Source organism: Hymenobacter pini (genome assembly GCF_020421205.1).
Lineage (GTDB): Bacteria > Bacteroidota > Bacteroidia > Cytophagales > Hymenobacteraceae > Hymenobacter > Hymenobacter pini.
In genome coordinates, this window is sequence record NZ_JAIZZH010000004.1 from 115,344 (window position 1) to 230,686 (window position 115,343).

Below are 115,343 nucleotides of genomic sequence, written 5' to 3' on the forward strand. Positions count from 1 at the left end.
GCCAGCGCAGGCGGCGGCCCAGGCTTACGCTGCCCCCGTTGGTTTTCAGGAAGGCACCCGTCTTAGCGTCGAAGTTGGTACCAAGACGATAAATAGTCTTGGTCAAGCTCACCGACAGGGAGTTAGGCTTGCGCCCGCCCAGCCAAGGCTCGGTAAATGAGAATGAATACGCCTGGTACTGCAACCCGTTGGCCTGCACGTTCAGGGCTAGGCGCTGACCGTCGCCGGCCGGCACGGGCGTCCAGTTACGCAGGGTGCCTGCTTTGCGCAGGGAGAAGTTATTGAACACCAAGCCCACCGTACCGATGAAGCCCGCATAGCCACCCCAGCCGCCCGAAAGCGTAATCTGATCAGAAGGCTTTTCCTCCACGGTGTAGTTGATATCCACCGTACCGTCGGCTTGGTTGGGCACTGGGTTTAACCCTATTTTCTCGGGGTCAAAGTAGCCCAGCGTCGCAATTTCGCGCTGGCTGCGGATCAGGTTTTCCCGGCTGAATTTCTCGCCCGGCAGCGTGTACAAAGCCCGCCGAACCACGTGGTCGGAGGTTTTGGTGTTGCCGGCAATGTTTACATCCTTGATGCGCGCCTGTACCCCTTCGGTCACGCGCATTTCGATGTCGATGGAGTCGCCTTCTACCTTCGTCTCCACAGGGTCAATCTGGAAGAACAGGTAGCCGTCGTTCATGTACAGCGACGATACGTCCTGGCCCGTAGGGTTGTAGTTCAGGCGCTTGTCCAGCGTTTCTTTGCTGTACACGCTGCCCTCCCGGATGCCCAGCACCGAGGCCAGCGTCTTGTCATCGTACAGGTAGTTGCCTTTCCAGGTAATGTTGCGGAAGTAGTATTTCGGGCCCTCATCTACCTTCACCGTGAGGCGCAGCCCGTCACCCTGCCGCGACAGAGAATCGGAGACAATAACGGCGTCGCGGTAGCCTTGGCTATTGTAGAACTCAATGAGCTTCTGCTTATCGTCGGCAAACTCTTTGGCCTGATACTTACCCGAGTTGAAGATTTTAGGAAACTTCTTCTCCTTGGTCTTTTTGAACTTGCCTTTCAGCTTACCGTCTTTGAAAGCCGTATTGCCCTCAAATACGATGTCGTTGATTTTGACTTTCGAGCCCTTGTCAACATTGATGAGCAGCACCACGCTGTTCGACAGCGCCGAGTCCGGCTTCTGCACAATGTTCACCTTGGCATCCAAGAAGCCTTTGTTGGTGTAGAACTTGCGCACCTGCGAGCGGGTGTTGCTCAGCAAAGCGTCCGTTACCACCTTACCCCGAATGAGCTTAATCTTGTTCTTCAGCTCATCAGCCTGACCCTTGCCAATACCCGTAAACTCGAACTTGGAAAGCCGGGGCCGCTCCTTCAGGTTGAAATCCAGGAATACCCGGTTGCCTTCTACCCGCGCAATGCTTACGCTTACGTCACCGAGAATACCTTGGTCCCAGAGCTTCCGGATGGCCCGCCCGATTTCTTCACCGGGAATAGTAATTGGGTCGCCAACTTTCAGACCGGTTAATCCAATCAGCGTGTTAGGGTCGAGGTAGCGGGCACCACTGATAGTGATTCCGCCCAACGTATACCGTTGGCCCTGCTCGCCCTCTGCCGGAGCTGGTTGGGCTTGGCCCAGCGCTGCCGGAGCCGCCGCCGCGCCTAAAGCCAAAGCAAGTACAGTAGCAGGAAGTAGCTTTTGATACGAAGAACTCATGTTCTGGAATTACGAAACGGTTAGCTGCTCACTGGTTTTCCCAAACCGACGCTCCCGCTGCTGATACGCTCTCAGGGCATCGTAGAAATGCTCGCGCCGGAAATCCGGCCACAGCAAATCGGTAATAAACAGTTCCGTATAGGCCAGCTGCCACAATAAAAAGTTGCTGATACGCTGTTCGCCACTTGTGCGAATCAGTAATTCCGGATCCGGAATGCCTGCTGTTGATAAGAAGCTTGCCATAGTAGCTTCCGTAATCTGCGCGGGCTGCAGCCGACCAGCGGCTACTTCGGCGGCCATCCGCTGCGCCGCCTGCGTCAAATCCCACCGGCCGCTGTAGCTCAGCGCCAACAGCAGGGTGGTACGGGTGCCGCCTTTGGTAAGCTCCATGGCTTCGGCCAACTCCTTCTGGCATGAAGCCGGCAGGTTTTCAATCTGCCCAATGGCCTGCAACCGAATGTTGTTCTTCAGCAACGTAGGCGTTTCCTGCCGAATGGTATGCACCAACAGTTGCATCAGGGCCATTACCTCGTGCTGGGGCCGGCCCCAGTTCTCGGTCGAGAAGGCATACAGCGTCAGATAGCGCACCCCGGCTTCAGCCGCCGCCTCCACGGTTTCCCGTACTGCCGTAATGGCACTCTGGTGACCGAAAATGCGTAAGCCGCCTTTTTTCTTTGCCCACCGCCCATTACCGTCCATAATGACGGCTACGTGCGCGGGGATATTCTGAGAGTCAAGTTCGGACCGGACGGCCATTGGTACTTTTTGCGTAAAGAGGCCGCAAGTTACGCAAATGGTTGCATTCCCCTCTGCCTGATAACCCCTTGCGGTACACCCGCTAAAATACGCACCGCCCCTGACACTTCATGCGTCGGGGGCGGTGCGTGGCTAAGCTGAGTACGGTTACTCTTTCTTACGCTTCTCCTGGCTTTTATCGGGGCAACGAATTTTATAGAACGTGTACGAGATACTAAGCCCGTTGTAGAAGTACCAATCTTGGTCGTGCGGATTGCCTATCCGATCATCCTGGCCCCGCGTCTTACCATCAATGTGGTCCAGTTGGTCTGAAAAAGTCTTGCGGGCCCCTACTTCCAAACCCAGGTTCCAGTGCGTAGACAGGGCGTATTTGAACCCTACCCCGGCGGGTATAGCCACGCTAAGCACATTTCCTTTCTGGTTGAGCTGTGCCTGGTTTGAGCTACCAGTGGTAGTATTGGCAAAGAAGCCCGCCACGCCCACAAACACGTAAGGCGTAAAGTGCACTTTGTCTTCCCGGCTGTGGTAGTCGTAAAAATTATACTCCATTCCCCCTCCAAGCTCAATCAGGTTTCCCTTCATGTAGGCCGCCCGGTACGCGGCAAGCGGAGTGGTGTTACCGTTCGTGCCTTTTACCGTTCCATCATCGGCGCGCAACATTCCTACCAAGGCGTTGGCCCGTAGAGTCACCGCTCCCGACATATCTTTCCGATAAAAAACGGTAGCGGCCGGCCGGTTATTCAGAAACCGATAACCCGGCGATAATTCTCCTTTGTATACCAACCCACCCAAGCCTACGCCTAGCTCGCTGGTATTCTGAGCGGCCGCTGCGCGGCCAAAAAAAATACTCCCTACCGACCCAAGGGCGATAAGGAGCATTTGATGTGAAGCTGATTTTAGCATTACGCTGACTGTTGGAGAAAGTGACAGTCAGCAGCAGTGCTGACTATCTGAATTTGGGGTTGCGTACGCGCGGAGCCAAAATGTAGTTCACCGAAAGGCCCAGCGTGGTGTACCAATCCTTTTCGTTGCTCTTACCACGCATCTGACCGCCCTGATTGAACTTGTCGTACGTGTTAGGAACCTGAGCGGTGCCTTTGGTGATGTCCCAGCCGAAGTACTGAGCAGCATCGCCCTGCAGATTGCTCTTCTGAGCTACATAATTGCCACTTACGTCGTCAAGATAGTCAGTAAAGGTTTTACGGAAGCCCAACTCGATACCTACATCAAAAGCTTTGTTCAGCTTGTAGCGGGCACCCGCACCAAACGGAATCACAAACTGGGTTAGAGAATAGCCCGATGACTGCCCTTCAGTACGCAGAGGCTGCAGATTGATATACGAGCCGGCGCTCAAATTATTGCTGTTCTCGCCAACCAATCCTTTGGGGTTATGGTGAATTACACCTACACCACCAAACAGATAGGGAACAAAATCCGGACGCTTGATGTAGTTATTACGGTTTTCAATCAAATCGAAAACGCCGGTAACTGCCAGTTCCAGAATGTCGTTGCGGAAGTTCATATTCCGGTTGTAACGGAATTTTGCATCCGGGTCGTTTTGATCAGCTGCTTTAGCATCATCACCGGTAATGCGGCCGTACGACAGCGAAAGGCGGCCCGAAATACGCGGAGCGAAACGGCGCATAGCATATAGGCCGATGTTTGGACGGGTAGCGCCGGCTCGGAAGCTGGGAATACTGGGCTTGGGCGTAATATCCCCGAAATAGGCCATGCCGTTCAGAGTCAGGCCAACGGAGTTGTACTGCTTCCGTTTGCTGAACTGCTGTGCACTCGCCTCAGACGCTGCCAGCGCGAGGACCAGCACCAGGGCCAGAGAGTGAGTCAAAAATTGCTTCATATTAAACGAAGGTTAGTAGTATCGATCTGGAAGAGTGCAAAAAGCTGGTATGGGCACGGTTGCAGTGAGTGACAAAAGTAGAAGAAGCCGTGGACTTTAAAAAGATTTATCGGAAAATGTCTATCCTTTAAACGGGTATCCCGGCGGGGTTTCTACGGTCTAAGCCCCAATTTAGCTTACTGCGCAAGGTACTCAGGAAGTTAACGTGGTTTAGTTTTACCAGACGAGCATTAAAGTTTTCTCGGCGAACGGCTATCTGAATACCGGCCTCCACGGTGTTGGAGCGAGAATCGAGCGACAGCAAAAAATTGTTGCTGCGGCCCTCGATTTCAAACGAAATCACGCTTCGATCCGACACAATCAGGGGGCGTACATTCAGATTGTGAGGGCATACGGGAGCAATAATAAAATTGTTCGTTTGCGGGAGCATAACCGGACCACCGCAGCTCAACGAATAGCCGGTAGAGCCAGTTGGCGTAGAGACAATCAGGCCATCGGCCCAGTAGGAATTCAGGTATTCGCCATCAATGTAGGTGTGCACTACAATCATGGACGAAGTATCCCGCTTCAGAATACTGAACTCATTGAGCCCGAAGTTGATATCTCCGAACGTATCTGGGTCGGTATCAACGCGGATGAGGCTCCTGTCTTCCAACACAAAGTGGCCTTTGAACAGAGCGTCAATGGCCTGGGCTATTTTATCAGGGGAGATGGTGGCCAAAAAGCCCAGACGGCCGGTGTTGATACCAAGAATGGGAATCTGCAATGAGCCTACGTGGGTCACAGTGTCAAGCAAAGTACCATCACCCCCAATGCTGAGCACAAACCGGTTGGAGGCTAGTGAGTCGCCGCGGCGGAAAGTGGAAATACCCGCAGGCAACTGAATGTGCTGGCTGAGGTAAGCGTGAAACGATTCCAGAATACTGACTTCGGCCTGACGACGCACCAAGTCGTCTATCATTTCCTGCATGAAAGCAGTCTGATTTTCGTCGAAGGGCTTGCCGAGAATGGCTATCTTCATAACAAAAAAATAACCTAGGCACGAGCTAGGTAAGGCGGTCAGATAGGGAACTGCGTGCGGAAGAAGAATCCGCCCTGTTGCTCCCGGTTACGGGTGTATTCCAGCGTAAACACCCAATCGTAGTACGTAACCAAATGCATGGCTACCCCCGCTGAAGCCAGCAGCCGGTTGGGCAATTGGTTGCCGGGTTGTACGGCTGGCTGGCGTACGTAGCCGGCATCAACAAAGGTATTTAAATAAAAAACCAGCGGGATGTTATTGAAGCGAGAGCTAGGCAGACCGTTGAGTTGAAGCTTGCCCACATCCAGCAACCGGTACGTGAGTCCCTGCTGCAGCAAACCCAGATACCGGCCTTCCAACACGTACGCATCATAACCGCGCACGAGCACATCGTAGCCAAAAGCGCGGTTGTCGGGGTAGGCAAGCGCTTTGGCAAACCGGAGCTGTCCGGTGGCCCCTGCGCTGTAATAGAATGGTCCGCCCAGCGCTACGTAGCGCGCATAACGGCCCCGTACCGTGAGAATGTTCGGGCTGCGGTTGGCGAGAAACGCCCGGTACGTGACGTTCAACTGCGCAAACTGCCCCGTGAGCGGGTAGGCGAAGGTGTTGCGCTGATTGAGGGTGCTCAGGAGGCTGATTTCCGCGTATTCGCGGCGGGGGCCATTGAGGAAATAGCGCGGATTGTAGTGCAGGACGGAATCAGACACTTGCTCGTAGTGATACGATACATCCAGCGCGGTAAGATGCTGCACGGTACGACGCCAGCGGATGCCAACGGATGCATACTGGCGCTCAATAGGAAACCCGGAATCTTGCCGCAGATTGCGGAGTCTGTCGTTGACGGTGGCGTAATCCAGCGCGCGGCTGCGGTAGTACGAGTAGCCGGCCCCAAACCCAATACGCCGACGACGGCCATAGCCGGGGGCTTCGTAGAACAGCTCATATTTGCGGTTGAAGCCTAGCTGCAGGTTCCCCAGTAGCTGCTCGTTGCGGCCCCGAAAGTTGCGGCGCACCAAGTGTACGCCGTAATCAACGCGCTGCCACCGGTCGGGGCGGTCCAGCCAAGAGCGGAAATTTCGGTCGGCCAGCGAGAATATGGGCACTGGGAACGTGTACCACCGCTCCTGCACGCTGTAGAGTATTGTCAGCTCCCCGTCGCGGCACACGGCCTGCACCAACACTTGGTGAAACAGCTGCAGATTGTAAAGCCGGCGGCGGTTGGCCTCTAGTCGGCGGCCGAGCTTGGCTGTGGTGAGCGTATCGCCTTCCCTAAAGTCCAGCTCCGCCCGCAGCACTGTTTCCTTCGTTACCTTATTGCCTACAAACAGCACTCGGCCCACACGTAGCGAGGGGTAGCCCGGGCATTGGGCCAGCACAGCACTATCGGAAGCGGCACGCAGTAGCGTGTCGGGCCAAGAAGCAGCTGGCGGAACGGGCTTTAACGGCACCACTGCTGGTGATGCATAAAAAGCGCCCAGCCACAAAAGCAGAACCGAAAGCAGCACGCGGGTAGGAAGCTCAGATATTGAGGTAGCGCAGCAAGGCGTTGTAGCGCTCCTGTTCGTCCTCGGTTACCTCGCCAGTACCACTAAACTGCGCCGTAATGGAATAGCCAAAACGCTCCAATGTAGCAATAATGCGCGTGAGGTTGGGCGTGTTAAGCTTGAGCGTGAGCCGGATGCGGTACGGGTCGTGCTCATCCTGGGCCACGTGGGCACTCATAATCTTGGCGTTGTTTTCCTCTACGTACCGGCTAATCTGCGACAGGGAGTAATCCCGCTCCTCCATGGCCAGCACCAGAATACCCTGCTGACTAGTGGTAACGGGCACTTTACCGAAGGCCGCCAGCGTGTCGCTAACCGTTACCACGCCCATATACTCGTGTTGGGCATCGAGCACGGGTACCAGTTGAATTTTATTCTGAACGGCCAGTTCAATGATGTTATAGAAATGCTGATCGTGCTGCACGTGTACTTCGGCGTAGTTCAGCGGCAGGCTGCCAAGCAGGCACTCTACCCCTTCCCTATCCAGCAAGTCCGATTCAGTAATCAGGCCCCGGTACTGACGATTATCGAGCACGGGCAATTGGCCAACGTGAAACTCCTCCAGCCAGCGGGCAGCCTTCTCCGTGGAATCCGTCACCTTCAGAGGCGGAATCATCTGATTCAGTAAGTCTTCGGCAAGAATGGAATTCATTGGAGAAGGAACAAAAGCGAAATTAAAGCTCCAGCAATATAAGCTACCCGTACGCAGGAAAACTACCCGAAGCAGAGGTTACCGCTAGTGTACGGTAAGGAGCGCCGAACTGGCGTAGGGGTTGCACCTGAGAGTACTCTCCTACACACTTACCGGCATGCTGGTGCGGGCCAAGAAAGCCTGCAGCAAGTGGTTGAATTCACGGGGCCGCTCCATCATGGGGGCGTGGCCGCAATGATCGAGGAAGCGGAGTTCCGAGTGCCGAATCAGGCGGTTGAACTCGTGGGCTACTACAGGCGGCGTGATGGTATCATTCAGGCCCCATACAAGCAGCGTGGGCACTTGAATCTTTTGTAGCTCTTTAGCCAGGTTATGCCGCTGGGCGGAGCGGGCAATGCTGATGATGCGCAGACACTTAGCGTTGGAATTAGTAACACTGAACACTTCATCAACCAGCTCCTGCGTGGCCACGGCGGGGTCGTAGAAGGTGTAGGCTACCCGTTCCTGCACATAGGCGTAGTTGCCACGCTTGGGGAAAGAGCCGCCCATGCCATCCTCAAACAACCCGCTGCTGCCAGTGAGTACCAACCGGCTTACTCGGGTTGGGTTTTGCAGCGCGTACACCAAGGCAATGTGCCCGCCAAGGGAGTTGCCCAATACGGTGCAGGGCTGGGTTAGATTGATTTCAGCCAGAAAATCCTCTACAAAATTGACGAGGCCCGGTACGCCGGCTTTAAGCAGCGGCATATCGTAGATGGGCAGCAGCGGAATAATCACCCGGTAGGTGGGGCTGAAATGCTGCACTACGTCCTGCCAGTTGCTCAGGGCACCAAACAGGCCGTGCAGCAGCAGCAGCACCTCCCCAGTGCCTTCATCAACGTACTGAAATCCGTTTTTTTCCTTGATCTGCAACTCCATTGTGACTAGGAAATGCACCCGCTGCTGACCGGAGCAGGCTGTGCAATGATACAATTCTTGACCCAATTGCCCAGAAGTGCTAATCCGTGCGGGGTCAGCAGCGCTTCCGGGTGAAATTGCACGCCGTAGACTGGCAGTGTACGGTGACGCAGGGCCATAATTTCGCGGCTGTTATCGGCGGTGTAGGCCAGCGGCTCGAGGCAATCTGGCAACGCCTGCACTACCAGCGAGTGGTAGCGGGTAACCGGCATGTGGGCCGGCAGGTTTTGCCAGAGGGCATCGGGCTGCGTCCACTCAATTTCCGAAATCTTGCCGTGCATGGGCCGCTGCCCCCGCTGCACACGGGCCCCGAAAAACTCGCCCAGCGCCTGGTGCCCCAAACAAACGCCCAGGATAGGCTTGCTGGTATGGTACTGCTGGATTACCGGCAGCAAATTACCCGCGGCAGCCGGAGTACCCGGCCCCGGCGAAAGCACTAAGGCATCAAACGTAAGCTGCTGCAGTTCTGGCAACGGCGTATCGTTGCGGCGCACCACCACCTCGCACCCCAACTGCCGCAGATAATCCAGCAGGTTGTAGGTGAATGAATCGAAGTTGTCGAGTAGTAATACGCGCATAAATACCAGTAAGTAAGCCTCCCCATGGGAACGGCCTAGAACACACCCCGCAGCCGCTCCAGCAGCGTACCGGCGAAGGGCATTACGAAGGCCACCACGCTCAGGGCAACCGGCGTAGCCTGCTGCACAATGGGCAGCACCTGGGAGCCAGCCACCAACTCGGGCGAAATCAGCCGTACGCCGGCCAACCCAATGCCGTGCAGTAGCAGGCTCATGCCCAGCACCCACTTCAGCACCCCGCTGGCGGCTCCGCCCAGGTTATCCAGCATCCCCAGTGGCGTGAGGTGTACGGCCGTTTTGATGAACGTACTGAGCAGGTGCACGCCCCACACAATAGCGGCAAACACCAGTATAAACGACACCAGCGGCAGCAGCCCAAATGCCTCACCTACGTAATGCCGCACCAGCGGAATAGCGTCGTTGAGAAGGGCCAGGCCACCTACCACGCCCAGTACGAAAGCCAGCAGCGACGCTACTTCCAGCACCAGCCCGCGCCGGTACCCCTGCACGGCTCCAATGGCCAGCGGAATCAGCAGCAGGATATCGAACGTCGACATGCAGCGGGCGGAATCATGAGGCTAGTGTTGAAGCCAGAGGCTTCAGCACCAACGCTTACTTTACAAATTCGTGTTGTTCAGCAGGTTGCTTACCGTCTGGGAAATCATGCGGCCATCGGCCTGACCCGACAGCTCGCGGGCGGCTACGCCCATTACCTTGCCCAAGTCAGAAGGACCAGTAGCACCTACACGCTGAATGATGGCCACCAGCTTCTCCACCAAATCAGCCTCAGAAAGCTGCTGGGGCAGGTATTCCTCAATGATAGCCAGCTCGGCCAGTTCTACTTCTTCCAGGTCGGAGCGGAACTGCTTCTGGTAGGTTTCGGCGGCTTCGCGGCGCTGCTTGGCAGCTTTGGTCAGCAGCTTCATTTCGGCATCAGCGGTGAGGGGTGCACCGTGCTGGCCTTCGGCAGTTTCGGCCAGCAAAATCTGCGACTTGATGCTGCGCAGGGCCGTGAGGCGCACTTTGTCTTTGGCCAGCATGGCCTTTTTAATATCAGCGTCGATGGTTTCTTTCAGAGCCATAGCAAGGAGGGATAATGTGAGTGCAAGATTACGGCTTTTTTCAGGCAACGGCGGGAAGCAGCCACCGTGGAAAGTCACCAGCATTGGGGCAGGGCTGAAACCCGGAAGCCGGGCCGCCGGTTTGGCTCCGTATCTTTGGACACGTACCTGTTAGTCTGCCGTATGACAAAGCTTAGCGTAAACATAAATAAAATAGCCACCCTCCGGAATGCCCGCGGCCACAACCGCCCCGACCTGCTGCAGGCGGCCCGGGATTGTGAGCGGTTTGGTGCCCAAGGCATTACGGTGCACCCCCGCCCCGATGAGCGTCACATCCGGTACCAGGACGTGCGCGACCTGAAAGCTGTGGTGACTACTGAGCTGAACGTAGAAGGCAACCCCACGCCTGATTTCATTGACTTGGTGCGGGAAGTGCGGCCGGAGCAAGTGACGCTGGTACCCGATGCGCCCGACGCCATTACCTCCAATGCCGGTTGGGACACCATTCAGCACCAGGAATACCTACAGCAGATTGTAGCTGACCTCAAAGGCATTGGATGCCGGGTGAGCATTTTCCTGGACCCCGTGCCCGAGCTGGTGCGCGCCGCCGCTACCACCGGCACCGACCGGATTGAGCTGTACACGGAGGACTACGCCCGCCAGTACCACGCCAACCCTGAGGCCGCGTTGCGCCCCTACCGCGAAGCCGCCATTGTGGCTCAGGAGCTAGGCCTGGGCCTGAATGCCGGCCACGACCTGGACCTGGATAATCTGGCTTACCTGCATCAGCACCTGCCCGGCCTGGCCGAAGTCAGCATTGGGCACGCCCTCATTTGTGATGCACTGTATCTGGGGCTGGAAAATACCATTCAGCTGTACCGCCGGCAGTTGAAGTAACAGCCACGGTCTACTCCTCTTTCTTCTCTCTTCCTTACTGCCGTGCCGCGCCTGCTCCTCCCCGACTTTCTTGCTCAACCCGCAGAAATACCCATTCTGGATGTGCGCGCCCCGGTGGAGTATGCCCACGGGCACATTCCGGGAGCCGTTAGCTTTCCGCTGTTTACGGATGAGGAGCGGGCCCGTATTGGTACAGCCTACAAGCAAATCAATCAGGACAAAGCCGTACTGATGGGCCTGGACTTCTTTGGGCCTAAGATGAGCCAGCTGGTGAAACAGGCGCAGAAGCTGGCCCCGCACAAGCAAGTGCGGGTACATTGCTGGCGGGGCGGCATGCGCTCCGGGGCGGTGCAGTGGCTGCTGGAGCTGGCCGGTTTTCAGGTGCAGCTACTTGATAAAGGCTACAAGGATTACCGCCGGGGCGTGCTGGCTACGTTTGACCAGCCTCGCCCGCTGTGGGTGCTGGGCGGCCTCACCGGCTCCGGCAAAACCGATGTGCTGCACGCCCTGGCGGCTCAAGGACAGCCGGTGCTGGACCTGGAAGGGCTGGCCCACCATAAAGGCTCCGCGTTTGGCAGCATTGGCATGCCGACAGCCCCAACCCAGGAGCAGTTTGAGAATAACCTGGCCGCCGCCCTGCAGCAACTGCCTGTAGCGCAACCCGCTTGGGTAGAGGATGAGAGCCGCACCATTGGCGGAGTGCACTTGCCCGCTGTGTTATATGAGCAGTTGCAGCAGGCTCCGCTGCTAGTGCTGGAAGTACCCCGGGCGGCGCGCGTGCAAAAGCTGGCCGAGGAGTACGGCCGCCACGACCCGGCAGCTTTGGCTGCTTCCATTCTCCGTATCCGGAAGCGGTTGGGGGGCCTGGCTACCAAAGAAGCCCTAGCCGCCATTGGAGAGGACGACATGGAGAAAATGGTGAGTGTGGTGCTAGATTACTACGACCGAACGTATCTGCACGGGCTAGGCAACCGGCCGTTGGTGAAAGTGGCTGCCCCCACCTGCGACGCCTCCCACAATACCGAACTGGTTCGGCAGGCTGCCTTGACCCTCTAACCTCCTGTAACTATGCTGCCTGTTCTGCGCGTTGCCCGCCCTACCGACAACCTGGCGGCCCTCCTGCCCTTTTACCAGCAAGGTCTGGGGTTTTCGGTACTGGCTTCGTTCACCGCTCACAACGGGTTTGATGGCGTGATGCTGGGCCACCCCCAGGCACCTTACCACTTGGAGTTCACCCATCAGCCGGGTCATTACGTTGGTCGGGCTCCTACCACTGACAACTTGCTGGTATTCTACCTTCCCGACCCTGCCGAATGGCAGCAAGCGGTGGCGCGCATGACTGCGGCGGGGTTTGCGCCCGTATCTTCGTTCAACCCTTACTGGGACCAGCACGGCCGCACCTTTGAAGACCCGGATGGGTACCGCGTGGTGCTGCAATGCGCCTCCTGGCAATTGTAGCCCGGTCTATTCCCGACTTTTCTCCTGATTCTGCAATGACTCCTTCCGATACCACCGCCGACATTCGTCTGACTCAATACAGCCACGGCGCGGGCTGCGGCTGCAAGATTGCCCCCAAGGTGCTGGACCAAATTCTGCACACCAGCCTGCCCCAACCGCACCACGACAAGTTGCTGGTAGGCAACGCCTCCCGCGACGATGCGGCCGTGTACGACATCGGAGGTGGCCAGGCCATCATCAGCACCACCGACTTCTTCATGCCCATCGTGGACGATGCCTACGATTTTGGACGCATTGCCTCGGCCAACGCCATCAGCGACGTGTACGCCATGGGGGGCCGGCCCGTAATGGCCATTGCCGTGCTGGGCTGGCCCATTGATAAGCTGGCGCCTGAGGTAGCCCGCCGCGTAATTGAGGGCAGCCGCAGTATTTGCCAGGAGGCAGGCATACCGCTGGCCGGTGGCCACAGCATCGATTCACCGGAGCCAATTTTCGGGCTGGCCGTCACCGGATTGCTCAACATTGAGAACCTCAAGCAGAACGATACCGCCACTGCCGGTTGTGAGCTGTACCTAACCAAACCCCTGGGTGTAGGCATGCTCACCACGGCGCAGAAGCGGGGAATACTCCAGCCCGAACACGCCCATATTGCCCCCCAAAGCATGATGCAGCTCAACAAGATTGGGGCGGAGCTGGGCCAGCTACCCGGCGTGCGGGCCATGACCGACGTAACGGGTTTTGGCCTACTAGGCCATTTGGCGGAGGTGTGCGAAGGCAGCAACCTCACCGCCGAAATCAGCTTTGCCCGCGTGCCGCGCCTACCCGAGGCCGAGCAATACCGCCAGCAAAAAGCCATACCGGGCGGTACCGTGCGCAACTGGGACTCCTACGGACACAAGGTAGGCCCCATCACCGACGAGCAGCGGGCCTGGCTCTGTGACCCGCAGACATCGGGAGGGCTGCTGGTGTGCGTGGAACCCGGTAGCCGGGCGGCGGCGCAGGCCGTATTTGAGCAGCACGGGTTGCAGTTGAAGCCTTTCGGCGCCTTGCGCGCACATGCCCCGCAGGAGCCCTGGATTATTGTTGCGCCCTGATGCTGGTTGGTAGCCTTCCGCCAGTGCTGAGCGCATAGCCCTTGCCAGATGAAAATTATATCGGTTTTGCGCCCGTTGCTGGAAGCGGCCGCCGTAGTGGCTGTTGTGGTTACCGGTTTGCGGTTGCTCACAGGCCTTTTCGGCCGCAAGAGCCGGGTGTACCAGCTAAGTGCGGCGCGGCAGTTCCGGTTACTGTTCTGGCCGCTGCTATGCCTGGGCGTTGGTCTGCCGTTTATGGCCTCATTCCTGTACGCGGGTAGCCTATCGGCATTCGAGCTTATTCTTTTGCTAGCCTTGGCGGCCGTGGTCGTTGGGTTTTCGTTCCCGGCCTTTGTGCTGCACCTGCTTTACTATGTCCGCAACCAGCACACTGCACTGGTATTCGACCCGAAGCAAAATGTGCTGGAAGTGCACGAAAACGGCCAGCGCATCCCGTTTGCCAAGAGTGACTTGCTAGAGGTGCGGTACGTGACAAACCGGTCGGACCGAGTATTCTGGAGCTCGTACAACTATCTGCAGCTCCACCTCCGTTCTGGCCAGATCCTGACGCTTACCTCCTTGCTATTGCCGCTGGAGCCGCTGGCCGATTTTCTGCGCAGCACCCCTTTGGTGCGACAACGCCGGTGGTTTTGTTGGGTATAGCGGGTGCATTTTCGTGCGTTTCCACCTGCATCTTCTCTTTATAGCGTACAATATTTTTATCATCTAGTACAAAAATCAAGTAAGTTTTTATATTTATTCACTGCCCTGTTATGCCCCACCGTCGCCCTATTGCGTGCGGCCGCTCTGCCTATTGCTAATGTTGCCTATGCGGCACTTTTTTTTGGTCGTCCTCTTTCTTGGCTGCTTGTGCAGTAGCTACAGCTCACGTGCGGCCACGGTGCCCGAGCTGCTGCGCCAGCTGCGCACTCAGCCCGCGGATACTGGCCGTGTGCGTCTACTGAACGCTCTGTGCTATGTCCTGCACGATAATGACCCCACCCGCGCCCTACCCTATGGGGAACAAAGCGTGGCGCTGGCCCGTCGGCTCAACAATCAGCCCGGCCTGCTCCAGGGCCTGCTAAACTTAGCCAGCTGCTACGCCAACCTGGCCGACGGTCCCCACGCGCTGCAGCTCCAGCAGGAAGCCCTGCAATTGGCCCGCCGGCTGCGCTCCAACGATGCCTTGGTGCGCAGCTACACGGGCATGGGCGGGGTATATCATGAGCGGAACGATACGGCCGCCGCCCTGCGCAACTACCAGCGCGCCCTCCGCTACGTTTACCGCCCCGACGTACAGCCCCGCACCCAGCTGATGTTGTTTGGCAACCTGGGAAATCTGTATTTCTATCTGCAGCGGCGGCCGCAGGGGCTGCTATTTACCCGCCGCGCCCTGCAATTGGCCCGCCGCACCAACGACCAGGTTGGCGAGTCATTGTATCTGGCCGACATGGGCTCTTTTTACATGCAGATGAACCAGCTGGAAACGGCCGAGGGCCTGCTGCGGCAGGCAGTGGCGTTAGCAGAAGCGCAGCCCAACAACCGGTTCAGGGCCGGCCACCTGGAGCTGCTGGCTACGGTGTTGCTGCTTCAGAACAAGCTCCCGGAGGCCGACAGCCTTACGCGCCAGGCGTTGCAGCTGGCCCGCCGCGTCAAGTACAAAGAGCGGATACTGGATGCGTATAATCTGCTGGCAGAAATCAACGTGGGATACCGCCAGTACGAGCAGGCGTACGCGTGGCAGATTCGGTTCCGGAATCTGAATGACTCGCTCAACAGTCGCTCCCGGCTACAAACCCTGACGGCCCTGCAAACCCGTTACGAAACCGCCGACAAGGAGCATCAGATTAAGCGGCTCACCGAGCGGGAGCAAGTAATGCAACAACGCAACCGGGCGCAATGGGTGGCTATTTCGGCGCTGCTCCTGGGTTTATGGGGCATGGCCTACCTCTACACGAAGCTGCGCCGGAGCCGGGCCGCGCTGGCGGCCAACCACAATGCGTTGGAAGAGGCCACCCAGGAGCTCCGCCAGCTGGCTGCCTCCAAAGACCGGCTGTACGCCATTATTGCCCACGATTTGCGCGGACCGGTTACGGCCTTTGCGGGCGTTACGGAGCTGATTGACTTCTACCTCCGTCAAGGCGACGAAGAGGGCCTGCGCCGGCTACCGGCCTTGGTACGGCAGTCGGCGCAGCAGCTTAATCACTTGCTGGATAACTTGCTCAACTGGGCCGTTAATCAGACGGGCGAGCTGGCCTTCCGCCCCGAGCGGCTGCTGGTGCATGACCTGTGTCACGAAACCACGCACCTGTACATCAACGCTGCCGAGGCCAAGCAAATCCGCCTGGAGGTGGATTGCCCTATTCAGCTGGGCGTGTGGGCCGATGCGCACATGACCCAAACCATCCTGCGCAATTTGATAGGTAATGCCCTTAAATTCACTCCCGCAGGCGGCAGTATCCGGCTGGCGGCCACCCCGGATGCTGCCTCTAGTACCGTAACCTTGAGCGTGCAGGATACGGGCACCGGCATGACGCCCGACCAAATTGCCGCCCTTCTCGCCCCGGCGTTGCCAACCGCTCCGCGCGGGCCCCGCTCCGGTACCGGCCTGGGGCTGCTGCTGTGCCGGGCCTTTGCCACGCGCCAAGGCGGCACGCTCACGCTCGAAAGCACGCCGGGCCAAGGCACCAAAGCCTGCCTGCGGCTGCCCGCCGCCCAGCTTCCGGTGCTACAGCCCGTAGCGGTTGCCTGAGTGACTGGGCTGCGCGTTTCCCGCGCCGAAGCCCCATCTTTGCAGGGTGATGCTGCAACTACACTTCCGCGAAATGGGGCAGGGCGCCCCCCTAGTGATTCTGCACGGCCTGTTTGGCACCCTCGACAACTGGCAGACGCTGGCCCGCCGCTGGGCCGATGCCGGCTACCGGGTGATACTAGTGGACCTGCGCAACCACGGCCGCTCGCCCCACGCCCCCGAGCACACCTACGCCCTCATGGCCCAGGATGTGCTCGGCCTGTTCGACCAGCTCCAACTCGGCCCCGATGCCACCCTGATGGGTCATAGCATGGGCGGCAAGGTAGCCATGCGATTCGCCCTGGATAATCCCGAGCGCCTGCGCCAGCTGATTGTGGTGGACATTGCCCCGCGCTTTTCCGACATGCGCCACCAGGATGAAATTGTGGCCGGCCTGAATGCCGTGCCGCTGGCTACGCTGCAAAGCCGCCAGCAGGCCGACGACGCCCTGGCCCAACACATCAAGTGGCCCGATGTGCGGCAGTTTCTGCTCAAAAACCTGTACCGCCGCGAGGATAACTCCTTTGCCTGGCGGCCCAACCTGGCGGCCCTCACCGCCGAAATGGACGACATCGGGGCGGAAATTATCGGCCCGCATCCTTTCCTGAAACCGGCCCTATTCATCCGCGGCGGCAAGTCCGACTACGTGACCTCCGAAGACAAGCTCTACGGCATTCCGGCCCTGTTCCCCAATTCGCAGATAGAAACCGTGGTGGATGCCGGCCATTGGGTGCACGCCGAGAAGCCCGAAGAAGTATTTCAGCTGGTAACCGCCTTCCTGGGGCAGTAAACCCTGCTTTTCGGCCTGTTCGTTTTTCCTTTTAGTCTTCTTGCCTCGTGCCCGGTACGCTTTACCTCATTCCCACCATTCTGGCCGACGATACGGCCGCCCAGGTGCTGCCCCCGCAGGTAGCCCAGCGGATTCAGGCCCTCTCCTACTTTCTGGTGGAAAATGCCCGCACGGCCCGGCGGTTCATTAAGAGCATGGCCCCTCAGCAGGTAATTGAGGAGCTGCGCATTCAGGTAATCGACAAAGACAGCACGGAGGCCCAGATTCAGGCTGCCCTGCAGCCGGTGCTGGCCGGTCAGGATGCGGGCGTGATTTCCGAAGCCGGCTGCCCCGGCATTGCCGACCCCGGCGCCGAGCTGGCCCGCCGGGCCCATCAGCTGGGGCTGCGGGTAGTGCCGCTGGTGGGCCCGTCGTCGCTCCTGCTGGCGTTGATGGGCTCAGGTATGAACGGGCAGAGCTTTGCTTTTCACGGGTACCTGCCCATTGAGCGGGGCAAGCGCGTGGCGGCTCTCAAAAAACTGGAGCAACAGGCCCTGCAGCAGCACCAAACGCAGCTGTTCATCGAAACGCCCTACCGCAACCTGCCGCTGCTGGAGGACCTGCTCAGCACCCTGCACCCCGGCACCCGCCTGTGCGTGGCCGCCAGCCTCACCGCCCCCCACGAGTACCTCCGCACCGACACTGTGGCCGGCTGGAAAAAGCACCCCCTCCCCGACATCCACAAGCAACCCGCCGTGTTCCTGATTGGGCAGTAAGGCGGTTGTTGATTATTGGTTGTTGATAGGTGGTTGTTGATTGTTGGTTGATAGAAAGATTCTGACAACGAACAATCAACAATCATCAACCAACAACTACTTCAGCAGCTGATACACCAGTAGCGACGACACGTAGGCCAGGCCGGTCATGTACAGCAGTTGCAGCACGGGCCATTTCCAGCCCTTGGTTTCGCGGTAGGTGGCGGCCAGGGTGCTCATGCACTGCATGGCAAACACGTAGAACACCAGCAGGGAGAAGGCCCGGGCCGGCGTGAAGAATGGCTGCCCATTGAGGTCTTTTTCGGCGGCCAGCTTCTGCTGCACGGTTTGCTGGTCGGCGTCCTGGCCCACGCTGTAAATGGTGCTCATGGTACCCACAAACACCTCCCGCGCCGCAAACGAGGTAAGCAGGGAAATACCAATTTTCCAGTCGAAGCCCAGGGGCCGGATGGCTGGTTCCAGCACGTGCCCGAATACGCCGGCGTAGGAGTTTTCGAGCCGCTCGGAGGCCACGCGGGCTTCGGTCTGCTGCGGATTGAGGCCCTGGCGGATAGCCTCGGTGCGGGCCGTGGCTTCGGCCCGCTCAATACGGCCGGCGGGGCCATAGGTAGCCAGCACCCACAGCAGAATGGAGATGGCCAGAATCACCTTGCCCGCCTGGAACACAAACGCCTTCACCTTCTCCACAATGGTCAGGCCCACGTTTTTCCAGCGCGGCCAGCGGTACACCGGAAACTCCATGATGAAGTAGCTCCGCTCCCGGGTTTTGAGCAGCAGCTTCATGGCCCAGGCTGAGAAAATAGCGGCGAAAAACCCCAGCAAATACAGCCCCATCAGCGCAAAGCCGCGCAGGTTGAAGATGCCCAGCACGGCCTCATCGGGCACCACTAGGCCAATAAGCACGGTGTACACCGGAATCCGGGCCGAGCACGACATCAGGGGCGTGACGAAAATGGTGATGAGCCGGTCCTTACGGTTTTCGATGGTGCGGGCGCTCATAATGGCCGGCACGGCGCAGGCTACCCCTGAAATCAGGGGCACGATGCTCTTGCCGTTCAGCCCGAAGCGCCGCATGATGCGGTCCATCATAAACGTCACGCGGGCCATGTAGCCGGTTTCTTCCAGCACCGCAATAAAGGCGAACAGCAACGCAATCTGCGGAATAAAGATGAGCACCCCGCCCAGGCCCGCCAGCACGCCTTCGGTGAGCAGGTTGATCAGCGGCCCATCAAAATTGGTCTGGATGAGCCCGTTAATCCAGGCCACTCCCTGGTCGATGAGGTCCATGGGGTAGCTGGCCCAGGCAAATACCGCCTGAAACATCAAAAACAGCACCCCGAAGAAAATCAGATAGCCCCATACCTTGTGCGTGAGCACCCGGTCAAGGCGGTTGCTGTAGGGCTCATTCTGCTCGGTGCGCGTCACCGACACGCAGTTGAGCAGCACTTCGTTGATGCGCTGGTAGCGGCTGATGGTTTCCTGGGCCTGCTGCTCCAGGGGCTGAAACCCGTATTGCTCGGTCAGCTCCTGAATGTAGGCCCGCTCATCGGCCGAGAGAAAGGCAATGTGCCGGAACTGGTGTGCGTAGTGCAGCGCCAGGTAGTCGTTGTGCAGGTTGAAGTAGTAGCGAATCTGCCGGATCATGGGCAGCAGCTCTTCGCTGGGCTGATAAAACTGCACGGCGGGTGCGTCCAGCATCTGCGCCATCACAATTTTGAGGGCCGTAATGCCCACGCCCTTGCGGGCATTCATCGGGATGATGGGCACGCCCAACTCTTGTTGCAGCGTCGGCACGTCGATGTGCACGCCGTGCTGCTCGGCCACGTCCATCATGTTCAGGGCCAGCACGGCGGGCAGGCCCATATCGGCCAGCTGCGTAAACAGCAGCAGGTTGCGGCGCAGGTTGCTGGCGTCGGCCGTTACCACCACAAAATCGGGATACTGGTCGCTCGTCTTGTCGTAGAACAGGTCGGTAATGACCTTCTCGTCGAGGCTCTTGGGGTAAAGCGAGTAGGTGCCCGGCAGGTCGATGATTTCGGCCCGGTGCTGGGATGTGAGCTGGCTGATGCCGGTTTTACGGTCAACCGTCACCCCCGGGAAGTTGCCCACCTTCTGGTTGAGGCCCGTGAGCTGATTGAACAGCGACGATTTGCCCGAGTTGGGGTTGCCCACCAGCGCAATGCGGGTCAGAGCCCCGGGGTGGCGCTGGGCGGCCGTTTCCAGCTGCCGGGCCGAAACACTGGCCCCGGCCCGTCCGGAAAGTAATTGCCCGCCTGCCATGTACGTGTACTTATTTCAGAAGAATAGTAGCCGCCTCGCTCACCCGCAACGACAGCGTGTAGTCGGCCATGTCGCCCACCACCAGCGTGATGGGGCAGCCCAGCGGAGCCCGGCTGTTCAAGCGCACCTGGGTGCCCGGAATACAGCCCATTTCCAGCAGCTTCAGCGCCATTTCGGGGTCTTTCAGGCAGCAAATCGTGCCGCTTTCGCCCAAATGCAGGTCGTTCACGCTGCGGGGCGCCGAAGAAGAAGAGGCAAGCGGTGGGCGGTCAGACACGGGTGGGGCTATTTAGATTCACTTCAAACAAAGGTACCACCCATTTATGTTTCAGCCAAAATTCGCTACAGCCTGAGATTATTCTCTGGGGCAGTTCCTGGGAACGGATTATAATTATTCCGAAGAGGAATTGTATTGGTATAAATATTCAGGGAACTATTGCTTTTTTTGCTGCATTTCATTGTAATTTTGGGATATACACTAGCTTGCTCGCATATGCTTCAACGCGTACTTTCCCTTTTTGCTCTGGTTTTACTGCCAGCCTTAAGCTTCGCTCAGGATGCGAAAATGACGGGCCGTATCGTCGATGAAAAGACGAAAGAGCCTATCCCGTTTGCCTCTATCGGCTTGAAAGAGGAGCAAACCGGTGCCTTGACCAATGAGTACGGTTTTTTCCAGATGGCCATGCCGCAGAAAAACCCGCAGGACTCGTTGATTGTGATGGCGCTGGGCTACTACCGTAAAGCAGTTCTCATCAAGCCCGGCATCAAGGTGCAGGACATGATTATTGAGGTTCCGAAGCGGGCCATTGAGCTGGCTAACGTAACCGTAAAAGGTGGTAAGGTGAAAAACCTGGGCCTAGGCTCTACCTCCAACACCCCCGGGGAGGGTATGATTCAGGGTATGCCCGGTAGCCAGTACGCCTTCTTCGTAAAAAACGAGAAGGGCAAGAAGCTGGGCAACGTGCGCTCGGTGTCGTTCTACATCGGTGAAAACGGCTTCCCCCGTGAGCCGTTCCGGGTGCGGCTGTACAAAGCCGATGGCAACTACAACTCGCCTAACACTGACCTTCTGACCGAGAACATCGTGGTATCGGCCCCGAAAGGCGGCGAATGGTACACCGTTGACCTGACCCAGTACAACATTGAAGCGCCAGCCGAAGGGTTCTTCGTGGCAATGGAATGGATTGTGAGCGGCGACAACTTCTACTCGGTGAACTTCATGGACAACTACACGCCCTACGGCCAGATTCTGCGCCCGACGTTTGAGTTCAAAGAAGCTCGCACTTGGAACTACACCATGGGCCGCGGTTGGAGCCTGATTACTTTGGCCAACAATGGCATGCGCTACAACGCCATGATTCGGGCTGAGGTAGACCAGATTAAAGACTAACGCACAGACGCGCACCAATCCAAACAAAAAGCCCGCTTGCAACTGCAAGCGGGCTTTTTGTTTGGATTGGTGCTGAAGCTAAGCTTAGGTCTTATTTGAGCACTGCAATTTCTACGCGACGGTTCTGCTGGCGGCCGGCGGCGGTAGCGTTGGTAGCAGCAGGAGCAGCTTCACCCATGGGCTCCAGCGTTACTTGGGCGTCGGTCATCATGCCGTTGCTCACCAGCCATTTTTTCACGGCGGCGGCGCGCTGGGCACTGAGTTCCTTGTTGTAGTTTTTGTCGCCGCGCGAGTCGGCGAAGCCCATCACGCGCACGTCTTTGCCTTTGTAGCGGCGGGCAATAGAGGCGCTGATTTCGGATAGGGCCCGGGTAGCGGAAGGCTTGATTTCGGCCTTATCGGTGTCAAACAGCACTTTCTCTTCGAGGCCGTACACGTTGTAGGTATCATCGCCGCGCACCGATACCTCGGGCAAGTCGATTTCCTCCAGCTTCACGTCGGCTAGCTTGGCTTTGCTCATGTCCCAGGAGTTAGGCACCGCGTTGCCAGCTTTATCGGCGGCGGCACCGGCGCTGGCAGCGGCGTTTTCGGCCATATCACCGGCGGTTTCACCAGTGCGGGCTACTACGGCCGTGTCGGCAGTAGCTTCCGAGAGCTGATCTTTTTCTTCGGGCTTCTTGAGGTCGGAGCAGGATGCTAGCAGCAGGGTGGCGGCCAGGGCGGACAGCAGGGTTTTGTGCATGGGAGAGAGTAGTGTTTGGTTATGGAGAAAAAATGATGGCTCTAACCTACGTAAATCTGCGTTGCGCAACTGAAAAGTGGCGCAACAACTCAATCCTCCGCCACGAACACCCGCTTCACCCGCTCGCTCACGTTGGTGAGCAACTCATACGGAATAGTGCCGATGCACTGGGCCAGTTCGGTGAGGGGCAGTCCCGGGCCGAATACCACGGCCACGTCGCCGGCCTGGGCCGCGGGAATATCGGTGACGTCTACCATGCACATATCCATGCACACGTTGCCTACCAGCGGGGCGCGCTGCCCCCGGATAAGCACCTCTCCCGCCCCGCGGCCGAAGCGCCGGTCGTAGCCGTCGGCGTAGCCGATGGCCAGGGTGGCAATGCGCCGCGCGTGGGCAGTGGCGTGGCCGTGGCGGCCGTAGCCCACGGTGTGGCCGGCGGGCAGGGCCTTTACTTGGGAAATAGTAGTGCGCAGGGTGCTCACGGGTTGCAGGGCGTCCTGCTCGCGGCCGGTGGCTTCTACTCCGTACAACCCAATGCCCAGGCGCACCATATCGTGCTGAGCCTCGGGGAAGCGCACAATGCCGGCCGAGTTGAGGGCGTGCTTGAGAATGGAATACCCCAGGGCCGCTTCTACCTGCGGGGCCATGCGTCCGAAGGCGGCCAGCTGCGCCCGGGAGAAATCGGTGTGCTGCTCCTCGTCGGCCCCGGCCAAGTGGGTGAGGGCACTGGCCACGCGCAGGTGGGCGGCGTTGGCGCGAAGCACCTGGCACAGAGCGGGCAGGTCTTCCTCGGCGAAGCCCAGGCGGCGCATGCCGGTATCCAGCTTCAGGTGAATGGCCGGCAGGGGCGCTTCGCGGGCCGCCTGCAGGTACGTTTCCAGCAGCTCAAACGAGTAGATTTCGGGCTCCAGGTGGTACTGCCGCAGCTTCTGAAACGACTCAGGCGCCGGGTTCATCACCATCAGCGGCAGGCTGATGCCGTGCTGGCGCAGGTCCACGCCTTCGTCGGCGTAGGCCACGGCCAGGTAGTCGGCGCGGTGGAACTGCAGCAGGTTGGCTACTTCCGAGGAGCCGCTGCCGTAGGCAAAGGCCTTCACCATCACCATCAGCTTCACGCCGGGCTGCAGGCGTCGGCGGTAGAAGTTGAGGTTGTGCACCAGCGCATCCAGGTTTACCTCCAGCACCGTGCCGTGCAGCTTCTGCTGGAAGGCCGCCACCACCCGCTCCAGGCCATAGCGGCGGGCCCCCTTCACCAGCAGCAGCTCCTGCCGGAACTGCTCGGGCTGGAAGCTGGCCAGAAACGCCGCCGTATCGGGGTAAAACTCGGCCCGCAGCCCCGCAAACGCCGCCGCGTGCCGGCTGATATCGGGCCCGATGCCGATGAGGCGCTCCACGCCGTGCGGGGGCAGCAGGGCTGCCACCCGGGCGTACAGCTCGGCCCCGCCCAGCCCCGATTCCAGCACATCGGACAGGATAAGCGTGCGGCGGCCCCGGCGCGACTGGCGGGTAAGGGCATCGAGGGCCAGGCGCAGGCCGGCCAGGTCGTTGTTGTAGGTATCGTCGAGGATGTAGCAGTCGTTGAGCGCCTGCTTCATTTCGAGGCGCATGGCCACGGGCTGCAGCCTATCCAGGCGGCGCTGAATTTCGGGGGCGGCCACCTGCCGCCACAGCAGCACCAGCAGGCAGTGCAGGGCGTTTTCTACGGAGGGCTCATCGGCGAAGGGCAGCGTGAAGGTGTGCTCATGGGGGCGGGGCCGGGCACGCTCCACGCGCACCACGGTGCGGTCGGCGGCAGCCTCCTGCACCGTTACCAGCGCATCGGCCTCCTGGCCGTCGAAGCGGGGGCGGTGGCGCGTCCAGGCTACCAATGTAGTGCGGGCAGGATTGAGCTGCCGGCGGGCGGCGGCGTGTACCAGCTCGTGGTCGGCGCAGTAGAACAAGGTATCTACCTGGGCAAACAGCCGCATCTTCTCGGCCACCTTCTCGGCGTGGGAGGTAAAGCCGGCATCGTGGGCAGTGCCCAGGTTGGTGAAGATGCCCAGCGTGGGTTGGATGATGCGGGCCAGCGCCGACATCTCGCCCGGCTCCGAAATACCGGCTTCAAAAATACCCAGCGTGTGCTGGCTGGTGAGCTCCCACACGCTCAGGGGCACGCCCACCTGCGAGTTGTAGGAGCGCGGGCTTTTGCAGATCAGCTCGTCGGGAGCCAGCAACTGGGCCAGCCATTCCTTCACGATGGTTTTGCCGTTGGAGCCGGTAATACCGAATACGGGCAACGCGAACCGCTGCCGGTGCCAGGCCGCCAGCTGCTGCAGGGCCGCCAGCGTATCGGGTACCAGCACGAAACCGGCCTCGGGATACTCGGTGAGCGGCACGGGCTGCTGCACCACAAACTGGCGCACACCGGCCCGGTACAGCTCCGGCAGGTAGCGGTGACCGTCGTGCTGGGGGCCGCGCAAAGCGATAAACAGGCTGTCGGCGGGTGTATCCACCCGGCGGCTGTCCAGCAGCAGGCGCTGCACTGTGGCCGAAGCGGCGGGCAGTTGCAGCAGGGTACCGGAGAGCAGCGGGGGCAGGTCGGAGAAGGCAAGCATAGCGCGGGCAAAGGTAGGTAACGGGGTGCGCGTAGCAGAAGCGCCGGGCGGCCCGGTTTGTTCCGCCGGGGCCTAGCAGCTGTTACCTTTAGGCCTTCTTTACTACTTCCTGTTGAAACTCTCGCGCTACCACCTAGCGGCCCTGGCGGCCTTTTTTATCTGGGGCTTCTTCCCCGTTCCGTTGCGCTGGCTGGCGGGCTACCCCAGCGGGCAGATTCTATTTTTCCGGGTGTTGCTGTCGTTGCTGCTGCTGTTGCTCATTCATGGGCTGGGGCGGCGGGCGGTGGTGCGCCAAACGTGGCAGCAGTGGCGGGCGGCCCCGGCCCGGGAGCGGCGGCCGGTGCTAGTTAGCACCATGGTGGGCAGCGTGCTACTCACGTCCAACTGGCTGCTGTTCATCTACGTGGTAAACAAGGTGAGCGTGCAGGCCGGTTCGTTTGCCTACCTCATCTGCCCCATTCTGACCTCGCTGCTGGGGTTTGTAGTGCTGCGCGAGCGGCTGCGGCCCCTGCAGTGGCTGGCCATCGGGCTCAGCGCCCTGAGCTGCGCGCTGCTGGGCTCCGGCGAAATCTACTCGTTGCTGATGAGCTTAGTAGTAGCCACCACCTACGCGGCCTACCTCATCAGCCAGCGCCGCCTGCAGGGCTACGACCGGCTGGTGCTGCTCACGGTGCAGCTCACGCTCACGGCTTTGCTGATTCTGCCGCTGGCCCCGCTGCTGGGGGCCGAGCCGCTGGCCGGCCTGCACGATACCCACCTGCTGGCCGTGGTGCTGCTGCTGAGCGTGCTGTTCACGGTGATTCCGCTGTTTCTGAACCTCTACGCGCTGAACCAGCTGCCCTCGGGCACGGTGGGCATCTTCATGTACATCAATCCGCTGCTGAGCTTTCTGCTGGCGTTTCTGTATTTCGGCGAGCAGGCCTCGGGGCTGAAGCTGGGGGCTTACGCGGTGATTTTCCTGTCGATTGTGCTGTACAACTGGCGGGGAAGGTCTGTAGGGTAAGAGGGTATGGGGGTAAGAGGGTACGAGTTGAGATGCCTGTCATCCTGAGCGCAGCGAAGGACCTTATCACGCATGAATAGTACGCTGTTACGTGATAAGGTCCTTCGCTGCGCTCAGGATGACAGGCTTATTACCACCATACCCTCCCTCCCGCTTACCCTGCTAATCACCTATCCTGCTTACCTTCGGGCTTGGGTCCAACTCTGGCCTTATCCGACTTTTTAGTAAGCCGAATGACTACTCCTCCCCGTCAGGCCGTTGCGCCGTGGTGGCGGCGGGTGCTGCCGCACCTGCTGGCCGTTGTGTTTTTTCTGGTGCTGGCCGCCGTGTACTTCTCCCCCATCCTGTTCGATGGCAAGACGCTGGCCCAGCACGACATTGTGCAGTTCAACGGCGGGGCCCACGAGGCCGCCCAGTTCCGCGACCAGACCGGTGAGGAAGCCCTCTGGACGAATTCCATGTTCTCGGGCATGCCCACTTACCTCATCAGCACCCGCTTCCCCGGCGACCTGAGCCAGTACCTGCATAAGCTGTTCACGCTGGGGCTGCCGGCCGTGGTAGCCAACCTGTTTCTGGCGCTGGTGTGCGGCTATGCGCTGTGTGTGGCCCTGGGTCTCACGCCGCTGGTGAGCGTGGTAGGGGCCGTGGCCCTGGGCTTCACGAGCTACAACCTCATCATCCTGGCCGCCGGCCACAACACCAAGAGCCTGGCTCTGGCTTACGCCCCGCTGGTGCTGGCGGGCCTGCTGGTGGCGTTCCGACGCAACAAATGGCTAGGCACGGCGCTGTTTGCCCTGGGTCTGGCCATGAACGTACGCTCCAACCACCTGCAGATTACCTACTACCTGCTGCTGCTGGTGCTGGTGTTTGGCGTGGTGGAACTGGTATTTGCTGCTCGTGAGAAACGTCTGCCCGATTTCCTGACGCGCACGGCTCTGCTGGGCGTGGCCGCGCTGCTGGCCGTGGGCGTAAGCTTCGGCCGCTTGTATACCACCTTGGAATACAGCAAATACAGCATCCGGGGTAAATCGGAGCTGAAAACACCGCCGCCAGTGGTTCCCGGCCAGGCCCCCGCCCCTGACGAGGACGCGGGCGGCTCGGGCCTGGGCAAGGAGTATGCCTTCAGCTACAGCTACGGCGTGGGCGAAACGGCCACCCTGCTGATTCCGAACTTCTACGGCGGGGCTTCGCAGATGAAGCTCTCCGAAAACTCCGAAACCGGCAAAGCCCTGGCGGCTGCTGGCGTGCCACCCGTGCAGCTGGCCGACTACTTGGCCCAGATGCCTACCTATTGGGGTGACCAGCCCATTACCAGTGGCCCGGTGTACGTGGGCGCGGTGGTGTTCTTCCTGTTTGTGCTGGGTTTGATGGTGGCCGACCGCCGCACCCGCATCTGGCTGCTGGCGGGCACGTTGCTGTCCATCGTGCTGGCTTGGGGCAAGAACTTTGAAGCCTTCAACTACCTGATGTTCGATTACTTCCCGGGCTACAACAAGTTCCGGGCGGTAAGCATGGCCCTCACCATTGCCCAGTTAGCCATGCCGGTGCTGGCGGTACTGGCCCTGGCCCGCGTGCTGCGGGGCGTGCCCTCCACCGTAGCCGCCGCACCTGCCAGCACCCACCCCAGCCTGGCCGCCCTGACCGGCGCACCAGTGGATACGGCCGATACCGCCCTGCTGAAAAAGCACGTGGTGCGGGCTTTGGCTATTACGGCCGGTTTGTGCGCGCTGGCGTTCCTGGTCGGTCTAGTGTCTGATTTTGCTTCGCCCATTGATGCCCAGCTGCAGCAAAGCGGCTTCCCGCTGGAAGCTTTGCGTGCCGACCGCGCCTCGCTGCTGCGCATGGACGTATTCCGCTCTTTGTTCTTCGTGGTGGCTTCGGCCGGGGTGCTGTGGTTTTTCCTGCAGCGCAAGCTCTCGGCCAGCCTGGCCGCGGCCCTGGTGGGCGTGCTCACGCTGGTAGATTTGTGGGGCGTGGATAAGCGCTACCTCAACGACGGCAACTTCCAGCAGCAGACCATTGCCGAGCAGTTTGCCCCCTCCCCCGCCGACCAGCAGATTCTGCAGGACAAAGACCTGAGCTACCGGGTGCTGAACGTGCAGAACCCCTTCAACGAAGCCCAGACCTCGTATTTCCACAAGAGTATTGGCGGCTACCACGGCGCCAAGCTGCGCCGCTACCAGGATTTGATTGAGCGCCAGATTTCGACCAACAACACGGCCGTGCTCAACATGCTCAACACCCGCTACGTGATTGTGCCCGGCGAGCAGGGCCAGCCCCAGCAGGTGCAGCGCAACCCCGGCGCCCTGGGCAACGCCTGGTTTGTGGGCCAGGTGCAGAAAGTGCAGAACCCCGACGAGGAAATCAAAGCCCTCACGGGCCTGAACACGGCTACCACGGCCGTAGTGGATGCTTCCAAGTTTCCCCTCAGTCAAACCACCTTCCCCACCGAGGGCTCCACCATTGCCCTCACCAAGTACACCCCCAACGCTCTCACCTACCGCGCCAACGCGGCCCAGGCCGGGCTGGTGGTATTCTCGGAAATCTACTACGCCGATGGCTGGAAGGCTTTCATTGATGGCAAGGAAGTGCCCTATCTGCGCGCCAACTACGTGCTGCGCGCCCTGCAGGTACCGGCCGGTAACCACACCATCGAGTTCAGGTTTGAGCCCTCGGAGTACGCCATTGGCAACACCGTTTCCCTGGTTTCGTCGGTGCTGCTGATTGCGGCGTTGCTGGTGGCCCTGTTCTACGCCCTCAAGCACCGCCCCGAGCCCCACTCCGTAACCGATACGCTGTTGGCGTAGGTGGTTTAGCTTATCTGTCATCCTGAGCACCGCGAAGGACCTTATCCCGTTGGAACGGTTTGTTCGGCGTGATAAGGTCCTTCGTTGCGCTCAGGATGACGGTTTTCACAATCAACAACCAAACAACTCCTATGCTACTTAAGCCACTTTCGGAGGCGGCGGCCGCGCGGGCGGGGGTGCAGCTCCTGCTGCTGCGCGACGACCTGACCCACCCCGAGCTGCCGGGCAACAAGTGGCGCAAGCTTAAATACAACCTGCAGCAGGCCCGGCAGCAGGGCCATACTACCCTGCTCACCTTCGGCGGGGCCTACTCCAACCACATTGCCGCCGTGGCCGCCGCCGGCTGCCTCACCGGTCTGCACACCGTGGGCGTCATCCGCGGTGAAGAGCTGGCCACCCGCCCCCTGAACCCCACGCTAGCGCAGGCCCAGGCCGATGGCATGCGGCTGCACTTCCTTGACCGGGCCACCTACCGCCGCAAGCACGAGCCCGACGTGCTGGCGGCGCTGCTGCAGGAGCTGGGCCCGGCTTACGTGGTACCCGAAGGCGGCTCGAACGCCTGGGCCCTGCCCGGCTGCGCCGAGCTGGTTACCGAACTGCGGGCCCAGCAGCCCTTCGACTACCTGTGCGTGGCCTGCGGCACGGGCGGCACGCTGGCGGGGCTGGCTACCGGGCTGCAAGGCCCGGAGCGGGTGGAAGGCTTTGCCGCCCTGAAAGGCGCGGATTTTCTGCGCACCGACATCAACCACCTGCACCAGCACAGCACCGGCCGCCTCTACCCCAACTGGCACCTGCACACCGCTTACCACGGCGGCGGGTACGCCCGCCTCACCCCGGAGCTGCGGCAGTTCCTCACCGATTTCCACCAGCGTCACGGCACCCTCCTCGACCCCATCTACACCGGCAAAATGCTGCTGGGCGTGCTGGATTTGTTGGATCAGGGCTACTTCCGGCGCGGCAGCACCGTGGTGGCCGTGCACACCGGCGGCTTACAGGCCTGGGCTGGCTTTGGCAGCGCGCCCGGGTAGCCAGTACGCTACGGCCAGGCCTGCCAGCGCAAACACACAGGGCAGCACCGGCAGCAGAAACCGCACGTCCCAGTCTTCCACCGTGAGCATCACCACCAGGCCCTGCAGCAGCACCACGCCGCCCAGAAACACCCGCGCCGGCAGCCACGCCCCCGCCGTGCGCAGCCCGCGCACCGCCAGCCAGTAGCAGGGGTAGATGAACGCCACAATCAGCAGGATGTGGCTCCAGGAGTAGTAGGTTTTCACGTAGCTGAAAAACAGCAGCCCTTTCAGCGCGGCCAGCTTCAGAAAGTACACCGGATTGGCAAAGATGAAGTAGCCCAGCCGCAGCACCGGCGCGAGGCCCGGCGGCGGCAGCTGCAGCGGCTCAGTGGGCTCCACCACCCAGGGTGTGTAGCCGTAGATGATTTCGCCGCGCAGGTAGGTTTCTACCAGCGTGAAGGTGAGCAGCAGCTTGTTGAGCACCCACCACCACAACGGGGCCAGCGCCGCCAGCGCCAGCAAAGCCCGCCGGAGAGCCCGCCGCCCCGGTACCTGCCACAGCCGGGCCAGGCCGGCCAGCGCTGCCGCCCCGGCCACCACAAAGCCGTTGGGCCGCACAATACCCGCCAGCAGCACCAGCACCCCAAACACCACCCAGCGCCCCGCCGGCCCGCGCCGGGCCCGCACCAACGCCCAAAACGCCAGAATGGAAAGGCTGGCAAACAGGCTTTCGGTAAGGATGTACACGTTGAACTGCTGGGCATCGCGCCAGCCGATGAGGGCGGCGGTAGCAAGGGCCGCCGGCCGCCAGTCGGGGGCCTGGGGGGTGAGGCGGCGCAGGGTGCGGTAAAAGGCGCGGGCAGCCAAGCCGCTCACGGCCATCTGGCCCAGCACAATGCCCCACCAGCCGGCCCCTAGCTTCAGCCACAGGCTGATAAACAGCGGATAGCCTACGTAGCGCAGGTTATGGTCCCGCTCAAAGTGCCACTCCTGGGCAATGCGCGTGCCGTAGGCCAGGTAGCGGCCACTGTCGTTCACGTAGCGGGGGCCGTGGTGCTGAATCAGCAGCGACACCTGCACCGCCACCCACAGCCCCAGCAGCAACCACCCGTGCCAGCGCCGCAGCCCCACCGGGCCGGGCGGAGTGGCTGTTTCAGAAGCAGTTGACAACAACGGGGCAATGCGCATACGCTGCAAAGGACGGGAAGAATATGAGGAGAATGTGAATTAATGTGCGGAATGTGATAAATGTGGCGAACAGGCCTTTGGCAGTCAGCCGGTACTTTGGCGATGCTTTCTGCGTACAACGCGTAGCCTGTCTGTCTGCGTTATTATTCTCATTCCTCGCATTCCCCCATATTCCTATCATCCTACACATCGGGCCACATTCTTCACAGTACACCACATTCCATCCTCATTCCCCACATTCATAATGCCCCACCTGTTCCGCCTTCTGCTGCCGCTGTTGTTTCTGGTTGCCCTGGGCTGGTTTCTCTGGACGAAGGTTCGTCCGGCCCTCACCGGTTTCGAAAACCCCTTGAACCCCGAGCCGCGCATCACCGTCACGCATAACACGGTGCTGGAAAAAGTGGAAGCCCTGGGCCGCATGGAGCTGGTGCGCTACCAGTTCAAGGATGTGGTAGAGTATAAAAAGAGCACCTACCGCTTCCTACCCGACGCCAAAGTGGCCCTCATCGTAGCCGGCCACGCCGTGGGCTGCCTCGATTTGCGCAAGGTGCGCGCCCAGGATGTGGTGCTGGAGGGCGACTCGGTGCTGCGCCTAGCCCTGCCCGAGCCGGAGCTGTGCGTGTGGCAGGTAGACCACAGCAAAAGCAAAGTGTATAGCGTGGAAAACGGCTTTTTCCAGGATGCGCAGCTGGTAGATGCCGGCTACAAATACGCCGAAGCCAACGTACGCACGGCCGCCTTACAATCCGGCATTCTGGCCCAAACCACCCAGAACGCCGAGCAGATTTTGCGCCCCATGCTGGAAACCATGACGGGCCGCCGCGTTATTCTTACCCATCAGCTGCAAAATCCGCAGCTGCCGGGCAAACGGTAGGCCCGGAGGCACTACTCGTCCTCTTCAGGCACACGGCCCAGGTCTTGGAGGGCCATTTTAATCAGGTCCTGCTCGTAGCCTTTGCCAGTGAGGTATAACTGCAGTTTCTGCCGACGCTTGGCGGGGTGGCGCTCCTTTTCCTGCCGGTCCTTTTTTTCGAGCAGCTCCTGCAGGTTTTGGTAGTACTCGTCCCCGTCTATTTCCTTCAAACCCACTTTGATGCAGTAGTCAGAGAGGCCCTTTTGCTTCAGCTCCTGCATGATGCGCCGCCGGCCCCATTTTTTGCGGATGTGGCCCCGCACAAACGTCTGCGCGTAGCGTTCCTCGTTCAGAAAGTCTTCCCGGCTCAGCCGAATCATAATCTCGCCGGCCTCATCTTCTGTCAGGCCATAGTCGCGCAGCTTGCTTTCAGTTTCCTTGAACGTACGCTCCTGATACACACAGAAAGCCAGAATCTTCTGCAAGGCTTCAGCGGGAGTATAAAACTTCTTTTTAGCGGGCTGCATCATACTTGCAAAGAAAAATCGAACGGCAGATTATCCGGTTATAACGCCACCCCGGCGAAAATAGCTCAATTCCGGCCGCCTGGTTTCAACGCTGCCGGCCACTGAAGCAGCAGGAAAAATAGCCCGCAAAGGCAACCATCGGCCACTGGTTTTCCTCTACCTTTCACTTATGCGACTAGTTACCTGATTATGCGGCTTCTCACTACGCGTTTTGGTATTTTCTTCCTCCTGCTGGTTCTGCTGCAGCTGGCGCGGCCGGCCGCCGGCGGTATCGTGCGAGGCCGCATCTTGAGCGTGAAGGGCGAGGCGCTGGCCTTTGCCAATGTAGCCGTGAAGGGCACCACACTGAATACGGCCTCCAACGAGCAGGGCAATTACCAGCTCCGGCTCACCCCAGGCAGCTACGAGCTGGTATTCCAGTACGTGGGCTTCAAACCGCACATGGAAACCGTGCGGGTAGCGGGTGGCGACACCGCCACGGTACTGAACGTAAGCCTTACCCCCGAAAACTACCAGCTGCGGGAAGTAGTGGTGCGCTCTACCGACAAGGACCCCGCCTACTCTATTGTGCAACAGGCCATGCAGTGGCGGCGCTACCACCAGCGCGAGGTAGCCGCTTTCAAAGCTCGGGCCTACATCAAAACCCTGGGCCGCTTTACCGATGTGCCCGGCAAAATTCTGGGCCTAGTGAAAGTTGGACCCGATTTTAAACCGGGTATTTTCTACCTCTCCGAATCGGTATCGGAGATGAGCTTCAGGCAGCCAAACGTGGTGCAGGAACGGATGATTTCCTCGCGGGTGAGTGGTGATACCAAAGGCATCAGCTTTAACCGGGCCAGTGCCGGGCGGGGCCTCAACTTCTACCAGAATGTGCTCAAAAGCGGCTTTTCGGAAAGGGGCTTTGTGTCGCCTATTGCGGCCAATGCACCACTGTTTTACCGCTACGAGCTGGAAGGCAGCACCCAGCAGGGCAGCTTGCTCATTCATAAAATAAAGGTGATACCGCGCCGCCGCACCGACCCCGTATTTGCGGGCCACATCTACATTGTGGATGGTACTTGGCGGCTACACTCGGTGAGCCTCGACCTGACCAAGGACGCCCAGCTCGACTACGTGGAGAACCTGCACATTGAGCAGATTTTTGCCCCCGCCCCCGGCCCTTCCGACGTGTGGATAATGCAGAGCCAGAAGGTAACAGTGGGCTTTACGGCCTTTGGCTTTAAGGGCAATGGCTACATCACGGCTATTCTTTCCAACTATCAGGTAACGCCCACTTACCCCAATCGGCCGGCTCCTGCTGCCCCACCCGTTGCGACGGGCAAAGACACCGATGATGCGCCCGTAACCCGAGAAACGGTAGCGCAGGTGAAAAAGCAGAAGCCTAAGCTGAGCGGCCTGAGAAAAGCAGTACGCCGCCAGAGCCGCGAATCCGCTGCCCGCGACACGGCGGGGTTAGGCTTGGGCAAACTTAAGCGTGGAGAGGTGATGCTGGTAGAAAAAGGGGTAAATGAGCGGGATACCAGCTACTGGTCCAGCATTCGACCCGTGCCGCTCACTCAGGAAGAGCAGAAGGACTACCACGTGAAGGATAGTACCGAGGTTATCCGCAGCTCCCGCCCCTATCAGGATTCTCTGGACCGTAAGCGCAACGAGCTGAGCGTAGGAAAGCTGCTGCTGACGGGCTATAGCTACAACAATACGTTCCGGAAGCAACAATGGTACGTGGCACCGGTATTCAACATCGTTAACTACAACACGGTGGAAGGGGTAGTGGTCAATCCACAGGCCACCTACACCCAGCGCACCGACGACCGGCGCACCTGGTCGGTAACGCCCTCGGTGCGCTATGGCTTCAGCAACCATCTGTTCAGCCCGAGCGTGGCGGCGTCCTGGCAGACGGACGCGGTGAAGCTTTCCCGCTTCAGCCTACAGGCCGGCCGCTCCATTGAGAACTTTGACCCCAACAGCCAGCTGACGCCCTTCATTAACTCATACTATACGCTGTTCAAAAACCGTAATTACGCCAAGCTGTACCGGCGCGACGGGTTAGCCTTGGGCTACCAGTGGGAGCCGCTGAATGGCCTCACGCTGCAAGCTACCGGCAGCTATTTTGTACGCCGGGAGCTGCAGAACACTACCTACAAGCTTATCACCGACCAACCGGGCCGGGCCTTCACGTCCAACCTGCCGCTGAATGACGAGCGTCCTGACGGCGTACAGTTTGGCCGGAGTGAAGCCCTTACCACAGAACTCACTGCCTCGTTCCGACCCGGCCAACGCTTCATCACCCGCCCCGATGGAAAGTTTAATCTGGGTTCTAAGTATCCCACTTTCCTGCTCATCTGGCGGCAAGGTATAGGCGGCATACTGGGCTCCGATGTGCGCTATACCATGCTGGAAGCGGGTGTGCGACACTCCGTGAGCCTTGGCCTGCTAGGAACCAGCAGCTACCGGGTAGCGGCCGGTTTCTTCCCAGGCACCAGCACTCGTTTGGCCTTCATGGACTTCCGCCACTTCAGCGGTAACCGCACCTACCTAACGGAGGATTTCTCCAAGTTTCAGCTCCTGGATTACTACCGCTACAGCACTGCCGACCGGTTTCTGGAGGTGCATTACAACCACCATTTCAACGGCTTTCTGCTGAACAAACTGCCCCTGCTGCGGCAACTCCACTGGCAGGAGGTAGCCTCACTGAACTACCTCACTACCCCCACTGCCGGGCAGTACGTAGAGGTAGGGGTAGGCATTGAGCATATCTTTAAGCTTATGCGTGTCGATTTCTACACAGGTCTGCAATCAGGCCACAAAGTGGGCACCGGCATCCGGGTAGGCCTGGGCTTTTAGAAGTCAAAAAGGGTAAAAAGAAAAGCGCTTATGAAGCCATACTGAGGCCCATAAGCGCTTTTCTTTTTCTCGTTGCATCAGTCTCTACCGCACCTCCTCGAAGTCGACATACTCGCCGCCCTTGAACTCTGTGGGCTTGCGAGGCTTCTCCCGGGGCGGAACGTAATCTACTTGTACTTCCCCGGATGCAGACTGACTACTCCTGGCATGAGGCTGGGCAGGATTTGTAAAGGGGCCTCCACCAAACTGCTGCCCAAACTGGCGGGCCTGTTTCTTCAACAAATGACTGATGATGAAGCGCATGAGCAACGGCACCACATACCGCCCAAACAGCCACAGAATGAGCAGAACAAGCAGAAATTTCATTGGCAAAAAGGAGAGACCTGACGGTTAGGAAACAGGTTGAAAATAGAAATCGGCTGTAACGGCACTGGTCAAGTGGGCATCCGTGCAAGGCACAAGTTCAGAACGCTCCGACAATACAAATGGTTTATAGCCCAGCCCAGCCAACAACGTAGCCACGGCCCGGCGGTTTTCCAGCCCATTCAGCTCCGTCTGAATCAGGGGCCGGAAGCGGCGCAGGGTTTCTTGCATGTGCCGGAACACCTCGTACTCGAAGCCTTCCACGTCGCACTTCACAAAATCCAGGCGCGGCAGGTGCGCAAACAGCTCATCGGGCACACGCATGGGTACCTCATAGGTGCGGGCGTAATGCTCGTGCGGGTTGCTGGCGGCCACTTTGGTCATGCCGTGGTGCAGCAACCCGTTACGCTCCGGGGTTCCCATTTGCACGGTAGTATTTTCACCGCCCAGCGCGTACGGCAGCAACGTAAGGTTGGAAATTCCGCTCAACTGCACATTATCTTTCCAGATAGCCTGAAAGTCGGGAATAGGCTCCACGGCCAGCACTTGCCCCTGCACACCTACCAGCCTGGAAAGCGCCACCGAATAGTACCCCAGGTTGGCGCCAATGTCCAGGCACACAAAACCGGGCCGCACAATCTTCTCCAGGAAAAAAAGCTCCGGATACTTCTGGCGGCCCCAGCCGGAACCAACCAGCCGCAAATACACCCGGCTTACCACCCGGATATACCGCTCAAAACCCAGCGTGCGGACCAGCAGCTTGCGCAGTTGTTTCATCATAACACTGCAAAGATGCCGGAAACCACGCAAACCCGCAGGCCCAGTTTTGCATCTTTAGCTTTCGGCGGTAGTACGCTGCTGGCGCAGCGCCCAGGCAGTACTAGCGGCTACCACGCCACCCACCAAATACCAGGCAACCGTCATGGCTTTGGTTTGCGGTGTCCGGTTGCTGGGGGCAGTTCCCAGGCCCATCGGCCCCGGCAGGAACACGCCGCCGATACCGGCCGCCAGCCCCAAGCTAATCCCGCGCCACCACACCCCACTACCGGCCCCTACCAGACTGTAGTATAGCCCATTACTGAGTATATCCCCGGCCAGGGTGAGAGCATAGGCAGTGGCGTGGTCAAGCTGCGGAGCATCGGCTTTATTGAGCAGCTTGCGTAGGCCCCGCTCCCCTAATAGGTCCATGCGCGGAGCATCAGCCGGGCGTACCCGGCGCACGGTTTCGTGCAGCACGTTGAGGACTACGGCTCCGGCAAAGCCACTGATCAGGGCTTTGGATAGGGTAGTCAGGGAAGAGGTGGAAGTGGACATCAGCGGAAGGAATAAGCGGAACTGAGCGGTTTGGATGAATAAAAAAATACGGTAGGAGCTTGCACGTTGTTCGCGCGGCTTTCTATCTTTGCTGCCCCTGGCGGAAATGCTGCTACGGAAAATGCCTCTTTAGCTCAGTTGGTAGAGCAGCTCATTCGTAATGAGCAGGTCGTTGGTTCGAGTCCAATAAGGGGCTCCAGAAGCGCCGCTTTCAGTAATGAAGGCGGCGCTTTTTCATTGTATACCAACACAAAAGAGGGCCCGATAGTATCGGGCCCTCTTTCAGTATACATCGAATGCTACGCTAGCTTACAGGTCCGTGGCGTAATCGTCTTCGCCGTAGCTGCGGGTGGCACCACGGTACACCGAGTCGCTGGATTTGTTCCAGGTAGTGTCCTCGTCGCGGCTGCCGCGGTAGGTTTCGCCTTTGGGGCTGCTGCTCTTGGAGCGCAGGGCCAGCCAGCTCAGGCCACCTACCAGCAGGGCCCCGCCAATTACTTTCTGCGTCGGCGACAGGCTGTTTACTTGGTCTACCGCTTTCGAGCTGAAATCCTTAGCCTTTGTGCTCAGATCTTTTACCTGCTGCGAAAGTTGATTTACGTCGATATTTTTCAGCCACTGCTGCTGGTCCAGCCACGATTTCTGCTGGTCGTTCTGACGTGACGAGCGGTCCGACGTAGCGTTTTCCGAAGAAGCCGAAGCTTCCGAGGAGCCGTTTACTTCGCTGGCGGGAGTAAAGGTGATGTGCTTATGGGCAGGAGCGCCGGGCTGATTTGATTTTTGAGTGCTCATGGGGGAGAACATTTCGTGATAGAAAGGGAGATAGTCATGACCATCAGGCCATTTGCATCCCTATTCGTGAAAAGCGGCCAGAAGGTTACCAGAAGATTAGCCCAGCTCCATGACCCAGATAGCCACGGTCCATTTTGGAATGCTGTGCACAAAGGCTACAAACTCCACTGTAGGGCCAACCTCCGGCTCAGCTTACCGTTAGCGAGAAATCATCTGATCCTGCTTTCACGTGCTGTTATGCCTTTCACTGCCCTCCCCGACCCTGCTAAGCGTTTTCAAGACAAAGTATGCATCGTTACCGGCGCTACCTCCGGCATTGGCCGGGCCGCTGCAATTCGCATGGGCCGGGAAGGTGGGCGCGTTGCCGTGTTAGGCCGCGACGCCGACGAGGGCAAGGAAACGGTACAGCTTATCAAGCAGGCCGGAGGCGAAGCATTGTTTATTCGCACGGATGTAAGCAAGGATAGCCAGCTGGTACACGCCGTGGAACGCACCCTGAAAGAATGGAGCCGCATTGATGTACTGGTGGACAACGCCGGCATGATGACCTTTGACCCCATCCTGAAGCTCGACCCGAAAGACTGGGACCAGTTGATGCAGGTGAACCTGCGGCCATTATTCCGGCTTACCCAGTTGTGCCTACCCCACATGAAACGGGGCAGCATTGTGGCCGTCAGTTCGGTGCACGCTCAGCAAACCACGGCCAACGTGGTTCCCTACGCCACCAGCAAAGGGGCCATTGAAGCCTTCGTGCGGGGCCTCAGCCAGGAAATTCCGCATACTCATGCCCGCATCAACGCGGTGGCCCCCGGTGCCGTGGATACGCCCATGCTCTGGAGCAACCCCAACGTGAAAAGCGGCAAAGAGAAAATTACCGGCCAGGTGGGCACGCCCGAGGAGCTAGCCGCCGCCATCTGCTTTATAGCTTCCTCCGAGGCTAGTTTTGTGAACGGCACCACCTTAGTAGTAGATGGGGGCCGCTTAGCGGCTTTGTAGGCGACATCCGTTACTTCAATAAGATCCTGTCATCCTGAGCGCAGCGAAGGACCTTACCACATCCGAAACAGTTGTTCAGACGTGGTAAGGTCCTTCGCTGCGCTCAGGATGACAGTTTTTTTGTGTAGTCAGAAACTCACGACTTCACCTTGGGCGTAGGGTGCCGCTCAGCGGGACCGGGCAGGGGTTTGCCTTGGGCGTAGAGGTGGGCGTTGAGCTCAGCCGCGTTGCGGGCTTCCACCTCGAATGGGATGTTATAATAGCCGTGCCGCATCCAGTCGCGCAGGTAACGGGCCAGGAAACCCAGTCGCCCATATTGCTGAAACTGCCGGATGTGCTCCATCTCGTGCGCTACCCAGTAGGGGTCCTGCAGAAACTGCTCCCGGCTCACGCCGCTTAAGTGAATACTGGTACCCAGCACCATAGCCACGTTGGAAGCCCCTAGCTTGGCGCGGGCCACCCGGGCAAACGGGGAATTTTCAACGATACGGGGGAGCAGCATAGGGCAAGAAAAAAGTGGGCTGAATGTACGGAAGGCTTCAGTCAGAGGTTGCTAATCGGGTTATTAATTTTCTACCGTTTAGTTGTGACTTTAGAAGAACTTTGCAGCAAAACGGTCAAAAACTGACCGAGTCTAAAATTTTGGACTTAGCTTTAACCAATGGCCGTCGTCAAATCTACCGGTTTCGGCGACCAGAAAGGTCTTATTTTCTCTCTTTTGTCATCCGGGTTTTCCGGTTGCCTATCGATTAAACAGAAGTACGCGTACCTCCCGTTCGGTTGACCCCAGCGGGCCTTCTTCCTCCCACGACGGACAATGAAAAACAGCATTCTGTATTGCCTCGCCGCGGCCTCGATGGTCCTGTCTTTTTTCTTCGAACAAAATCCTTCGGCTACGGCTGCCTCGCCGCTGGCCACTACGCAGGAAGCCTCGCTGCTCGGCAGCTTGTTTTCCGGTGATGAAGAGGCTCGCGTACTCACGGCTTCCGATTCTGTAGCCTATGATAAAGTAGCCCACCGCCTCGGTATTGAGGCCAGCTACGACGCCGATAAAAACCTGCTGGAAACCGTAGTATCGTGGTTGGGCACTCCCTACCGCTACGGCAGCAACAGCAAAAGCGGCACCGACTGCTCCGGGTTTGTAACCCGCGTATTCAAAGAAGCTTACGGTATCACCCTGCAGCGCAGCTCCCGCTCCATGTTCACCAGCGTGAAGCACGTGCAGAAGGACGAAATGCAAACCGGTGACTTGGTATTCTTCCGCCGGGGTCCGGGCCAGCCCATCTACCACGTAGGCATCTACCTGAAAGATGGCAAGTTTGCCCACTCGGCCTGCGGTGGTGGCGTAATGGTTAGCTCCCTGCACCAGGCCTACTACAGCCGCAATTTTTACGCCGCTGGCCGCGTAGAGCGCTAAGCCCTTCTACATTCCGATTTTCAAACGCTCCGTTCTGCCGAACGGAGCGTTTTTGTTTTTTCTGCGACCTTCGGGGCGGAAAACCATTTGGGCCGAAGTGCGGTATAGCACACGGCCAGAAACCCGTAATTAGGCCTTTACTCCTTTCTCTCCCTCCGCAGCCATGGACAAACAGAATCCCAAAGGCCAGGACATAGCCTCCTCCCCCATTTTTAAGAAATTCGTCGGGAAAGCCGAGGAATATGTGAAGAAGCCTACGCGCATGAAGCAGCTGCTGAATGACGCGTACCAGAAAGCCAGCGAAAAGAAGGACGTGGGCTCCATTGCCCACGAAGCCTGGGAAACGCTGCAAACCCTGCTCCGTCTCATCCGCACCTCTATTTCGGGTGAATACACGGGCCTGCCTACCTCCACGGTTATTGCCGCCGTAGCTGTTACTATCTACTTCCTGAGCCCTATCGACCTGATTCCGGATTTTATTCCGGTACTGGGCCTGCTGGATGACGTGGCCCTGGTGGCTTGGTTCAGCACCACCATTAAGGAAGAAATGGACAAGTTTCTGGAGTGGGAGAAAACCCGCCCCAGCGTGGTAGAAGATGCCACGGTAGTGGAGGATGAGTCAAAGGCTCCGCAGGCCCGCTCGGCTTCGGGCCACGCTGCTCCCAGCCCCGAATCTTCCAACGCTGACCAAACCTCGGCCACGCTGCACCACGACGTAGCCTCTACCACTACCGACAGCACCCGGGAACCCAGCGCTACTGCTGAAAGCCGCCCCAGCGGCGGTGATGCCGGCGGTAACGTCCGCTAGGCTTTACTAACCAGCCAAGAGGAAGCCCCGTGGGAGCGGCCGCACACGCAGTGCGCCGCCCCCACGGGGCTTCATACGTTTGGGAATGGGTACTGCCTGGCGGCTGATGCCCGACAGTGGATACTTACGCGGCCTGCTGCTGGGCAGGCGTGTGGGTTACCACGTACTTTACAAAATCACCTACAGTGGCCAAGGGCACTTCATCCGGAATGGTGATGTGGAAGTTACGCTCCAGCTCCAGAATGATGTCCACGACATCTACCGTATCAAAGCCGAACTCCCGGCTTAGGTCGGAACCGATACGCAGGCGACGGGCCTTAATGGCTTTTCGCTTGCTGATGATGCGCAGCACCTGCTGCTGAATGGTTTTGGGGGCGGTAGTCGTTGAGGTGAACATAAGGGAAACGACAGGGGTACGGGGGAGAAAAAACGGCAGCACGGGCCAGCTTCGACAATAGGCCCGCCCATTCGGGCGGAGGAGTACGGCGCGGTACCCGATGGTTGCACGTATCAGCAGAAAAAATCCGGAAGCCAAGCAAACCCGGCTTCCGGCACCAGAGGACAGATTAGTGCGTGAGCACTGGAGGCGTAGCAGCTTCTACCTCTTCGGCATCGGCTACGGGTTCAGGTTCTTTTTTGAGACGTAGCTTCAGGCTTTCGCTCAGCAGGTACATTACGGGCACAACCAGCAGGGTAATAGCCGTGGCAAACACCAGACCGAAGATGATGGTCCAGGCCAGCGGACCCCAGAACACTACCGACTCACCCCCGATAAAGAAGTGCGGGTTGCCGGAGGCGAACAGCTCGTAGAAGTCGATGTTCAGGCCAATAGCCAGCGGAATCAGCCCCAGGGTGGCAGCCGTGGCCGTCAGGATTACCGGGTTGAGGCGGGTACGGCCGGCCAGCACAATGGCTTCGCGCAGCGGCATGCCTTGGGCGCGCAGGATATCGGTGAATTCAACCAGTAGAATACCGTTCTTCACCACAATACCGGCTAGGGCAATGATACCCACGCCCGTCATTACGATGGAGATGTTCATGCCCGTAATGGCCAGGCCCCAGAACACCCCGGCAATGGAGAACAGCACCTCCGAAAGAATGATAACCGGCTTGCTGAACGAGTTGAACTGCGTAACCAGAATCAGGAAGATGAGTGCCAGGGCACCTAGACCAGCCAGGGGCAGGAAGTCGGTGGTTTCCTTCTGGTCTTCCTCAGCCCCGCCCATTTTGATGGTGTAGCCAGCCGGCGTGGGGAACGACTTTAGCGCCGTGCGGATGTTGGCTACCACGTCGGGGCCGGTGTAGCCGTTGAGCACGTTGGAGCTGATGGTGATGACGCGCTTGGTGTCTTTGCGCCGGATGCCACCGTAGGTAGAGCCGTAAGTTACCTGGGCGATGGACGAAATGGGCACTTGGCGTATGGCCCCTGTAGCATCACGGAACGTGAGGGGAGCGTTGATGATGGCATCCACGTCGTTGCGGTAGGGTTTAGCATAGCGCACCTGCACGGGATACTCGTCGTCGGAGGTCTTGAATTTGCTGGCTTCCGAACCGTAGATGGCCGTGCGCACTTCCAGTCCAATCTGGCCGGTGCTGATGCCTTCCCGGTTGGCCCGGGTGCGGTCAATGTTCACGGCAATTTCGGGGTTGCGGTCCTCCAGGTTAGAGCGCAGGGCTTCCACGCCGCCAATGTTGAGCGAGTCCACGTAACGGGTTACCTTCTTGCTGAGCTTGGCCAGGGTAGGATAATCGTCGCCGATAACCTCAATGGCAATGGGCTTCTGCTGGGGCGGGCCGCTGGCTTCCTGGTCCACCGAAATTTCGGCGCCGGGAATGCCTTTCACTACCGCCCGGATTTTGTCCATGTAGGTACCAGTGGCTGGGCCGGTCCGGTCGCTCAGCTCTTTGAAGGCCACGGCCACTTTGCCCATGTTCGACATAGCCGTACCGCTTGATGAAGAGGCATCCGAGGGGTCACCGGCGCCAATGGCCACGTTGGTAATCACCGATTCCACGTCGGGGTTCTGGCGGCCGATGACGCCGTAGATGCGGTTTTCTAGTACTTTGGTGATGGAGTCCGTAATTTCTACGCGGGTACCCACCGGCATTTTCAGGTAGGTATAGATGAATTTCGGGTCACCTTTGGGGAAGAAGTCCACCTTGGGGCTGCGCATACCAATGGCCACGAACGAGCCAATGAACAGCACAATCACACCCACCATCACCAGCGCGGGGTGGCCGATGGCCCAGCGTACCAGGTTGGCGTAGCCATTCTGGAACTTGGGCAGGGCGCGGGTCTGGAACCAGGCAATCATCTTCACCAGCACAAACTTGTCGAGCAGGATGAAGCCGGCTAGGGCCAGGCAGATATTGCCGATGAAGTGACCAATCAGGCCGCTGGTTTCGCCATCGGGGCCTACCTCGGGCGTCGCGCCCAGGGCCAGCACGTTGAACAGGATACCCAAAGCCACCAGTACGCCTACGGCAATTTTGAGGCCTTTGCTCAGCTTGGGCTTGCTGTGCAAGTCTTCCTCGAAGTGCTCCTCGCGCTCCATGAACGACACGGCAAACACGGGGTTCATGATGAAGGCCACCACCAGCGACGACATCAGGGTGATGATGAGCGTAACGGGCAGGTAGTACATGAACGAGCCCACGATACCGGGCCAGAACATCAGCGGCACGAAGGGAGCTACTGTGGTAAGCGTACCGGCCAGTACCGGCACGAATACCTCACCGGCGGCGAACTTGGCGGCCTTTTCGGTGCTCAGCTCGGGATGTTCGTGCAGCAGGCGGTGGGTGTTTTCGATTACCACAATGGCGTCATCCACCACAATGCCCAGCGCCAGCAGGAAGGCGAAGAGCACAATCATGTTCAGCGAGAAATCGAAGCCCGGAATAATCAGGAAGGCCAGGAACATCGAAATCGGCACGGACAGGCCCACGAACATGGCGTTGGTGGTGCCCATAAAGAACAGCAGGATGGCTGTTACCAGCAGGAAGCCAATAACAATGGTGTTAATCAGGTCGTGCAGCGTAACGCGGGTGTCGTTGGAGGTGTCACCGGTGATGGTCACCTTCAACTCGCTGGGCAGGGTTTTCTCAGCATCCTTCACCAGCGCCTTGATTTTATCGGAGGCGTCAATCAGGTTTTCGCCCTGGCGCTTCACCACGTTCAGGGTAATGGCGGGCTTGCCATCGAGGCGGGCGTAGGACTCCCGGTCTTTAAAGCCGTCCGTTACGGTGGCAATATCCCCGAGGCGCACGGCCGCCCCGTTGAGGTTCTTCACCTGGATGTCGGCAATGTCCTCGGCGCGCACGTACTGGCCGGCCACGCGCACGGCCCGCTTTTGGGAACCCACGTCCACGGAACCACCCGAGATGGTCACGTTTTCGCGGGCAATGGCGTTGCTGATGTCGGAGAAGCCCAGGCGCGAAGCCCGCAGCTTGTTCAGGTCCACGTCCACGTTCACCTGCTGGTCGAGGGCACCTACGATGTCCACTCGGGTAATTTCGGGCAGGGCCTCAATCTTATCCTGGAAGTCGTCGGCGTACTTTTTAAGCTGGGCGGCGGGCAGGTTGCCGCTCAGGTTCACGAACATGATGGGCTGCTCCGAGATGTTGATTTCCTTCACCGTCGGCGGGGAGGGCAAATCATTGGGCAGTTCGGGCGCGGCTTTATCCACGGCGTCCTTCACCAGCTGCTTGGCGTATTGCACGTCCACACCCGAGTTAAACTCGATGTCAACAATACAGTAGTCCTGGTTGGAGGTGGAGTTGATTTTCTTCACCCCGTTGATGCCCTTCAGCTCCTTTTCGAGCTGGCGCGTCACCAGGTTTTCAATATCCGCCGGCGAGGTACCCGGGTAAATGGTAGCCACGATAATCCGCGGAATTACAATGTCGGGGAATTTCTCCTTGCCCAGCTTGATGTAGGCAAAAATCCCCGCCACGCACAGCAGCACCGTGATAATGTAGATGCTGGTTTTATTATTAATCGACCAACTGGTCGGCCCAAACTCTTTCTCTAGATCCTGCATATTGTTGGGTTTTTGGCGGTTGGGGCTACGCTTACAGCGACACCAGCTGGCCTTCGTTCAGGGTCTGGTAACCGGCAGAAATTACCTGGTCGCCGGGTTGCAGGCCGCTGGTTACTTCCACTTTGCCGTTGTAGGTCTGCCCGGTCTGGATGATGCGCTTGGCGGCTACTTTCTTGCCGCTTTTCTCGCCTACTACCAGCACGTAGTTGTTCTGCTCATCTTTCTGCACCAAGTCCACGGGCAGCACGGTAGCGCTTTGGCGGGCATAGTTCTGGATGCGCACATTGGCCACCATGTTGGGGCGCAGCTGACCGGCCTTGCTGCTATTCAGGCGCAGCTCGGTGGTGAAGGTGCGGCTGGTGGGGTTGATGGTGCTGCTTACCACGCGCACGGTGGCGGGCAACTCCTCATTGCCCAGATCCGGAATGGTTACCAGGGCCTGGTCGCCGGCCTTGATGCGGGAGGCATAAGCTTCCGACACATCAGCCAGAATCTTGCCCGAGCCGCTGCTGCTGATGAGCTTTACCACGGGCGCGCCGGGGGCAACGGTTTCGCCCAGCTTCGGCAGCACATCATCCACGGTACCCGAGAACGGGGCCACCACGGTGTAGAGGGCGCGCTGCTGGTTGAGGGTGGTCAGGTTGCGCTGCAGGGCCTGGTAGTTGTTTTTGGCCTGCAGATACTGGATTTCGGTGCCAATCTGCTGTTTCCAGAGGCGGTCCTGCTTTTCGTACACCACGCGGGCCAAGTCCATGCGGGTGCGCAGTTCGGCAATGCTGGCGTCAAGGATGCTGGCATCCACGGTAGCCAGCGTCTGGCCTTTGCTTACCCGGTCGCCGCGCTGCACGCGCAGGCTGGTGAGCGTACCGGCGGCGCGGGCAGCCACGGCAGCATTTTGGTCGAAGTCCACGCGGCCCTGCAGCTCCAGGTAGCTCTTGAAGCTCTCGGGGGCTACTTTGATAACGGATACGGGCGTGGTTTGGGCGGCAGCGGTTTCGGCGCCGGCCCCGGTTTTGGCTTCCAGCTCGGCAATTTTAGCCTGGTTGGCCGCCTGCTCTTTTTTCAGCTCGGCCAACTCGGCCTTGGGGTCTTTTTTGCCGCCGCAGGCAGCAGCGAACAGGCTGAGGGCTACTAGCTGGTAGCTGATAGCTTTAGGCAGGGAAAAGTTCATATCGATGTGGCAGGGAGAATGTCGGAGAAAACGCTAACAGCCAGCAGCCATCAGCTAACAGCTTACTTTTTGGCTTGATTGTACAGCTCGCCGGTGGCTTTGTCCCGGTCCACTTTGGCTACCAGCACGTCGTACACGGCGGCGTAGTAGTTGGTCTGGGCTTCGCGCAGGCTGGTTTCGGCCGTTACCACTTCCAGGTTGGAGCCTACGCCCTCCTGAAATTTGATGCGCGACACGCGGGCCACATCGGCGGCCAGATCAAGGTTGGCTTTCTGATTGTCCAGCACATCCAGGGCGTTGATGAGCGTGGTGCGGCTCTGGGCATCCTGCAGATCAATGCTCTGGCGCAGCGTCTCGAAGCCCTTTTCGATGGTCTGCTGGGCAATGCGGGCCTGCTGCACCTGGTACTTGCGGCGGAAACCGTCAAACACCGGAATCTGCAGGCTCAGGCCCACGTTCCCGAACCCAAACCAGTTTTGGTTCGGGAAGCCGTTGGCCGCCCGGGAGTCGGGGCCGCGGAAGGCAAACAGGTCGCCGGGGTTCTTGGCAGAACCCGAGAAACCATACGCCGCCGTAGCCAGCAGCCGCGGGTAGGCCCCGGCCCGGCGGTTGGCCAAGTCCAGCCCGGCCAGGGCCTGCTGGGTTTCCAGGGTACTGAACTCGATGCGGTTGTTGTAGTTGAAGGCGGCGGCCAACTGGCCGGTACGCGCCCCGCTGAGGGCCGTTTGCTGGTCCTGCTGGCGCTGGGCCTCGGTATTGCCGGAGGTAGGAGCGGTACCGGTGGGCACGCCGCCCAGACCCGTTACCCCCCCACCGTTGGTGGCGCTGGCCACACCCAGGCGCTGGCGCAACGCCCCGGCATCCACCACGGCCGCCCCGAGCGAATCGGTGAGCTGTACAGTCTGGCTCTGGGGCAGGCCCATCTGGAACTTGAGCAGGGCCACGCTCAGCTCGGTGAGGCGCTGAGCCTTTTGCTGCTCTACCAGCAGGTTGTTGCGCTGCACCCGCAGGCGGTCAACATCCAGCTTCTCGGCAAAACCAGCTTTGAAGGTGGCGTTGGTCTGGTAGAGCACCGTATCCAGGCGCTGTACGTTGCGGGCCAGCAGGGCCAGGCGGGCGCGGGCCACCAGCGTACTGTAATACGCCTTGCTTACCTGCTCTACTACGTCAATTTCAGCCTGTTGGGTCTGCTTCTTGGCCAGCTCTTCGTACACCTTGGCGGCTTTCAGACCAATCAGGTAGGAGCCATCAAACAACAACTGCGACACGGAGGCGCTGGTATTACCGGCCCATTGCAGGCCAAACGCAAACGCCTGCGGCGGCACCGGGTCCCGGGGCAGGGTTACCGTGCCCAGGTTTACCGTTTGCCCGCTTTGGGCGGCGGCTATATCGGCCTGCGTGAGCGTGGTGGCGGAGCTACCACCGCCCAATGCACCGAAATCAACCAGCGACTTTTGCAGCTTAAAGTTGTCGGCCACGTTAGCGGCCACGTTCACCTGGGGCAGGCCGGCGGCTTTGATTTCGCCTACTTTGGCCCGGGCCGTCTGCTCGTTGAGGCGCGTCGAGAGCAACGACGACTTGTTCTTCACGGCGTAGTCGATGGCTTGCTGCAGGCTCAGGGGCATCAGACCCACGGCTGCGGAGGTGGCCAGCGCCGGCTGCTGGGCCGGGGCCGTCTGCGCCAGGGCGGCCCCGGCGGGGGCCAGCAGGCCCGGCCCGGCGGCCAGCAACATAACGCGGAGGTTGTTTTTCATAACAGGGAAAGCAGGTGATGAAGCTTATTCTTCTTCCGTCACGTGACGGTACTCGTTGATCAGTTTGTGGCCTTTCAGGGACACCACGCCCAGTAGAAAATGCTCGTTACAGGCCATCTGCACGCGCATCTGGTCGAACTGCGCCGGGGGATATACATCGGGGTTGAACAGGATATCTATCTGGGCCAGGCGCAGGCGCGAAAGCACCTCAATGTCGAGGTCGGCACGGTAGAGGCCCTCTTGCACCCCGCGGCGTAGGTTGGCCTGAATTTGCTGCAGAATGAAGCTGCTTTTGTGCTCGTGAAACAGGCCCCACGCAGCCGGGTAGTACTTGCGCAGGTCGTGAATGGCGTTGGGGTTGATGTTGGCAAACTGGCGCTTGGCCCAGTCCATCATCTGCACCATCTCATCCACGGCGTTGCGGGCGTGGCCAATAATACCTTCACACTCGCCCTGCGCCCCAGTGAGGTGGTTGCCGATAACGGCCGAGACAATCTGGTCCTTGTTTTCAAACCACTTGTAGAGCGTCTTTTTAGAGATGCCCAGGTGGGTGGCAATATCATCCATCGACACGCTCTTAATCCCGTTGCGGGTGAAGAGGCCAATAGCTGCCTGCAAAATTCGGTCTTTGATTTCCATGACTACGGCCACAAAGGTACGCTGGAAACTTTTATTGATTCCAAAGTTTCCATACCTTTTTTTCTATGCTTTTGCACGATGTCGAGCCATTTCTTCTCTAGTGACGCGTAACACCCGATTTTACTTTGCCCAGAACTCAATTTTTTTTCGCTCCGGCAACCGACGCCGTTGCCGTACCTTGCCACTCCATTCCGCTTCCTCTTCCCTAACTCCTTATGAAAATTCGGACCGGCTTCGGCTACGACGTTCATCAGCTTAAAGAGGGCCTGCCCTTCTGGCTCGGTGGTATCCAGGTACCCCATACCCACGGCGCCCTCGGCCACTCCGATGCCGATGTGCTCATTCACGTTATCTGCGACGCCCTGCTGGGCGCAGCCAACCTGCGCGACATCGGCTTTCACTTCCCCGATACCGACCCGCAGTATAAAGGCATTGATAGTAAACGGCTGCTGAAGGAAGTGGTGCGCCTAATCACGGAACGCGGCTACAGCATCAGCAACATCGACTCCACCATTTGCCTCGAAGCGCCTAAAGTGAACCCCCACATTGCCGAAATGCAGCGTGTGCTGGCCGAGGTGATGGGCATTGACGCCGACGATATCAGCATTAAAGCCACTACCACCGAGAAGCTAGGCTTTGTGGGCCGCCGCGAGGGCGTGGCCGCTTACGCCTCGGTACTCATCAGCAAGTAATTCACAGAATCTGCGGCGCGTTACACGCCGCATGCAGCCTTTTTACGGCACGTTGTCTTTAGCCCACTCCCGACCAACCCTTTGTCTAGCATGAAAAAAACTTCCCTCCTCACCTGGCTACTGGCGGCTGGCGTAGCTACCTCGGCAGTAGCACAGCAAGCCCCCGAGAAAGTCAAGGTGAAAACCAAGCGCAAGGCCAAAACGGAAACCACCGCGGCTCCCGTACTGGAACCCGTACTGGAAACGGCGGCTCCCGCCGCCAGCACCGACCTAGCCCAGACCTACGCCGAAACCATCACCCAGGCCGACCTGCGCCAGCACCTAACGGTGCTGGCCTCGGATGAGTACGAAGGCCGCGAAACCGGTGAAAAAGGCCAGAAAATGGCCGCCGAATACATTGCCAAGCAGTTTGCCGCCCTGGGCTTGAAAGGCCCCGTAACCGGCTCCGACAACCCCTACCTGCAGCACTTCACCATGGTGCGCAGCACCTGGGCCGACGGCGCTACGCTGAAAATTGGCAAAGACACGTTTAAGTGGCTGACGGATTTCTACGCCTACGGCGGCAACGGCTTCGCGCAGGAAACGGCTGTGCAGCCCGTGTTTGCCGGTTACGGCATTGAACAGGATGGCTACTCCGACTACGCCGCCCTGGGCGACGTGAAAGGCAAAGACCTGGTTATTCTGCTGGGTGAACCCCAAACCGACAAAGGCGTTGCCCTGCTGGGCAAAGAAGGCCAGAACAGCAAATGGGGTCAGGATTTCCGGGCCAAGCTCACGCTGGCTGCCCAAAAAGGCGCCCGCTCGGTATTCTTCGTGGATTTCAATCCCAACAGCAACTTTGAGAAGCTGGCCGCCCGCATGACGCCCTACATCAGCCGGCCCAGCATTGCGTTCAAGGAAGCTTCCCAAACTACCCGCCCCACGGCATTCTTCGTGAGCCCGGCGGTAGGCTATAAGCTACTGGGTACCACCGCTGCTGGCTACACTAAGTACTCGGCCGGGGTAACCAAAGCGGCTAAACCCACGGCCAGCCCCTTCAAGCCCGCTAAAATGATGGTGAATGCTCCCAAGAAAATGGAGGATTTCACCACCGAAAACGTGCTGGGCTACCTGGAAGGTACCGACCTCAAAGACGAGGTAATGGTGCTGTCGGCGCACTACGACCACATCGGCATCATCAACGGCGAGGTGCATAATGGAGCCGACGACGACGGCTCGGGTACGGTATCGGTGCTGGAAATGGCGCAGGCCTTCACCAAAGCTAAAGCGGAAGGCCACGGCCCGCGCCGCAGCATCCTGTTCCTGACGGTAACGGGCGAGGAAAAGGGCCTGCTGGGCTCGGAGTACTACACCGACCACCCCATCTTCCCGCTGACCAGCACCGTAGTGGACTTGAACACCGACATGGTGGGCCGCACCGACAAAGACCACGAGGGCAAAGGCGACTACGTGTACGTGATTGGCTCGGATAAGCTCAGCTCGGAGCTGCACACCATTCTGCAGACTCAGAACGACAAGTACACGAAGATGGACCTGGACTTCCGCTACAACGACCCGGAAGACCCCAACCGCTTCTACTACCGCTCCGACCACTACAACTTTGCCAAGCACCGCATTCCGGTAGCCTTCTTCTTCAACGGCGTGCACGATGACTACCACGGCCCCAAAGACGAGGTAGACAAAATCGAATTCCCCAAAATGGAGAAGCGCGCCCGCCTGGTATTCTACACCGCCTGGGACCTGGCCAACCGCGACAAACGCATTGTGGTGGACTCAAACAAGAAATAGGTAAAAAGTGATAAGGTGATACAAGAAGTGTCATTGCGAGGCGGAGCCGAAGCAATCCGTCCTTCACGAAGCATCAAGCTCTGACCTGTTCTAAAGCCCCTGAAGTCCACGCTGGCGTCAGGGGCTTTCTGTATTTCGGGGCTTCTGACGCTGAGAAGGACGGATTGCTTCGGCTCCGCCTCGCAATGACGCCGGCTCTTTTCTAAAAACCCGCTGAACCTGCAGAGGTCCGGCGGGTTTTTATCTTTGTTAAGAACCCGTTGCAATCCGTGCTGCCATGAACCCGACGACCATCACGCCCGCTCCCAAGAAATCGGCCCAGTTTCTGGTGGATGCCGACCGCAAAGCCTTCGACCTGGAGCACCGGCGCAAAATCCGGTTCAACATTGGCAAGTACAACGCGGCCGTACAGACGGGTATGGGCTTTTACCAGGACCACGAGCTGGCCCGCGACCGGGCGGCCTACCTGAAAAGCCAGGTGATTAACCGGCTGGATGAGTACCTGCTGCAGTTTGAGCAGAACTTTACAGCCCGGGGCGGCAAGGTGATTTGGGCGCAGAACGCGGAGGAGGCCCTGTTTGAGGTGGGCAAGATTATGGAGCGCCGCCATGCTCGCACCGTAGTGAAAGCCAAGAGCATGACCACCGAGGAGATTCACCTGAACAAGTACCTTGAAAAACGCGGAATTGAGTCCGTGGAGACGGATTTGGGCGAGTTCATTGTGCAGCTGAATGGGGAGCGGCCCTACCACATCGTCACGCCGGCCATGCACCTGAGCAAGCTGGATATTGCCGACATCTTCGTGAAGCACCTGGGCATTGAGTACACTGACGACGCCCAGAAGCTGGTGCTCACGGCCCGCCACCTGCTGCGCAACAAGTACACCGCCGCCGAAGTGGGCGTAACGGGCGGCAACTTCCTCATTGCCGATACCGGAGCCGTGTGCGTGACGGAAAATGAGGGCAATGCCCGTCTTTCGGCCACTTTCCCCAAAACCCACATTGCTATTGTGGGCATTGAGAAGGTGATTCCGAGGCTGCAGGACCTGGATTTGTTCTGGCCCCTGCTCAGCACCAGCGGCACCGGCCAGCAGGTAACGGTGTACAACACCATTTACACCGGCCCCCGCCAGCCCCTGGAGAAGGACGGTCCCGAAGAAATGGTGGTGATTCTGCTGGACAACGGCCGCACCAACCTACTCGCCCAGCCCGACAAGCGCGAAGCCCTGCAATGCATCCGGTGCGGGGCCTGCCTGAATATCTGCCCGGTGTACAAAAATATCGGCGGCCACACCTACGAGGCCACGTATTCCGGCCCCATTGGCTCGGTGATTACGCCCCACCTCTCGGGCATGGCCGAAAACAAGCACCTAAGCTACGCCAGCAGCCTGTGCGGGGCCTGCACCTCGGTGTGCCCGGTGCGCATTCCTATTCACAACATCCTGCTCAAAAACCGCCAGCAAAGCGTGCAGGAGGGCCTGACGGAAAAGGAGGAGCGCCGGGCTATCAGCCTGTGGCTGCACGGCATGAAGCACCGCTGGGTATGGGATTTGGCTCCGGCCTCGGCCAAAAACTGGGTGCTGAGCCGCCTGCTGGGTGAAGTAGGCTGGAGCAAGCGCCGCGACGCCGTGCAGGTAGCCCCCAAAACATTCCGCCAGCTCTGGAAGGAGCGCAAGTAGCCCACCGCATCATGGCATTAACTAACCTGAACGGCATCAACGGAGTACAAGCAAGGCGGCCACCCGGCTACCTTGCTTGTTTATGATTCCTCCCTTTGTAGTAAAAGCACTGGCCGGCGGGGCTGGGGCGTTTCTGGTCGCGTACACGGTGTTGGCCGCCATCCGCTCGTTTGTGATGCCCCGCAACGATTCGGTGCGCATCAACAACTGGTTATTTACGGGTTTGCGCCACTTGTTCACGGCCTTGGCCCGCTTGGGACGCACCTACGAGCACCGTGACCGGACCATGGCCCTGTACGCCCCGGTAGGGCTGGTGGCGCTGCCCATTGCCTGGCTGGGGGCCGTGAGCCTGGGCTACACCGTCATATTCTGGGCCTTAGGCGAAGGGGATTTGGAGCGGTGCTACCGCATCAGCAACAGCTCCTTGCTGACGCTGGGCTCCGAGGAACCCAGCAAGCACATGCTGCCCAACATTGTCTCGTACTCGGAGGCTACGCTGGGCCTGCTGCTGCTGACTCTGCTCATCTCCTACCTACCCACCATGTACCAAGCCTTTTCGCGGCGGGAACAGGTGGTGGCCCGGCTGGAATTACGGGCCGGGGCCGAGCCCAGCGCCGTGGAGCTACTGTGCTGGCTAAGCCAGACCAACGCCCTGTGTGACGACAAAGAACAGTGGGGCACCTGGGAGGAATGGTTCGTTGAAATTGAGGAAACTCACACCTCGTTACCCGTACTGGCCTTTTTCCGTTCGCCCAAACCGGGACGCTCCTGGGTAATGGCCGCCGATATTGTGCTGGATGCCTCTGCCCTGCTCAGTAGCATTGTGGATGCGCCCCGCAACCCCCACCAAGAACTCTGCTTCAAGGCCGGCTGCCTGGCCGTGAACCGTGTTTCGCGCTTTTTCCGATACGAGGCCCAGTCGGAAGCGCCCGAGCCACTGAACGGCCACGACCCGCTGGAAACCCCCACCCGCGCCAACTTCCGGCAGGCCTGCGCCCAATTGCGTGAGGCCAACATTCCCGTGCACGCCGACGAGGAAGCCGCCTGGCAGCAGTACCAGCAGCTACGCAGCCGCTACGCCGAGGCCATTGGTTACCTGGCCAAGCTGGTAATGGCCCCCGAAATCAAGACGATCAGGCCCAAGCAATAAGGCTGTTAACCGGCATCCTCATCGGGCAGAATCTGCACATCCTGCACCAGCACCATCTTCTCAATTTCGCGGCCCCGGGGCGTATTGGCCAAGCCACCGAGGGCGGTTTCCTTATACCGGGTTTCCATGCTCTGCCCCACCTCGCCCAGTGCCGCCACGCACTGGTCCACGGGAATTACCGGGTCGACGCCGGCAATGGCAATCTGGGCGGAGCTGAAGGCAATGGCCGAGGCGGAGGCATTGCGCACCACGCAGGGCACTTCCACAAGGCCCGCCACCGGGTCGCACACCAGGCCCAGCATGCATTGGATGGTAATGGCCACGGCGGCAAAGGTTTCCTCCACGGAGCCGCCCAGGCAGTACACAATGGCCCCCGCGCCCATAGCCGCCGCCGAGCCAGTTTCAGCCTGGCAGCCGCCCACAGCCCCGGCCAGGGAGGCGTTCTGCTCGATGATAAGGGCCACGCCGGCCGCTACAAGCAGTCCTTCCAGAATCTGGCGGTCCTCCAGCTTGTGTAAGTCCTGGAGCGTAACCAGCACGCCCGGCAGAATGCCAGAGGCCCCGGCCGTGGGGGCGGCCACTACCCGGCCCATGCAGGAATTCACCTCTTTCGCTCCCAGCGCCCGCGTAATCAGGTTTTTAAACTCGGGAGAAAGTACCGTTACCGGCGAAGCGGCAATTTTCTTGGCCCCGTTGTTCACCATGCCCGAGCGGGAAGTCATGTTCTGGGTGAGGCCGGTGTGCACCGCGTCGCGCATCACATCGTAGGCCCGCTGCAGGCCCGTCCAGATTTCCTCTTCCGAGCGGCCTTTCTGCTCTACTTCGTAGGCAAGCACAGGTTGGTATAGGGGCTCACCGGTGGAGGCACAATGGGCCTGCCAGCTGGCAAAATCAGTGAATAGCAATGACATGGGTGGGGCGAAAATGGGTGGTAATGCCGCTATAACAGCGCCGGTTTCAGGCAAGTTGCGGAGGCGGGCTACGAAAGTCGGGAGAAATTCGACAGCTCCGGTACATGCCCTAAAAAGTAATACCCCAGTGCTGTACACTGAGGTATTACTCTACTTTATAGTATTCGGCTACCAGCCTACGCTTCTTGCTTTTCGCTAACCAGCTTGATGGCGGCCGAGTTGATGCACAGGCGCAGGCCGGAGGGCGGCGGGCCATCGGGAAAGACGTGGCCCTGGTGGGCGTCGCAGACGTTGCAGAGCACTTCTACGCGCGTCATGCCGTAGCTGGTGTCCTTCTTGTACTTGATGGCGTTTTCCTGCACCGGTTGGGTGAAGCTGGGCCAGCCCGTGCCGCTTTCGAACTTGGTGCGGGAGTCATAAAGCGGGGTGCCGCAGCAGACGCAGGCGTAGAGGCCGGCCTCGTGGGCCTCGCAGTATTCGCCGGTAAAGGCCCGCTCGGTGCCGTGCTGGCGGGTTACGTGGTATTGCTCGGGGGTGAGCTGGGCGCGCCACTCGGCGTCGGTCTTTTCTACTCGTTTATCGGGGGCCGGGCTGCCGTGGTTGGCCAGCCGGATTACATCATTCCAGGTTTGCATGGTTGCGGAGGATAAGATCAGAAAGTCAACTACTGTGCAAACGCGGGGGCCGGGCCGGAAGTTTTCCGGCTACTCATCAAATCCCCAGCTCTGAAGCGGGCATTCTTTTTCCCAGCCGCCCCCGGGCTTGCGGCGGTAGGTTAACAACGTCCCCGATTCACCCGTTATCCAGAACCGGTGCTCCCAGATAACGACGCGGTTGTAGTCAGCGCTGAATAAGGGCAACGTGTAAGCATAGTATGGCTGCTTCCGTTTGGATGGGCGGATGCGGTGCACGCCCGGAAAAGCCGGCCACCGAGGCAGCTTACGCCGGCGGTACGTTGCCTCCATCTGCCGTAAGTCAGCAGAATTGAACCTGACCGTACAAAACAGCCGCCGCCATTCTCCCCGAAAACCTGCCAGCTGAGCCGGCGAGTAAATTGTAGTATCGGCTGAATGCAGCAGGAACAGCCGATACTTAAACAGCCGGCTGGTATCACTGCCATGTCCGTATTGATACATCAGGCTGGTATCACCAGGAAATACGGAAATGCCGCCTAGCTCCGCCACGGACCAGTAAACGGGCTGGTCATGCAGACGGCGGATGCTGGTTCCCAACCTTGCAGCGGCCAGCTTCCAGCGCATGAAGTTGATGGTGGCCGTATCGTAGGAAGCTATGGGTGCGGGCTGTGCCGGGGCGTGCAGGCTTACCAGCAAAAGCACGAATACTATGTAAGAGCGCATACCTAGAGGTTGTCAGAATCTTCCTGAAGATGCCGCTACACGAAAAATTCCACACTACCTACCATAAAACCGCCTTCCGCTGATTCTTATCCAATTGCTCCATTGAATAGCTACAGAACCTCATTCGTAGCCTTGGAAGAGAAACGCTGCCACTGCCGCCGGGCAAACTGCAGAAAGGCGGGCGGGGCGTTTAGAAACTCCTTTTCGTTTTCGTAGCGGCCCGCGAGCAGCTCGTAGTGCTCCTCCAGCCGGGCCGCACTAATGGTATCGAGGCAGCAGGGGTTGGCAGGTACACGCTGGGCAGCGGGCACCGAATCGTATTGCACAACGGTATGTCCACGCAGGGCATATTTGGCAGCACCTTCGCGCATAATCAGCTTAAAGGTGGCCGGGCTTACATCACTGGTGCAGGTGAGAGAGTACAGCAGGGTGGTTTCCGTTTGGCCATCGTGGTCCAGGTCGGTTACGGTGGTAGCACCCGGTACGGGGCCAATCCACAAATCGAACGGGCAGTGCTGCACGCCGTCCTGCAGGTGCCATAACTCCTGCCACTTACCGCCCCGCTGCACGTATTGACGGGCGTACATCTCTACGTGGCTGGCTCCATCTGGCTCATCGGGGTTGGTGGGTTCGTCCTGCTCCGGGGTCCGGGTTATTACCAGCAGATTCAGGCCGTTGGCATCCGCCCACTGTTTTATTTCGAGCACGTTGCCAGGTTGGCTGGGTACTCCGGCAGGCATCTGAGTGGTGGGCACTGACCGCACCGTCACCGAGTCCGGAGTTTCTGGGGCAGCCGTTGCACTCGGCTTATCAGGAACTGCGGAGCCAATAGCCTTTTCAGACTGTGGTTCAGAACAGCCCAGCACAACCAAGGCCAGCAGCGAGAGAGAATAGCGCATTGTGTATCCGATACATCCGGTTTCAAGTATAGGCATTGTATGAAAATCCTCTCCGCCGCCCAAACTCGCACCCTCGACGAAGGCACTATCAAAGCCCAAGGCATTACCTCGCTGGAGCTAATGGAACGCGCGGCCACGGCTTTGCTCAACTGGCTCCTGGATACGCTGCACCCCGCCGCCGACACGCCCTTCCACATCCTCTGCGGCCCCGGCAACAACGGCGGCGACGGGTTGGCCCTGGCCCGACTGCTGCACCAGGCTGGCTATCAGCCCCAGGTGTGGCTGCTTCCCGCCGAAAAAACCTCTCCCGATTACACGGCCAACCTGCAGTGCCTGCCCGCCGCCGTACCCCGCCATGAGCTACACGCCCGGCAGCTGCCGACTTTTCCGGCCGGAGCCGTGGTGCTGGATGCCTTGTTTGGCACCGGACTGAGCCGGCCGCTGGCGGGGCTGGCGGCGCAGGTAGTCACGCACCTCAATCAGTCGCAGGCCCTATGCATTGCCGTGGACATGCCCTCGGGACTACTAACCGACGCGCCGCAACCCGCCGACAGTGCCGTGGTGCAGGCACACTACACGCTCAGCTTCGAGTTGCCCAAGCTGGCATTCTTTCTACCCCAAAATGCTGAGTTTGTGGGTGAGTGGGAGTTGCTGCCGATTGGGTTGGAAACTTCAGTTATCCACAAATTAGCTGTGGATAACTGCTTTATTGAGGAAAACTTTCTGGTGGGCCGGTATCCTAAGCGCCCGAAGTTCAGCCATAAAGGTACCTTTGGTCACGCGTTGCTGCTGGCCGGCAGTCAGGGTAAGATTGGGGCGGCCGTGCTGGCCTCCCAGGCGTGCCTGCGCGGAGGCGTAGGCCTGCTGACCACTCGCATTCCACAGGTAGGCTACGATATCCTGCAAACCGCCGCGCCAGAGGCCATGTGCCTGCCCGACCCAGCTTCTGATAATATTTCCGAATTGCCGGACCTGAAGCCCTACGCCGCCGTAGGCATCGGGCCGGGCCTGGGCCAGGAGGATGCCAGCCGGGAGGTACTGCGCCAGCTACTGCAAACGGCCAAAGTGCCGCTGGTTATCGATGCCGACGCGCTTAACCTGTTGGGTGCAAACCGGGAGCTGCTGGAACTGCTGCCGCCCGATACTTTGCTTACCCCCCACCCCAAAGAGTTTGAGCGCCTGGTAGGCGAGCCCGCCCGCGACGATTATCACCGCCTGGAGCAGCTCCGGCAGTTTGCGCGGCAGCACAAGTGCTTCTGCGTGCTGAAGGGGGCTTACACGGCCTTAGCTACCCCAGATGGTCAGATATACTTTAACAGTACCGGCAACCCCGGCATGGCTACCGGCGGCAGCGGCGACGTACTTACGGGCCTGCTCCTGGCTCTGCGCGCCGACAAGCGCCTCTCTGCCTGCAACGCTGCGCTCATTGGCCTCTACGCCCACGGCCGCGCCGGCGACCTGGCAGTGCAGCAAACCGGTGAAGCCGGCCTGATAGCGGGGGATATTGTGCGCTTTATCGGCCCTGCTCTCCAAGAATTAGCCGATTCTCTGACGCACATTGTAGAGTAAGGCGGACTTGCGCTTGTAAAACAAGTCCACCTTACTCTACACTTATTTCGCTTTTGATACCGAAAATGGCGCGGCCTGCAGGGTGCTGCCCCGGCTGTGGTTGGGCTCAGCTGTCATGTCGAAGTTCAGCGTAGCCCCTTGCTGCAGCGCCTCGTGACTGAGCCAGTTCTGGTTGTAGGGCTGGCCGTTTAGCGTGAGGGCATTGATGTAGCGGTTGGCGGCGCTGTTGTTGGGCGCGTTCAGCACCACCTGTTTGCCGTTTTCAAGCTGCAGCGTCACTTTGGGGAAAAGCGGGGCACCCAGCACGTATTGGTTGGTGGCGGGGCAAACCGGGTAGAAACCCAGCGCCGAAAACACGTACCAGGCCGAGGTCTGGCCGTTGTCCTCGTCGCCGCAGTAGCCGTCGGGGGTGGGCTGATAGAGGCGGTTGAGGGTTTCGCGCACCCAGTACTGCGTTTTCCAGGGCTGACCGGCATAGTTATACAGGTAGGTCATGTGCTGGATGGGCTGGTTGCCGTGGGCGTAGTTGCCCATGCCCGCAATCTGCATTTCCCGGATTTCGTGAATCACCGAGCCGTAGTAGGACGCATCGAACACCGGAGCCAGGGTAAACACGGTATCCAGGGTGGCCACGAATGGCTTGGGCCCGCCCATCAGGTTCATCAGGCCCTGCACATCGTGGAAAACCGACCACGTGTAGTGCCAGCTGTTGCCTTCGGTAAAGGCATCACCCCACTTGAAGGGGTTGAAGGGCGACTGGAACGTGCCGTTCTGGTTTTTACCCCGCATCAGGCCGGTTTGCTTATCGAACAGGTTGCGATAGTTCTGGCTGCGCTTTTCGTAGAGTTGCACTTCCTTTTTGGGCCGGCCCAGTGCTTTACCCAGTTGGGCAATGGCGAAGTCGTCGTAGGCGTATTCCAGGGTGCGGGCCGCACTTTCGTTGATTTTGACGTCGTAGGGCACGTAACCGAGCTTGGTGTAATAGCCGGCTCCGGCCCGACCCACGGCTTCCATCGGTCCGGGGTTGTTGGCGCCCTTCAACGCGGCTTCATACAGGGAGTTGATGTCGTAGCCCCGCACGCCTTTCAGGTAAGCATCGGCCACAATGGAAGCCGAGTTATTGCCCACCATGATGTTGCGGTAACCGGGGCTGGCCCATTCCGGCAGCCAGCCGCCTTCCTTGTAGGTATTCACCAGCCCGGCCTGAATCTGGCTGTTCACACTGGGGTATAGCAGATTGAGGAAGGGAAACAAGCAACGGAACGTGTCCCAGAAGCCGGTATCAGTATACATGTAGCCGGGCAGCACCTGCCCGTTGTAGGGCGAATAATGCACCGGCTGGCCGGCAGCATCAACCTCGTAAAACTTGCGCGGAAACAGCAGGCTTCGGTACAGGCAGGAGTAAAAGGTACGCTGTTGCGCTTCTGAGCCGCCTTCTACTTTGATGCGGCCCAGTTGCTCCTGCCAGGCGGCCCGGCCTCTGGCTTTCACGGCGTCAAAGTCAGCCGCTCCAATTTCCTGCTCCAGGTTGCGCAGGGCCTGCTCGGGGCTGATAAACGAGGAGGCCACCCGCACCTGCACCTGCTCGCCCTTGCGGGTTTTGAAGCCCACTACCGCTCCGGTGTGGTTGGCCGTGGCTTCCAGCAGCTTAACATCTAACGCCTTATCCTGGTAAATAGTAGTGCTGGTGAACGGGTGGTCAAACTCCAGCACGAAGTAGTTTTTGAAGTTCTGGGGCACGCCCCCGCTGTTGCGGGTAGTGTACCCGATGATGCGGCGCTGCTCCGGCAGAATCTGGACGTGGGAGCCTTTGTCCAGGGCATCCAGCACTACGTAGGCGCTGTCAGTTTTGGGGAAGGTGAAGCGGAAACGGGCGGCCCGCTCGGTGGGCGTTAGCTCGGCGGTTACGTCGTGGTCGGCCAGATATACTTTGTAGTAGTGCGGCTGGGCCACTTCGGCTTTGTGCGAAAACCAGCTGGCCCGCTCCTCCTCTTCAAACCGCAGCTTACCGGTAATGGGCATCAGGGCAAACTGCCCGTAGTCGTTCATCCAGGGCGAGGGCTGGTGGGTTTGCTTGAAGCCCTTGAGCTTATCGGCGGAGTACTGGTAAGCCCAGCCGCTGCCCATTTTGCCGGTTTGGGGCAGCCAGAAGTTCATGCCCCAGGGCAGGGCAATGGCGGGGTAGGTGTTGCCGTTGGAGAGGCTGGGCTTAGAATCGGTGCCCATTAGCGGGTTCACCAGGTCCACCGGGTCGGGCGTTTGGCCTTGGGCCACTCCTACCATCAGACACCCCATCAAAGCCAAAGCGGCCCGTACTCGTTGTAGCATAGTGCAAGGTTCCGAAGCCTGTACCGCACAGGCAGCGCAAGAATAGCCGATTTTGGCTAGGAACTCGCACGCTTTCAGGAGAAACTCACCGCCTGCCCCCGTGTTATCCACCACACTACCACAAACTGCAGCACCATCACTCCGTCGGTGAGTAGGGCAAAGTAGTAATCGGGGCGCTTTTCCTCGGCAAACCAGATAACGCCCGCCGCCGCCAGCAACGGCAGCAGCAGCGGCAAATGCTGAGCAGCCGGCGTACCGGGTGGCACCAGCACGGCCGCCAGCAGCAAGGCGGCCAGGGCAATGGATTTGGTGGCTTGAATACCGAACAGCCCCGGAAAGGTGCGCGTACCAGTAGCTTGGTCCTTGGTGTAGTCCCGGATATCAAATACAAACGCCAAGGCCAGAATAAACAGGAAGCGCCGCAGAAACAGCAGCCACACCACCGGTTCCATCAGCCCCCGGCCCAGGTACAAAGCCGGTATCCACACCGTTACGCCGGCCCAGACGTAGGCAATCAGAAATACCTTCAGCAAGGGCAAATCCCGCAGGGCCCACCAGCGGCCCTGGCGCTTCAGCAAGGGCATGGAGTACAGCACCGAAATCAGGCCCAAGTGCAGTAGAAACGGGGTGAGCCGCAGCAGCCGCGCATCCAGCAGAAACAGTGCCCCCGCTACCAGCCCGGCTACCAAAGTTAGCCCCACCAATTCGCGGCGGTGCCGCTGCATCCACTGCTTGCGCTTGGAGAGGCCGGGGTGCTGGCTCTGCTTGTAGGGCAGCACGCTGTCGAGGTTGTAAAGAAACAGCGTAGCCGAGAAAATCAGCCCGCCCAGCCGCGCCGGAATGTGCACCTGCCAGAACAGAAACGTAGCCCACATCAGCCCCAGCGCCGCCAACGACAACCAGGTGCTGCTATACAGCACGGCATCCAGAGAGCGTTTGAGGAAGTGTAGCACGGCAGGTAACCAGGGTGAGCCGGCAAGATACACCGCCCAAATGGTGGTGCTACGAGTTGCCGAAGGCCTCGTAGGACCATTCCCGCTAAACGGTTCAGGTTAACGCAGTTTAACGAGAGGGGCCCTACGAGGCCTTCAGCAACTCGTAGGACCGCCCCGTGCGCCGCCGACGCGCTACTTGCCCGTGTCGCTGTGGGCCGCGTCCACCGGTTTGGACTCCGGAGAGCCGTGCTGCCGCAGGAAAATGGAGAGGCCCACAATGGATACAATAGAGAGGAACTCGCTCTGCCAGTTCTGAAACGACTCGAACCAGAACCGGCTGGTGGCCATGTACTCCAGCGTCGTCACGGCCGGCTTGCCCTCGTGCTGCTGCTCGATGCTGTACACCTCGGCCCCGCCCTTGGCATGCAGCCAAATAGCGCCGAAAAACAGAAGAAAGAAGGCAATGCTAAGGGAACGGCGGTACAGGAACAGCTGCCAGCCGCTCCGCTTCACCGGGCCCGGCGCGTCCTTCTTGTTAGGGTCGGGCTCCTTATCCACTTCCTCTTCCTCGTATAGTTTTTTGGATTCCGAGGAGCCCCGTTGCCGCAGCCAGATGGTGAGCACTACGTAAAGACCCATCTGCAGGAATTCACTTTCCCAGTTCTCAAACGTGGCCTCCAGGAAGTGCCCGGAGCTGGCATATTGCCCTATCGTCAGCGGCAACAAGTTCATGTCTTCCAGCTCCGAATTATAGTCGTGCCAGCCCATCAGAAACTGCCCAACCATGGCGGCCAGCACCAGCAGCACGCCTACGAGCAACAGGCTGTTTTCGTACAGAAATCGGAGAACGGGGGATGTGGGCGCGTGTTTCGGCATAGTGGCCTCTTACGCCTGATGAGGTTCAAAAGGATGCTAGCGTTGAGCTGCCACTTAAGCCGCACATGCAACAGCCCCCGGCGCCAGTACTGACGGCCGGGGGCTGCACGGTGTGTAGAAGGAAGTAGGGTGGATTAGCTCAGGGCCTCTTGTACGTCCACTTCGTCTTTCGGGTTGCCTTTCGGGAAGGTTTCCTCATACAGCTTGATGCTGTCCTCGATGATGCGGTAGGCATCTTCGCGGCCCATGAAACGTTCAACGGTTACTTGCTTGTGCTCCAAGGCTTTGTAGTCCTCGAAGAAGCGCTGCATTTCCAGCAGGGTGTGCGGGGGCAGGTCGGCAATGTCGTTGTAGTGGTTCACCGACACGTCGTTGGCGGCCACGGCAATGATTTTATCGTCCTCTTCGTCTTGGTCAATCATCTGCATCACGCCAATTACCTTGGCTTCCACCAGGCACATCGGCACGATGTCAACGGAGCACAGCACCAGAATATCCAGCGGGTCCTTGTCGTCGCAGTAGGTTTTCGGGATGAAGCCGTAGGCAGCCGGGTAGTGCACGGCCGAGAACAGCACGCGGTCCAGCTTCAGCAGGCCGCTGTCTTTGTCCAGCTCGTATTTGCCCTTCGAGCCTTTGGGAATTTCGATGATGCCGTTAACAACTTTGGGAGCGTCTTCGCCGCGCTCTACGTCGTGCCAGGGGTTAAAATGAGCCATGTGAGAGAAATAGGAGGGCCAACCGATTCGGCCCCATCAGGAGGTATGTAATGTTCGAGTTTGAAGCGTGTAAACGTAGCGGAGCCGTTTTGGATAATACCTGATGCTCAGCCGCGTTATCCTTTTTACCAGCCCAGCACTTCCTGCAAGGGTTGGCCGGTGCAGCCGTCGGGTTCCTGAATGTGGAGCCAGCGGGCCAATGTGGGTGCAATATCGGTAATCTTTGCCGGAGCTGACGACTGTCCGTGCTTCACGTGCCAACCCCAGAACACCACCGGCACGTGGGTATCGTAGTTGCCCGAGGAGCCGTGGGTGGTGCCTTTGTTGATGGGAAACTGGTACGACTCCAGCCAGCCCGGCTCCAGCACCACCAGCACGTCGCCGGAGCGCTTGGGAAAGTAGCCGTTTTCCAGGTACATCAGCATCCCGCTTTCCCAGTGCGACTTCTGCACGTCCTCGGCGGCCAAGGCCCGCGTTACGCCGGCAAACTGCACCATAATACCGGCTACCTCGCGCTGCACTTGGTAGAGGTCCAGCTTTTTCTGCTCAATGAGCGGACGGTTCAGGTACACCTGCTGGTTCTCGTAGCTCAGTACCCATTTGCCGGGCCCGTGCAAGCGCACCAGCCGCTGCTGCAAGGAGTCGCGCATGAGGCCGGGGCCTACCGAGCCCGCCGGAATTTTCTTATCAATCAGGAAATTGGGCGAGTGCGCCGCGCCGTGGTCGGCACTCAGGAACACCAGCGCCTGCTTTTTGCCCACCGCCTTGTCAAGGTATGCAAACAACCGCTCCAGCTCCTTATCAAGGCGCAGATACGTGTCCTCCGCCTCAATGGAGTTGGGCCCGAACTGGTGGCCCACGTAGTCGGTGCTGCTAAAGCTCAGGGCCAGAAAGTCCGTCTGCCCCCGCTGGCCCAGCTGCTCGGCCCGCATAGCTTCCAGGGCAAAATCCAGGGTAAGCGAGTTGCCGAAGGGCGTGGAACGAATCAGGTCGAGGTTGCGGGGCGTGGCTACCGGGGCTTTTTCACCGGCAGCTTCCATATTGCCTTTCACGGCAGAGCTGGGCGCGGCGCTCAACGTGGGCAAGTCGTGCGGGAATACGGGCTTGGCTTCACCCTTAAACGCGCCTTCCCAGGCTACATCATCCGGAGAACTTTCCGTGTACTGGGCAATGGGCAGCAGCGTGTTCCAGGCTTGGTCGAGGTACTTGGCGGCCCGGTTTTCAGCGTTGAACTTCGCTACCCATTCCGGTAGCTGCTGGGTGTAGAAGGTACTGGTGATGAAGGCCCCGTTGTCGCCATCGTACCAATACGCCGCGTTGGCGGCGTGGCCGGCCGGCAGAATGGAGCCCCGGTCTTTGATGCACACCCCAATCACCTTGCTCTGGAAGTTAGTGGCCAGCCGCAGTTCGTCGGTAATGGTGGTAGTCAGCATGTGCCGCGGCGACATTTGCCCGGCCGCTACCGAGCCGCCCACGGGCTGCACGGTCTTATCCTCGGTTACGTATGTACCCTTGCCGTCTTCGCGCACCAGCCAGTTGTTGCCTACAATGCCGTGCACCGCTGGCGTAGTGCCGGTATAAATGCTGGCGTGGCCGGGGCCAGTGTAGGTGGGCACGTAGTTATAGTGGGCATTTTCATAGCTGAACCCCTCCCCTAGCAGCCGGCGGAAGCCGCCGTTGCCGTATTTGTTCCAGTAGCGGTACAGGTAATCATAGCGCATCTGGTCCACCACAATACCCACTACCAGTTTAGGGCGTTCCAGGGGTTTACCAGCTTTTTGCGCGAAGGCAGGAACCGCCAAGGTAGCGGCCAGCAATAGGCTCAGAGGTGTTTTCAAAGCGGAAAAGAATTAAGAAGCAGCCCCGGAGGAGCTGCTGGGTTCGGAGCCGCAAAGATAGCCCTGCCCCGCCGGAGTTGCGTACTACGCGGGTAGCTTCCGCCACGTTATCATTCCTGTATGCCTACTGCCCAGCCCTACGCCCTCATTTTCGATATGGATGGCGTGCTCATCGATAATACGCCCGACCAGGCCAAAGCCTTCCAACTGCTCTTCCGCGACCTGGGGCTGACCACCAACGCCCGTAAGCTGTTGCGCCGACTCAACGGGATGCCCGCTACCAACATTCTCAAAACCGTCTTCACCAACCCCGTCCCCGAAAAGCAGCTCAAGGAGTACGCCGCTCAGCGGGAATTTATGTATCGTGTTTTATACTGGAACAAACGGCGGGAAGTAACCGGCCTCACCCCGTTTTTGCAGGCGGCCCGCGCGGCTGGCTTCAAAATCGGCCTGGGCACTGGCTCCGCTACCGACACTATCGAGTATATCATCGACCACTTGGACCTGCGCCGCTATTTCGATGTGATAGTGGGCAAGGATGACGTAAGCAAAGGCAAGCCCCACGCCGAAACCTACACTGTTACCGCCCACCAGCTGGGCGTACCACCCGAGCGGTGTGTAGTGCTGGAAGATGCTCTGCTGGGCGAACAGGCCGCCTACCGGGCCGGCATGCACTGCATCGGCGTCACCACCACGCTAAAGGCTACCGAGTTCCAAGCTCCGCTGTTCACCATACAGGACTTCACTCAGCTCAGCCCACAACTAATTCTGGATCTACTGGAGCAAAACCCGAAACATCCGAAGACCAGCAAGGAACTGGCTAAACGGCAATACATGCATCTGTAAGAGTATTGCAGATTGCCGCAAACACAGAACGGCCCGCCTCCCCAAAGAGAAGCGGACCGTTAGTATTCGTTGCGGTTGGTAACCTTACCGGCTGGCAGCCAGAGCTTCGGCACCACCCACGATTTCGAGAATCTCGGTGGTAATGGCAGCCTGACGGGTCCGGTTGTACGTCAGCTTCAACTGCTTCAGCAGCTCGCCGGCGTTGTCCGTTGCCTTATCCATGGCCGTCATACGGGCACCGTGCTCCGAGGCGTTGCTTTCCAGTACGGCCTTGTACAGCTGCACCTTCAACGACTGCGGAATCAGCGTACGCACGATTTCCTCTTTCGAGGGCTCGAAGATGTAGTCCACGTTCGAGGTAGCCTGCGCACCGGCGGGCAGCTCAGCGGGCACCAGCGGCAACAGCTGCTCGGCGCGCACAATCTGCGTAGCTACGTTTTTGAACTCGTTGTACACCATCACCACCTCGTCGTACTGGCCGGCCCGGAAGCCGTCCATCGCCGCCTCGGCCGCTTCGCGTACCGTATCGAACGACAATTTGCCGAATACGTGCTGGTAGTTACCCAGCAGCGGCAGGCGCTTGGCAAAGTACTCGTGTGCTTTGCGGCCAATGGCCAGCACCGTTACGTTGCCAGCGGCAGCCTGCGCGGCGTAACGCTCCTGCAGCAGGGCATTCACCCCTTTGAAGATGTTGCTGTTGAAAGCGCCAGCCAGCCCGCGGTCCGAGGTAATGGCAATAACCAGTACCCGGCGCACCTCGCGCTGCTCCGCGTACTCGCTTACCACATCCTCGCCGGCCAGGGCCGTGAGGTTGCCCAGAATGCTGTTGAGCCGCTGTGCGTAAGGCCGCATGCGCAGGATGTTGTCCTGGGCCCGACGCAGCTTGGCCGCCGCCACCATTTTCATGGCTTTGGTAATCTGCTGCGTGCTTTGCACCGACGTAATGCGGCTCCGAACTTCTTTTAAGCTAGCCATTCGTATTAGTTTCTAGTTCCTTGTTTCTGGTTTCTAGTTAGAGTTCTGCGTCATTCACGCAAACCAGCAACTAGAAACCAGAAATCAGAAACACATTACTTAGAAGCGTACACCGACGACAGGTCCTTGGCTACCTGACGGATAGCGCCGGTAGTGGTGTCGTCCAGTTTACCAGCCTTCAGGCCTTGCAGCACCTCGGGGTGGCGGGTGTTCATCACCTGCGTGAACTCACGCTCGAACTCGCGCACCTTATTTACCGGAACTTGGTCCAGTAAGCCGTTGGTGGCGGCGTAGATGATGGCCACTTGGTCTTCCACCTTCTGGGGCGAGAACTGGGGCTGCTTCAGGATTTCCAGGTTACGCCGGCCCCGCTCGATGGTGAGCTTGGTCGAGGCATCCAGGTCGGAGCCGAACTTGGCGAAGGCTTCCAGCTCGCGGAACTGAGCCTGGTCGAGCTTCAGCGTACCAGCTACCTTCTTCATCGACTTGATCTGGGCATTACCACCTACGCGCGATACCGAGATACCTACGTTAATGGCGGGACGCACACCCGAGTTGAAGAGGTTAGTTTCGAGGAAGATCTGGCCGTCGGTAATCGAAATTACGTTGGTCGGAATGTAAGCCGAAACGTCACCAGCCTGGGTTTCGATGATGGGCAGAGCCGTCAGCGAACCACCACCTTTCACGAGCGGCTTAATGCTCTCGGGCAGGTCGTTCATGTCCTGGGCAATGGCGTCGGAAGCATTAATCTTCGCGGCGCGTTCCAGCAGGCGGCTGTGCAGGTAGAATACGTCACCGGGGTAGGCCTCACGTCCGGGAGGACGACGCAGCAGCAGCGACACTTCGCGGTAAGCTACAGCCTGCTTCGAGAGGTCATCGTACACAACTAGAGCCGGACGGCCGGTGTCACGGAAGAACTCGCCGATGGCAGCACCGGTGAAGGGAGCGAAGAACTGCATGGGAGCCGGATCGGAAGCCGAAGCCGACACTACCACGGTGTAGTCCATAGCACCACCTTTGGTCAGGGCGTTTACTACCTGCGCCACGGTCGAAGCTTTCTGGCCTACGGCTACGTAGATGCAGAAAACAGGCTCGCCACGCTCGAAGAACTCGCGCTGGTTCAGGATGGCGTCAAGAGCTACGGTCGATTTACCGGTCTGACGGTCACCAATGATCAGCTCGCGCTGGCCCCGGCCAATCGGAATCATGGCGTCAATAGCCTTGATACCGGTTTGCATGGGCTCGTTTACCGGCTGACGGTAGATTACACCGGGAGCCTTACGCTCCAGGGGCATATCGTAGGTGTCGCCCTGGATGGGGCCACGGCCGTCGATGGGCTGGCCCAGCGTGTTTACCACGCGGCCAATGATGCCGTCACCTACTTTAATCGACGCAATTTTATTGGTACGGCGCACGGTAGCACCTTCCCGGATTTCAGAGTAGTCGCCGAGCATTACGGCACCTACGTTGTCTTCTTCCAGGTTCAGCACCAGGGCCTGCAGGCCGTTTTCAAATTCGAGCAATTCCCCCGACTGGGCTTTGCCCAGACCGTAAATACGGGCTACACCGTCACCAACCTGCAGAACCGTACCTACCTCTTCGAGTTCGGCTTCGGTTTTGAAGTTGGAGAGTTGTTCCCGCAGAATGGCGGATACTTCATCCGGACGTACTTCTGCCATGGTGGGTTATACTAAAGAGTGGTAGGGGTTCTTTGAGAATTCGGTGCGCAGCTTGCGCAACCGGTAGCTTACTGAGTCGTCGATCAGCTTGTCGCCAATGCGCAGCACGAAGCCACCAATCAGCGTCGGGTCAACTTTCTCAGTTAGGGTAACCTGCTGCTGGCCCGTTTGCTGGCGAACCAGCTGGACCACTTGCAGGCGCGTGGGCGCATCCAGGGGCGTGGCGGTAGTCACCTCGGCCACCTGCACGCCGCGCAGCTGGTTGTACTGGCGCTGAAACTCGGTGCCAATAAACTCCAGGGCGCTTTCACGGTTCTTCTGCGTGATGATGGTGAAGAACTTGCTCGTGAGCTCCGATACCTTGCCACTGAACACGGCGTTCAAAATAGCTAGTTTTTTATCGTGCTTCACGATGGGGTTGCGTAGCAGCAAGCGTAGCTCACGGTTCTCGTCCAGCGTTTTCGTGAACAAGTCCATGTCCTGCTTTACCTGCTCCAGCGTCCCGCGCTCCTCGGCCAAATCCAGCAACGACTTCGCGTAACGGGAGGCAACTCGTAGTTCAGACATTGATTTCAGTATTGAGTAGTTGGTAGTGAGTATTGAGTGGATGGGTACCCGGCACGCCGAATCTCATTACTCAATACCCGACACTCACTACTAATTCAATTTCACTTCTTGCAGATACGAGTCCACGAGTTGCTGCTGGGCGGGCTGGTCGGCCAGCTCGCGGCGCAGAATGCGCTCAGCAATATCGATGGAGAGCTTAGCAGCGGTGTTCTTCACCTCAGCTAGGGCGGCGTTCTTCTCGTTCTGGATGGCTTCGCGAGCCTGCAGGATCATACGGCTGCCTTCTTCCGTAGCCTTGTTTTTCGCCTGCTCGATGAGCTGGTTCGAAACGTCGGTGGCTTCCTTCAGAATACGGTCACGCTCCATGCGGGCTTCAGCCAACAGCTTTTCGTTGCCGGCTTTCAGCTCCTGCATCTCCAGCTTGGCTTGGTCAGCCATGCGCAGAGCACCTTCGATGGAGCTTTCCCGCTCTTTCAGCGAGGCCAAGATTGGTTTCCAGGCAAACGCACGCAACAGCAACAGAACGATGCCGAAGATGAAGATTTGCCAGAAAATAAGGCCTAATTCGGGCGTTACAATTGACATCTGGAAAACTAGTAGGTAGTGAGTGATGGGTAATGAAACCTCTGCAACAGCAAGCCTAGTTCCGCCTGCTAAAACCTAGAATATCAATTACCAGAAAAGCCAAGACAGCCCGCTACGCCGTGCGCTGAAGCGACGCGCGCAGCGGGCTGCTCTTGTACTATCTCAAACCCTACAGGTTGAACGAAATCAGCAGGCAGACTACTACTGCGAACAGAGCCAGACCTTCGATCAGGGCGGCTACGATCAGCATGGCAGTTTGGATTTTGCCCGAAGCTTCCGGCTGACGACCAATAGCTTCCATGGCCTGACCACCGATGCGACCAATACCCAGACCGGCACCCAGAGCAACCAGACCGGCACCGATAGCGGCACCAAATACAGCCAGACCAACAGAATTAGTAAGAGCCTGCAGCAACAAAGAAAGAAGCATAAAAAAATGGTTTGTGGGGAGTGAAAAACAAAAAAATCAGGGGTGGTGAAAGCTTAGTGCGCGTGAGCCGGCTCCGCGCCGTCGCCACCGCCCATTTGGTAGTCAGCGTCGTGGTGCTCCTCTACTGCGCCGCCAATGTACATGGCCGTCAGCAGGGTGAAGATGTAGGCTTGCAGAATGGCCACCATCAGTTCCAGCACGTTAATAAACAAGCCGAAAGCAACCGAAACAGGGCTTACAAAGATGCTTTTGAAGATGAAGATGAGCGAGATAAAGCTCAACGTTACAATGTGACCCGCCGTGATGTTGGCGAACAAACGCACCATCAGGGAGAAGGGCTTTACCACGATGCCGATGAGTTCAACTGGAATCATGATGGGCAGCAGGGGCTTCGGTACGCCGGGTGTAGCGAAGATGTGATGCCAATAATTCTTGTTGGAGCTGAACAGGGTGATGAGCAGGGTCAGCACAGCCAATGTCAGTGTGACGGCAATGTTACCGGTGAGGTTAGCGCCGCCGGGCATCAGGCCCATCAGGTTGTTGAACCAGATAAAGAAGAACACCGTCAGCAGGTACGGCATGTACCGCTCGTATTTCGGGCCGATGGATTTCTTAGCTACCTCGTCGCGGATGAAAATGATGATAGGCTCGAAGAACGACTGGATACCTTTCGGAGCACCGCTGCCACGCTTGGCATAACCGCGGGCTACGGCCGTAAATACGACTACCAACAACACGGCGCTGATCATCAGCGAGGCTACGTTTTTGGTAATCGAGAAGTCATATACTTTGCTACCGTCTTCCGACACCAAGTGCTCGTGCTCCAGCTTCAGGCCATCGTACACCTTGCCTTCGGCGAGGTTGTGCGAGGAGAAAACCGATACACCTTGGCCGGGGCGGAACGCAATTACCGGCAGATAGGTGGTGTAGTGGTCGTTGTCGGTGGAGAACCAGTGCCACTCGTGCGAGTCGCCGATGTGGTGCAGAATCATCTCCCCGGGGCTGAAGGCCTCCTTGTCGGTGGCTTCTTCCGTAGTGGCCGTCGGTTCGTTAGCGTAAACAGAGAACGAGAGGAAGCAGAAGAGAGCTAAAAGTAAGCGCTTCATTCAGAGGGGGTTGGGGTGGGGTTCACAAAACCTTCATCTAAGGGTTTTCACCCGGTTTTGAAAACGGGCGCAAGTTACTCAGAACGCTCCACACTTCAAACCCAGCAAAGAGAAAATACAGTAGAAAGAAGCTCCCTAGGAAGGCCCAGCGTGCGTTGCCTTCGTGCCCGCCACCTGTAAAAAGGTACACCAGCACCAGCGTAAGCGACAAAAGCAGCCGTGCAACCATGCTGCCGAAATACGCGACCATAAAATTTTGCGGGTTGCTCTGCACCAGCTTCGCCGTAACCCAATAGGTTAGTAGAGTAAGCAAAAAGAAGAACCCAAATGTGTACGGTGTGAACGGGTGCACAATGCGCGGGCCAAACTGGCTGTATAGGGCATACAGCACAAATCCCAGCAACAGGGAAAAGAGCAGATATGAGCGGACAAAGGCTTTCAAGCAGCTAAAAGTAAGTGGGCCGCAAAACTACCGCTGAATTACTGGTCTTTCGACACAGAGCGGATAACATTATATAAAGCCGCAAACAGACCCAGCAGCATCAGGCTGAGCGTGAACCACGGCGTTTTACTCTGGAAATGCCCATCCAGCCAGTAACCAGCCCAGGTGCTGAGACCAATGGTGGCCAGCATTTGGGCTCCAATGCCGGAATACTTGGCCACGGCCCGCATGCGGTCAGAGTTATTTTCCTTTTGCGGGGGTTGAGGCGTGGGAGAAGCAGGCATGGCCATACGCGGTGGAGTGGGTGTGTGGTGAGATGATAAAATTACGTGATAGGATAGTACGTATAAGCCTGAGTTGGCGCTGCGCGCCGGGTATGAGGGAAACCTGTACTTTTACCTACGCTGCTTCGTTGTGAACCTGAAGGCCGCCGAACGATTTCGGGGCGGCCCCACGTTTTCAGTCCGATACCGTTTTCTGCTCTGAGCTTCCTGCCGTTTTGACGACATCTAACTCTTTATTAGTACGTGGGCTTACTGCCGCCGCTGCCGCTTCTGCTCTGGTGGCAGGTGTGGCCGGGTGCGCCTCCGAGCGACGCTCCGTGGTAGGCCGTACCTACGACAACATAGTGGCCCGCGACAATGCGTATTTCTTGGCCCGCGAGAAGATGCGAGCTACGGAAACCACGCTGAATACAGCCCGCATAAACGATTATAACCGGGTACTACCGCTTTTCCCGACGCTTGATGATGCCACCGTAGCCCGCGTCACGGCCGATATGGAGGATATTATCAAGAAAGCATCCTTGCCAGTGCAGTACCGCCCCGGCTCCGACTGGACGGATGATAGTTATATCCTCATCGGCAAGGCGCGCTACTATAAGCGGGAGTTGGAGGATGCGGCCAAGACATTTAAATACGTAAACACCACCAGCCAGGACCCCAACGCCCGCCACGAGGCCCTGATTTGGCTGATGCGCACCTTCTTGGCTCTTAAAGAGCTGGACAATGCAGCTGCTGTTTCAGACTTGCTGGATAAGGAAACCGGCACGGAGCGCAATGCCCGGGAGCTGTTCCTCACGCGGGCTGAGTATTTCCTGCGGGTGGGTGAACCATCCCGGGCCATTGAGAATCTGGAAAAGGCTATCCCGTACATCGAGCCCAAGAACGAACAGTCCAGGACCCGCTACATCTTGGCCCAGCTGTACCAGGAACAGGGCGAGGATAAGAAAGCCTACGCCCAGCTCAACCAGATTCTGAAAAAGAATCCGCCCTACGAGCTGGATTTTTACAGCAAGCTGATGCTCGGCCAAGTATCGGACCTGAACCAGAACGACCGGGCGCGGCTGGATAAGTATTTCGCCAAGCTGCTGAAGGACACGAAAAACAAGGAGTACCGGGATAAAATCTACTACGAGATGGCGCGGCTGGAATACCGGCAGCAGCGCTACCCCGAGGCCCTGGCCTTGTTGCAGAAGTCGGCCCGCACGCCAACTACCAACCGGGCCCAGAAGTCCTACACCTACTTGCTGGGCGGCCGCATCTACTACGAAAACCTGCAGAAATACCGGCTGGCCGCGGCTTACTACGACAGCACGGTGCAGAACATGCCGCGCGAAGCTCCCAACTACGAGGCGACGGCCGAGCGGGCTACCATTCTCAAGGACTTCGCAAAGCAGCTTACCACCATCGAAACGCAGGATAGCCTGCAAGCTCTGGCCCGGCTTGATTCGGCCACCCTACGCACCCGACTGACTGGTTACGCTCAAGCCGAGTTGGACCGGCAGCGCAAAGAAGCCGACGCCCTTGCGGCCCAGCAGGCTCGGCAGAGCCAAAACGGAACCGGATTTGCGCAAACTGCCACCGGCCTGAGCACCAGCCGCGACCTGCAACCCAACATTAGTGCCGATGACTTCCTGGCCGGCAATACTGGGGCCAAGTGGTACTTCGATAACCCCACGGCCCTGAGCACGGCCCGTAACGACTTTATTAAGCGCTGGGGCGACCGGCCGCTGCAGGACAACTGGCGGACCGTAAACCAAGCCAGCAACTCGCCCGTGACAGCGCGGGGTGGTAATGTACCGGTAAGCATTGCCGGCAACAGCAACACGGTAGTAAACGGCACAACTCAGCCCAACGTGGCCGTTGACCCGGCCGTGCAACTGCGCGACCTAGTGGGCCGTTACCGGCAATCGATTCCGCTGACGCCCGCGCTGCTGCAACAATCGGACGCGCTAACGGAAGAGGCACTGTACGCGCTGGGCGGCATCTACAACCAGCAACTAAAAGAGCCTGCCCGGGCGGCTGAGACGTATGAGCAGCTGCTCACCCGCTACCCCAAAGGCCAACACACGCCCGAAACGCTCTACATCCTGTACCTGCTGTACAAGGAACAGAATGACATGGGCAAAGCGGAAGGATACGCCACTCGCTTGCGGGAGGCTTACCCCAATACCTCGTACGCCCGGTTGGTGGCCGACCCGGAATACCTGCGCCGTACTTCCTTGGCAAATGCCCAGGTAGCCATATTGGTTGATTCGGCATTTACCTTCTACAAAAAGCAGGAATTCAAGAAATCGGCAGCCGTGTTGGCGCGGGCCCGAAAGGAGTACCCGCAGAACGACCTGAACGATAAGGTTGATTATTTAAACACGCTGCTGGCTATCCGTACGCAGCCCCCACTCACGGCCAAAGCAGCCGTGGAGAAGTTTTACAAAGACTATCCAACCAGCCCCTTGGCCGGTCAGGCTACGGCTTTGATGGATACGTACAAAAAGTACGAAGCTGGTCAGGTGACCGGCGCACTGGTTTCGACGGATAAGCCCCCAGTATCAGTATTTAAGCCAGGCGAAGTAGAAAACAGGATGCGCATTTTCTACCAGGAAAATGAGTCGCCGCTGGTGCCCCTGGCCCGCCCCGTTACTCCGGCCGCCACCGCCACCGCACCGGTAACCACAGCCACCGTTACCTCGAATCCGGATACCAGCCCATTGCCCACGGCCGCTCAGCCAGCCGCTGGCTCGGCCTCGCAGAGTGCAGCTACGATACCACCTACCACAACTTCTGCCCCGGAGCCGACCTCCACTGCGCCTGCTCCGGCCCCACCCACTGCGGAGGAAGCGGCAAAAGCTGCCCGAATGGCCGCAGCCCAGGCACGGGCGCGGGGTAAAAAGCCCGTAGCCGCGGCCAAGCCTAAAGAAGCTCCGGCCTCTGCAGTACCTGCGCCTACTACGCCGGCTGCTGTTCCAACTGTTCCCGCTCCAGCTTCTACAGCTACTCCAGCGGCAACCAGTCCCAGCGCAACCACTCCGGTACCAGCCGTAACGCCTTCTCCTGCGCCACCTGCGCCAGCTTCGCCTTTCAAAGCCGATATGGCCGCGTCTCACGCAGTGGTGCTGGTGTTTGCTAAAGATGCGCCTGCGTTGAAAGAGTTACCAGCACAGCTGGGGGCGTACAATACGCGCTATTATAAATCGAGCAGCTTGCTAGTACGCCAGCAGCCGCTGGGCGCCGCGCAGGAGATGATAGTAGTGGAAGCCCTGCCCGGCTCTAAACTGGCCCAGAGTTACGCCCTCAAGCTGCGGGGTCCTCAGTCGCCGGTGAGTAAGCTGCGGGGCGCGGGTTACCAAACCGTGGTAATCAGTATTGATAACCTGCCGGTATTGCTCCAGACGCAGAACCTGGAGGAGTATCAGCGCTTCTATCAGCAGACCTACCGTTAACTTTGAAGCCAGAAGGCGGAGAGCAACTATAAAAGCCCACGGTTTTTGCGTAGGCCCACTGCCCGTTCAACGGCAGCATCTCTCCAACTTATTGACTTTTACTCTTTCCTTTCTTTCTCAATGGCTTATCCTGCCAAAAGCAAAACCGCATCCCGAAAATCAACTTTTCCCGGCCGGTTTACCAGCTGGGCCCGTGGCTTCTGGGTGCTGTTTGGAATGGGCGTGGCGGGCCTGGTGCTGTACGTGCTGGCGGTCAGCGTCAACTTCCTGAACCTGTTTGGGCGTATGCCCAACCTCAAAACGCTGGAAAACCCGCGTAGCGAGCTGGCCTCTGAAGTATACTCCGCCGACAACGTATTGATGGGCAAATACTTTCGGGAGAACCGCACGCCCGCTGAGTACGAGGACCTGCCCCAGCACTTGGTAGATGCCCTAATTGCCACCGAGGACGCCCGTTTTGAAGAACATTCCGGCATCGACCCCAAGGCCACCGGCCGGGTGGCGGCGGGCCTGCTCACGGGCGGCAGCGGCGGTGGAGGCTCCACGCTCACGCAGCAGCTGGCTAAGGTGCTGTTTCGCACCCGCGAAGACCTGAACGACGGTGTACTGAATGACGTGCCCGGCGTACGGATGCTCATCACCAAAACCAAAGAGTGGATTCTGGCTACCCGCCTGGAGCGCAGCTACACCAAGCGCGAAATCCTGCGCATGTACCTGAACACGAACGACTACGGCTCGAATGCTTTTGGTATCAATACGGCGGCCAAAACCTTCTTCAGCAAGAAGCCCCGGGAGCTGACGCGGCCCGAAGCTGCCACGCTGGTGGGCGTGCTAAACGCCCCCACGCGCTTCAGTCCCAAGTTCAACCCCCAGCGCTCCAAAGTGCGCCGCAACTGGGTGCTGCGCCAGATGAACAAGTACGGCTACATCACACCCGAGCAATTGCGCGCCGATACGCTCCAGCCAATTGCGCTGCGCTATAACGTGGAAAACCAGAACGAAGGCATTGCGCCCTACTTCCGGGTTGAGGTAAGCAAGATGCTGAAGCAGTGGGCCAAGGAAACCGACCACGACCTGTACGCCGACGGCCTGAAAATCTACACCACCATCGACTCGCGCATGCAAAAGTATGCCGAGGCAGCCGTGGCCGAGCACATGAAGCTGCAGCAGAAGTGGTTTGACCAGCAGTGGAAGGGCCAGCAACCCTGGCGCGACGAAAACGGCCGCGTTATTCCGAATTTCCTAAGCACTTCCATTCAGCGCACCGAGCGGTATAAGTCGCTCACCAACCGCTACGAGGGCAACAAGGACTCCATCAAGTACTACCTCAACAAGAAGTACAAGATGAAGGTGTTCACCTGGAACGGGGGCGAGAAGGAAGTGCTGATGTCACCGATGGACTCGCTGGCCTACTACAAACGCCTGTTGCACTCGGGCTTCATGGCCATGAACCCGCTGAACGGGCAGGTGAAGGCCTGGGTAGGCGGCATCAACTTTAAATACATCAAGTACGACCACGTGAAGCAGGGCAAGCGGCAGCCAGGCTCCACGTTTAAGCCCTTCGTGTACGTGGCCGCCATCGACCAAGGCTACTCGCCCTGCTACCAGCGTCCCGACGTACCTACTACCTTTCCGGCCGAGCGGGGCCGGCCGGCCTACACGCCCAAGAACTTTGAGGGCAGCTACTCGGGCCGCACCTTCACGCTGCGTCAGGCCCTGGCCCGCTCGATGAACTCCATTACGGCCTGGCTGGTACAGAAACTGGGACCCGAAACGGTGGTCAGCTACGCCAAGCGCCTGGGCATCACCTCCCCTATTGAAGCAGTGCCGGCCGTGGGCTTCGGCTCCTCCGACGTGAGCATCTACGAACTCACCGGCGCCTACAGCACCTTCGTGAACAAGGGCATCTGGACGGCTCCCATGATGGTAACGCGCATTGAGGACAAGAACGGCAACGTGCTCCGCGAGTTTGTGCCCCAGACGCGGGAAGCCCTGAGCGAGGAAACCGCCTACCTGATGACCTACATGCTGCGCGGTGCCACCGAGGAGAAAGGCGGTACCAGCATCATCCTGAAGGGTGGCTTCAAATTCAACAACGAAATCGGGGCCAAAACCGGCACCACCTCCAACTACTCCGATGGCTGGTTTATGGGTCTCACGCCCGACCTAGTGTGTGGTATGTGGGTGGGCGGTGAAGACCGGAGTATCCACTTCCGCACCGGTGCCTACGGCCAGGGCTCCCGCCTGGCGCTGCCGCTCTACGGCATCTTCATGCAGAAAGTGTATAAGGATAAGAGCATCGACATCAACACCGGCCCCTTCCCCAAGCCCACACAGCCCCTGAGCATTGAAATCGACTGCTCCCGCTACTACGGCGGCACCGGCCAGCGCGACACCATCCCGTACGAGCAGAAGTTGAACCAGGTAGAGCTGGAAGACCTCAACGAGGAGGATATCTAACCCCGGCTGAGGGAAGGTGACTGCCGCGCACATAACGCTGGTTTTTCGCCCAATTACCCGATTTTTACGGAAGGTGGCCGGGACGTCCTGGCCACCTTTTTTGTTATAGTCGTGATACTGCATCGGCTGGCTGAACCCTCGCCCCGAGCCGTTGCGTACTTCTGTTGAACCCACCAGATGCGGCTTTGCCCGGCAGAACGAATCTGCGGCATCCCAACCATCTGCAATCTGTGATTTTATGGCCGCCCGCCCCGAACTGCAAGACCAAATTCGTCAGCTCCCGCACCGCCCCGGCGTGTACAAGTATTTCGGCGACGAGGATACCATCATTTACGTGGGCAAAGCCATCGACCTGCGCAAGCGGGTGAGCAGCTACTTCACCAAGCAGGACCACAACAAGAAAACCCAGCAGCTGGTCAAGAACATCCGCCGCATCGAATTCACCATCGTCGATTCGGAGTCGGATGCCTTTCTGCTGGAAAACAACCTCATCAAGCAGCACCAGCCCAAGTACAACATCCTGCTCAAAGACGGTAAAACCTACCCCTACCTGCTGCTCACCAACGAGCGGTTTCCGCGCCTCATCCCAACCCGCAACAAGATTCCGGGCCAGGGCCGCTATTATGGGCCCTACGCCAACGTAACGGGCATGAATCTGCTGGTTGAGCTGATTCGGGCGCTGTATCCGTTGCGTACCTGCACCTACAATCTCTCGCCCCAGAACATTGAGGCCGGCAAGTTTAAAGTGTGCCTTGAGTACCACCTCGGTAATTGTAAAGGCCCCTGCGAGGGCCACCAAGACGAGGAAACCTACAACCAATACATCCAGCAGATTCGCCAGATTCTGAACGGCGACCTGCGCCTGCCCAAGCAATACTTCCGCGAGCGGATGATGCAGGCCGCCCAAGAGCAGCAGTACGAGCTGGCCCACCAACTCAAACTGAAGCTGGACAAGCTCGACGAGTTTCAGGCCAAGAGCACTATCGTCAATGCCAACCTCACCAACATTGATGTGTTTGCCATTGCCTCCAACGAAAAATCGGCCTTTATCAGCTACCTCAAGGTGATGAACGGCAGCATCATTCTCACGCAGTCGGTGGAGTTGCAGAAGAAGCTGGACGAGCCCGACGACGAGGTGCTGGCCCCGCTGATTATGCAGATGCGGCAGGAGTTTGAGAGTGAGAGCAAGGAAATTCTGACCAACGTACCGGTCGATAACCTGCCGCTGCCGGGCGTTACCATCACCCAGCCCCAGATTGGCGACAAGCGCAAGCTTCTGGAGCTGGCCCTGAAAAACGTGCTGTACCTGCGTAAGGAGAAGGAAAGCATGAACGACCGGAGCAAAGACCTGAACGAGGTGCGCATCATGGAAACCATGAAAAAGGATTTGCGCCTCACGGAGCTGCCCAAGCACATCGAGTGCTTCGACAACTCCAACTTCCAGGGCGACAATCCGGTGGCCGCCATGGTGTGCTTCCGCAACGCCAAGCCCAGCAAAAAGGACTACCGCCACTTCCACATCAAAACGGTGGTAGGTCCCAACGACTTCGACTCGATGTACGAAATCGTCACGCGCCGCTACCGCCGCCTGCTTGATGAAGGCGCCAGCCTGCCGCAACTGGTGATTGTGGACGGGGGGAAGGGCCAACTGGGCATGGGCGTGAAAGCCCTGAAAGACCTTGGCCTGTGGGGCCAGATTCCCATCATCGGTATTGCCAAGCGCCTCGAAGAAATCTACGTGCCCAACGACCCACTGCCACTCTACATCGACAAGAAAAGTGAAACGCTGCGCCTCATCCAGCGCATGCGCGACGAGGCCCACCGCTTCGGCATCACTTTCCACCGCTCCCGCCGCGACGCTGCCACCCTCAAAACCGAGCTAACCGACGTCAAAGGCCTCGGTCCCGTAACCGCCGACAAGCTGCTGACCAAATTCAAGTCCGTCAAGAAAATCAAAGAGCTGACCGAACAGGAGCTAACTATTGAAGTAGGCAAAGCCAAGGCCCGCATTTTACTTGATTATTTTAGCCAACAGGAAGAAACCCCACAGTCGTAACAATTATGCTCGCGCTAAACGCAAAAAAGCCCCAGCCAATTAGCTGGGGCTTTTTTGTATCCTGAATTACGCGAATTAGTTAAATCAGCGAAATCTAACGAGTTCCTGTTGTTAGAACGACCACAGATTATACTCGTATTCAATCAGGTCGGCAGCGGCTTGCTGCGAGGCCAGAATACCTTGCTGCTGCCCACCGTAGATTTCATCCAAGCGCGAGTCGCTGGGGTTCGACACCTTCACGATGTAGGAGTTGAACAGCCACAGTTCAAATGCATCCGCCAGGTTCTTGTGCTGGGCATCATTCTGGGGGTTAAACCAGATTGCCTTATCCGGGTTGGCCCGGAATACGCGCACCAAGTCACTGTATTTGAACGTACCAATGGGTTTTTCAATACCCGAAGTGTTAGCGCTTAGCGTGGAAGGCACCAGCAGGGTCAGAGACTTGATATCGTGATACATTCTCGACCGCTTCTTGTCGAAAATCATATCCTCCTTCAGTTCCATCTGGTAGATGTCTTTAGGACGGTACTCATAGCTTGGCGGAGCAGCCGGCCGTGCAGGAGCAGCAGCCTGACGGTTGTTGCGGCCATTACGGTTATTGCTGCGAGGAGCAGGAGCGCCCCACCCGTCACCAGTATCTTCTGAAAACCCAGCAGCACGCTCCTCATCACTTAGGCCAGCACTAGCTTCAGCATACGACATGTTGCCGATTACTTCTTTTGAAGAGAAAGTAGACGTTAACGAGTCGTTTTTGTAAGCCTGCAGCTCACCACGCTTCACAGCGTCAATGATTACGCGGCTGATTTCCTTGCCTTCCGCAAACATCGGCTTGTTCTGCTTTTCGCGCAGGTCGATTGCACGCCAGATGGTTTTCCGGAACATAATGTCCGAATTTGGAATCGGGCGGTACGAGCCATTGCTGCTCGCGGTGGTAGCTTGTTCCTGAGCCGATGCTGCCACCGACAGCGTCAGGCCGGCCGTCAGAGCGGCGAAGGAGAGGAATTTGTTCATACCTGGGTAATCAAAAAAGCGCGAGGGATAGTTCAGAACCAGTAACGCTTACAGCAGCGGAATATTGAACTGCTTCGAAACGTTTACGTCCTCGATGTTGCCCTGAAAGTTCTGACGCTGCACACCTTTTACTTCAATGTACAGACGGTCGCCTTCACGGGCGGTGTTTACTACGCTGGTCAGGTCAACATTGGGGCCATTTACGCTGATGGGCGGCATAGCCGGGCGCTTACCGCGTACCAGCGTTACCTGGTAGCTAGATACCCGGAAACGAGCGTCATCCGGCAGGAAGGTAGCAAAACCAGCATCCGGTACAGCTTTCAGGTTCATATTGCGAACAGCCGTAATCGGGGTACCCTGTTTCTCGTTGGCGGGACGGCCACCTACCCAGCACTGAATTTCAGGCTTAGGAATAGGACGCACCTGAAAGGTTTGCGAGCCAATGGGGTTGCCACCGCTGCTCACGTTCAGCGTTACTTCCCGCGAGTTCGGCACCAGCGTTACTTCACCTTTAGCTGAGCCTTTGATGGTAGAAGCCCCCGAAGCCGAGAAGCTGGGGTCGTACTGAGCACCCAGAGCAGGTACCTGTACGCTCAGCTTGTTGCCGCACTTGAAGTACAGAGCCTGTACCGAAGCCGACTGAATCTGCATTACCGGCTTGGTGATGGTGTACTCTACCTTCTTGGTGAAAGTAGTGTCACGACCATTCTGCTTGAAGCGAATAGTACCAGTCCAAGAACCCTTAGCGTTGCCAGCTTGGTCGAAATTACCAGGACGAGCAGTAAATTCCACCAGACCATGACCATCCGGATTAACGCGCAGGGGCGAGCCGTTCAGCGTCATCGTTGGGTTCAGGCCCGAGGCTGAAGCCGTCAGGAACAGCTCTGCTTTGTACTTAGTGCCAGCAGCTACCGTGTTCGACTCGGCGCTAGCAAAAGCTCCGATTTTATCAAATACGATTACGTTGCCACCTACTTTAGCAGACAGCGCGTTCAGCGCATCCGACTCGTATTTCAGCACTTCAGCTTCTTTCTGCGATAGCACAGCCAGAGCCGCTACTACCGGAGTATTTTCAAAGTTCAGCTGAGCGAAGTTTTTGTTCTTCTGCTCTTTCTCGGTCACCATTGGGTCTTCTTTGGCATCTAGTGCCAGAGGACCAGCGTTGGGCACAAATTGCTTGATATAGGTCGAGTACTTATTCAACTCGCCTTTCATCTTGTACCCTTCACCGTTCTGCGAAGCACCGAGCATGAGTTCCGCCACTTTGTCTTCGGCGCTCATGTTCTTGAACTCGTTTTTGCCTTTGTTCTCTGTCTTCTCCATCAATTGCTGACGAACACCTGACAGATAGGCAATTACTTTCTGAGTTTCAGTACGTACTTCCTCGCTTTGCTTGAGCACTGCCAGGTCACGAGCTTGGTTGCGGTTTTTCTCAACCTGGGCCTTGATACCTTTTACAGTACCGTCATTCGCTTTCGACACTTTGCCGTTGATAGCGGCCAAGCTGTCGTCGAGGAACTTGAATTTCAGCAGAATTGCTGAGTTTACTTGCAGGGCGAGAAGTGCGGTGAGTACGAGGTACATCATCCCGATCATCTTCTGCCGCGGAGTCTCTTTACCTCCCGCCATCGTGTCTACCTATGCTATACTAGTGGAACTTTATCTGAAACGATATGATGTGCGGCTACCTTAGTTGGTAGCGCGCATAGCGTTCAGCATGTTACCGTACACGCGGTTCAGCGAGCTGAGATTGGTGGTCAGGCTGGTTACTTCCTGCTTGAACTGGTCGGTTTCTTTACCAGCTTCAGTCAGGTTTTCCATGGCTTGGGCCAGAGTGCCATAAAACTTATTCATCGACTTCAGGTGCGTGTTGGCATCCTGCAACTCCATTTCGTACACTGCGTTCAGCGCACCCAAGTTCTTGGTCACGTTTTGCACCTGTACATGATACTCACGAGCATCGTTAGTAGCATCGGCCATAGCCGTCATAGCCTGAGCCGTGGTCGAGTAAGCTTCGTTAATGCGCTCCAGCGACTGAGCAGCCGTGCGAACTTTCGAGGTGTACTCGTCAGTAGCGCTGGTAGCGTCGCCAAGGGTGGAGAGCTGCTGGGTAGTAGTGCTTAGGCGGTTCAGGCCTTGGCCCAGCGAAGCAATAGCCTCAGGGGTTACGTTAGCATCTTTCAGCATATCGTCCAGCTTGCGCGTCAGGCCCGTGCCGGTGCCCTGCTCCACGAAACGGTTGCTGTTGGTGGAAGGATCATAGCCTTCGCTCAGTTCGGGGTATACCAACGACCAGTCTACCTCTTTCGGGTTCGGCTGGAATGCACTTAGCAGGAAGATCAGCGCTTCGGTGCCCAGACCCACGATCAGCATTTCGCTGGCACCTTCCCAGTGCTGAATTTTGAACAATGCCCCTACAATTACTACTGCTGCGCCGATGCCGTACACTTTAGGCATCAATACATCGTACAGAAAACTACCGCCTTTAGCTGCCATGTGATTGTGGTGTTGAAAAAAGAAGTTTGTTGTGGTAATGTGTTGTTAAGAAAACACGGGAGGGTTGTATGGGTGTGCTTTCAGTAGAAGCCGGGCAAAGCGGCTATTAGTTCAGGCTCTGGTTGGTGCCCATGCCAATCTGAATCATGGCCGTGCGGAAACCAATATAGGAGCGGGCCGAATCCTGGTATTCGAAGTTGCGGGTACCTGTTTCAAGGAAGTACGCAATGTCTTTCCACGAACCACCACGCACTACTTTGCGGGGCTCATTGTCGTCGGGGTTGGTGGGGTTCATATCCCATACCACCGGTACCGAAGCCTCCATGTACGCATCGTCGCACCACTCCGACACGTTACCCGACATATCGTACAGGCCGAAGTCGTTGGGGAAGAAGGCACCTACCGGCGAAGTGTACGCGTAGCCATCCGAAGCATAGTCGCCACGGCCAGGCTTGAAGTTAGCCAGCATGCAGCCTTTGGAATTGCGCAGGTATGGGCCACCCCAGGGGTAGGTAGCCAGGTCACGACCACCACGGGCAGCGTATTCCCACTCAGCCTCGGAAGGCAGGCGGAAGTTTGGCGTAGGCGCCAAGCCGGCTTCGGCATTGGCGGCATTTTTGTTTTTGGTGCGCCAGTTGCAGAAATACTTAGCTGCAAACCAGTCTACCCCTACTACCGGATAATCGTCGAAAGCGGGGTGCGTGTAGTAATACTCCATCAGCGGGTCACCCATGTGGTAGGTGAAGTCACGCACCCACACCGTAGTGTCAGGATAGAGTTCCGTCATTACATATTCTTCGCCCAGCACGTCAATTGAGTCCTGCCGGATGGCGTTCATGAACTGCCGGTATTCGTTGTTGGTAATTTCGGTCTCATCCATGTAAAAGCCGGCAATAGTTACCTGCTTGTTCATGTTCACCATCGAAGCCGAAATGTCTTGGTCGGTCTGGCCCATATGGAACGTTCCACCGGGGCAGGGCACCATGCCGTAAGGCACTTCCTGAGGATTGAACTCCGGACGATCCTCCGCCCCAACCAGGTCGCCTTGCGGTCCTTTACCGAAACCACAGCCCCCCAGGATAAGCGTCGAAAGAGCGACGAGAGGCAATACGAGAAACTTGTTCATGAGAGAAAGAAAAAGACGGTCGAGGCGGCGATATCCAAAGATTACAATTTTTCGAGCTGGCAAAGCTAACGAATCGTGCGTTCGTACGCAAGCCTATCGCTCAATGCATTCCATTTGTCTGCGAACGAGCCTTTTGGCCGGTTAAACTATGGGCAGCAATGAGTTAAAGAATTTCTGCGGCGAGGGCAGGACAACGGGTTTGACGTATTGGTTCCTTTTGGCGAAAGCCTCTTTTCTAGAAGCTGTAGCGGGGTGTACGGATAGCTGGCCGGACAGCCAGCCCGGGTTTAGGCAGGCGGTAAGAGAGCATAATTTCCAACGAACTAGTGGCCCGCGCAGCTTGGTTAAATGCAATAAAGTCGTAGGCCAATCCCACGCGCATTGCATTGTCCTTAGCAAAGCTTACACCGCCCAGCGCCGTAAGAGATTCGCCGGACCGGTACCCTAATCCTCCCCAAAACCGATCTTCAAACGTAGCTCTTACACCTGCTTCATAGGAGTTGTTTTTGAGAGAGAATTTATTGTTATCACCCAGTTGGCCGGGGAAAACCATTTTCACCAAAACTGTAGGGGTAACGACAACGGACGGAGAAGCTTCGATATTATATCCGGCCGTCAGGTATGCGTGATTTTCGGCGGTGAATTGCGCCGTACGCTCGTTCACCTTTTCCGTCGCAAACTTATAGCTGGACCGCAGCAGGTTGTTCACGCTCAGACCAGCGTAGAGCTTGCTCGATTCGTACCACACGCCAGCACCAGCGTCGAACTTATTATCGGACCCCTCAAATGGCACCCGTGGGTCATCGTCATCCAAGGGCCGGTACTTACCCTGGTACACGTTGCTGAATGAGCCTTGCACCCCAATGCCTAACAAACCTTCACCCACCTTCAGGTGCTTGGAATACGACAACTCCGTGTGTGTAATAGACAGCTGAGCAATCTTGTCCCGGTACACGCTAATACCCAAGCCCCCACCCAAAGCAGCTACGGGCAGGTTGGCAGTTAACACCGCAGTTTTAGGAGACCCCCCTTCATCAAAAGAGCCGGTATAGCCAATATATTGTTGTCGGCCGAGCAGTACAATATCGCCTTGTCCCTTGATGCCAGCGTAGGCCGGGTTCAGAAACATCCCATTGAAGCCATAGTGGCTAAACTGGGGTTGCTGCTGTGCCAGGGCCGGAACGATGCAGGAAGAGAAAAAAAGGATAGATAGTATTCTCTTCATATAGGGGCCGTTTTAGGGCTGATTACGCAGGAAGGAGAAAAAGGTGGCGTGCAGCAGACTCAGGCAAGATAGCCACCTGTATTCAAGATAACGAAAAGACAAGAGGAAACAGAAATCTGTTTCCTCTTGTCCCGACTAAATATATTTATTACTTGCTTTTTTTCTCCTTAGCCAGCTCAGCACCATGGTGGTGACGAATGTAGGCCTCGATGGCCCCAGTCATAGAAGGTGCGTTCGGTTGCGGGGCTTCAATGTCGAGCTCTAAGCCAGCGTCGCGAACAGCTTTAGCAGTAGTAGGACCGAAGGCGGCAATGCGGGTACCGTTCTGCTCAAAATCCGGGAAGTTGATGAACAGCGAGCTGATACCAGACGGGCTGAAGAAGGCAATACAGTCGTATTTCACATCCGACAAATCCGACAGGTCGCTGGCTACAGTACGGTAGATAACGGCTTCCGTAAACTTGAAGCCGTTGGCCCGCATGAACTCCGGAATATCGTCCTTCCGAATATCCGAGCACGGGTACAAGAATTTCTCGCCTTTGTGCTTCTTGATTACTTCGAACAGATCAACAGCGGTGCGCTGGCCCACAAACAGCTTGCGCTTGCGCAGCACAATGTACTTCTGCAGGTAGTTGGCGGTTTGCTCCGAAATGCAGAAGTACTTCATTTCGGCCGGCATTTCGATTTTGGCTTCCTGGCAAATGCGGAAGAAATGGTCGACGGCGTTGCGGCTGGTGAAGATGACGGCCGTGTGCTCCAGAATGTTGACTTTCTCCTTCCGGAAATCCTTGTAGGATACCGGCTGCACCTCAATAAACTCCCGAAAGTCTACCTTGATACCGTACTTCTCCGCAATAGAGAAATAGGGCGATACGTCGTTGGTGGGTTTAGGCTGGGTGACCAGGATGCTGGAGATACGCTTGGCGTGACGGCCCGTCCCCGGTTGGTCTTTGCTCTCGGCCATAGGTAAGGAAAAGGGGGTAAATCTAAGGCAATAAGGGGGCGTTGCAGGGGCTGTTGGCAGGCGCCGACAGTAGATGTTAGTACGTGAAAACGATCAGCTTAAGCAGAATGATCAACGGAATTACTTCCGTGGCGCAAAGGTATGAAAACAAATGCAGATTTAGCAGGGATGTCTTGCGGTTCAGCGTCCGCCCGACCCGCAGCACAGTGCCAATCAATAGCAAGGAAACCACCCCGTTGGATACCCACAGCACCGTTTCGGGCAGGCGCTGGTTGAGGCCCAGATACAGCAACATTACCACGGGTAAGAACAGCCCCATGAATAGGATGGTGCGGATGAACTCGCGGTACTGAAGCGTCACTAGCTCTGTTACGTCGAAGATGTACCCCATCAACTCTAAGAACAGGTATTTACCCAGTACGAAGCCAGCCACCAGTACCGTGTAGAGCAACACGCGCACGACAATAGCGGATTCGGCGACGTCGAATAGCTGGCGCAGGATAACAATGCTTTGAATATTGGTATGAATGGCGACTAACAGTAGCGCAAATGACAGCGAGAATAATAGCACCAGCACCAGATTCAGCCACGTAAGCGTAGGCTTGATCAGGAAATCCTGCTCGGTAGAAGGCTTGCTCCACAATCCATCCAGTTGATAGATACGCACGAAACCAGGCTGATACGTAGCCCGCAGGGCCCCATAGCACAGCCCAATCAGGAGCAGGAAACCGACAAACACATTCTGCCCTTGGTGTCCCCTGGGCCGGGGTTGTGCACCAATAAGCAACGGGTTGCGTGTACCGGATTGAGGAGCTTCTACAACCGGGGCGGCATTGGCGAAGGATGCCAGATTAGGCACTGCATCGGGCTGCCACACGCATAACAAGTGTGAGCCGGCCTGACTACCCGCAGGCAGTAGGGACGCCAAATCGACGGTGTACGACGCCGGCAAATTAGCACTAAATACCAGCCGATTGTCAAGAAACAAGCTCAGCTTCTCGCGAGCTGTAAAGTTTATGCGCAGGGGCTTGCCGGGCCGAATAGACAACCATTGATAATAGGCGTGCGCTGGCGTATGGTAATCGGGAAGGTACAGAATGAGCCGGTTACGGGGCTCATCGAAGATCAGCCAATCGGCGGTAAGGCCAGACTTGGGGGCTGGGGGCAATGGCCGGTACTCGGCCGCGCGGGCGGGTGGCCGGAGCCCAGCACCCAGGACCAGCAGCCAGATGGCCCACACCCAAAAACGCCAACCCGTGCGCACCGTTGCGGTAGTTAGGGCCTACGAAGCCACCCGTTGACGCTCCGCCCGGCTGTGGTACACACCAAGGAAAACGCTCAGTAGCAACGAAAATGCGACCAGCGTAACAATGAGCAGTGTATTGCCCAGGTAGGCAAAGTTGATGACGAACAGAATCACTAGGATGTTGAGCAGGCCCAGCAGCAGCACAGTACCAATTTGCTGAAAGCCCATGGCCAGAATCCGGTGATGGATGTGGTTTTTATCGGGGGAGAAAGGCGAGCGGCCCGCCATCATCCGCACGATGAATACCCGTAGCGTATCAAACAGCGGCACAAACAGCACCCCAACTGCTACTGAGGGAGCCGACGAGCCAAACGGCTGCCCCACTTTCAAACCCATTTCAATGAACTGAATAGTGAGGATGGACACGATAAAGCCACACACCAACGAGCCGGTGTCGCCCATGAAGATGGTGGCTTTGTGGAAGTTGTAACGCAAAAAACCCAGCAGTCCCCCGATTACGCAGACAGCTACAAACACATAGTTCTGAAAATCCTCGCCCCCGTAGCGGAAGAAATAGTAGCCAAACGTGCTGCAGATGATGAGCACAATGCTGCCAGCCAGCCCATCAAGCCCATCAATCAGGTTGATAGCGTTGGTGATGCCCACAATGGCAAAGAAGGTGAATGCGTAGCTGATGCCGATGGGCAGCTCGTTGATACCGAGAATACCCTGGAAGCTAGTTATGCGCACGTCGGCCATAATCATGACTACGCCAGTAGCCAGCAGCTGACCCACGAATTTTTTGGCCACGGAAATGCTTACCAAGTCATCCTTCAGGCCCACAAAGAATAGCACGATGCAACCGGCCAACAGCTCCTGCACCCCATTTTTGAGCGGGGCAAAAATGGTGAGAGCCGACATAAACCCGGCAAACACGGCTACCCCGCCTAACCGCGGCGTCAGGGACTCGTGCACGGTACGCGCGTTGGGCGTATCGAGCATGTTTTTCAGGTGAGCCACGTAAATGATGGACGGCACGGCAAACAAGGCCACCAGAAACGCCCACAAAAAGGACAAGCCCAGCTGAATTTCGAGTTTACTCATTGTGGTTCGGCAGGTTGAAATCGGGCCCGGGCAGCGGTGCGGCGACAGGCGTGTAAAGATACGATTAGCTATGAAGTACGCCGGCCTGATTCAGCAGGGCAATGGGCGTGAGGTTTTCGGCCACAATGGAATCGGGCACGAAAATGAACTTCTTGTCGAAGATCTGCCCGCCCACGTAGTAGCTCACCCAATACTGGTTGTTTAGGTGGAACAGAGCCGGGTCGATGGGCTCGATGGCGGCGGCGGCGCGCGGGGGCATTTCGGGCAGCACGTGCCGGAGCGTGGAGGTGCGAATTGCTTCGCCCTCGGGGCTGGTACCGTAACCGTTGGAACTCACAATGACGTTTTCGAGCGCATAATCATTGTGGTTGAGCAAGTACACCTGCCAGCCCGGCTGCCCGTCACTTACGGCCACGTTACCATCCGGCACAATGGCTACTGAAACACCTTCTACGGGGTCAAACGTAATGTCTTTCTTCATACGAAATTAGCGCCAAACAGCTGAGCCAGATGGGGTAGCAGCCGCTCCTGCACCTCGGCTACCGGCACGGGGTGGCCCAGCTCGGCCTGCAGGGACGTTACGGCCTTATCGGTGATGCCACAAGGCACGATGTGGCCGAAGTACGAGAGGTCGGTATTCACGTTGAGGGCGAAGCCGTGCATGGTTACCCAGCGGCTGCACTTCACGCCCATAGCGCAAATTTTGCGCGGATTAGCCGCTCCTTCCTCAAAATCAATCCATACGCCGGTAAGGCCGGCAATGCGTCCGGCTCGCACCCCATAATCGGCCAGGGCAAGAATTATGGCTTCTTCCAACAGCCGCAGGTAGCGGTGGATGTCGGTGAAGAAATTATCGAGGTCGAGGATGGGGTAGCCCACCAGCTGGCTGGGGCCGTGGTAGGTAATGTCGCCGCCTCGGTTGATGCGGTGGAAGGTGGCACCGTGCGCGGCCAGCTGAGCTTCATCCAGTAGCAGATGCTCCGGCTTACCGCTTTTGCCCAGCGTATACACGTGCGGATGCTCGCACAATAGCAAATGGTTGGGCGTGGGCTCGGCGGGCTGGTTGGCAGCAGCGGCGTCCCGGTTGCGGGTCTTCACGGCCAGGGTTTCCGCCAGCAACTGCTCCTGCAACTCCCAAGTGGGCTGGTACGGCACCAACCCCAGCCGTTGCACTTGTACTTGCCGGTTCTGGCCCGCCGTGGCGGGCGCGGCGGCAGGTTCAGCACCGGCCCTAACCGGCTCAGGGCTCACACAGGCGGAATACATGTTCATATCACTACACTTGGCAAGGCGTTGCCGCACAGAAACACGCAAAGGTACTAGATTTAGCCCCAACGACCTGAACTCCTTACCTGGCACCACTCCGCCCGATGCCCCTACCCGCCCACCAGCTTGGCCAGGCCGGCGAAGAAGCCGCCCTGGCGCATCTGCTCAGCCAGGGCTATGAACTGGTGCACCGCAACTACCGGTTTCGCCGCGCCGAGGTAGACTTGATTGTGCGGCGCGGGGCGGAACTACTGGTATTCGTGGAGGTAAAAACCCGATCCTCTGCCCAGTTTGGCCACCCCGAGGAGTTCGTAACGGAGCGGAAACGGCAGCTATTCCGGCTGGCAGCTGAGCAGCTACAGGAGGAGTTAAACTGGAACGGCGACATCCGGTTCGACATTCTGGCCCTCTCTCCTACTGCTACTGGCCTGCGGCTGGAGCATTTTGAGGACGCTTTTTGGTAGGCAGTACGCCAGACGACTAACGGCGGCTGCCGGGGCGGGCCGTATCGGGCTTGTCCCGGTTATCCAACTTGTCCTTTTCGTAGATGAGTACGCCGTTGCGGTTGTATTCCTTCACCAGCACTGGTTCCGTTATTTCTGGGTCGTAGCCCGATTCGCCGTATTGATACTCGTAGCGCAGGCGGTTACGAGTGTTGCGGAAGCCCCAGTACCGTTCCCAGTTGCCCACCCGCTTGCCGTTTTCAAACTGGCCCGACCATTCCAGCTGGCCGTTTTCATTGTAGCGCACGTAGTCGCCTTCCAGCTTGCCATTGTAATACGGCACTATCTCCTTCACCTGCTTCTGGGCCGCATCGTAATACGTCACATTGGCGTCGCGGGGGAAACCCATTTCGTAGTGGGTTTTGGCAACCAGCGTATTATTCCGGTCATACTTTTCCCAGCGCAGGTGGCGCGTACCCACCGCATAGTATCCGGTTTCAACCACTTTGCCGCCTTGTAGCATTTTATAAGGCCCGTGCAACACCTTATCGGTGCTGGGGTCAAGCTCGGCGTTGGCTTTGAAAATTTTTCGTTTGCGCGGGTTGAAATAGTACCGGGCCGGGGCGTAGGGATTGGGCTGCTGGAAAGTGCGCAGGTAGTAGAAAATCTCTATCCGCTGGTTTTTTCCTTTGGGCCCCGATTTTACATAGCCCTTCTTGATACGCTCACCCAGGAAGATACTTTTCTTTTTTTTGGGCTTACGCTGCGCCGCTTTTTCCTTCTCCTTGGCGGCCCTCTCCTGCTCTTTAGTCATGCTCACCCGCTTCGCTACCAGCGAAGGCGCGCTGGCTGTATCAGCCGAGGTAGTCAGCGTATCCGCACTGGTTGAGGCCAGTACCTCATCGGGGCGGCTGTTGAAGGAAACGGTTTTGTGCGAGCAAGCCGTAGCCAGCCATAGCCCCGGCAACAGAAAAAACAAACGCAACGGACGCATCAAAGTATCGGACAGGATTCGGAGCACCAAACGTAAATATAGAGGGTTTTGGTGCCCGACTTTCCGACGCGGTTTAGTACACGAAGTACTGACAAGACCAAGCACGCTGTTGATGCTTTCGCGCGTACGATTCACCGTTTTATCTCCAATGCGTTATTCCATAACACAAAGTTCCGGCCACCGTCGCAGCCGGAACTTTATACCATTTAAAACTCTACAGACTTTCTAAGACTACTCAGCAGCCAGAAGATCCGCGCTACGCTTCACAAAGGCCGTCAGCGCTTCGCCCTTCAACATTCCTTGGGTTAGCAGTGCTAGGTCGAAGGCTTGCCGGGCCAGCTTGCCGCCGGCTTCATCACCAGCCTGCAGCACACGCTGGGCCACCGGGTGGTTGGCATTCACGCTTACCGTGTAGCTGTCGGGCAAGGAGCCGAACATCTGCATACCGCCGCCACCACCGGCCCGCTGCATGTCCTTCATGCGGCGCATAAATTCGGGCAGGGTGATGATAACCGGCGCATCCTGGGGCGAGAGGGCCTCCACCTGCACGTGCATGTGCTCGTTGCTGATGGCCTGCTTAAACACCTCGGTGAGTTTGGTTTTGTCGTCCTCACTCAGCACGCTTTCGGTAGTATCATCCTTTTCGATGAGCTTGCTGAGCGTATCGGCGTCCACGCGCTTGAAGGTGGTTTTCTCCAGCTTTTGCTCCAACTGCCCGATGAAGTGGGCATCGAGCGGACCATTAAGCTCCAGCACGTCGTAGCCCCGGTCTTGGGCAGCCTGCACAAAGCCGTGCTGCGCCTCGGCGTCGGTGGTATACAGCACTACCGTTTGGCCGTTTTTGTCCTGCTGGTTGGCCTGCACGAACTCCTGGTACTCCTTCAGGGTGAAGAATTTGCCGGCTACGTTCTGCACCAAAGCAAAGTCCTTGGCCTTCTCGTAAAACTTCTCATCCGACAGCATGCCGTACTTCACGAATAGGCCGATATCCGACCATTTCTGCTCGTAGCCGGCGCGGTCCTTCCGGAACAGCTCGGCCAGCCTATCGGCCACCTTTTTGGTGATGTACTGATTGATTTTGCGCACGGCAGCGTCGGCCTGCAGGAAACTGCGCGACACGTTTAGCGGAATGTCGGGCGAGTCGATAACGCCGTGCAGCAGCATCAGGAATTCCGGCACCACGTCCTTCACCTCGTCGGTAATGAACACCTGACGCGAATACAGTTGGATTTTGTTGCGCTGGAACTGCAGTTCGTCTTTCACCTTGGGGAAGTACAGAATACCCGTGAGGTTGAAGGGGTAGTCCACATTCAAGTGAATCCAGAACAGCGGTGGCTCCGAGAAGGGGTATAGCTCCTGATAGAACCTGGTGTAGTCTTCGTCGGTCAGCTCAGAGGGTTGCTTGGTCCAGATGGGCTGGGTTTGGTTGATAACCTCGCCTTCAAACTCAATGGGGATGGGCAGAAACTTGCAGTACTTGGTGAGGATGCCCTTCAGGCGTTGCGGCTCCAAGAACTCGTCGGAATCCTCGGCCACGTGCAGTACCACGTCGGTACCCCGGTCGGCCTTTTCGGTAGTTTCTAGGCTGAACTCGGTGCTGCCGTCGCACACCCAGTGGGCGGCTTCGGTGCCTTCTTTGTAGCTCTTCGAGAAGATTTCTACCTCTTTGGCCACCATGAAAGCCGAGTAGAACCCCAGGCCAAACTGCCCGATAATCTGGTCTTTGGCGGCGGTATCCTTCTCCTTGTACTTCTCCACAAACTCGGTGGCCCCGGAGAAGGCAATCTGGTTGATGTACTTCTTGATTTCCTCAGCCGTCATGCCCAGGCCCCGGTCGGAGATGGTGATGGTGCGGGCTTCTTTGTCCACGCTCACCGTCACTTTCAACTCGCCCAGCTCACCTTTAAACTCTCCCAGCTGACCCAGGCTTTTCAGCTTCTGCGAGGCATCCACGGCGTTGCTTACCAGCTCCCGCAAGAAAATCTCGTGGTCAGAGTACAGGAATTTCTTGATGATGGGGAAGATATTCTCCGTGTGAATGGAGATGCTACCTTTCTCTTGCATAACGAATCAGGAAGGAAGTGAATGAAACCAACTACAGGCACCCTGCCAGCTTCCGCCAGGAGGGCGCGTGGCAGACCGTTTTCAAACCCTGTTCCAACCTTTGCTCAGCTGTCAGTTTGACAGCCGCGCGTTGATTATTCCGGCGCCTTTGCCGCCAGCTTTACAGGCAGCGGCCATTATTTAGCCCAGTGCAATGCCGGGGGCCGCACGGCGCGCTGCCATTCCTGCTCCACCTGCTCGGCGGCTTGTTCATCGGCTCCGGTAAGCCAATCAAGGGCCGAAACCACATCGGAGAAAAACTGTACCTCGGCCTGTGCCAAGCGGCGACCATCGGCCAGTATACTTTCCACTACCAGTTGGTTGTGCAGATTGGTAGGTAGCACCAGCGCCACGGTGCGCACCGGCAGCTCGGCAAAGCCCGGCAACCACGTTTCGCTCAGCCACGCCTGCTCATCAGAGCCCACAATGGGCACGTGCGACACATCGGCCAGCCAGCGCGTCACGCGCAACTGCTGGGACTGCACCAGCAGCCGGTTAAACGCTAGCTGAAAAGCCGTATCGGTTAGTGGCCCTTGCCAGTCCCAGCGCAGGAGACGCAACGACGGTGCCCACTGCGTGAGCAAAGAATTGAACGTGCGAACCATATCCCTCGCTCCAACCCGTTGGTTTGTGGTTGAGCACGCTCAAAATTACTTGCCGCAGGAGGCTACCTTGGGGCTAATTCGTTCACCAAGCCCGGTTTCTCGCCCAACTCCATGGTTTACCGGTTTGGTAATCAGGCAGCAGCCTTAGTCGCTTCAGCCAACTGGCTTTCAGACGCATAGGTTGCTGACAGGGTCCGTACTACAGATAGTTTACGGCGGCGGTAGCCAAAGCGAGCCGGCCGGTAGCTGAATGATGGTTGAGCACTGCCGCTCATACAAACAGCTGCTCCTGGCTTCCTGCGGACTGCTGGGCCGAAACCGGCCGCAACACCTGCGCCAATTGACGCAGCAACTGAACCGTCAGCTTCTTCATGACACCTCACACATTTGTTGACGGCACAAAGATCCGGGCAGGGTGTTGCCTGAACATTGCCAGAGGATTACGCTTGCGTAAAGCCCGAATTTTTTTCTAGCGCAGGCAAATTGTACTCTCGCGTTTCCGATTACCTTTGCCCTTGTTCGACACATTGTTGCAAATGCGTACCCTTCGTTCCCGGCTGGCTCTTGTGCTGCTCCTGTGCTTTGTGCGGGTGCTGCTGCCGGACACGTGGGTACTGGCCCTGCACCGGCACGCCCACACCACCGAGGAGCCCACACAGGCCACCGGCTGGCCCAAGGGCAAGGCCCTGCTTTCGGCCAAGCACCAGCACTGCGACGCGGACCAGTTTTTTAAATCGGCGTTTGAGCCGGCCCCGGAGTTACCGACGGTAGCGGCCGAAGCGCCCGTTTTTGCCCAAGCCGTTGACGGTAGCGTGCCCGCCGCTTGGCACTGTCTACCCCGGCCCACAGCCGACCTGCGCGGCCCGCCGGCCCGCGGCTAACCGCGCATAACCAGTAAGGCCCCGTAGCAGGCTGCCCTTCTAAATACAGGGGGCGCCTGCTTGTGAAGTTGATACCGTGACGTAGTTGCCGCCGGAGCGTTGCCCTGCTCCGGGCCGGCCGTTGGCCCCTGGTTGGTTTAGCCGTTTCCGGGCAATTCCTTGTTTTTCGTATGTTTTTTCATGCTCTGGGCTGCGCCCGGAGCCGCTTGGCCAGCCTAGCGCTGGTGGCAGTGCTGCTTGGCGCGCTGCCCCGGCTGCTATGGGCGCAGGCTGCGGCTCCCGGTTGCGCCCTGCTGCTGAGCGGCCGCGTGCAGGACCATGAGTCGCGCACGGCGCTGGCGGGGGCGACGGTGGTGGTGCTGGAAACCCGGCAGGCCACCCAAACCGAACCCGACGGCCACTACCACCTGGACAACCTCTGCCCCGGCACCTACCACGTGCAGGTGAGCTTCGTGGGCTTTGCCCCGGAGGTGACCGAGTTGCGCCTGACCGCCGCCGCCTACCGCGACTTCCGCCTCCACCCCGACGCCGTGGCCCTGAAAGGGGCCGTGGTGAGCGGGCAGCGCGTGGCCGCCCCCGTAACCCAGGCCGCTACTACTCTCACCGAACAGGACCTGCAGCAGACCCGGGGCCAGACCCTAGGCGAGGCCCTGCAGAAGGTGAACGGTGTGACGGCCCTGCAAACCGGCCCCAGCATCTTTAAGCCCATGATTCACGGGCTGCACTCCAACCGCGTGACCATTCTCAACAACGGCGTGCGGCAGGAAGGCCAGCAGTGGGGCCAGGAACACGGCCCGGAAATTGACCCATTTCTGGCCTCCCAGCTTACCGTGGTGAAAGGTGCGGCCAGTGTGCGCTACGGTTCCGATGCCATTGGGGGCGTGGTGCTGGTGCAGCCCCGGCCCCTGCGCGACTCGGCAGGTACGGGCGCGGAGCTGAACCTGGTGGGCATGAGCAACAACGGGCTGGGCGCGGCCTCGGGCATGGTGGAGGGTACCCTGCGCCGCCTGCCGGCCCTGAGCTGGCGGGCCCAGGGTACCCTACGTAAAGCCGGCACTATGCGCGCTCCGGGGTATTATCTCAAGAACTCGGGGTTTGAGGAAGCCAACTTTTCGGCCAGCGTGGGCTGGCGCAAGCCCACTTACGGGGCCGAGGTATTCTACAGCCAGTTCAATACCCGCATTGGCATTCTGCCGGCGGCGCACGTAGGCAACCAGCAGGATTTTCTGCTGGCCGTGGCCCGCAACCGGCCGCTGGAAACCACCGGCTTTAGCTACGACATCGAGCGGGCTTACCAGCAGGTGCAGCACCAGGTGCTCAAGTTCACGGGCTTCGTGAAAACCGGCAGCGCGGGCCGCCTAAGTACCACTGTGGCCCAGCAGCTGGACGGGCGCGACGAGTACGACAAGTACCGCCCGCGCAACGACAACCTGGCTGCCCTCAACCGGCCCGAGCTGAGCTACACCAACCGCACTACTACCGCCGAGCTGCTGTGGGAGCATCGGCCCTGGCACGGCTTCACGGGCAGCATGGGGCTGGCGGGCACCTACCAGTTCAACCGCTACGCCGATGGCAGCCGGCAGTTTATCCCGTTCTACACCAACTCAGTAGGCGGTGCGTTCTGGCTGGAACAGTGGCAGCAAGGCAAGTGGCTGCTGGAAGGCGGCCTGCGCCTGGACCGGCGCGATTTGCAAGTGAAGCGCGCCACCCGCACCGGCGGCGTGTTTGGGGTAGAAGAATCCCGCTTTCAGTACACCACGCCGGCCGCCTCGCTGGGGGCCGTGTACGATGCCTCCACGCACCTGGCACTGCGGCTAGCCTCGGGCCTGACGCGCCGCGCCCCCGCCCCCAACGAGCGGTTCAGCGACGGGGTGCACAACGCGCAGTACGAGCTGGGCTACGACCTGGTGCCCGGCAACGGCCCGGCCGTACCAGAAACCGCCCTCAACCTGGGCCTCACCGCCACTTTGCACGACAACCCGCGCCTGAACGGGGAGCTGACCGTGTACCAAACACGCATTCAGAATTTCCTGTACCAGTCGCCCATTTTGCCGCCGGTGGTGAACATCCGGGGGGTACTGGCCAGCTGGCAGTTCCGGCAGACTGATGCCACCCTGCGGGGTTTCGATTTGAGCGGCTCCTACGTGCTGGGGCCGCAGTGGCTGCTGAGCGGTAAGCTGGCCGTGGTGCGCGGCCGGGACACCCGCCAAGATGAGTGGCTGATTTTCATGCCCGCCGACCGGGCCGAGCTGAGTCTGCGCTTTGCCCCCGCCACCCGCGCCGGCCACCGCCTGCAGAACAGCTACGTGCAGGCTTTGGGTACCGGCGTGGTCCACCAGACGCGCGTACCGCGCAACTACGCCGAGCGGGACTACCGCCTTCCCCCGGCCGGCTACGGCCTGCTGGGTCTGGAGGCGGGCACCACCCTGCACTGGGGCCGCCTGCCGCTGGAGCTGAGTGTGGCGGGCTCCAACATGCTCAACCAACGCTACCGAGACTACCTGAACCGGTACCGCTACTTCGCCGACGAAATGGGCCGCAACGTGACGCTGCGCCTGCGGGTGCCGCTGGAATTCGGCCACGCCGCTGCCTCGAAAACTCCTTAACCAACGCCTCCTCCCCTCTCCACCTTTCATCCTTTACCCATCACCCATTACCCCCCGACCTCATGAAAAACCTGCTGTTCCGCTCCGCTTTCCTAGCCGCCCTGGCCGCCGCTCCTCTGCTGAGCAGCTGCTCCGATGACAACGAAACACCCACGCCTGACGACGACAACGAGCAGATTACCACCCTGCGCTATGAGCTGACGCCCACCACCGGCGGCACCACCCTCACGGCCCAGTACCGCGACGTGGACGGTGACGGCGGCGCGGCCCCGGTAATCACCGGCCTCACGCTGGCTCCCAATACCACCTACACCGGCAAGCTGGTGCTGCTGGATGAAACCAAAAACCCGGTAGTGGTAACCTCCGACGAAATCAAGAACGAGGCCGATGAGCACCTGTTCGTGTTTGAGGCCACTGGTACCAATGTCACCATCACCCGCACCGATAAGGATAAGAACAACCTGGAGGTAGGCCTGGAAACCCGCCTGCAAACCGGCGCGGCCAACGCCACCGGCACCACTGGCAACCTCAAAATTACGCTACGCCACCAGCCCGGCACCAAAAACGGCACCGCCACCCCCGGCGACACCGACGTGGAAGTGAACTTCCCGACGGCTGTGAGATAGTGAGTGGGTGATTTCACCCTCGATATCAGGAGGGGCTGGCTGCAAACGGCCTCTCCACCAATTTCTCCCTTTTGGTTGTGGAGATATTCCAGGAAGACACCGGCCATTGGTCGGTGTTTTCTTTCGTTTCGGGCTGCGTGCAGCCCGGCGCCTTCCTTTTCCGTTCATTGCCAGCAAGTAATTTGCGTTTCTATGCCTCGTCCCCTCTTCGCTGCCAGCCTGCTTCTACTGGCAGGGCCCGTATTCGCTCAAACCACCCCGGTTGCTCCAACTCCGGCAGCCCCCGCCCGGCCAGGCCGCGTGGCCGCTTCGCCCGTTACCGGCCGCGTTACTGACGCCGCCACCGGTGAGGCCCTGCCCGGCGCTACCGTGGTGTTCCCCGACCTGAAGCAGGCTACGGCCACCGATGCCGAGGGCAATTTCCGCTTCGCCAACCTGCCGCGTGGGCGGTTTCTGATGCAGGTGCGTTTTGTGGGCTACACTACGCTGGTACGCACCGTGGATACCGGCGCCGGCGCGGCCCTGGAAGCGGCTCTCTCGCCAGCGGCTACGGAAATTGGGCAGGTGGTGGTCACGGGCGTGTCGGCCAGCACGGAGATGCGCCGCTCGCCGGTGCCTACCTCGGTGGTCGACCAGACCCGCCTGCGCCAAACGGCGGCCACCAATGCCGTGGACGCCCTGGCCCACACACCCGGCCTCAACCAGATTACTACCGGCGCGGCCATCAGCAAGCCCATTATCCGGGGGCTGGGGGCCAACCGCGTGATTACCCTCAACAACGGCAGCAAGCAGGAAGGCCAGCAGTGGGGCGACGAGCACGGCATCGAAATCGACGAGTACAGCATCGATAGGGCCGAAATCATCAAAGGCCCCGGCTCCTTATTATATGGCTCCGATGGGCTGGCCGGCGTCATCAACTTTCTGGCTCCCGATCCGGTGGAGGACGGCCGCGTGCTGGGCTCCGTGACGGCCAATTACCAGACCAACAACTACCAGCAGGGCTACTCGGTGTGGAATGCGGGCAACCTCAACGGCTTCAACTGGCAGGTGCGCGGCTCGGGCAAAGTGGCCGCCGACTACCGCAACCAGTATGATGGCCGGGTGTACAACTCGGGCTTCCGCGAGCTGAACGGCAGCGGCTATGTGGGCCTCAACAAAAGCTGGGGCTACTCCCACCTCACCGTCAGCTCCTTCGACCAGATTCTGGGGCTGATTGAGGGTGAGCGGGACAGTACTTCGGGCCGGTTTCTGCGGGTGAATGGCCTGGGTGAAGAGCAGGTGGTAACCGGCAGCGGCTTCTCGGGCTACGGCCTCGATGTGCCCCGCCAGCAAATCAACCACCTGCGCATCGGCACCGACAATAACTTCATTCTGGGCCAGCACCGCGTGACCCTGAATGTGGGCTGGCAGCAGAACCTCCGCCGGGAGTTTGGCAACCCCGAGGACTACTACGAGAAGTCGTTGTTTTTCCAGCTGCGCACCGTGGATTACGCCCTGCGCTGGTTTCTGCCCGAGTTAAAGGGCTGGAACACCACCGTGGGCACCAGCGGTATGTGGCAGCAGAACCGCAACAAGGGCGTGGAATTTCTGATTCCGGCCTATCAGCTCTGGGACGGGGGCCTGTTCGGCGTCACGCGCCGGAGCTTCGGCAAGCTCGACGTGAGCGGGGGCCTGCGCTACGACGTGCGCCGCATTACGGCCGATGCCCTGTACCTGGGCCCCAACGAGCAGCCGGTGCCCGGTGGGCAGGGCGAGGAGAAGTTTCCGGGCTTCCAGAGCACCTTCCGCAACGTGAGCGGCAGCGTGGGCGGGGCCTACAGTCTCAGCGACAAATGGCTGCTGAAGGCTAACGCCTCCCGCGGCTTCCGGGCCCCCAACATTGCCGAGCTGGGCTCCAACGGCAAGCATGAGGGCACCGTGCGCTACGAAATCGGGGAGCCGGACCTCAGGGCCGAAACCAGCTTCCAGCTGGACGGGGGCCTGAGCTTCACCTCCGACCACGTGAGTCTATCGGCCGACGTGTTCCGCAACCGCATCAGCAACTACATCTTCCCCCGCGCCCTCACCACGCCCACCGGCCAGGATTCGGTTTCCACCGAAGGTGACCGGGTATTCCGCTACGGGCAGGGCGATGCCCGCCTGGCTGGGGGCGAGGTAAGCCTGGACCTGCACCCTCACCCGCTAGACTGGCTGCACTTTGAAAACTCGTTTTCGATGGTGCGGGCCGTGCAGCTGAACCAGCCCGCCGGGCAGCGCAATTTACCTTTTACCCCGGCCGATAGGCTGCAGTCGGAGCTACGGGTGAACTTCAAGAAATGGGGTAATTCGCGGCTGCGTAACCTGTATGCCCGGGGCACGGTGGAGCGCAACTTCCGCCAGAACCGCATCTTCTCAGCCTTTGATACTGAAACTCGCACGCCCGGCTACACCCTCTTCAACGCCGGCGTGGGCACTGATGTGGTTTCGGCCAAGGACCGCACGCTGTTTTCGGTGTACCTGGCGGCCAACAACCTGTTCGATGTTGCGTATCAAAACCACCTCAGCCGCCTGAAGTACACGGCTATCAACTACACCACCGGCCGGCAAGGCGTATTCAACATGGGCCGCACGGTGAGCGTGAAGCTGGTGGTACCGTTGTCGTTTAAATAATTTCCCCGCAGTGTAGCGCAGTAGCAGGCGCAGTGTTTCGCGGTGTCGTTCTGATGCCAGCACACTGCGAGACACTGCGCCAGCACACTGCGAGACACTGCGCCAGCACACTGCGAGACACTGCGCCTGCCACTGCGCTACACTGCGAAAAACCAATATGCCTCACGACCACGCCGGACACGACCACGCCCATCATCACCACGGCCCACCCGCCGATGGCAACTTCGGCCGGGCGTTTGGCTGGGGCATTGCCCTGAACCTACTGTTTGTAGCGGGCGAAGCTGCGGGAGGCCTGTGGGCCAACTCCTCAGCGTTGCTCTCCGATGCCGGCCATAACCTCTCCGACGTGCTGAGCCTAGCCCTGGCCTGGGGTGCTACCCTACTGGCCAAGCGCCGCGCCTCTGAGCAATACACCTACGGCTACCGGGGCGCTACCATTCAGGCGGCGTTGCTGAACGCGGTGCTGCTGTACCTGGCGCTGGGCTTTATTCTGTGGGATACCATCGACCACCTGCGCCACCCGGCCCCGGTAAACGGGCCGGTGGTGATGGGACTGGCGGGCCTGGGCATCCTCATCAACGGCTTTACGGCCTGGCTGTTCCGGAGTGGGCAGAAGGGCGACGTGAACGTGCGCGGGGCCTACCTGCACATGCTGACGGATATGCTGGTTTCGGTGGGCGTAGTGGTGGGCGGGGCGCTAGTGTACTTCACCGGCTGGCTCTGGCTCGACCCGGCCATCAGCTTCGTTATTCTGGCCGTGGTGGGTTACAGTTCTTGGGGGATGCTGCGTGAAACCGTGCGGCTGGGCCTGCAGGCGGCTCCGGCCGGCATTGAGGTAGCGGCCGTGCGCCGCTGGCTGCTGGCCCGCCCCGGCGTTACTGGCCTGCACGACCTGCACATCTGGCCCCTCAGCACCACCGATACTGCCCTGACGGCCCACCTCGTGCGCCCCGGCGGCGAAAACGGCAACCTCTTCCTGCGCGACCTGCAGCACGACCTGCAACACGAGTTCAACATCAGCCACTGCACCATTCAGCTTGAAGATTCCTTCCCCCTGATGGGTACCCACGGCTGCTGCGACGAACAAGTGGCGTAACCTGCTGTGGAGAGGGAGTTCAAACGTATTCTAGTTGATGAAAGCATCCAGTTAACCGGAGTGCTGGAAGGCTACGCCCCAGTACAAGCAGAAGGCACCGTTGCGGGCCGTCCTTTTTACTTTCATGCCCGCTGGAACGAATGGATGTTTTCTATAACCGAGACTGAAGAGGTAGATGCAGTAGACATGCAGCTGCTAATTCATCCTGAACCCTATGGCTTTACGAGAGCTGGCCATACTGGTAATGCCTACGAAGCAAGTTGGATGCCCCTTGACGATGCCGAAAGCATCATTAAACAGTGCAGCAAGGAGTAATTAGAATTGAAGAGCAAGTAAATCTTCGTAATCTGCGGGCCTCAAATTCCCCCGCATGAACTCCGGTATAACTCCCTCTTCTCCGGCCCGCACTACCGGGCTCTTCTCCGCCATTGTGGTGGTGGCCGCCTTAGGCTACTTCGTGGATATCTACGATTTGATTCTGTTCAGCATTGTGCGCGTGCAAAGCCTCAACGAGTTGGGCATTACGGCCGCCGATGCCGTTACCAACCAAGGCCTTTACCTCATCAACATGCAGATGGGCGGCATGCTGCTCGGTGGGATTCTGTGGGGCATTCTGGGGGACAAGCGCGGGCGGCTGTCGGTGCTATTCGGCTCCATCCTAATTTACTCGCTGGCCAACATTGCCAACGGCTTCGTGCAAACCATTGAGCAGTATGCTTGGCTGCGGTTGATTGCCGGCATTGGCTTAGCCGGAGAGCTAGGCGCGGGCATTACGCTGGTGTCTGAAACTTTGCCCAAGGAAAAGCGTGGCTACGGCACCATGATTGTGGCCACCGTGGGCGTATCGGGGGCCATGCTGGCCTACTGGGTGGGCGACAAATTTGGCTGGCGCAATGCCTACTTCGTGGGCGGCGGGCTCGGTCTGGCGCTGCTGGCGTTGCGGGTAGGCGTGTATGAGTCGGGTATGTTTGAACAAACCAAAAAGAGTGAGGTGGAGCGTGGCAACTTCTTCGCCCTGTTCACCAACGGGCCGCGCCTGGCCCGTTACCTCAAGTGTCTGCTTATTGGCGTGCCACTGTGGTTTGTAGTGGGCATCCTGATTACGCTGGCGCCCGAGTTCGGAACAGCCCTGGGCGTTACTGGCAAGGTTACGGCTGGCCTGGGCGTATTCTGGTGCTATTTCGGGCTGGTATTTGGTGATTTTGCCAGCGGCACGCTGAGCCAGCTGCTGCGCAGCCGCAACCGGGCCCTGCAGATTTTCTTGGTGTTTTGTGGGGTGATGGTGGCCGTGTACCTGTTCGGTATTCAGGGCGCTTCGCCCACCGTTTTCTACACCGTGTGCTTTATATTGGGTATATCGGTGGGCTTCTGGGCGTTGTTTGTGACGGTGGCGGCCGAGCAGTTTGGTACCAACCTGCGGGCCACGGTGGCTACCACGGCCCCCAACTTTGCCAGGGGCTCAGTGGTGCTGCTGGTGCCCATCTTCCAGTACCTGGCCGCAGCTCTGGGCCAGCCCGATGCTCCCAACCGCATCGGGGCCGGCGCGGTGGTGGGCGGCGTATCTTTGCTGATTGCTTTCTGGGCCGTAAGCACCTTACCCGAAAGCTTCGGCAAAGACCTTGATTACGTGGAAGTTTCCTAACCATCACCAACCGCCACTGTTCAGCTACGTACTAGGGGTGACTTTCTGAATGAAAGTCACCCCTACGTATGAAAAAGCTACTTGCTGTAACCGCCGGAGCCCTCTTGCTTCTGGGTGCCACCCAGGCCCAGGCTCAAACCGCCGACACTACTCAGGCCCGCTTGCAGATGCAACAGCAACGCGCTGCCGAAGCCAAGGCCACCCTGGAAGCCCGCCGCCAGGAATCGGCTACCAGCCGCAGCAGCGTCGACCAGACCAAAGCGCAGATCCGCGACCAGCAGAACGCCATGCGTGAGCAGAAGCGGCAGATGAAAGAGCAGAAAATTGAGCTGAAACGCCAACAGGATGCCGCCAAGGAAGCCCGCCGCCAGGAATCAGCTGCCAAGCAGGCCGCCCGCGACGAAAAACGCAAAACCCGGGAAGCCAAAAAGGCGACTCGTATGTAGCGTTTAGGCTATCCAAACCGCCAAAAACTCCGGCCACTGGTCGGAGTTTTTTCGTACTCCCCTATCTGTATTCACCCTTACGCTCCCCTTATGGCCACTCAGCCTACCAAAAACACTCCCATGTACTATCCCTGGCACCACTTTGTGCTGGTGCCCGCCGCCCTTGTCCTGGCCATTTATGCCATCCGCCGCTACATTGGCGTGGCCGGCAACGATGATGAGATTTCCCGGCTGTGGTTTACAGTGATGCTCCTGGCGGTAGTGGGCCTAGGCGCACTTATCATGATGCGCCAGCACTACGCCCTCACGCTACAAGACCGTCTGGTTCGGTTGGAGGTGCGGCAGCGCTACTTTGAAGTAACCGGCCAGAGCTTCCGCCCCCTCGAGGCCCAACTCCAACTCAGCCAGATTCTGGCCCTGCGCTTTGCCGGCGACGAAGGACTTCCCGCGCTGGTGCAGGCTGCCATTCGCGAAAATCTTTCTTCCAAAGACATTCAGGCCCGTATTCAGCAGTTTCAGTTCGATACCATGCGGGTATGAGGCTGAGCCGAAAGTCGGGTGGCTGCGGCCGTTAAATTTTTTGCCCGACTTTTGTGTTCTCCCATTCTGCGTCCCGCAGACCCTACTTTACCCTGAACGGCTTCGGCTTTCCACTCATGATTCTATACAACGTCACTACCAGCCTCGACCCGGAAATTGAAGACCAGTGGGTGAGCTTCATGCGCGACACGCACATTCCGGAGGTTATGGCTACCGGCTTTTTCGTGAGAAGCCAGCTTTGCCGCTTGCTCAATGAAGAAGACGGCGGCATTACCTACGCCGCTCAGTACTACTGCGTCAGCCTCAACCAGCTGGAGGAGTACCAGGAAGTAGCCGCCCCCGCCCTGCGCGCCGAGGTAGAAAAGCATTTTGCCGGCCGTTACGCCTCCTTCCGCACCATGCTGGAAGTGGTAGCGTAACCACCTTGCAAGCACCACAGCAAAAAGGCCACCTGTACGGGTGGCCTTTTTATTTTCAATCAGTTCCAGATTCGTACTACCGTCATTCCGAGCGTAATCGAGGAATGACGGTCTATTGACTCTGTATACCATTAAGCCTGCACGGCGGCTTCCACGGCAGGGTCGCAGGTGTAGGCGTGCAGTTGCTCGGCGGAGAGGTTGCCGTTGTGCCACTCGGGGTCGAGGTTGGCACCGATGCGCTTGTAGAAGCCAATGGCGGGCTCGTTCCACTCCAGTACCTGCCATTTCAGACGCTTGGCTCCAGTGCGGCGGGCCTCGGCCACCACGGCATCAAACAGGCGCTTGCCCAGGCCGGTACCGCGCAGGCTTTCCGTTACCACCAGGTCCTCCAGGTACAGCATGCGGCCTTTCCAGGTAGAGTAGGCCGTGTAGTATAAGGCAATGCCTACAATAGTACCATCGGGTTGCTCGGCTACGAAGAAGCCGAAAATCGGCTCGGGGCCGAACCCGTCACGCTGCATGTCGGCCAGGGTGTTGGTGACTTCCTGCGGCGCTTTCTCGTATTCGGCCAGCTCCTGAATCAGGCCCAGCACCTGCGGTAAATCGGCCTCCCGGCCCCGACGAATGTTCATACCAGTAAGGGTAGTGAGTAGTGAGTAGTGAGTAGTGAGTAGTGAGTAGTGAAGGTACGGTAGCCTACTCTCGCAGAACTCGTTTCGCAGGAAAGAAAAATGAGCAACAACCCTGGGGCCGTTGCTCATTCCTGCTATATGCATTGCGCGAGGCAATTACATCACCGGCTGCATCTTTTTGATGTCTTCGGTGGCGTTTACAGCATTGATTTCGCGGGTAGCGGGATTCTCGGGAGCTTTTTTGCCGCCGGTCGTGTCCGGAGCGGCCGGAATTTCGGGCAGCGGCTGGGCCGTAATATCCTCATCCGAACGTACGTCGGGGTTCTTGCACGAAGTAGCCGACAGCATAGAAACGGCCAGCAGACCGAAAAGGAGCAGTTTTTTCATATCAGAAAGCAAAAAGCCAGAGTCAAGTACGGGAGTTGCGGCCGCGAAGATACGGCAAATCAGTTTCTAGTTTCTGGTTTCTGGTTGCTAGTTGTTGGTCTACTTTGACAACCAGAAACTAGAAACCAAAAACTAGAGACTTACTTTCCGTACGGGTTTACGCCCATGTTGTAGAAGGCGAAGGACCAGATATCGGCCCACTCCTCAATTTGGAGCTTGGTGCTTTTGCCTGCGCCGTGGCCCGCGTTTACATCCACCCGAATGAGCTGGGGCTTGGGGCCGTTGTTGGCTTCCTGCAGGGCGGCGGCAAACTTGAAAGAGTGCGCCGGCACCACCCGGTCGTCGTGGTCGGCGGTGGTAATCATGGTGGAGGGGTACGCGGCCGGCTTTAGGTTGTGCAGGGGCGAGAAGCGGTACAGGTTCTGGAACTGCGCGTAGTTGTCACTGGTGCCGTACTCGGGTGCCCAGTTCCAGCCGATGGTGAACTTCTGGTAGCGCAACATGTCCATCACGCCCACGGCTGGGAATACCACCCCGCACAGGTCGGGGCGCTGGGTCATGGTAGCGCCCACCAGCAGGCCGCCGTTGGAGCCACCGGCCATGGCCAGCTTTTCAGTGCTGGTGTAGCCCTGCACCTTCAGGTACTCAGCGGCAGCAATAAAGTCGTCGAACACATTCTGCTTGTTGGGCGTCATGCCGGCCTGGTGCCACTTCTCACCGTACTCGCCCCCGCCCCGCAGGTTGGGAATGGCCAGCACGCCGCCGTTTTCCAGCCACAACATGCGCGCCACCGAAAAACCGGGCGTGAGTGAGATGTTAAAGCCCCCGTAGGCATAGAGGTACGTCGGGTTCTGCCCATCCAGCTTCAGGCCTTTTTTATGGGTAATGAACATGGGCACCTTGGTGCCGTCCTTGCTCTTGTAGAACACCTGCGTGGTCACGTAATCAGCCGGCTTCACATCCACGCTCGGGGCCCGGAATACGGTGCTGGTATTCGAGGCGAGGTCGTACTTGTAAATAGTAGTCGGGTACGTGAATGAGGTGAAGGCGTAGTATAGCTCCTTGGAATCCCGCTTGCCCCCGAAGCCCGAGGCCGTGCCGATGGCTGGCAGGGCCACATCGTGCTTGAACTGGCCTTTCTCGGTGTACACTTTGATCAGGCTGCTGGCATCCTTCAGGTAGGAGGCCACCAGGTAGCCGCCCACGTGGTCCACGCCCTCCAGCTTCTGCTCGGTTTCGGGCAGCACCTCTTTCCAGTTAGCCTCCTGGGGCTTCTTGGGGTCGATGAGCACTACGCGGTAGTTGGGCGCTTTGTAGTTGGTTTGCACCAGCAGCATTCCACCCACGTTGCCCACCACGGAGTTGTTATCCTCGTAACTGTTGATAATAGGCGTGAAGCTGTTGGCTTGCTTGGGGTCGGTCAGGTCGCGCACCAGCAGGCGGTTGCCGTCGGCTTTGCCATCGGTGAGGTAGAGCACCAGAAACCGCTCATCCTCAGTGGTGCCCACGGTGCGGAAGCCCAGCGCCATTTTGGGGTCCTCGTACACCAGCTTGTCCTGGCTCTGGGGCTTGCCCAGCTGGTGGTAGTACACCTTATGGTACTCGTTTTTGCCGGAAAGCTGGTTTTGGCCGGCCTTAGGCGCGTCGTAGCGGCTGTAGAAGAAGCCATCCTTGTACCAGGCCGCGCCCGACACTTTTACCCACTGCAGGTCATCGGTGAGGGGCTGACGGGTTTTCAGGTCCAGCACTTTCAGCTGCTGCCAGTCGGAGCCGCCGCCACTGGTGGCATAGGCCATGTACCGGTGGTCGTTAGAGAAGTACGTGCCGGCCAACGCCGTCGTACCATCGGCCGAGAACTTATTGGGGTCGAGCAGAATATCGGGCTGGCCCTCTTGCCCATTCTGCTGGGTGTAGAGCACCGCCTGATTCTGCAGTCCGTCATTCTTGCTGAAATACAGCTGATTGCCTTCCTGCTGCGGAATACCAAACCGTTCGTAGTTCCACATCTTGGTGAGCCGCTCCCGGATTCGGTCCCGGAACGGAATCTGCTGCAGGTAGCCGAAAGTAACCTTGTTTTCGGCCGTTACCCAGGCTTTGGTGTCGGGCGAGTCCAGGTCTTCGAGCCAGCGGTAGGGGTCGGCCACTACGGTGCCGAAGTAGTCGTCCTTCTGGTCGGATTTTTTGGTTTGGGGGTATTGCACGGAAGCGGGAGTAGAGGTAGAAACGGCCGTGGTGGCCGTGGCCGGTGCCTGCGACTGGGTAGAGCGGCACGAGGCCAGCGCCGCCAGGGCTATTACGGGCAGAATAACTTTTTGCATGGGCTGGGAATAGCGGGAGAAGCGCCGAAGATAGTTGACACTCACCGCAGATTGGCCCTTCTGTCTGATTCTTTCACCGCCGTTTCGCCCAAATCAGGCGTTGCTGTAGCAACATTAAATTTAATTAAGAACTTTTCTAAATAAAATTTCTACTGTTCCTTTGCAGCACTTTAGACCTATTCTAAACAAAACACACCATGTTGAATCTCCGCTCCCTGGGCCTGACTTCTACCCTACTGGCTTGTGCCCTTTCGGTACAGGCCCAGCAAACTGCCGCCATCCGGGGCCGTGTTACTACTTCCGATGGTAGTCCGGCCGAAGCTGTAACCGTGGGGTTGAAGGGCCGCAGCCAGGGCGCTATTACCAACAACAAGGGCGAGTATGTAATTGAGCGGATCCGCGACGGACAATACACGGTAGTCGTTTCGGCCGTAGGACTGAAAACCACCGAGCAGCAGGTAACCGTGAGCGGGGGCCAGGCCACTGTAGCCGACTTCATGCTGACGGAAAATGCCGAGCAGCTCAAAGAAGTGGTTATCAGCGGCAACCGCACCAACAAGTTCAACCGCTCCGCCAGCGTGGACGTGAACAAGATGCCGCTTAGCAACCTCGAAAATCCGCAGGTGTACGCCACGGTGGGCAAAGAGCTGCTGACCGAGCAGTTGGTGTTTTCCGTGGATGACGCAACGCGCAACGCGCCCGGCCTGCAGAAGATGTGGGATGCCACCGGCCGCGGCGGCGACGGAGGTGCCTTCTACGCCGCACGGGGTTTCGTTACGCAAAGCCAGCTGCGCAACGGCGTGGCCGGCAACGTAACCGGGAACATCGACGCGGTGAACCTGGAGAAGCTGGAAGTCATCAAAGGCCCCTCGGCCACGCTGTTTGGCTCGGCCCTGACTTCGTATGGCGGCCTGCTCAACCGCGTCACTAAAAAGCCGCTGGAAACTTTCGGGGGCGAGGTGAACGTGGCGGCCGGCTCCTACGGCTTCCACCGCGTATCGGCCGACGTGAACCTGGTAGACCAGAACACGCCCGCCGACCAGCCCAAAACCCTGGGTATTCGCCTGAACACCGCCTATACCTACGAGGACAACTTCCAGAACAAAGGCTACACGGGCTTCAACAAGAACTTCGCGGTAGCTCCCAGCCTACAGTGGCGCCCTTCCGACCGCCTGACGGTAAATCTGGACGCCGAAATCTACAAGGGCCGGGGCACGGGCAACCAGTTTATCTTCCTGTACTTCCCGCCAAGTGTGTTGGGCTTCGACCGGGCCGATAAGTCGCCGTTCGACTACCGCCAGTCGTACCAGGGGCCAGGCCTGATTCAGGACTCGCGCAGCACCAACCTGTTCGGGCAGGTGCAGTACAAGATTTCACCCGCCTTCACGACCACCACCTACCTGACCAGCAGCAACAGCTACTCCAACGGTAACTCGGCGTACTACTACCTGACGCCCTCTACCCCAGAGTTTCGCCGCCGCCGCCCCGACCTGCCCGAAGCCGCCAACTACCTGGTGCGGGCCGACCAATCGACGGATAACAGCCAGCGGCAACTGTGGGAAGCGCAGCAGCTCATCAACGGTGACTTTCAGGTGGGCAACATGCGTAACCGCGTAGTGCTGGGCCTGGATTTCCTACGCATCGACTCGGACGTAAACTTCCTGGGCGGTAACTTCGATACGGTGGCGCTGGCCTCCCCGCGGCCCGTGCTGGACCAGTTCAACGGCACGAACATGAATGCCGTGTACGCCGCCGGTGGTGGGGGCCGCTACTTGGTTACCACTAAGTCCAATACCTACAGCGCCTTCATCTCGGACGTACTGAACCTGACGGAGCAGTTGAGCGTGCTGGCTGCCCTGCGCGTCGACCACGTGGACAACAAAGGCGGGCTGTACTACTCCCCGGTGCAGGCCTACAAGCAAACCACCTGGTCGCCGAAGTTCGGGCTGGTGTATCAGCCGGTGAAGGACCGGGTGAGCGTGTTTGCCAACTACCAGAACAGCTTCAACAACCTGGGCCTCTACCTGGCCGCCGATGGCACTCGGTCGTTGGCCCGGCCCGAGCGCGCCAACCAGTGGGAAGGCGGGGTGAAGCTGGATGCCGCCGCCGGCCGCCTCAGCGCCACGGTGAGCTACTACAACATTCGGGTGCAGGACCGGCTGCGGCTGCTGGGCTACGCGCCCACCACGTTTGAAGCCATCAATGCCCAGGATGCTACCCAGCGCAGCAAGGGCGTAGAAGTTAACATCGTGGCCAATCCGGTGCGCGGCCTGAACGTCATTGGAGGCTTCTCCTACAACGACTCGAAGTTTGAAGACTCGCCGGAAGACGTGAATGGCCGCCGGCCCAACACAGCTTCCTCGCCCTACCTGGCTAACGCCTGGGTGAGCTACCGTCAGCCGGAAGGCGCACTGAAAGGCCTGGGTGCCGGTTTTGGGGGCAACTACGTGAGTGACAACAAGGTGCAGAATGCCGTCAACAACGTATTCATCCTGCCCAGCTACACAATTTTCAACGCCTCGGTGTTCTACGACCAGCCCAAGTACCGCATTTCGGCTAAGGTGGACAACCTGACGGATAAGCAGTACTGGACCGGCTACACCACCATGAACCCCCAGCGCCTGCGCAGCATCATCGGCAGCGTAGCGTATAAGTTTTAACTTTACTATCTGTCATTCCGAGCAGAGCGAGGAATCTGGGTTTATCTCCTAATGAGTACGCCAGATTCCTCGCTCTGCTCGGAATGACAGTTGTTTTTCCCCTACACGATGAGCACGTTCAAAAAAACCGTTGGGAAGCTGCACTTGTGGCTGGGGCTGGCTTCTGGGCTGGTCGTGTTTATTGTGAGCATCACTGGGGCCATTTTCGTATTTCAGGATGACATCCGGGACTTTACGGAGCCCTGGCGCAAGGTGGAAGTGCAGCAGTCGGCTATGGTGCTGCCCTCGCAGCTGCAAGCCGCCGCGTTGGCCACGCACCCCGGCATACAGGCCCAGGACTGCTGGACCACCTATTTCGGGCCGGAACGCTCGGCTACGGTTTACTTCACAGATAAGGCTGGCGCGCCCATCATGGTGTCGTTGAACCCCTACTCGGGCCGGGTGCTGCACGAACAGGATTTACGTACGCACTTCTTCACCATTATTCAGGAAATTCACATGCACCTGCTGCTGCCCGAGGCGGTAGCCAAGTGGGTAGTGGGCGGTGCCATCAGCATTTTTGTGGTGATGATGCTGACGGGTCTGGTGCTGTGGTGGCCCAAGCGCAAGCAGGAGCGCAAGCAGCGCTTCACCATTAAGTGGGGGGCCCGCTGGCGGCGCGTCAACTACGATTTGCACAACGTGCTGGGCTTTTATGCGGCCAGCATCGGGCTGGTACTGGCACTATCGGGCCTGTTCATGATTTTCCCCTGGATGCTGGAGTCCATTGTGTACGTGGTGGATCGGGGCAAACCGGCGCCGCAAGAGCTCATGCAAACCAAGCTCGACACGCTCCAACCCGCACCCATTGCTGCTCAGCCCCTGACCGATGTAGTGTACCGCACCGCACGCCGCCTCTCTCCGGCCAACGAAATGGTGCTCATTGGCCCCACCGGCGCGGGCAAAGCTCCGGTCTTCTGCTGGACCTACAAAAAGGCGCTGCACTACTACCACCGCGACGAGTACGCCTTTCATCCCGTGTCGGGCCAGGTGCTGGACTCCCGCTTCCACGCCACCAAAAGCGCCGGCACCAAGTTCTCGGATATGAACTACGACCTGCACGTGGGCCAGATTCTGGGTTTCGGCGGCAAGCTGGTGGCTTTCTTAAGTAGTTTGATTTGCGCCAGCCTGCCCGTCACCGGCACCATCATCTGGTGGGGCCGCCGCAATAAAACCAATAAGAAAAAGCCACGCCTGCAGGCGGCAGTATAGTTTCCGGCAGACTTACTTAGTTACATAGAAAAGCCGTCCTGCGGAGCTTGCCGAAGCGTCTCTACCGCTTCGTTGTTTGGTAGAGATACTTCGGCAAGCTCCGCAGGACGGCTTTCATCCTATCTGGATTATTGGGCTACTACATCCGCCCCACCTTCGGAATCACCTGGATGAGGAAGCGTTTGTTGTCGCCCTCGCGGCGGCCGGAGTAGCGGCCGGTACCGTAGAAGCCGCTGCCCCCGATGATGAGCTCAATGTTGCGGTCCTGGCTGAAGTTGAGGTTTTTTTGCTTCCACAGGTTGAGCAGGTTGAGGGCGCGGCGGTAGCTCAGCTGGTAAGTGCTTTGCTCCTCGCGCTGATTGCGGGGGTCACCCTGGGGGTAGCGGGCGGCCATGCCTTCCACGATTACCAGGTAGCGCACGTTCTGGCCCTGGTTGGTGGCGCTGAGGCTGCGCAGCCGCTCCCGCAGCAGCTGGCCAGCCTGCAGCAGCGCCGGTTTGTAGCTGTCCTGGATTTCGTCGCGGCCGGCTTTGAACTGCACGTTCAGCTTCAGCTCGTACCGCTCGTTCTGGGGGTCGTAGCGGAAGTAGCGCCCCTCCAGCCGCCGCAGCGACTCCCGGATGCGGGTAATCTGCTCCAGTTCGATGGCCTTGGCCTTCAGCTCGCCGTTGGCCTGCTTCAGCTCCCCTTCCCGGTCCTTGAACAGCTTGAAGCTGTACACGAACAGCACCAGCATCACCACGAACAAGGACGTCATCAGGTCCACGTAGCTGGGCCAGAAGAAGTCGTTGCTTTGGCGTTTGGTGGGAGTGGCGTTGTTCATGGAAAGGAAATTAATTAGGGCTAGAAGCTAGTTCCCCTCCTTGGAAAGGAAGGGGCTAGGGGTGGTTGATTGCGCGTCATGACGATTACTAAAGCCAGCGGGTCGTTCAACGAATCAACCACCCCTAGCCCCTCCTTTCCAAGGAGGGGAACTAGCTCTTTAGCTTTTAGCTCTAATCTTTCTTGCATTATGTTGATAACCGGTCTTCTTCTCCCATCAGTATCAGCCCCCAAACCATCACCATCGGCCAAAACACTATCCAGAGGAATATGAGTAGCCGAATCAATGACTTAAACCAATGAGTGTGTTTGGGCTTAACTATCAACAATATGAACCCCGCAATTACGGCGGCCACATATAGCAGTGACAAGCCAACAAGCAACAAGATAGAGGAGGTAGATGCCGACATGCTTAAAACTCGGCTTATTACTGCGGCTTCACGCCGCCGAACAGCTTGTCCATAAACCGCTGGAAACGGTTCTTGGACGTGGCTTTCACCAGTACCGTGTTCAGGCTGGAGAGTTCCAGCAGAAGTTTAGCTTGCACCTGCGAATCCAGCTCGATTTTGCGGAGTAGCTCGCGCTGGGTGGCGGTTACGTCGCGGCTGAGGTCGGCTTGCTGGGTGTTGAGGTTCTGGAAGGGTTCCAGCTGTTTCAGCAGCTTCTCGAAGACGTTGTCGGCGTTGAGCTGCTCGAAATACTGCTGCCACTTCTCATAGGCCAGCTGGGCCTGCCGCTCGTTGTAGGCCAGGCGCTTGTTCATCACATCGGCGAGGCCTACGCCGGCCTGGTCGATGTGCTGCTCGGCGCGGTCCTTTAGGTTGCGCAGCTCTACCTGGTGCTTCTGGAAGAAATCCAGCATCAGCTGCACCGAGTTGTTGTTGCCGCCGATGTACTGGCCCAGGTCGTTGATGCCTTTCTCAAAGCCCCGCAGCCGGTCCAGAATGCTGTTCACGGCCTCGGCCGAGTGGTAGCCGTTCTGCAGCATCTCGTTGAGACGCTGCTGGTAGCCGGTGAAGGCGCTGAACATTTCGGCCGATTCGCGCACCTTCTCGAACACCAGAATATTGGCCGCCGCCATCTTGTCGTAACCGATGGTATCGAGGCGTTCGAGGAAGTCGCTCTGCACCCGGATGTTCTGCGTCACCTTCTCCAGCAAGGGATTGAACAGTTCAATCTGGCCCACAAACTGCTGGTTGAACGCATCCAGCACCGACTTCAGGTTGGTGAGCGAGCTGGCCATGTCGGCGTGCAGTACCGGCAGCAGGCGGGCCTGCAGGAAGGTGTAGTACTGGTTCTGGAGCCGGTCGAGCTGGTGGCGGGCCTGACGCAGCACGCCGTTGCCGAGCAGCGTGAGCAGCAGCCCCACGAAGGAGCCCGTCATGGCAATGAGCACGCCGGTGAGGAAGGGCGTCAGCGCGTTTTCATCCGACACGCCATTGCGGGCGATGCCCACCAGACCCAGAATCACGCCCAGAAACGTGCCCAGTAAGCCCAGATAAAGGGGAGTGGCCACGTTGGCCTGCACCTCATTATCGAGCACCTCACTCTGGCGCTCCGATATGTCTTTCAGAATGCCAAAATCGGCCGCCGCGCCCTTGTTGTGGCGCAGGTAGTCGTTAGTGTCAAGCAGGATGGCCTGAAACTCCGGGGAAGCGTTTTCGGCCTTAATGAGGTTGGAGGCGAAGGACTCGGGCGGGGCATCGGCAGCATAGTCGGGCAGGTCGCGGCCGTCGGGCAGCACAATGC

100 protein-coding genes, 1 tRNA gene and 1 pseudogene (2 of these 102 cut by a window edge) are annotated in these 115,343 nt (G+C 58.6%); 40 read left to right on the plus strand and 62 right to left on the minus strand.

Annotation, left to right across the window (positions count from 1 at the left end; all coding sequences use genetic code 11):
• The 11 genes from bamA to LF252_RS16395 all read right to left on the minus strand — a co-directional run.
• On the minus strand, nucleotides 1-1,708 hold the 5' portion of the coding sequence (bamA, locus tag LF252_RS16345; protein WP_226270656.1) for an outer membrane protein assembly factor BamA. It extends 824 nt beyond the left edge of the window; the window shows 1,708 of its 2,532 coding nt (coding positions 1-1,708); its start codon is at nucleotides 1,706-1,708; the stop codon falls past the left edge of the window.
• Nucleotides 1,709-1,717: 9 nt separating this feature from the next.
• Entirely contained in the window at nucleotides 1,718-2,464 is a 747-nt protein-coding gene (locus LF252_RS16350) for an isoprenyl transferase (RefSeq protein WP_226270657.1), read from the minus strand.
• A gap of 147 nt (nucleotides 2,465-2,611) precedes the next feature.
• A complete protein-coding gene (porG, locus tag LF252_RS16355; protein ID WP_317197866.1) occupies nucleotides 2,612-3,367 on the minus strand; it encodes a type IX secretion system protein PorG in 756 nt (251 codons plus the stop codon).
• 43 nt (nucleotides 3,368-3,410) lie between these two features.
• A complete protein-coding gene (locus LF252_RS16360) occupies nucleotides 3,411-4,322 on the minus strand; it encodes a DUF6089 family protein (RefSeq protein ID WP_226270659.1) in 912 nt (303 codons plus the stop codon).
• 127 nt (nucleotides 4,323-4,449) lie between these two features.
• On the minus strand, nucleotides 4,450-5,343 hold the full coding sequence (locus tag LF252_RS16365; protein ID WP_226270660.1) for an NAD kinase: 894 nt from the start codon (nucleotides 5,341-5,343) through the stop codon (nucleotides 4,450-4,452).
• Between the two features lie 38 nt (nucleotides 5,344-5,381).
• Nucleotides 5,382-6,848 (minus strand): POTRA domain-containing protein, encoded by a 1,467-nt coding sequence (locus tag LF252_RS16370; RefSeq protein ID WP_226270661.1) that lies wholly within the window; start codon nucleotides 6,846-6,848, stop codon nucleotides 5,382-5,384.
• 13 nt (nucleotides 6,849-6,861) lie between these two features.
• On the minus strand, nucleotides 6,862-7,539 hold the full coding sequence (locus LF252_RS16375) for a CBS domain-containing protein (protein WP_226270662.1): 678 nt from the start codon (nucleotides 7,537-7,539) through the stop codon (nucleotides 6,862-6,864).
• A 141-nt stretch (nucleotides 7,540-7,680) separates the two neighbouring features.
• Nucleotides 7,681-8,457: an alpha/beta fold hydrolase gene (locus LF252_RS16380; RefSeq protein WP_226270663.1), complete on the minus strand. Its 777-nt coding sequence runs from the start codon at nucleotides 8,455-8,457 to the stop codon at nucleotides 7,681-7,683.
• Nucleotides 8,458-8,462: 5 nt separating this feature from the next.
• Nucleotides 8,463-9,074 carry an anthranilate synthase component II gene (locus tag LF252_RS16385; protein ID WP_226270664.1) on the minus strand — a complete coding sequence of 204 codons (612 nt, stop codon included), beginning with the start codon at nucleotides 9,072-9,074 and terminating at the stop codon, nucleotides 8,463-8,465.
• 35 nt (nucleotides 9,075-9,109) lie between these two features.
• Entirely contained in the window at nucleotides 9,110-9,631 is a 522-nt protein-coding gene (locus LF252_RS16390) for a CvpA family protein (RefSeq protein WP_226270665.1), read from the minus strand.
• 60 nt (nucleotides 9,632-9,691) lie between these two features.
• Nucleotides 9,692-10,156 (minus strand): GatB/YqeY domain-containing protein, encoded by a 465-nt coding sequence (locus LF252_RS16395; protein ID WP_226270666.1) that lies wholly within the window; start codon nucleotides 10,154-10,156, stop codon nucleotides 9,692-9,694.
• 162 nt (nucleotides 10,157-10,318) lie between these two features.
• Here LF252_RS16395 and LF252_RS16400 point away from each other — a divergent pair, with 162 nt between their 5' ends.
• The 8 genes from LF252_RS16400 (at nucleotide 10,319) to LF252_RS16435 (ending at nucleotide 17,899) form a co-directional block, all read left to right on the plus strand.
• Entirely contained in the window at nucleotides 10,319-11,032 is a 714-nt protein-coding gene (locus tag LF252_RS16400) for a pyridoxine 5'-phosphate synthase (RefSeq protein WP_226270667.1), read from the plus strand.
• A gap of 42 nt (nucleotides 11,033-11,074) precedes the next feature.
• Nucleotides 11,075-12,088 (plus strand): tRNA 2-selenouridine(34) synthase MnmH, encoded by a 1,014-nt coding sequence (gene mnmH / locus LF252_RS16405; protein WP_226270668.1) that lies wholly within the window; start codon nucleotides 11,075-11,077, stop codon nucleotides 12,086-12,088.
• Nucleotides 12,089-12,100: 12 nt separating this feature from the next.
• Nucleotides 12,101-12,490, plus strand: coding sequence for a VOC family protein (locus LF252_RS16410; protein WP_226270669.1), 390 nt, complete (start codon nucleotides 12,101-12,103; stop codon nucleotides 12,488-12,490).
• Between the two features lie 35 nt (nucleotides 12,491-12,525).
• On the plus strand, nucleotides 12,526-13,584 hold the full coding sequence (selD, locus tag LF252_RS16415) for a selenide, water dikinase SelD (protein WP_226270670.1): 1,059 nt from the start codon (nucleotides 12,526-12,528) through the stop codon (nucleotides 13,582-13,584).
• A gap of 48 nt (nucleotides 13,585-13,632) precedes the next feature.
• Nucleotides 13,633-14,226: a hypothetical protein gene (locus LF252_RS16420; protein ID WP_226270671.1), complete on the plus strand. Its 594-nt coding sequence runs from the start codon at nucleotides 13,633-13,635 to the stop codon at nucleotides 14,224-14,226.
• Nucleotides 14,227-14,515: 289 nt separating this feature from the next.
• Nucleotides 14,516-16,315 (plus strand): sensor histidine kinase, encoded by a 1,800-nt coding sequence (locus LF252_RS16425; protein WP_226270672.1) that lies wholly within the window; start codon nucleotides 14,516-14,518, stop codon nucleotides 16,313-16,315.
• A gap of 49 nt (nucleotides 16,316-16,364) precedes the next feature.
• Nucleotides 16,365-17,144: an alpha/beta fold hydrolase gene (locus LF252_RS16430; protein ID WP_226270673.1), complete on the plus strand. Its 780-nt coding sequence runs from the start codon at nucleotides 16,365-16,367 to the stop codon at nucleotides 17,142-17,144.
• A gap of 47 nt (nucleotides 17,145-17,191) precedes the next feature.
• On the plus strand, nucleotides 17,192-17,899 hold the full coding sequence (locus tag LF252_RS16435; RefSeq protein WP_226270674.1) for an SAM-dependent methyltransferase: 708 nt from the start codon (nucleotides 17,192-17,194) through the stop codon (nucleotides 17,897-17,899).
• A gap of 96 nt (nucleotides 17,900-17,995) precedes the next feature.
• Here the strand turns inward: LF252_RS16435 and feoB are convergent, their stop codons facing one another.
• Both feoB and LF252_RS16450 read right to left on the minus strand, forming a co-directional pair.
• On the minus strand, nucleotides 17,996-20,179 hold the full coding sequence (gene feoB, locus LF252_RS16440; RefSeq protein WP_262904998.1) for a ferrous iron transport protein B: 2,184 nt from the start codon (nucleotides 20,177-20,179) through the stop codon (nucleotides 17,996-17,998).
• 10 nt (nucleotides 20,180-20,189) lie between these two features.
• Nucleotides 20,190-20,456, minus strand: a complete 267-nt coding sequence (locus LF252_RS16450; RefSeq protein ID WP_226270675.1) for a FeoA family protein — start codon at nucleotides 20,454-20,456, stop codon at nucleotides 20,190-20,192.
• 216 nt (nucleotides 20,457-20,672) lie between these two features.
• Here LF252_RS16450 and LF252_RS16455 point away from each other — a divergent pair, with 216 nt between their 5' ends.
• A complete protein-coding gene (locus LF252_RS16455; RefSeq protein WP_226270676.1) occupies nucleotides 20,673-21,569 on the plus strand; it encodes a carboxypeptidase-like regulatory domain-containing protein in 897 nt (298 codons plus the stop codon).
• Between the two features lie 91 nt (nucleotides 21,570-21,660).
• On the opposite strand, the gene LF252_RS16460 is transcribed toward LF252_RS16455, so the two are convergent.
• Both LF252_RS16460 and LF252_RS16465 read right to left on the minus strand, forming a co-directional pair.
• Nucleotides 21,661-22,311, minus strand: coding sequence for an OmpA family protein (locus LF252_RS16460; RefSeq protein WP_226270677.1), 651 nt, complete (start codon nucleotides 22,309-22,311; stop codon nucleotides 21,661-21,663).
• Between the two features lie 89 nt (nucleotides 22,312-22,400).
• Nucleotides 22,401-24,905, minus strand: coding sequence for a bifunctional UDP-N-acetylmuramoyl-tripeptide:D-alanyl-D-alanine ligase/alanine racemase (locus LF252_RS16465; protein WP_226270678.1), 2,505 nt, complete (start codon nucleotides 24,903-24,905; stop codon nucleotides 22,401-22,403).
• A 112-nt stretch (nucleotides 24,906-25,017) separates the two neighbouring features.
• Between LF252_RS16465 and LF252_RS16470 the strand changes: the two genes are divergently transcribed.
• The 3 genes from LF252_RS16470 (at nucleotide 25,018) to LF252_RS16480 (ending at nucleotide 29,743) form a co-directional block, all read left to right on the plus strand.
• Nucleotides 25,018-25,908 (plus strand): EamA family transporter, encoded by an 891-nt coding sequence (locus LF252_RS16470; RefSeq protein ID WP_226270679.1) that lies wholly within the window; start codon nucleotides 25,018-25,020, stop codon nucleotides 25,906-25,908.
• Nucleotides 25,909-26,141: 233 nt separating this feature from the next.
• Nucleotides 26,142-28,715 carry a YfhO family protein gene (locus tag LF252_RS16475; RefSeq protein ID WP_226270680.1) on the plus strand — a complete coding sequence of 858 codons (2,574 nt, stop codon included), beginning with the start codon at nucleotides 26,142-26,144 and terminating at the stop codon, nucleotides 28,713-28,715.
• A gap of 131 nt (nucleotides 28,716-28,846) precedes the next feature.
• Complete coding sequence (locus LF252_RS16480) at nucleotides 28,847-29,743, plus strand: 1-aminocyclopropane-1-carboxylate deaminase/D-cysteine desulfhydrase (protein WP_226270681.1); 897 nt, start codon at nucleotides 28,847-28,849, stop codon at nucleotides 29,741-29,743.
• Here the strand turns inward: LF252_RS16480 and LF252_RS16485 are convergent.
• Nucleotides 29,705-30,913, minus strand: a complete 1,209-nt coding sequence (locus LF252_RS16485) for a hypothetical protein (protein WP_226270682.1) — start codon at nucleotides 30,911-30,913, stop codon at nucleotides 29,705-29,707. The two genes, LF252_RS16480 and LF252_RS16485, sit on opposite strands and share 39 nt — an antisense overlap.
• A gap of 244 nt (nucleotides 30,914-31,157) precedes the next feature.
• On the opposite strand from LF252_RS16485, the gene LF252_RS16490 reads away from it, so the two are divergent.
• The gene (locus LF252_RS16490) at nucleotides 31,158-31,787 is read left to right on the plus strand and encodes a DUF4230 domain-containing protein (protein WP_226270683.1); all 630 of its coding nucleotides are present in this window, start codon (nucleotides 31,158-31,160) and stop codon (nucleotides 31,785-31,787) included.
• An 11-nt stretch (nucleotides 31,788-31,798) separates the two neighbouring features.
• Here LF252_RS16490 and LF252_RS16495 read toward each other — a convergent pair whose 3' ends face one another.
• Complete coding sequence (locus LF252_RS16495; protein WP_226270684.1) at nucleotides 31,799-32,296, minus strand: regulatory protein RecX; 498 nt, start codon at nucleotides 32,294-32,296, stop codon at nucleotides 31,799-31,801.
• Between the two features lie 186 nt (nucleotides 32,297-32,482).
• Here LF252_RS16495 and LF252_RS16500 point away from each other — a divergent pair, with 186 nt between their 5' ends.
• Nucleotides 32,483-35,137, plus strand: coding sequence for a DUF5686 and carboxypeptidase regulatory-like domain-containing protein (locus LF252_RS16500; RefSeq protein WP_226270685.1), 2,655 nt, complete (start codon nucleotides 32,483-32,485; stop codon nucleotides 35,135-35,137).
• Nucleotides 35,138-35,221: 84 nt separating this feature from the next.
• Here the strand turns inward: LF252_RS16500 and LF252_RS16505 are convergent, their stop codons facing one another.
• From LF252_RS16505 to LF252_RS16515, 3 genes are read right to left on the minus strand one after another with little or no spacing between them, the layout of a single operon-like run.
• The gene (locus tag LF252_RS16505) at nucleotides 35,222-35,503 is read right to left on the minus strand and encodes a DUF4834 family protein (protein WP_226270686.1); all 282 of its coding nucleotides are present in this window, start codon (nucleotides 35,501-35,503) and stop codon (nucleotides 35,222-35,224) included.
• 24 nt (nucleotides 35,504-35,527) lie between these two features.
• A complete protein-coding gene (locus tag LF252_RS16510; protein WP_226270687.1) occupies nucleotides 35,528-36,280 on the minus strand; it encodes an FkbM family methyltransferase in 753 nt (250 codons plus the stop codon).
• A gap of 54 nt (nucleotides 36,281-36,334) precedes the next feature.
• Nucleotides 36,335-36,814, minus strand: coding sequence for a hypothetical protein (locus LF252_RS16515; protein WP_226270688.1), 480 nt, complete (start codon nucleotides 36,812-36,814; stop codon nucleotides 36,335-36,337).
• 123 nt (nucleotides 36,815-36,937) lie between these two features.
• Here LF252_RS16515 and LF252_RS16520 point away from each other — a divergent pair.
• Nucleotides 36,938-37,013: transfer RNA gene (locus LF252_RS16520), tRNA-Thr, on the plus strand.
• A gap of 110 nt (nucleotides 37,014-37,123) precedes the next feature.
• On the opposite strand, the gene LF252_RS16525 is transcribed toward LF252_RS16520, so the two are convergent.
• On the minus strand, nucleotides 37,124-37,606 hold the full coding sequence (locus LF252_RS16525) for a hypothetical protein (protein WP_226270689.1): 483 nt from the start codon (nucleotides 37,604-37,606) through the stop codon (nucleotides 37,124-37,126).
• Nucleotides 37,607-37,843: 237 nt separating this feature from the next.
• Here LF252_RS16525 and LF252_RS16530 point away from each other — a divergent pair, with 237 nt between their 5' ends.
• Complete coding sequence (locus LF252_RS16530) at nucleotides 37,844-38,602, plus strand: SDR family NAD(P)-dependent oxidoreductase (protein WP_226270690.1); 759 nt, start codon at nucleotides 37,844-37,846, stop codon at nucleotides 38,600-38,602.
• A gap of 136 nt (nucleotides 38,603-38,738) precedes the next feature.
• On the opposite strand, the gene LF252_RS16535 is transcribed toward LF252_RS16530, so the two are convergent.
• Entirely contained in the window at nucleotides 38,739-39,104 is a 366-nt protein-coding gene (locus LF252_RS16535) for a hypothetical protein (RefSeq protein ID WP_226270691.1), read from the minus strand.
• A 315-nt stretch (nucleotides 39,105-39,419) separates the two neighbouring features.
• Here LF252_RS16535 and LF252_RS16540 point away from each other — a divergent pair, with 315 nt between their 5' ends.
• Nucleotides 39,420-40,019 (plus strand): C40 family peptidase, encoded by a 600-nt coding sequence (locus tag LF252_RS16540; protein ID WP_226270692.1) that lies wholly within the window; start codon nucleotides 39,420-39,422, stop codon nucleotides 40,017-40,019.
• 262 nt (nucleotides 40,020-40,281) lie between these two features.
• Nucleotides 40,282-40,536, plus strand: a pseudogene (locus LF252_RS22885) (YkvA family protein); the annotation flags it as partial.
• A 415-nt stretch (nucleotides 40,537-40,951) separates the two neighbouring features.
• Here the strand turns inward: LF252_RS22885 and LF252_RS16550 are convergent.
• The 5 genes from LF252_RS16550 to LF252_RS16570 all read right to left on the minus strand — a co-directional run bounded on the left by LF252_RS16550 (nucleotide 40,952) and on the right by LF252_RS16570 (nucleotide 48,431).
• Entirely contained in the window at nucleotides 40,952-41,224 is a 273-nt protein-coding gene (locus LF252_RS16550; protein ID WP_226270693.1) for an acyl carrier protein, read from the minus strand.
• 169 nt (nucleotides 41,225-41,393) lie between these two features.
• Nucleotides 41,394-44,867 carry an efflux RND transporter permease subunit gene (locus LF252_RS16555; RefSeq protein ID WP_226270694.1) on the minus strand — a complete coding sequence of 1,158 codons (3,474 nt, stop codon included), beginning with the start codon at nucleotides 44,865-44,867 and terminating at the stop codon, nucleotides 41,394-41,396.
• Between the two features lie 31 nt (nucleotides 44,868-44,898).
• Nucleotides 44,899-46,038, minus strand: coding sequence for an efflux RND transporter periplasmic adaptor subunit (locus tag LF252_RS16560; RefSeq protein WP_226270695.1), 1,140 nt, complete (start codon nucleotides 46,036-46,038; stop codon nucleotides 44,899-44,901).
• A 62-nt stretch (nucleotides 46,039-46,100) separates the two neighbouring features.
• Complete coding sequence (locus LF252_RS16565) at nucleotides 46,101-47,792, minus strand: TolC family protein (protein WP_226270696.1); 1,692 nt, start codon at nucleotides 47,790-47,792, stop codon at nucleotides 46,101-46,103.
• Between the two features lie 24 nt (nucleotides 47,793-47,816).
• Entirely contained in the window at nucleotides 47,817-48,431 is a 615-nt protein-coding gene (locus tag LF252_RS16570; protein ID WP_226270697.1) for a TetR/AcrR family transcriptional regulator, read from the minus strand.
• 215 nt (nucleotides 48,432-48,646) lie between these two features.
• Here LF252_RS16570 and ispF point away from each other — a divergent pair, with 215 nt between their 5' ends.
• From ispF to LF252_RS16590, 4 genes are all read left to right on the plus strand, one after another.
• Nucleotides 48,647-49,123, plus strand: a complete 477-nt coding sequence (gene ispF / locus LF252_RS16575; RefSeq protein ID WP_226270698.1) for a 2-C-methyl-D-erythritol 2,4-cyclodiphosphate synthase — start codon at nucleotides 48,647-48,649, stop codon at nucleotides 49,121-49,123.
• Nucleotides 49,124-49,213: 90 nt separating this feature from the next.
• Complete coding sequence (locus tag LF252_RS16580; protein WP_226270699.1) at nucleotides 49,214-50,911, plus strand: M28 family peptidase; 1,698 nt, start codon at nucleotides 49,214-49,216, stop codon at nucleotides 50,909-50,911.
• Between the two features lie 277 nt (nucleotides 50,912-51,188).
• Nucleotides 51,189-52,589 (plus strand): LutB/LldF family L-lactate oxidation iron-sulfur protein, encoded by a 1,401-nt coding sequence (locus tag LF252_RS16585; protein ID WP_226270700.1) that lies wholly within the window; start codon nucleotides 51,189-51,191, stop codon nucleotides 52,587-52,589.
• A gap of 82 nt (nucleotides 52,590-52,671) precedes the next feature.
• On the plus strand, nucleotides 52,672-53,739 hold the full coding sequence (locus tag LF252_RS16590) for a hypothetical protein (protein ID WP_226270701.1): 1,068 nt from the start codon (nucleotides 52,672-52,674) through the stop codon (nucleotides 53,737-53,739).
• A gap of 5 nt (nucleotides 53,740-53,744) precedes the next feature.
• On the opposite strand, the gene sdaAA is transcribed toward LF252_RS16590, so the two are convergent.
• From sdaAA to LF252_RS16610, 4 genes are all read right to left on the minus strand, one after another.
• Nucleotides 53,745-54,650, minus strand: a complete 906-nt coding sequence (gene sdaAA / locus LF252_RS16595) for an L-serine ammonia-lyase, iron-sulfur-dependent, subunit alpha (protein WP_226270702.1) — start codon at nucleotides 54,648-54,650, stop codon at nucleotides 53,745-53,747.
• A 176-nt stretch (nucleotides 54,651-54,826) separates the two neighbouring features.
• Complete coding sequence (gene msrB / locus LF252_RS16600) at nucleotides 54,827-55,285, minus strand: peptide-methionine (R)-S-oxide reductase MsrB (protein ID WP_226270703.1); 459 nt, start codon at nucleotides 55,283-55,285, stop codon at nucleotides 54,827-54,829.
• A gap of 69 nt (nucleotides 55,286-55,354) precedes the next feature.
• The gene (locus tag LF252_RS16605; RefSeq protein ID WP_226270704.1) at nucleotides 55,355-56,008 is read right to left on the minus strand and encodes a hypothetical protein; all 654 of its coding nucleotides are present in this window, start codon (nucleotides 56,006-56,008) and stop codon (nucleotides 55,355-55,357) included.
• A 110-nt stretch (nucleotides 56,009-56,118) separates the two neighbouring features.
• Complete coding sequence (locus tag LF252_RS16610) at nucleotides 56,119-56,907, minus strand: M949_RS01915 family surface polysaccharide biosynthesis protein (protein ID WP_394370412.1); 789 nt, start codon at nucleotides 56,905-56,907, stop codon at nucleotides 56,119-56,121.
• Between the two features lie 39 nt (nucleotides 56,908-56,946).
• On the opposite strand from LF252_RS16610, the gene LF252_RS16615 reads away from it, so the two are divergent.
• Nucleotides 56,947-58,476, plus strand: coding sequence for an NAD(P)H-hydrate dehydratase (locus LF252_RS16615; protein WP_226270706.1), 1,530 nt, complete (start codon nucleotides 56,947-56,949; stop codon nucleotides 58,474-58,476).
• A 42-nt stretch (nucleotides 58,477-58,518) separates the two neighbouring features.
• On the opposite strand, the gene LF252_RS16620 is transcribed toward LF252_RS16615, so the two are convergent.
• The 5 genes from LF252_RS16620 to pafA all read right to left on the minus strand — a co-directional run bounded on the left by LF252_RS16620 (nucleotide 58,519) and on the right by pafA (nucleotide 65,169).
• Complete coding sequence (locus tag LF252_RS16620; RefSeq protein WP_226270993.1) at nucleotides 58,519-60,771, minus strand: GH92 family glycosyl hydrolase; 2,253 nt, start codon at nucleotides 60,769-60,771, stop codon at nucleotides 58,519-58,521.
• Nucleotides 60,772-60,878: 107 nt separating this feature from the next.
• Complete coding sequence (locus LF252_RS16625; protein ID WP_226270707.1) at nucleotides 60,879-61,757, minus strand: UbiA family prenyltransferase; 879 nt, start codon at nucleotides 61,755-61,757, stop codon at nucleotides 60,879-60,881.
• A gap of 174 nt (nucleotides 61,758-61,931) precedes the next feature.
• Nucleotides 61,932-62,615, minus strand: a complete 684-nt coding sequence (locus LF252_RS16630; RefSeq protein WP_226270708.1) for a DUF6766 family protein — start codon at nucleotides 62,613-62,615, stop codon at nucleotides 61,932-61,934.
• A gap of 134 nt (nucleotides 62,616-62,749) precedes the next feature.
• Nucleotides 62,750-63,331 (minus strand): inorganic diphosphatase, encoded by a 582-nt coding sequence (locus tag LF252_RS16635; RefSeq protein ID WP_226270709.1) that lies wholly within the window; start codon nucleotides 63,329-63,331, stop codon nucleotides 62,750-62,752.
• Between the two features lie 125 nt (nucleotides 63,332-63,456).
• Nucleotides 63,457-65,169 carry an alkaline phosphatase PafA gene (gene pafA, locus LF252_RS16640; protein WP_226270710.1) on the minus strand — a complete coding sequence of 571 codons (1,713 nt, stop codon included), beginning with the start codon at nucleotides 65,167-65,169 and terminating at the stop codon, nucleotides 63,457-63,459.
• A gap of 120 nt (nucleotides 65,170-65,289) precedes the next feature.
• Between pafA and LF252_RS16645 the strand changes: the two genes are divergently transcribed.
• Nucleotides 65,290-66,015, plus strand: a complete 726-nt coding sequence (locus LF252_RS16645) for an HAD family hydrolase (protein ID WP_226270711.1) — start codon at nucleotides 65,290-65,292, stop codon at nucleotides 66,013-66,015.
• A gap of 84 nt (nucleotides 66,016-66,099) precedes the next feature.
• On the opposite strand, the gene atpG is transcribed toward LF252_RS16645, so the two are convergent.
• The 8 genes from atpG to LF252_RS16685 form a co-directional block, all read right to left on the minus strand.
• Nucleotides 66,100-66,990: an ATP synthase F1 subunit gamma gene (gene atpG / locus LF252_RS16650; protein WP_226270712.1), complete on the minus strand. Its 891-nt coding sequence runs from the start codon at nucleotides 66,988-66,990 to the stop codon at nucleotides 66,100-66,102.
• A 95-nt stretch (nucleotides 66,991-67,085) separates the two neighbouring features.
• The gene (gene atpA, locus LF252_RS16655) at nucleotides 67,086-68,669 is read right to left on the minus strand and encodes a F0F1 ATP synthase subunit alpha (protein ID WP_226270713.1); all 1,584 of its coding nucleotides are present in this window, start codon (nucleotides 68,667-68,669) and stop codon (nucleotides 67,086-67,088) included.
• A 6-nt stretch (nucleotides 68,670-68,675) separates the two neighbouring features.
• Nucleotides 68,676-69,236, minus strand: coding sequence for an ATP synthase F1 subunit delta (atpH, locus tag LF252_RS16660; RefSeq protein WP_226270714.1), 561 nt, complete (start codon nucleotides 69,234-69,236; stop codon nucleotides 68,676-68,678).
• Nucleotides 69,237-69,326: 90 nt separating this feature from the next.
• Nucleotides 69,327-69,821 carry a F0F1 ATP synthase subunit B gene (locus tag LF252_RS16665; RefSeq protein ID WP_226270715.1) on the minus strand — a complete coding sequence of 165 codons (495 nt, stop codon included), beginning with the start codon at nucleotides 69,819-69,821 and terminating at the stop codon, nucleotides 69,327-69,329.
• Between the two features lie 169 nt (nucleotides 69,822-69,990).
• A complete protein-coding gene (gene atpE, locus LF252_RS16670; protein WP_226270716.1) occupies nucleotides 69,991-70,251 on the minus strand; it encodes an ATP synthase F0 subunit C in 261 nt (86 codons plus the stop codon).
• 53 nt (nucleotides 70,252-70,304) lie between these two features.
• Nucleotides 70,305-71,357 carry a F0F1 ATP synthase subunit A gene (gene atpB / locus LF252_RS16675; protein WP_226270717.1) on the minus strand — a complete coding sequence of 351 codons (1,053 nt, stop codon included), beginning with the start codon at nucleotides 71,355-71,357 and terminating at the stop codon, nucleotides 70,305-70,307.
• A gap of 37 nt (nucleotides 71,358-71,394) precedes the next feature.
• Nucleotides 71,395-71,799, minus strand: coding sequence for a hypothetical protein (locus LF252_RS16680; RefSeq protein ID WP_226270718.1), 405 nt, complete (start codon nucleotides 71,797-71,799; stop codon nucleotides 71,395-71,397).
• Nucleotides 71,800-71,837: 38 nt separating this feature from the next.
• On the minus strand, nucleotides 71,838-72,083 hold the full coding sequence (locus LF252_RS16685) for an AtpZ/AtpI family protein (protein WP_226270719.1): 246 nt from the start codon (nucleotides 72,081-72,083) through the stop codon (nucleotides 71,838-71,840).
• Nucleotides 72,084-72,298: 215 nt separating this feature from the next.
• Here LF252_RS16685 and porW point away from each other — a divergent pair, with 215 nt between their 5' ends.
• The 3 genes from porW (at nucleotide 72,299) to uvrC (ending at nucleotide 80,036) form a co-directional block, all read left to right on the plus strand.
• On the plus strand, nucleotides 72,299-75,520 hold the full coding sequence (porW, locus tag LF252_RS16690) for a type IX secretion system periplasmic lipoprotein PorW/SprE (RefSeq protein ID WP_226270720.1): 3,222 nt from the start codon (nucleotides 72,299-72,301) through the stop codon (nucleotides 75,518-75,520).
• A 120-nt stretch (nucleotides 75,521-75,640) separates the two neighbouring features.
• Entirely contained in the window at nucleotides 75,641-77,980 is a 2,340-nt protein-coding gene (locus tag LF252_RS16695; protein ID WP_317197868.1) for a transglycosylase domain-containing protein, read from the plus strand.
• Nucleotides 77,981-78,218: 238 nt separating this feature from the next.
• Entirely contained in the window at nucleotides 78,219-80,036 is a 1,818-nt protein-coding gene (gene uvrC / locus LF252_RS16700) for an excinuclease ABC subunit UvrC (RefSeq protein WP_226270721.1), read from the plus strand.
• Between the two features lie 111 nt (nucleotides 80,037-80,147).
• Here the strand turns inward: uvrC and porN are convergent, their stop codons facing one another.
• The 10 genes from porN to lipB form a co-directional block, all read right to left on the minus strand.
• Entirely contained in the window at nucleotides 80,148-81,047 is a 900-nt protein-coding gene (gene porN / locus LF252_RS16705) for a type IX secretion system ring subunit PorN/GldN (protein WP_226270722.1), read from the minus strand.
• A gap of 48 nt (nucleotides 81,048-81,095) precedes the next feature.
• Entirely contained in the window at nucleotides 81,096-82,676 is a 1,581-nt protein-coding gene (gene porM, locus LF252_RS16710) for a type IX secretion system motor protein PorM/GldM (RefSeq protein WP_226270723.1), read from the minus strand.
• Nucleotides 82,677-82,736: 60 nt separating this feature from the next.
• A complete protein-coding gene (gene porL, locus LF252_RS16715; protein ID WP_226270724.1) occupies nucleotides 82,737-83,543 on the minus strand; it encodes a type IX secretion system motor protein PorL/GldL in 807 nt (268 codons plus the stop codon).
• Between the two features lie 106 nt (nucleotides 83,544-83,649).
• Nucleotides 83,650-84,669, minus strand: coding sequence for a T9SS ring complex lipoprotein PorK/GldK (gene porK / locus LF252_RS16720; RefSeq protein ID WP_226270725.1), 1,020 nt, complete (start codon nucleotides 84,667-84,669; stop codon nucleotides 83,650-83,652).
• A 235-nt stretch (nucleotides 84,670-84,904) separates the two neighbouring features.
• Nucleotides 84,905-85,894: a PorP/SprF family type IX secretion system membrane protein gene (locus LF252_RS16725; protein ID WP_226270726.1), complete on the minus strand. Its 990-nt coding sequence runs from the start codon at nucleotides 85,892-85,894 to the stop codon at nucleotides 84,905-84,907.
• A gap of 148 nt (nucleotides 85,895-86,042) precedes the next feature.
• Nucleotides 86,043-86,858, minus strand: coding sequence for a uroporphyrinogen-III synthase (locus tag LF252_RS16730; RefSeq protein ID WP_226270727.1), 816 nt, complete (start codon nucleotides 86,856-86,858; stop codon nucleotides 86,043-86,045).
• A gap of 76 nt (nucleotides 86,859-86,934) precedes the next feature.
• Nucleotides 86,935-88,122, minus strand: a complete 1,188-nt coding sequence (locus LF252_RS23080; RefSeq protein ID WP_226270728.1) for a DUF4271 domain-containing protein — start codon at nucleotides 88,120-88,122, stop codon at nucleotides 86,935-86,937.
• 18 nt (nucleotides 88,123-88,140) lie between these two features.
• Nucleotides 88,141-89,208: an MraY family glycosyltransferase gene (locus LF252_RS16740; RefSeq protein ID WP_226270729.1), complete on the minus strand. Its 1,068-nt coding sequence runs from the start codon at nucleotides 89,206-89,208 to the stop codon at nucleotides 88,141-88,143.
• A 64-nt stretch (nucleotides 89,209-89,272) separates the two neighbouring features.
• Nucleotides 89,273-89,689: a hypothetical protein gene (locus LF252_RS16745; protein ID WP_226270730.1), complete on the minus strand. Its 417-nt coding sequence runs from the start codon at nucleotides 89,687-89,689 to the stop codon at nucleotides 89,273-89,275.
• Nucleotides 89,686-90,480, minus strand: a complete 795-nt coding sequence (gene lipB / locus LF252_RS16750; protein WP_226270731.1) for a lipoyl(octanoyl) transferase LipB — start codon at nucleotides 90,478-90,480, stop codon at nucleotides 89,686-89,688. Before lipB ends, LF252_RS16745 begins: the two co-directional genes overlap by 4 nt.
• Before the next feature lie 98 nt (nucleotides 90,481-90,578).
• Here lipB and LF252_RS16755 point away from each other — a divergent pair, with 98 nt between their 5' ends.
• Nucleotides 90,579-90,938 carry a YraN family protein gene (locus LF252_RS16755; protein ID WP_226270732.1) on the plus strand — a complete coding sequence of 120 codons (360 nt, stop codon included), beginning with the start codon at nucleotides 90,579-90,581 and terminating at the stop codon, nucleotides 90,936-90,938.
• A gap of 16 nt (nucleotides 90,939-90,954) precedes the next feature.
• Here the strand turns inward: LF252_RS16755 and LF252_RS16760 are convergent, their stop codons facing one another.
• The 3 genes from LF252_RS16760 to LF252_RS16770 all read right to left on the minus strand — a co-directional run bounded on the left by LF252_RS16760 (nucleotide 90,955) and on the right by LF252_RS16770 (nucleotide 94,619).
• Complete coding sequence (locus tag LF252_RS16760; protein WP_226270733.1) at nucleotides 90,955-91,911, minus strand: toxin-antitoxin system YwqK family antitoxin; 957 nt, start codon at nucleotides 91,909-91,911, stop codon at nucleotides 90,955-90,957.
• A 231-nt stretch (nucleotides 91,912-92,142) separates the two neighbouring features.
• Entirely contained in the window at nucleotides 92,143-93,975 is a 1,833-nt protein-coding gene (htpG, locus tag LF252_RS16765) for a molecular chaperone HtpG (protein WP_226270734.1), read from the minus strand.
• A gap of 176 nt (nucleotides 93,976-94,151) precedes the next feature.
• Nucleotides 94,152-94,619: a hypothetical protein gene (locus LF252_RS16770; protein ID WP_226270735.1), complete on the minus strand. Its 468-nt coding sequence runs from the start codon at nucleotides 94,617-94,619 to the stop codon at nucleotides 94,152-94,154.
• A 536-nt stretch (nucleotides 94,620-95,155) separates the two neighbouring features.
• Between LF252_RS16770 and LF252_RS16775 the strand changes: the two genes are divergently transcribed.
• The 10 genes from LF252_RS16775 (at nucleotide 95,156) to LF252_RS16820 (ending at nucleotide 105,524) form a co-directional block, all read left to right on the plus strand.
• A complete protein-coding gene (locus LF252_RS16775) occupies nucleotides 95,156-95,500 on the plus strand; it encodes a hypothetical protein (RefSeq protein WP_226270736.1) in 345 nt (114 codons plus the stop codon).
• A gap of 170 nt (nucleotides 95,501-95,670) precedes the next feature.
• Nucleotides 95,671-98,106: a TonB-dependent receptor gene (locus LF252_RS16780; protein ID WP_226270737.1), complete on the plus strand. Its 2,436-nt coding sequence runs from the start codon at nucleotides 95,671-95,673 to the stop codon at nucleotides 98,104-98,106.
• Nucleotides 98,107-98,168: 62 nt separating this feature from the next.
• Nucleotides 98,169-98,732, plus strand: coding sequence for a hypothetical protein (locus tag LF252_RS16785; RefSeq protein ID WP_226270738.1), 564 nt, complete (start codon nucleotides 98,169-98,171; stop codon nucleotides 98,730-98,732).
• Nucleotides 98,733-98,924: 192 nt separating this feature from the next.
• On the plus strand, nucleotides 98,925-101,381 hold the full coding sequence (locus LF252_RS16790; protein WP_226270739.1) for a TonB-dependent receptor: 2,457 nt from the start codon (nucleotides 98,925-98,927) through the stop codon (nucleotides 101,379-101,381).
• 157 nt (nucleotides 101,382-101,538) lie between these two features.
• Complete coding sequence (locus LF252_RS16795; RefSeq protein WP_226270740.1) at nucleotides 101,539-102,477, plus strand: cation diffusion facilitator family transporter; 939 nt, start codon at nucleotides 101,539-101,541, stop codon at nucleotides 102,475-102,477.
• Nucleotides 102,478-102,483: 6 nt separating this feature from the next.
• Nucleotides 102,484-102,792, plus strand: coding sequence for a hypothetical protein (locus LF252_RS16800; protein WP_226270741.1), 309 nt, complete (start codon nucleotides 102,484-102,486; stop codon nucleotides 102,790-102,792).
• 55 nt (nucleotides 102,793-102,847) lie between these two features.
• Nucleotides 102,848-104,119 (plus strand): MFS transporter, encoded by a 1,272-nt coding sequence (locus tag LF252_RS16805; protein WP_226270742.1) that lies wholly within the window; start codon nucleotides 102,848-102,850, stop codon nucleotides 104,117-104,119.
• A 68-nt stretch (nucleotides 104,120-104,187) separates the two neighbouring features.
• Entirely contained in the window at nucleotides 104,188-104,565 is a 378-nt protein-coding gene (locus tag LF252_RS16810; RefSeq protein WP_226270743.1) for a hypothetical protein, read from the plus strand.
• Nucleotides 104,566-104,655: 90 nt separating this feature from the next.
• Complete coding sequence (locus LF252_RS16815) at nucleotides 104,656-105,105, plus strand: DUF6526 family protein (RefSeq protein ID WP_226270744.1); 450 nt, start codon at nucleotides 104,656-104,658, stop codon at nucleotides 105,103-105,105.
• A gap of 116 nt (nucleotides 105,106-105,221) precedes the next feature.
• Nucleotides 105,222-105,524, plus strand: coding sequence for a DUF4286 family protein (locus LF252_RS16820; RefSeq protein WP_226270745.1), 303 nt, complete (start codon nucleotides 105,222-105,224; stop codon nucleotides 105,522-105,524).
• Nucleotides 105,525-105,655: 131 nt separating this feature from the next.
• On the opposite strand, the gene LF252_RS16825 is transcribed toward LF252_RS16820, so the two are convergent.
• From LF252_RS16825 to LF252_RS16835, 3 genes are all read right to left on the minus strand, one after another.
• On the minus strand, nucleotides 105,656-106,156 hold the full coding sequence (locus LF252_RS16825; RefSeq protein WP_226270746.1) for a GNAT family N-acetyltransferase: 501 nt from the start codon (nucleotides 106,154-106,156) through the stop codon (nucleotides 105,656-105,658).
• 156 nt (nucleotides 106,157-106,312) lie between these two features.
• Complete coding sequence (locus LF252_RS16830) at nucleotides 106,313-106,543, minus strand: hypothetical protein (RefSeq protein ID WP_226270747.1); 231 nt, start codon at nucleotides 106,541-106,543, stop codon at nucleotides 106,313-106,315.
• Nucleotides 106,544-106,683: 140 nt separating this feature from the next.
• A complete protein-coding gene (locus tag LF252_RS16835; protein WP_226270748.1) occupies nucleotides 106,684-108,861 on the minus strand; it encodes a prolyl oligopeptidase family serine peptidase in 2,178 nt (725 codons plus the stop codon).
• Between the two features lie 197 nt (nucleotides 108,862-109,058).
• On the opposite strand from LF252_RS16835, the gene LF252_RS16840 reads away from it, so the two are divergent.
• Together LF252_RS16840 and LF252_RS16845 are read left to right on the plus strand one after the other, a co-directional pair.
• A complete protein-coding gene (locus LF252_RS16840; protein WP_226270749.1) occupies nucleotides 109,059-111,521 on the plus strand; it encodes a TonB-dependent receptor in 2,463 nt (820 codons plus the stop codon).
• 108 nt (nucleotides 111,522-111,629) lie between these two features.
• Nucleotides 111,630-112,772 (plus strand): PepSY-associated TM helix domain-containing protein, encoded by a 1,143-nt coding sequence (locus LF252_RS16845; protein WP_226270750.1) that lies wholly within the window; start codon nucleotides 111,630-111,632, stop codon nucleotides 112,770-112,772.
• Between the two features lie 139 nt (nucleotides 112,773-112,911).
• Here LF252_RS16845 and LF252_RS16850 read toward each other — a convergent pair whose 3' ends face one another.
• Complete coding sequence (locus LF252_RS16850; RefSeq protein ID WP_226270751.1) at nucleotides 112,912-113,595, minus strand: hypothetical protein; 684 nt, start codon at nucleotides 113,593-113,595, stop codon at nucleotides 112,912-112,914.
• 426 nt (nucleotides 113,596-114,021) lie between these two features.
• On the minus strand, nucleotides 114,022-115,343 hold the 3' portion of the coding sequence (locus LF252_RS16855) for a hypothetical protein (protein ID WP_226270752.1). It continues 139 nt past the right edge of the window; the window shows 1,322 of its 1,461 coding nt (coding positions 140-1,461); its start codon lies beyond the right edge, outside the window; the stop codon is at nucleotides 114,022-114,024.

Excerpts from the sequence above, each read along its gene's own strand:
- LF252_RS16350 (WP_226270657.1), bottom strand. The coding sequence starts at position 2,464 with ATGGCCGTCCGGTCCGAACTTGACTCTCAGAATATCCCCGCGCACGTA.
- porG (WP_317197866.1), bottom strand. The coding sequence starts at position 3,367 with ATGCTAAAATCAGCTTCACATCAAATGCTCCTTATCGCCCTTGGGTCG.
- LF252_RS16360 (WP_226270659.1), bottom strand. The coding sequence starts at position 4,322 with ATGAAGCAATTTTTGACTCACTCTCTGGCCCTGGTGCTGGTCCTCGCG.
- LF252_RS16365 (WP_226270660.1), bottom strand. The coding sequence starts at position 5,343 with ATGAAGATAGCCATTCTCGGCAAGCCCTTCGACGAAAATCAGACTGCT.
- LF252_RS16375 (WP_226270662.1), bottom strand. The coding sequence starts at position 7,539 with ATGAATTCCATTCTTGCCGAAGACTTACTGAATCAGATGATTCCGCCT.
- LF252_RS16380 (WP_226270663.1), bottom strand. The coding sequence starts at position 8,457 with ATGGAGTTGCAGATCAAGGAAAAAAACGGATTTCAGTACGTTGATGAA.
- LF252_RS16385 (WP_226270664.1), bottom strand. The coding sequence starts at position 9,074 with ATGCGCGTATTACTACTCGACAACTTCGATTCATTCACCTACAACCTG.
- LF252_RS16390 (WP_226270665.1), bottom strand. The coding sequence starts at position 9,631 with ATGTCGACGTTCGATATCCTGCTGCTGATTCCGCTGGCCATTGGAGCC.
- LF252_RS16395 (WP_226270666.1), bottom strand. The coding sequence starts at position 10,156 with ATGGCTCTGAAAGAAACCATCGACGCTGATATTAAAAAGGCCATGCTG.
- LF252_RS16400 (WP_226270667.1), top strand. The coding sequence starts at position 10,319 with ATGACAAAGCTTAGCGTAAACATAAATAAAATAGCCACCCTCCGGAAT.
- LF252_RS16410 (WP_226270669.1), top strand. The coding sequence starts at position 12,101 with ATGCTGCCTGTTCTGCGCGTTGCCCGCCCTACCGACAACCTGGCGGCC.
- selD (WP_226270670.1), top strand. The coding sequence starts at position 12,526 with ATGACTCCTTCCGATACCACCGCCGACATTCGTCTGACTCAATACAGC.
- LF252_RS16420 (WP_226270671.1), top strand. The coding sequence starts at position 13,633 with ATGAAAATTATATCGGTTTTGCGCCCGTTGCTGGAAGCGGCCGCCGTA.
- LF252_RS16430 (WP_226270673.1), top strand. The coding sequence starts at position 16,365 with ATGCTGCAACTACACTTCCGCGAAATGGGGCAGGGCGCCCCCCTAGTG.
- feoB (WP_262904998.1), bottom strand. The coding sequence starts at position 20,179 with ATGGCAGGCGGGCAATTACTTTCCGGACGGGCCGGGGCCAGTGTTTCG.
- LF252_RS16455 (WP_226270676.1), top strand. The coding sequence starts at position 20,673 with ATGCTTCAACGCGTACTTTCCCTTTTTGCTCTGGTTTTACTGCCAGCC.
- LF252_RS16460 (WP_226270677.1), bottom strand. The coding sequence starts at position 22,311 with ATGCACAAAACCCTGCTGTCCGCCCTGGCCGCCACCCTGCTGCTAGCA.
- LF252_RS16465 (WP_226270678.1), bottom strand. The coding sequence starts at position 24,905 with ATGCTTGCCTTCTCCGACCTGCCCCCGCTGCTCTCCGGTACCCTGCTG.
- LF252_RS16475 (WP_226270680.1), top strand. The coding sequence starts at position 26,142 with ATGACTACTCCTCCCCGTCAGGCCGTTGCGCCGTGGTGGCGGCGGGTG.
- LF252_RS16480 (WP_226270681.1), top strand. The coding sequence starts at position 28,847 with ATGCTACTTAAGCCACTTTCGGAGGCGGCGGCCGCGCGGGCGGGGGTG.
- LF252_RS16485 (WP_226270682.1), bottom strand. The coding sequence starts at position 30,913 with ATGCGCATTGCCCCGTTGTTGTCAACTGCTTCTGAAACAGCCACTCCG.
- LF252_RS16490 (WP_226270683.1), top strand. The coding sequence starts at position 31,158 with ATGCCCCACCTGTTCCGCCTTCTGCTGCCGCTGTTGTTTCTGGTTGCC.
- LF252_RS16495 (WP_226270684.1), bottom strand. The coding sequence starts at position 32,296 with ATGATGCAGCCCGCTAAAAAGAAGTTTTATACTCCCGCTGAAGCCTTG.
- LF252_RS16500 (WP_226270685.1), top strand. The coding sequence starts at position 32,483 with ATGCGGCTTCTCACTACGCGTTTTGGTATTTTCTTCCTCCTGCTGGTT.
- LF252_RS16505 (WP_226270686.1), bottom strand. The coding sequence starts at position 35,503 with ATGAAATTTCTGCTTGTTCTGCTCATTCTGTGGCTGTTTGGGCGGTAT.
- LF252_RS16510 (WP_226270687.1), bottom strand. The coding sequence starts at position 36,280 with ATGATGAAACAACTGCGCAAGCTGCTGGTCCGCACGCTGGGTTTTGAG.
- LF252_RS16515 (WP_226270688.1), bottom strand. The coding sequence starts at position 36,814 with ATGTCCACTTCCACCTCTTCCCTGACTACCCTATCCAAAGCCCTGATC.
- LF252_RS16525 (WP_226270689.1), bottom strand. The coding sequence starts at position 37,606 with ATGAGCACTCAAAAATCAAATCAGCCCGGCGCTCCTGCCCATAAGCAC.
- LF252_RS16530 (WP_226270690.1), top strand. The coding sequence starts at position 37,844 with ATGCCTTTCACTGCCCTCCCCGACCCTGCTAAGCGTTTTCAAGACAAA.
- LF252_RS16535 (WP_226270691.1), bottom strand. The coding sequence starts at position 39,104 with ATGCTGCTCCCCCGTATCGTTGAAAATTCCCCGTTTGCCCGGGTGGCC.
- LF252_RS16540 (WP_226270692.1), top strand. The coding sequence starts at position 39,420 with ATGAAAAACAGCATTCTGTATTGCCTCGCCGCGGCCTCGATGGTCCTG.
- LF252_RS16550 (WP_226270693.1), bottom strand. The coding sequence starts at position 41,224 with ATGTTCACCTCAACGACTACCGCCCCCAAAACCATTCAGCAGCAGGTG.
- LF252_RS16555 (WP_226270694.1), bottom strand. The coding sequence starts at position 44,867 with ATGCAGGATCTAGAGAAAGAGTTTGGGCCGACCAGTTGGTCGATTAAT.
- LF252_RS16560 (WP_226270695.1), bottom strand. The coding sequence starts at position 46,038 with ATGAACTTTTCCCTGCCTAAAGCTATCAGCTACCAGCTAGTAGCCCTC.
- LF252_RS16565 (WP_226270696.1), bottom strand. The coding sequence starts at position 47,792 with ATGAAAAACAACCTCCGCGTTATGTTGCTGGCCGCCGGGCCGGGCCTG.
- LF252_RS16570 (WP_226270697.1), bottom strand. The coding sequence starts at position 48,431 with ATGGAAATCAAAGACCGAATTTTGCAGGCAGCTATTGGCCTCTTCACC.
- ispF (WP_226270698.1), top strand. The coding sequence starts at position 48,647 with ATGAAAATTCGGACCGGCTTCGGCTACGACGTTCATCAGCTTAAAGAG.
- LF252_RS16580 (WP_226270699.1), top strand. The coding sequence starts at position 49,214 with ATGAAAAAAACTTCCCTCCTCACCTGGCTACTGGCGGCTGGCGTAGCT.
- LF252_RS16585 (WP_226270700.1), top strand. The coding sequence starts at position 51,189 with ATGAACCCGACGACCATCACGCCCGCTCCCAAGAAATCGGCCCAGTTT.
- LF252_RS16590 (WP_226270701.1), top strand. The coding sequence starts at position 52,672 with ATGATTCCTCCCTTTGTAGTAAAAGCACTGGCCGGCGGGGCTGGGGCG.
- sdaAA (WP_226270702.1), bottom strand. The coding sequence starts at position 54,650 with ATGTCATTGCTATTCACTGATTTTGCCAGCTGGCAGGCCCATTGTGCC.
- msrB (WP_226270703.1), bottom strand. The coding sequence starts at position 55,285 with ATGCAAACCTGGAATGATGTAATCCGGCTGGCCAACCACGGCAGCCCG.
- LF252_RS16605 (WP_226270704.1), bottom strand. The coding sequence starts at position 56,008 with ATGCGCTCTTACATAGTATTCGTGCTTTTGCTGGTAAGCCTGCACGCC.
- LF252_RS16610 (WP_394370412.1), bottom strand. The coding sequence starts at position 56,907 with ATGCGCTATTCTCTCTCGCTGCTGGCCTTGGTTGTGCTGGGCTGTTCT.
- LF252_RS16615 (WP_226270706.1), top strand. The coding sequence starts at position 56,947 with ATGAAAATCCTCTCCGCCGCCCAAACTCGCACCCTCGACGAAGGCACT.
- LF252_RS16620 (WP_226270993.1), bottom strand. The coding sequence starts at position 60,771 with ATGGGGTGTCTGATGGTAGGAGTGGCCCAAGGCCAAACGCCCGACCCG.
- LF252_RS16630 (WP_226270708.1), bottom strand. The coding sequence starts at position 62,615 with ATGCCGAAACACGCGCCCACATCCCCCGTTCTCCGATTTCTGTACGAA.
- LF252_RS16635 (WP_226270709.1), bottom strand. The coding sequence starts at position 63,331 with ATGGCTCATTTTAACCCCTGGCACGACGTAGAGCGCGGCGAAGACGCT.
- LF252_RS16645 (WP_226270711.1), top strand. The coding sequence starts at position 65,290 with ATGCCTACTGCCCAGCCCTACGCCCTCATTTTCGATATGGATGGCGTG.
- atpG (WP_226270712.1), bottom strand. The coding sequence starts at position 66,990 with ATGGCTAGCTTAAAAGAAGTTCGGAGCCGCATTACGTCGGTGCAAAGC.
- atpA (WP_226270713.1), bottom strand. The coding sequence starts at position 68,669 with ATGGCAGAAGTACGTCCGGATGAAGTATCCGCCATTCTGCGGGAACAA.
- atpH (WP_226270714.1), bottom strand. The coding sequence starts at position 69,236 with ATGTCTGAACTACGAGTTGCCTCCCGTTACGCGAAGTCGTTGCTGGAT.
- LF252_RS16665 (WP_226270715.1), bottom strand. The coding sequence starts at position 69,821 with ATGTCAATTGTAACGCCCGAATTAGGCCTTATTTTCTGGCAAATCTTC.
- atpE (WP_226270716.1), bottom strand. The coding sequence starts at position 70,251 with ATGCTTCTTTCTTTGTTGCTGCAGGCTCTTACTAATTCTGTTGGTCTG.
- atpB (WP_226270717.1), bottom strand. The coding sequence starts at position 71,357 with ATGAAGCGCTTACTTTTAGCTCTCTTCTGCTTCCTCTCGTTCTCTGTT.
- LF252_RS16685 (WP_226270719.1), bottom strand. The coding sequence starts at position 72,083 with ATGCCTGCTTCTCCCACGCCTCAACCCCCGCAAAAGGAAAATAACTCT.
- LF252_RS16695 (WP_317197868.1), top strand. The coding sequence starts at position 75,641 with ATGGCTTATCCTGCCAAAAGCAAAACCGCATCCCGAAAATCAACTTTT.
- uvrC (WP_226270721.1), top strand. The coding sequence starts at position 78,219 with ATGGCCGCCCGCCCCGAACTGCAAGACCAAATTCGTCAGCTCCCGCAC.
- porN (WP_226270722.1), bottom strand. The coding sequence starts at position 81,047 with ATGAACAAATTCCTCTCCTTCGCCGCTCTGACGGCCGGCCTGACGCTG.
- porM (WP_226270723.1), bottom strand. The coding sequence starts at position 82,676 with ATGGCGGGAGGTAAAGAGACTCCGCGGCAGAAGATGATCGGGATGATG.
- porL (WP_226270724.1), bottom strand. The coding sequence starts at position 83,543 with ATGGCAGCTAAAGGCGGTAGTTTTCTGTACGATGTATTGATGCCTAAA.
- porK (WP_226270725.1), bottom strand. The coding sequence starts at position 84,669 with ATGAACAAGTTTCTCGTATTGCCTCTCGTCGCTCTTTCGACGCTTATC.
- LF252_RS16725 (WP_226270726.1), bottom strand. The coding sequence starts at position 85,894 with ATGAAGAGAATACTATCTATCCTTTTTTTCTCTTCCTGCATCGTTCCG.
- LF252_RS16730 (WP_226270727.1), bottom strand. The coding sequence starts at position 86,858 with ATGGCCGAGAGCAAAGACCAACCGGGGACGGGCCGTCACGCCAAGCGT.
- LF252_RS16740 (WP_226270729.1), bottom strand. The coding sequence starts at position 89,208 with ATGAGTAAACTCGAAATTCAGCTGGGCTTGTCCTTTTTGTGGGCGTTT.
- LF252_RS16745 (WP_226270730.1), bottom strand. The coding sequence starts at position 89,689 with ATGAAGAAAGACATTACGTTTGACCCCGTAGAAGGTGTTTCAGTAGCC.
- lipB (WP_226270731.1), bottom strand. The coding sequence starts at position 90,480 with ATGAACATGTATTCCGCCTGTGTGAGCCCTGAGCCGGTTAGGGCCGGT.
- LF252_RS16755 (WP_226270732.1), top strand. The coding sequence starts at position 90,579 with ATGCCCCTACCCGCCCACCAGCTTGGCCAGGCCGGCGAAGAAGCCGCC.
- LF252_RS16760 (WP_226270733.1), bottom strand. The coding sequence starts at position 91,911 with ATGCGTCCGTTGCGTTTGTTTTTTCTGTTGCCGGGGCTATGGCTGGCT.
- htpG (WP_226270734.1), bottom strand. The coding sequence starts at position 93,975 with ATGCAAGAGAAAGGTAGCATCTCCATTCACACGGAGAATATCTTCCCC.
- LF252_RS16770 (WP_226270735.1), bottom strand. The coding sequence starts at position 94,619 with ATGGTTCGCACGTTCAATTCTTTGCTCACGCAGTGGGCACCGTCGTTG.
- LF252_RS16775 (WP_226270736.1), top strand. The coding sequence starts at position 95,156 with ATGCGTACCCTTCGTTCCCGGCTGGCTCTTGTGCTGCTCCTGTGCTTT.
- LF252_RS16780 (WP_226270737.1), top strand. The coding sequence starts at position 95,671 with ATGTTTTTTCATGCTCTGGGCTGCGCCCGGAGCCGCTTGGCCAGCCTA.
- LF252_RS16785 (WP_226270738.1), top strand. The coding sequence starts at position 98,169 with ATGAAAAACCTGCTGTTCCGCTCCGCTTTCCTAGCCGCCCTGGCCGCC.
- LF252_RS16790 (WP_226270739.1), top strand. The coding sequence starts at position 98,925 with ATGCCTCGTCCCCTCTTCGCTGCCAGCCTGCTTCTACTGGCAGGGCCC.
- LF252_RS16795 (WP_226270740.1), top strand. The coding sequence starts at position 101,539 with ATGCCTCACGACCACGCCGGACACGACCACGCCCATCATCACCACGGC.
- LF252_RS16805 (WP_226270742.1), top strand. The coding sequence starts at position 102,848 with ATGAACTCCGGTATAACTCCCTCTTCTCCGGCCCGCACTACCGGGCTC.
- LF252_RS16810 (WP_226270743.1), top strand. The coding sequence starts at position 104,188 with ATGAAAAAGCTACTTGCTGTAACCGCCGGAGCCCTCTTGCTTCTGGGT.
- LF252_RS16815 (WP_226270744.1), top strand. The coding sequence starts at position 104,656 with ATGGCCACTCAGCCTACCAAAAACACTCCCATGTACTATCCCTGGCAC.
- LF252_RS16820 (WP_226270745.1), top strand. The coding sequence starts at position 105,222 with ATGATTCTATACAACGTCACTACCAGCCTCGACCCGGAAATTGAAGAC.
- LF252_RS16825 (WP_226270746.1), bottom strand. The coding sequence starts at position 106,156 with ATGAACATTCGTCGGGGCCGGGAGGCCGATTTACCGCAGGTGCTGGGC.
- LF252_RS16830 (WP_226270747.1), bottom strand. The coding sequence starts at position 106,543 with ATGAAAAAACTGCTCCTTTTCGGTCTGCTGGCCGTTTCTATGCTGTCG.
- LF252_RS16835 (WP_226270748.1), bottom strand. The coding sequence starts at position 108,861 with ATGCAAAAAGTTATTCTGCCCGTAATAGCCCTGGCGGCGCTGGCCTCG.
- LF252_RS16840 (WP_226270749.1), top strand. The coding sequence starts at position 109,059 with ATGTTGAATCTCCGCTCCCTGGGCCTGACTTCTACCCTACTGGCTTGT.
- LF252_RS16845 (WP_226270750.1), top strand. The coding sequence starts at position 111,630 with ATGAGCACGTTCAAAAAAACCGTTGGGAAGCTGCACTTGTGGCTGGGG.
- LF252_RS16850 (WP_226270751.1), bottom strand. The coding sequence starts at position 113,595 with ATGAACAACGCCACTCCCACCAAACGCCAAAGCAACGACTTCTTCTGG.